The organism is Sphingobacterium bambusae, from assembly GCF_033955345.1.
Taxonomy (GTDB): Bacteria; Bacteroidota; Bacteroidia; order Sphingobacteriales; family Sphingobacteriaceae; genus Sphingobacterium; species Sphingobacterium bambusae.
In genome coordinates, this window is the sequence record NZ_CP138332.1 from 3,113,213 (window position 1) to 3,228,555 (window position 115,343).

Annotated in this window: 80 protein-coding genes (2 of these 80 running past the window's edge); 55 read left to right on the forward strand and 25 right to left on the reverse strand. The window is 44.6% G+C overall.

The genetic code is table 11. From position 1 onward, the window contains the following. The 8 genes in view from SCB77_RS13005 to SCB77_RS13040 are tightly spaced (at most 51 nt apart) and all read left to right on the forward strand, a layout consistent with a single transcriptional unit that may run on beyond the window. Positions 1–441, forward strand: partial view of a polysaccharide pyruvyl transferase family protein gene (locus tag SCB77_RS13005; protein WP_320182436.1) — the end only. 645 nt of this gene lie to the left of the window's left edge; the window shows 441 of its 1,086 coding nt (coding positions 646–1,086); its start codon lies beyond the left edge, outside the window; its stop codon occupies positions 439–441. A 7-nt stretch (positions 442–448) separates the two neighbouring features. Continuing rightward, a complete protein-coding gene (locus SCB77_RS13010; protein WP_320182437.1) occupies positions 449–1,708 on the forward strand; it encodes a hypothetical protein in 1,260 nt (419 codons plus the stop codon). After that, positions 1,695–2,813, forward strand: a complete 1,119-nt coding sequence (locus SCB77_RS13015) for a glycosyltransferase family 4 protein (protein WP_320182438.1) — start codon at positions 1,695–1,697, stop codon at positions 2,811–2,813. Before SCB77_RS13010 ends, SCB77_RS13015 begins: the two co-directional genes overlap by 14 nt. Continuing rightward, positions 2,806–3,939, forward strand: a complete 1,134-nt coding sequence (locus SCB77_RS13020) for a polysaccharide pyruvyl transferase family protein (protein ID WP_320182439.1) — start codon at positions 2,806–2,808, stop codon at positions 3,937–3,939. The genes SCB77_RS13015 and SCB77_RS13020 overlap by 8 nt, the downstream gene beginning before the upstream one ends. A gap of 2 nt (positions 3,940–3,941) precedes the next feature. After that, the gene (locus SCB77_RS13025) at positions 3,942–4,829 is read left to right on the forward strand and encodes a glycosyltransferase family 2 protein (protein WP_320182440.1); all 888 of its coding nucleotides are present in this window, start codon (positions 3,942–3,944) and stop codon (positions 4,827–4,829) included. Positions 4,830–4,840: 11 nt separating this feature from the next. Beyond that, the gene (locus SCB77_RS13030) at positions 4,841–5,911 is read left to right on the forward strand and encodes an acyltransferase family protein (RefSeq protein WP_320182441.1); all 1,071 of its coding nucleotides are present in this window, start codon (positions 4,841–4,843) and stop codon (positions 5,909–5,911) included. A gap of 10 nt (positions 5,912–5,921) precedes the next feature. Next, positions 5,922–6,680: a WecB/TagA/CpsF family glycosyltransferase gene (locus tag SCB77_RS13035; RefSeq protein WP_320182442.1), complete on the forward strand. Its 759-nt coding sequence runs from the start codon at positions 5,922–5,924 to the stop codon at positions 6,678–6,680. Positions 6,681–6,731: 51 nt separating this feature from the next. Next, on the forward strand, positions 6,732–8,114 hold the full coding sequence (locus SCB77_RS13040; RefSeq protein WP_320182443.1) for a nucleotide sugar dehydrogenase: 1,383 nt from the start codon (positions 6,732–6,734) through the stop codon (positions 8,112–8,114). Between the two features lie 49 nt (positions 8,115–8,163). On the opposite strand, the gene SCB77_RS13045 is transcribed toward SCB77_RS13040, so the two are convergent. Together SCB77_RS13045 and SCB77_RS13050 are read right to left on the reverse strand one after the other, a co-directional pair. Continuing rightward, the gene (locus SCB77_RS13045; RefSeq protein ID WP_320182444.1) at positions 8,164–9,720 is read right to left on the reverse strand and encodes a capsule assembly Wzi family protein; all 1,557 of its coding nucleotides are present in this window, start codon (positions 9,718–9,720) and stop codon (positions 8,164–8,166) included. 117 nt (positions 9,721–9,837) lie between these two features. Then, positions 9,838–10,947, reverse strand: coding sequence for a glycoside hydrolase family 26 protein (locus SCB77_RS13050; protein WP_320182445.1), 1,110 nt, complete (start codon positions 10,945–10,947; stop codon positions 9,838–9,840). Positions 10,948–13,135: 2,188 nt separating this feature from the next. Here SCB77_RS13050 and SCB77_RS13055 point away from each other — a divergent pair. Next, complete coding sequence (locus SCB77_RS13055) at positions 13,136–13,417, forward strand: hypothetical protein (RefSeq protein WP_320182446.1); 282 nt, start codon at positions 13,136–13,138, stop codon at positions 13,415–13,417. Here the strand turns inward: SCB77_RS13055 and SCB77_RS13060 are convergent. After that, entirely contained in the window at positions 13,414–13,626 is a 213-nt protein-coding gene (locus SCB77_RS13060; RefSeq protein WP_320182447.1) for a hypothetical protein, read from the reverse strand. The two genes, SCB77_RS13055 and SCB77_RS13060, sit on opposite strands and share 4 nt — an antisense overlap. A gap of 357 nt (positions 13,627–13,983) precedes the next feature. Between SCB77_RS13060 and SCB77_RS13065 the strand changes: the two genes are divergently transcribed. The 4 genes from SCB77_RS13065 (at position 13,984) to SCB77_RS13080 (ending at position 15,634) form a co-directional block, all read left to right on the forward strand. Further along, positions 13,984–14,607 (forward strand): fibronectin type III domain-containing protein, encoded by a 624-nt coding sequence (locus tag SCB77_RS13065; protein ID WP_320182448.1) that lies wholly within the window; start codon positions 13,984–13,986, stop codon positions 14,605–14,607. Between the two features lie 156 nt (positions 14,608–14,763). Beyond that, on the forward strand, positions 14,764–15,192 hold the full coding sequence (locus SCB77_RS13070) for a DUF5675 family protein (protein ID WP_320182449.1): 429 nt from the start codon (positions 14,764–14,766) through the stop codon (positions 15,190–15,192). 84 nt (positions 15,193–15,276) lie between these two features. Beyond that, entirely contained in the window at positions 15,277–15,480 is a 204-nt protein-coding gene (locus SCB77_RS13075; protein WP_320182450.1) for a hypothetical protein, read from the forward strand. Beyond that, on the forward strand, positions 15,464–15,634 hold the full coding sequence (locus SCB77_RS13080; protein WP_320182451.1) for a hypothetical protein: 171 nt from the start codon (positions 15,464–15,466) through the stop codon (positions 15,632–15,634). The genes SCB77_RS13075 and SCB77_RS13080 overlap by 17 nt, the downstream gene beginning before the upstream one ends. Positions 15,635–16,560: 926 nt before the next feature. Here the strand turns inward: SCB77_RS13080 and SCB77_RS13085 are convergent. The 8 genes from SCB77_RS13085 to SCB77_RS13120 form a co-directional block, all read right to left on the reverse strand. Next, the gene (locus SCB77_RS13085) at positions 16,561–17,745 is read right to left on the reverse strand and encodes a glycoside hydrolase family 76 protein (RefSeq protein WP_320182452.1); all 1,185 of its coding nucleotides are present in this window, start codon (positions 17,743–17,745) and stop codon (positions 16,561–16,563) included. Between the two features lie 10 nt (positions 17,746–17,755). Beyond that, entirely contained in the window at positions 17,756–18,883 is a 1,128-nt protein-coding gene (locus SCB77_RS13090) for a glycoside hydrolase family 76 protein (RefSeq protein ID WP_320182453.1), read from the reverse strand. A gap of 12 nt (positions 18,884–18,895) precedes the next feature. Beyond that, a complete protein-coding gene (locus tag SCB77_RS13095) occupies positions 18,896–20,041 on the reverse strand; it encodes a SusE domain-containing protein (protein WP_320182454.1) in 1,146 nt (381 codons plus the stop codon). A gap of 18 nt (positions 20,042–20,059) precedes the next feature. Then, a complete protein-coding gene (locus SCB77_RS13100) occupies positions 20,060–21,694 on the reverse strand; it encodes a RagB/SusD family nutrient uptake outer membrane protein (protein ID WP_320182455.1) in 1,635 nt (544 codons plus the stop codon). 10 nt (positions 21,695–21,704) lie between these two features. Next, complete coding sequence (locus SCB77_RS13105) at positions 21,705–24,815, reverse strand: SusC/RagA family TonB-linked outer membrane protein (RefSeq protein WP_320182456.1); 3,111 nt, start codon at positions 24,813–24,815, stop codon at positions 21,705–21,707. A gap of 285 nt (positions 24,816–25,100) precedes the next feature. After that, complete coding sequence (locus SCB77_RS13110) at positions 25,101–26,402, reverse strand: sugar porter family MFS transporter (protein WP_320182457.1); 1,302 nt, start codon at positions 26,400–26,402, stop codon at positions 25,101–25,103. Further along, the gene (locus SCB77_RS13115; protein WP_320182458.1) at positions 26,399–27,247 is read right to left on the reverse strand and encodes an ROK family protein; all 849 of its coding nucleotides are present in this window, start codon (positions 27,245–27,247) and stop codon (positions 26,399–26,401) included. Before SCB77_RS13115 ends, SCB77_RS13110 begins: the two co-directional genes overlap by 4 nt. A 139-nt stretch (positions 27,248–27,386) precedes the next feature. Continuing rightward, complete coding sequence (locus tag SCB77_RS13120) at positions 27,387–28,376, reverse strand: LacI family DNA-binding transcriptional regulator (protein WP_320182459.1); 990 nt, start codon at positions 28,374–28,376, stop codon at positions 27,387–27,389. Between the two features lie 114 nt (positions 28,377–28,490). On the opposite strand from SCB77_RS13120, the gene SCB77_RS13125 reads away from it, so the two are divergent. The 5 genes from SCB77_RS13125 (at position 28,491) to SCB77_RS13145 (ending at position 33,113) form a co-directional block, all read left to right on the forward strand. After that, positions 28,491–29,528 carry an NAD-dependent epimerase/dehydratase family protein gene (locus SCB77_RS13125; protein WP_320182460.1) on the forward strand — a complete coding sequence of 346 codons (1,038 nt, stop codon included), beginning with the start codon at positions 28,491–28,493 and terminating at the stop codon, positions 29,526–29,528. A 365-nt stretch (positions 29,529–29,893) separates the two neighbouring features. Continuing rightward, positions 29,894–30,364 carry an adenylyltransferase/cytidyltransferase family protein gene (locus tag SCB77_RS13130; RefSeq protein WP_320182461.1) on the forward strand — a complete coding sequence of 157 codons (471 nt, stop codon included), beginning with the start codon at positions 29,894–29,896 and terminating at the stop codon, positions 30,362–30,364. A gap of 146 nt (positions 30,365–30,510) precedes the next feature. Beyond that, the gene (locus tag SCB77_RS13135) at positions 30,511–30,942 is read left to right on the forward strand and encodes an adenylyltransferase/cytidyltransferase family protein (protein ID WP_320182462.1); all 432 of its coding nucleotides are present in this window, start codon (positions 30,511–30,513) and stop codon (positions 30,940–30,942) included. A 210-nt stretch (positions 30,943–31,152) separates the two neighbouring features. Next, positions 31,153–32,151, forward strand: a complete 999-nt coding sequence (locus SCB77_RS13140; protein WP_320182463.1) for a mannose-1-phosphate guanylyltransferase — start codon at positions 31,153–31,155, stop codon at positions 32,149–32,151. A 92-nt stretch (positions 32,152–32,243) separates the two neighbouring features. Next, complete coding sequence (locus SCB77_RS13145) at positions 32,244–33,113, forward strand: aldose 1-epimerase family protein (RefSeq protein ID WP_320182464.1); 870 nt, start codon at positions 32,244–32,246, stop codon at positions 33,111–33,113. A gap of 37 nt (positions 33,114–33,150) precedes the next feature. Here SCB77_RS13145 and SCB77_RS13150 read toward each other — a convergent pair whose 3' ends face one another. Beyond that, a complete protein-coding gene (locus SCB77_RS13150; RefSeq protein ID WP_320182465.1) occupies positions 33,151–33,915 on the reverse strand; it encodes a helix-turn-helix transcriptional regulator in 765 nt (254 codons plus the stop codon). Between the two features lie 601 nt (positions 33,916–34,516). On the opposite strand from SCB77_RS13150, the gene SCB77_RS13155 reads away from it, so the two are divergent. Both SCB77_RS13155 and SCB77_RS13160 read left to right on the forward strand, forming a co-directional pair. After that, positions 34,517–37,666 (forward strand): SusC/RagA family TonB-linked outer membrane protein, encoded by a 3,150-nt coding sequence (locus SCB77_RS13155; protein WP_320182466.1) that lies wholly within the window; start codon positions 34,517–34,519, stop codon positions 37,664–37,666. Between the two features lie 65 nt (positions 37,667–37,731). Next, entirely contained in the window at positions 37,732–39,297 is a 1,566-nt protein-coding gene (locus tag SCB77_RS13160) for a SusD/RagB family nutrient-binding outer membrane lipoprotein (protein ID WP_320182467.1), read from the forward strand. A 452-nt stretch (positions 39,298–39,749) separates the two neighbouring features. On the opposite strand, the gene SCB77_RS13165 is transcribed toward SCB77_RS13160, so the two are convergent. Further along, positions 39,750–40,190, reverse strand: a complete 441-nt coding sequence (locus tag SCB77_RS13165) for a hypothetical protein (protein WP_320182468.1) — start codon at positions 40,188–40,190, stop codon at positions 39,750–39,752. A 367-nt stretch (positions 40,191–40,557) separates the two neighbouring features. Between SCB77_RS13165 and SCB77_RS13170 the strand changes: the two genes are divergently transcribed. Beyond that, positions 40,558–41,691 (forward strand): Rpn family recombination-promoting nuclease/putative transposase, encoded by a 1,134-nt coding sequence (locus tag SCB77_RS13170; protein ID WP_320182469.1) that lies wholly within the window; start codon positions 40,558–40,560, stop codon positions 41,689–41,691. 134 nt (positions 41,692–41,825) lie between these two features. On the opposite strand, the gene SCB77_RS13175 is transcribed toward SCB77_RS13170, so the two are convergent. Further along, the gene (locus tag SCB77_RS13175; protein WP_320182470.1) at positions 41,826–44,225 is read right to left on the reverse strand and encodes a TonB-dependent receptor; all 2,400 of its coding nucleotides are present in this window, start codon (positions 44,223–44,225) and stop codon (positions 41,826–41,828) included. Positions 44,226–44,488: 263 nt separating this feature from the next. Here SCB77_RS13175 and SCB77_RS13180 point away from each other — a divergent pair, with 263 nt between their 5' ends. Together SCB77_RS13180 and SCB77_RS13185 are read left to right on the forward strand one after the other, a co-directional pair. Then, positions 44,489–45,520 carry a glycoside hydrolase family 43 protein gene (locus tag SCB77_RS13180; RefSeq protein ID WP_320182471.1) on the forward strand — a complete coding sequence of 344 codons (1,032 nt, stop codon included), beginning with the start codon at positions 44,489–44,491 and terminating at the stop codon, positions 45,518–45,520. Positions 45,521–45,574: 54 nt separating this feature from the next. Then, positions 45,575–46,618 carry a glycoside hydrolase family 43 protein gene (locus SCB77_RS13185; RefSeq protein WP_320182472.1) on the forward strand — a complete coding sequence of 348 codons (1,044 nt, stop codon included), beginning with the start codon at positions 45,575–45,577 and terminating at the stop codon, positions 46,616–46,618. A 59-nt stretch (positions 46,619–46,677) separates the two neighbouring features. On the opposite strand, the gene SCB77_RS13190 is transcribed toward SCB77_RS13185, so the two are convergent. Next, positions 46,678–47,262, reverse strand: coding sequence for a hypothetical protein (locus SCB77_RS13190; RefSeq protein ID WP_320182473.1), 585 nt, complete (start codon positions 47,260–47,262; stop codon positions 46,678–46,680). Between the two features lie 1,335 nt (positions 47,263–48,597). Between SCB77_RS13190 and SCB77_RS13195 the strand changes: the two genes are divergently transcribed. From SCB77_RS13195 to SCB77_RS13250, 12 genes are all read left to right on the forward strand, one after another. Then, the gene (locus SCB77_RS13195; RefSeq protein WP_320182474.1) at positions 48,598–51,528 is read left to right on the forward strand and encodes a SusC/RagA family TonB-linked outer membrane protein; all 2,931 of its coding nucleotides are present in this window, start codon (positions 48,598–48,600) and stop codon (positions 51,526–51,528) included. Positions 51,529–51,584: 56 nt separating this feature from the next. After that, positions 51,585–53,072: a RagB/SusD family nutrient uptake outer membrane protein gene (locus tag SCB77_RS13200; RefSeq protein ID WP_320182475.1), complete on the forward strand. Its 1,488-nt coding sequence runs from the start codon at positions 51,585–51,587 to the stop codon at positions 53,070–53,072. 72 nt (positions 53,073–53,144) lie between these two features. Continuing rightward, on the forward strand, positions 53,145–53,816 hold the full coding sequence (locus SCB77_RS13205) for a hypothetical protein (RefSeq protein ID WP_320182476.1): 672 nt from the start codon (positions 53,145–53,147) through the stop codon (positions 53,814–53,816). Beyond that, positions 53,813–54,850 carry a DUF5007 domain-containing protein gene (locus SCB77_RS13210; protein ID WP_320182477.1) on the forward strand — a complete coding sequence of 346 codons (1,038 nt, stop codon included), beginning with the start codon at positions 53,813–53,815 and terminating at the stop codon, positions 54,848–54,850. The genes SCB77_RS13205 and SCB77_RS13210 overlap by 4 nt, the downstream gene beginning before the upstream one ends. Before the next feature lie 31 nt (positions 54,851–54,881). Beyond that, entirely contained in the window at positions 54,882–58,061 is a 3,180-nt protein-coding gene (locus SCB77_RS13215; protein ID WP_320182478.1) for a SusC/RagA family TonB-linked outer membrane protein, read from the forward strand. Positions 58,062–58,066: 5 nt separating this feature from the next. Continuing rightward, entirely contained in the window at positions 58,067–59,572 is a 1,506-nt protein-coding gene (locus tag SCB77_RS13220; RefSeq protein WP_320182479.1) for a RagB/SusD family nutrient uptake outer membrane protein, read from the forward strand. Positions 59,573–59,583: 11 nt separating this feature from the next. Then, positions 59,584–60,330: a fasciclin domain-containing protein gene (locus SCB77_RS13225; RefSeq protein WP_320182480.1), complete on the forward strand. Its 747-nt coding sequence runs from the start codon at positions 59,584–59,586 to the stop codon at positions 60,328–60,330. 12 nt (positions 60,331–60,342) lie between these two features. Beyond that, positions 60,343–61,920, forward strand: a complete 1,578-nt coding sequence (locus SCB77_RS13230; RefSeq protein WP_320182481.1) for a DUF5008 domain-containing protein — start codon at positions 60,343–60,345, stop codon at positions 61,918–61,920. Between the two features lie 19 nt (positions 61,921–61,939). Then, on the forward strand, positions 61,940–63,655 hold the full coding sequence (locus SCB77_RS13235) for a LamG-like jellyroll fold domain-containing protein (protein WP_320182482.1): 1,716 nt from the start codon (positions 61,940–61,942) through the stop codon (positions 63,653–63,655). Between the two features lie 20 nt (positions 63,656–63,675). Next, positions 63,676–65,682 carry a M60 family metallopeptidase gene (locus tag SCB77_RS13240; protein ID WP_320182483.1) on the forward strand — a complete coding sequence of 669 codons (2,007 nt, stop codon included), beginning with the start codon at positions 63,676–63,678 and terminating at the stop codon, positions 65,680–65,682. Positions 65,683–65,732: 50 nt separating this feature from the next. Next, complete coding sequence (locus SCB77_RS13245; protein WP_320182484.1) at positions 65,733–67,460, forward strand: LamG-like jellyroll fold domain-containing protein; 1,728 nt, start codon at positions 65,733–65,735, stop codon at positions 67,458–67,460. Between the two features lie 12 nt (positions 67,461–67,472). After that, entirely contained in the window at positions 67,473–68,873 is a 1,401-nt protein-coding gene (locus SCB77_RS13250; protein WP_320182485.1) for a discoidin domain-containing protein, read from the forward strand. A gap of 418 nt (positions 68,874–69,291) precedes the next feature. Here the strand turns inward: SCB77_RS13250 and SCB77_RS13255 are convergent, their stop codons facing one another. Next, a complete protein-coding gene (locus SCB77_RS13255; protein WP_320182486.1) occupies positions 69,292–69,927 on the reverse strand; it encodes a TetR/AcrR family transcriptional regulator in 636 nt (211 codons plus the stop codon). 226 nt (positions 69,928–70,153) lie between these two features. After that, positions 70,154–70,384, reverse strand: a complete 231-nt coding sequence (locus SCB77_RS13260) for a hypothetical protein (RefSeq protein WP_320182487.1) — start codon at positions 70,382–70,384, stop codon at positions 70,154–70,156. 26 nt (positions 70,385–70,410) lie between these two features. On the opposite strand from SCB77_RS13260, the gene SCB77_RS13265 reads away from it, so the two are divergent. Together SCB77_RS13265 and fbp are read left to right on the forward strand one after the other, a co-directional pair. Beyond that, on the forward strand, positions 70,411–71,688 hold the full coding sequence (locus tag SCB77_RS13265; protein WP_320182488.1) for a hypothetical protein: 1,278 nt from the start codon (positions 70,411–70,413) through the stop codon (positions 71,686–71,688). 94 nt (positions 71,689–71,782) lie between these two features. Beyond that, a complete protein-coding gene (gene fbp / locus SCB77_RS13270; RefSeq protein WP_320182489.1) occupies positions 71,783–72,793 on the forward strand; it encodes a class 1 fructose-bisphosphatase in 1,011 nt (336 codons plus the stop codon). 114 nt (positions 72,794–72,907) lie between these two features. Here the strand turns inward: fbp and SCB77_RS13275 are convergent, their stop codons facing one another. Continuing rightward, positions 72,908–73,282: a hypothetical protein gene (locus SCB77_RS13275; protein WP_320182490.1), complete on the reverse strand. Its 375-nt coding sequence runs from the start codon at positions 73,280–73,282 to the stop codon at positions 72,908–72,910. Between the two features lie 45 nt (positions 73,283–73,327). Then, positions 73,328–75,373 (reverse strand): ATP-binding response regulator, encoded by a 2,046-nt coding sequence (locus SCB77_RS13280; RefSeq protein ID WP_320182491.1) that lies wholly within the window; start codon positions 75,371–75,373, stop codon positions 73,328–73,330. A gap of 569 nt (positions 75,374–75,942) precedes the next feature. Here SCB77_RS13280 and nagA point away from each other — a divergent pair. The 5 genes from nagA to SCB77_RS13305 all read left to right on the forward strand — a co-directional run bounded on the left by nagA (position 75,943) and on the right by SCB77_RS13305 (position 83,912). Then, positions 75,943–77,139, forward strand: coding sequence for an N-acetylglucosamine-6-phosphate deacetylase (gene nagA / locus SCB77_RS13285; protein ID WP_320186624.1), 1,197 nt, complete (start codon positions 75,943–75,945; stop codon positions 77,137–77,139). A 2-nt stretch (positions 77,140–77,141) separates the two neighbouring features. Further along, the gene (locus tag SCB77_RS13290; RefSeq protein WP_320182492.1) at positions 77,142–78,218 is read left to right on the forward strand and encodes a LacI family DNA-binding transcriptional regulator; all 1,077 of its coding nucleotides are present in this window, start codon (positions 77,142–77,144) and stop codon (positions 78,216–78,218) included. A gap of 236 nt (positions 78,219–78,454) precedes the next feature. Beyond that, the gene (locus SCB77_RS13295; protein WP_320182493.1) at positions 78,455–80,011 is read left to right on the forward strand and encodes a beta-N-acetylhexosaminidase; all 1,557 of its coding nucleotides are present in this window, start codon (positions 78,455–78,457) and stop codon (positions 80,009–80,011) included. Next, the gene (locus tag SCB77_RS13300) at positions 80,012–82,576 is read left to right on the forward strand and encodes a family 20 glycosylhydrolase (RefSeq protein ID WP_320182494.1); all 2,565 of its coding nucleotides are present in this window, start codon (positions 80,012–80,014) and stop codon (positions 82,574–82,576) included. A gap of 4 nt (positions 82,577–82,580) precedes the next feature. After that, positions 82,581–83,912 (forward strand): sugar MFS transporter, encoded by a 1,332-nt coding sequence (locus tag SCB77_RS13305; RefSeq protein WP_320182495.1) that lies wholly within the window; start codon positions 82,581–82,583, stop codon positions 83,910–83,912. Between the two features lie 20 nt (positions 83,913–83,932). Here SCB77_RS13305 and SCB77_RS13310 read toward each other — a convergent pair whose 3' ends face one another. Further along, positions 83,933–84,970, reverse strand: a complete 1,038-nt coding sequence (locus tag SCB77_RS13310) for a LacI family DNA-binding transcriptional regulator (RefSeq protein ID WP_320182496.1) — start codon at positions 84,968–84,970, stop codon at positions 83,933–83,935. Positions 84,971–85,483: 513 nt separating this feature from the next. On the opposite strand from SCB77_RS13310, the gene SCB77_RS13315 reads away from it, so the two are divergent. From SCB77_RS13315 to SCB77_RS13335, 5 genes are all read left to right on the forward strand, one after another. Then, on the forward strand, positions 85,484–88,495 hold the full coding sequence (locus SCB77_RS13315; RefSeq protein WP_320182497.1) for a SusC/RagA family TonB-linked outer membrane protein: 3,012 nt from the start codon (positions 85,484–85,486) through the stop codon (positions 88,493–88,495). Positions 88,496–88,594: 99 nt separating this feature from the next. Next, entirely contained in the window at positions 88,595–89,968 is a 1,374-nt protein-coding gene (locus SCB77_RS13320; protein ID WP_320182498.1) for a RagB/SusD family nutrient uptake outer membrane protein, read from the forward strand. Between the two features lie 36 nt (positions 89,969–90,004). Beyond that, the gene (locus SCB77_RS13325) at positions 90,005–91,447 is read left to right on the forward strand and encodes a CBM96 family carbohydrate-binding protein (protein WP_320182499.1); all 1,443 of its coding nucleotides are present in this window, start codon (positions 90,005–90,007) and stop codon (positions 91,445–91,447) included. A 1-nt stretch (position 91,448) separates the two neighbouring features. Further along, the gene (locus SCB77_RS13330; protein WP_320182500.1) at positions 91,449–92,213 is read left to right on the forward strand and encodes a glycoside hydrolase family 16 protein; all 765 of its coding nucleotides are present in this window, start codon (positions 91,449–91,451) and stop codon (positions 92,211–92,213) included. A 12-nt stretch (positions 92,214–92,225) separates the two neighbouring features. Continuing rightward, complete coding sequence (locus tag SCB77_RS13335; protein ID WP_320182501.1) at positions 92,226–92,969, forward strand: 6-phosphogluconolactonase; 744 nt, start codon at positions 92,226–92,228, stop codon at positions 92,967–92,969. Positions 92,970–93,034: 65 nt separating this feature from the next. Here SCB77_RS13335 and SCB77_RS13340 read toward each other — a convergent pair whose 3' ends face one another. Next, on the reverse strand, positions 93,035–94,393 hold the full coding sequence (locus tag SCB77_RS13340) for a glycoside hydrolase family 28 protein (protein ID WP_320182502.1): 1,359 nt from the start codon (positions 94,391–94,393) through the stop codon (positions 93,035–93,037). Between the two features lie 306 nt (positions 94,394–94,699). Between SCB77_RS13340 and SCB77_RS13345 the strand changes: the two genes are divergently transcribed. After that, positions 94,700–95,383, forward strand: a complete 684-nt coding sequence (locus SCB77_RS13345; protein ID WP_320182503.1) for a TetR/AcrR family transcriptional regulator — start codon at positions 94,700–94,702, stop codon at positions 95,381–95,383. Positions 95,384–95,514: 131 nt separating this feature from the next. Continuing rightward, complete coding sequence (locus SCB77_RS13350) at positions 95,515–96,621, forward strand: hypothetical protein (RefSeq protein WP_320182504.1); 1,107 nt, start codon at positions 95,515–95,517, stop codon at positions 96,619–96,621. Between the two features lie 48 nt (positions 96,622–96,669). On the opposite strand, the gene SCB77_RS13355 is transcribed toward SCB77_RS13350, so the two are convergent. The 4 genes from SCB77_RS13355 to SCB77_RS13370 all read right to left on the reverse strand — a co-directional run bounded on the left by SCB77_RS13355 (position 96,670) and on the right by SCB77_RS13370 (position 102,197). Further along, positions 96,670–99,129: a phosphocholine-specific phospholipase C gene (locus SCB77_RS13355; protein ID WP_320182505.1), complete on the reverse strand. Its 2,460-nt coding sequence runs from the start codon at positions 99,127–99,129 to the stop codon at positions 96,670–96,672. Positions 99,130–99,280: 151 nt separating this feature from the next. Beyond that, positions 99,281–99,919 (reverse strand): lipid-A-disaccharide synthase N-terminal domain-containing protein, encoded by a 639-nt coding sequence (locus SCB77_RS13360; protein WP_320182506.1) that lies wholly within the window; start codon positions 99,917–99,919, stop codon positions 99,281–99,283. After that, the gene (locus tag SCB77_RS13365) at positions 99,906–100,625 is read right to left on the reverse strand and encodes a glycosyltransferase family 2 protein (RefSeq protein WP_320182507.1); all 720 of its coding nucleotides are present in this window, start codon (positions 100,623–100,625) and stop codon (positions 99,906–99,908) included. The genes SCB77_RS13360 and SCB77_RS13365 overlap by 14 nt, the downstream gene beginning before the upstream one ends. Before the next feature lie 21 nt (positions 100,626–100,646). After that, complete coding sequence (locus tag SCB77_RS13370) at positions 100,647–102,197, reverse strand: ArnT family glycosyltransferase (RefSeq protein ID WP_320182508.1); 1,551 nt, start codon at positions 102,195–102,197, stop codon at positions 100,647–100,649. 375 nt (positions 102,198–102,572) lie between these two features. On the opposite strand from SCB77_RS13370, the gene SCB77_RS13375 reads away from it, so the two are divergent. The 6 genes from SCB77_RS13375 to SCB77_RS13400 form a co-directional block, all read left to right on the forward strand. Then, positions 102,573–104,528: a glycoside hydrolase family 97 protein gene (locus tag SCB77_RS13375; RefSeq protein WP_320182509.1), complete on the forward strand. Its 1,956-nt coding sequence runs from the start codon at positions 102,573–102,575 to the stop codon at positions 104,526–104,528. 46 nt (positions 104,529–104,574) lie between these two features. Continuing rightward, the gene (locus SCB77_RS13380; protein ID WP_320182510.1) at positions 104,575–108,663 is read left to right on the forward strand and encodes a two-component regulator propeller domain-containing protein; all 4,089 of its coding nucleotides are present in this window, start codon (positions 104,575–104,577) and stop codon (positions 108,661–108,663) included. A 466-nt stretch (positions 108,664–109,129) separates the two neighbouring features. Continuing rightward, positions 109,130–112,258, forward strand: coding sequence for a SusC/RagA family TonB-linked outer membrane protein (locus SCB77_RS13385; RefSeq protein ID WP_320182511.1), 3,129 nt, complete (start codon positions 109,130–109,132; stop codon positions 112,256–112,258). A gap of 112 nt (positions 112,259–112,370) precedes the next feature. Further along, positions 112,371–114,104, forward strand: a complete 1,734-nt coding sequence (locus SCB77_RS13390) for a RagB/SusD family nutrient uptake outer membrane protein (RefSeq protein WP_320182512.1) — start codon at positions 112,371–112,373, stop codon at positions 114,102–114,104. 8 nt (positions 114,105–114,112) lie between these two features. After that, positions 114,113–114,793 carry a DUF3823 domain-containing protein gene (locus tag SCB77_RS13395; protein ID WP_320182513.1) on the forward strand — a complete coding sequence of 227 codons (681 nt, stop codon included), beginning with the start codon at positions 114,113–114,115 and terminating at the stop codon, positions 114,791–114,793. 175 nt (positions 114,794–114,968) lie between these two features. After that, positions 114,969–115,343, forward strand: the 5' end (the start) of a protein-coding gene (locus SCB77_RS13400; RefSeq protein ID WP_320182514.1) for a family 43 glycosylhydrolase. Its footprint extends 1,551 nt past the window's final position; 375 of the gene's 1,926 nt are visible here — the first part of the coding sequence; its start codon is at positions 114,969–114,971; the stop codon falls past the right edge of the window.

The window sequence follows — 115,343 nt, forward strand, 5'->3', positions numbered from 1 at the left end:
CTACCCGCTAAATATGTTTTACTTTATACATTTGATAACAATTTAGATTCCATTAAAATCGCTAAGAAAGTTAGTTTATCTTTGGGGATTCCTGTTGTCTCACTATTCCGTGTTAAGTCAGATGTAAAAGTCGACTATACCTTGGATAGCCTAAGCCCTCAGCAATTTATAGAGTTAGTAAATAACGCTGATTTTGTAGTGACAAATTCATTCCATGGAACTGCCTTCGCCGTGAATTTTAGTAAAGATTTTTTTAGCATTTATAAGAAATCCAATCCGCATAGAGTTATCAATTTACTCAAGCGCTTGGGCCTGACTGACAGAGTTGTAAAAGGGGTAGATGAGCTTCCGAATTCCGAAAAATGGTCAATCGACTATGGGCTAGCACAAAAAGCTTTAGAAGAGCAAAGGGAATTTGCTTCAGTTTTCTTAAAATTTTAGTAATACGATGGACTTATTCAAGCTCGAAAATAGATTAAGTAAAAAGGGTGTCTTCATCCTCCTTTTTTGTATGCTTTTTTTTCGACTTTTTAGGCCTTTAGGATTTACGGACGATGTGTGGAAGGTGTTTTTTTACCCGACATTATTGTATTTAGCGATTGTTGTATCTGCGGGATTTTTTAAAGGAAATTATCGGGATTATTTTTCAAATCCATTGAGGTTCGTTTTGGTTTCGATAGTCCTTTCGTCCATTGTATGTATGATGACATGGGGACAGAATATTTTTGATACGTTGCTATCTTCGTTTTCGTTCTTCTCTTTTATAATCTATTTTTATTTAATAAAAGAAAATATCAAACTTAAAGAAGTGGAGAATGTGATGTGGTGGTTTCTATTGATATTCTTAATATGCTTTTACGTTGCACTAGCCGTAGCGCCTTTTCGGCTGTTTTTAGGTTATGGCGAAATAGGAAAGGAATTGGATGACGCACGGGGAATGTCTAGAATTCGACTTACTTTTATCGGCGGAGGCCCACTTTATTTAGCCTATTTTTTGAGTATATCGAAATTCAAAACTTCAAGTAGAAAATGGAAATGGTTTACTATAATCAGTGTGTTGTTTTTAACTATAGTTTTACAACTTGGTAGGCAGGCCATATTATTTAGTGCTGTTTTTGGGATACTACTTTACCTCCGTGGCACCTCCTTTGCTAAAAAGTTACTCGCTTTGGTTTTAGTGATTTCAAGCATATATCTGTTGCCAATATTGGCGGGTAGTGTGTTCGAGGGGTTAAAAGAGCGGACTGAGCAAGAACTAGATTCTCAAGAAGATGGCGAGGATAACGTTAGAATTGCGGCCTATAAATTTTATTTTTCTGATGTGTCTCGTAACATTTTAAACGATTTATTTGGTAACGGTTTTTTTTCATTGGGCAAATCCAAATATGCTGATTACGTTGATAAATATGGCAGAAGTCAAGGTTTAATTCCGGCAGACGTGGGTTATGCCTCGATTTATCTTTATTATGGAGTATTTGGTTTGGCGATCTTCGGACTAATCTTGATAAGAGTCTTTCGACTAAAGGTTTATGATGATTACTACTACGCTAAATATTATATTTATTTTTTGTATTGTGGAAATATAGCTGGCAGTACTCTCTTAGGAACCATCCCAACATTCTGTATTGCATTATACATTCTTAGTAAGGGAAATCTTCTTTATAATTTCAAAAAAACAAATAAGTCGATAAGATATGCAGAAAACTAAGATAATCCATGTCGTTCATGATTTTCTTTTCGGTGGTATAGAGAGCTATCTCTATTACCTTGTTCAAGCCCAGAAATACAATGACCAACTTGAAATTGCGATCTTATGTTGTCAAGATGAGAATAGCGTTGCAAACCCAAGATTAAAAAGTGTCGGTGTAAAGATCTACTACTTGCCGATAAAGCCATTTGATCTTAACGTCGAAAAATATAGAAAGGTTATGCAAATAGTCTCAAAGTATGATTTTGCACAGCTTCATATCTATAAGCCTTTGTTGTTGGAAGCTTTATATCGATCGAAGACCGCTGTTATTTTTACAGTGCATACAGCGGGTGCGGTTAGGAGGGAACAATCCTTTTACGGTAAAAGTAAGGTCGCTTTTCAAGTTAAGCAACTAAACCGCTGTTGTAAGGGCGTTGTGAATAATTCTAATTATTCACAACAATATTGGCTAGAAAAAGGGGTGAAGAAAGAAAATAATGCCGTTATCTACAACGGCGTTGGTTTCAATGATAGTTTTGATAAAGATTTTGCAGGAAACATGTTTCCCGAGATCGTTGGAAATGGTTTTATTGTCGGAACTACCTCTCGCTTTATAGGTTGGAAGCGAGTGGATTTTCTCATCCAAGGCTTCGCCAAGTTTCTTAGCAAATATACCGATGCAAAACTATTGCTAGTCGGTGATGGTTCAGAAATGGATAGCTTAAAATCTCTAGTGAGCAATTTAGGAATAGATGATTCCGTAATCTTTACCGGTTTTCAGAAACAAGTCACTTCTTTTCAATCGGTAATGGATGTCTGTGTTTTTCCGTCCGTTTCTGAACCATTTGGATTAGTAGCAATAGAGTGTATGCATTTAGGTAAACCAGTTGTTGTTATGGATGATGGCGGCGGATTACGAGAATTGGTCGAACAAGTTGAACCGGATCTGATCGTACGTGATGTGGATGCAATGGCAGACAAGCTTTATGAATTGGCGAAAAAGATGCGTGTCGGAAATGATGGGGGCATAGAATCACGGATATCATTTGCTGAGCAGTTTAATATTTTTGAAATCGAGCGTAAGTATTTAAGCTACTACAAATCTTTAGAATTACATGATTAACATTTTATATTACAAGGGGTATACACAATATCATAATATTGGCGATCAGTTGATAAACAAGAGCTTACTTGATCACTTCCGTAGACACGCGGATGTCTTAATTAGCGATGACAAGATGCCCGAGTTCTATTTGGAATCTTTGGGTGCTAGTAAAGCGGAGTGTGTAACGCAATTGAATCAAGGCTTTCATAAAGCTTTGATTATTGACTCTATTAAATCATGTTTTGATAATAATCGTAAAGTCTATTTTTTAGCTTCCCCTCCAGGACATCAATTTGAAAACTCGTTTGTAACGGGGTGTAAATATATAATCTCTGGCTTCTTTTACTTATTCCTTTACCTATTGGGAGTGCGTATAATAAAAATAGGTTTTTCAATTGGCCCACTCAGTAGAATGGGGAAGATTGGTGAGTGGTTTCGAGCGCTTTTTATAAAGAATTATTATGTTCGTGATTCTATATCATTGGATTTTGTGCATAGCATTGGTATAAAAAAGGCTAGTATATTTCCTGATCTATGTTGGAGCTATACGCCAAAACTTAATCAAAAAGTTGATAGTGAAAATGTTCTTATAGACAAACGAAGAAAAATAATTTTATCATTTCGTAGCGCTGTTCATGGAGAGGTTAAGAGTGATAGCTATTCGCAATCTTTATTAAAATTGTTGGAAGTGCTTATAGAGAAGTTTGAAGAAGATTTCGTTTTTGAAATTGCTTATCAAGTGGCATCAGACTTTGAGTTCAGCGAGCAACTGTATAAGCATTTTGAAGGAAGAAATGTAGTACATTTTAACAAACAGCAGATTGACTTGTCGAACGCAAGCTATTACTATTCGGGCGACTATGTGCTTACAAACCGATTACATGTGGCACTACTAGCTTATAAATTTAACTGTTTGCCTGCTATCGTAACTGATATGCAGCAACACGCCAAAATAAATGGAATTTTTTCGGATGCAGGGATTGGAGAATTACTAATAGATACTAATCAGCTTACCGAATTAGCTTTATCACAAATCGAGCAGGTTCTACATTCGAAAATCTCTATTATGGATAAATTTACCAATGTCGAACAATCGTATCGTAAATCTTCCGACGAGGTTATGAAATATATTTTTTCTGTATAATTATGATGTACTCCATTATTATTCCACACAAAAATTCTGCGGTTTTAGTACACCGTTTACTGCAATCAATTCCCAAACGAAGCGATTTGGAAGTTATTGTAATAGATGATACTAGTGATAGTTCGGAAATACAAAAATTAGAGGAAATTCGCAACGACTATTACTTTGATTTTTACCATAATAGGGGGAAGAAAGGTGCTGGTGCGAGTCGTAATGTAGGGCTTAGTCACGCTCGAGGTAAATATGTTATATTTGCCGATTCAGATGATTTCTTTTGCAAAGATTTTGGAAATGAGTTAGATATTGTTTCTCAAAAGGATGTGGACTTGATTTTCTACAATGTACATTCTGCAGATTCAGAAACATATGAAGAAAGTCACAGACATTTTTTCTTTAACGATCTAGTACGTAGCTATTTAGCCGATGGTAAAAAAGATATTTTGTACAAATATTCTGTTCCTTGGGGCAAGATTTATCGACGAGGCTTCCTAGAAACTTATAATATAAAATTCGCCGAGGTTATTGCCGGTAACGATATGTGGTTTTCATGCTGCTGTGGTGTATTTGTCAATTCTTTTGAGGTTTCACAAACCGTATTGTATACGGTCACGGTTAGGGAGGGAAGTATAGTGAACACCATTAGACCTGAATATTTCTTATCGAGATTCGATGAGACAATACGCGTTAACAATATGTTAAGGGCGAATAAATTGGCTCCCTATCAGTATTCGGTGCTGTATTTTTTGGCAAATGCGAAAAAATTCGGTGCTACAGGGTATGTCGTTAAGCAAATTTTAAAAAATCGAAGTAATGTACTCATTGGACTCGAAAAAGTTCTTAGCTATAAGAAAGTACTGGTAGACCGAGAGAATAGACGCAAAAGCAATTAATCTATATAATTATGATTTTGGATAATAGAAATATAAAACAACTGGACGGCATTAGAGGCTTGTCAATTTTGATTGTCTTTTTTTCACATTTAGGTTTGGGACATCTTGTGCCTGGAGGTTTCGGAGTTACTGTTTTCTTCTTTATAAGTGGATTTCTAATATCTAAACTTCTTATTTATGAGTTTGAACAATCGAAAACATTAAACTTTAAGAATTTTTACATTAGAAGGGCTTTTAGATTATATCCGGCTTTGCTCTTTTTTTCTTCGTTAGTTATTCTGCTATTAATTTTTCATGATGTACGTTTGATACCTTCGCAGATTGTAGCAGCACTTATGTACTTTGAAAACTATTATTACGTATATTTTATTAATTATCAAGAGCAACATCAATTATACAGCATTTTTAAAATATTGTGGTCCCTGTCGATAGAAGAGCATTACTATTTGTTTTACCCACTTTTTTTGTTTCTTACTTATTCTCGTGTTAGACTACATTTGGTTTTGACAGTTCTATTTTTAATTATTCCTCTTTTATTCCGCCTATATTATGTGGAAATATTAGTGGATCCGAAGCTATATGAGAAATATAATTATTCTTTGACGCACACACGGATAGACTCAATATTGTATGGCTCATTGTTGGCATACCTACTTTTCAAAGATAGTCGAGGGGAAAAAATTTTAGAATTTCTGCAAAAGAAATGGTTGTTAGTCTTGTCGTTAGCAGTCTTATTGTTCACCTTTGTTTATAGAGAGGATAGCTTCAGAGAGACGTATAGATATACCTTGCAAGGTATATTTTTAACGCCCGTAATTGTTTTTGCTGTTTATGGTGATCAGTCGCTACTAAATAAGCTGTTTTTTACGAATAAAGTATTTGTCTATATCGGGAAATTGAGCTATTCTATCTATCTTTTTCATTGGTTAGCTATTCCTCTAGCGACGCTGTATTTCACAAAATTTGGTTTGCAATGGCAGCTTTTTGTTCTCGCCGTAACAATTTCTCTTTCTCTATTTTCATACTATAGGGTTGAGATGCCTTTTGTGAAGCTCCGGAAGAAATTTGGCTCAAATGTTTAACAAAGTGTATATGCAGGATAAGATCAAAATATTTAATGCCGAAATTCTAAATGTAGATATGGAAGAATTGTTAAATAAACTCGATCGAGGCGTACTTATCACTCCGAATGTGGACCATCTTATGAAGCTACAAAAGGATGAAGAATTTTACAATCTCTACAAGCAAACAGAATGGTTAATATGTGATAGTAAAATTGTACAGCTAGGATTAAAATTTTTAGGAAAACCTGTCAAAGAAGTTATTCCAGGTTCTTCATTTTTCCCAGCATACTACATGCATCACAAAAGCAATAAGGAGGTAAACATCTTCTTACTAGGGGCAGCAGAGGGTGTCGCGGAGAAAGCTTCCCAAAAAATTAATTCGAAAGTGGGACGACCAATTATTGTTGATTATCAGTCGCCATCATTTGGCTTTGAAAAAGATGAGGTGGAATGCCAAGCTATTGTTCGTCGGATAAATGAATCTAATGCTACGGTTTTAGTTGTTGGCGTGGGGGCTCCGAAGCAAGAAAAGTGGATTTTTAAGTATAAAGACCAAATGCCTAACATCCGACTGTTTATGGCCCTAGGCGCTACGATTGATTTCGAAGCGGGCAATATAACACGCGCGCCTCGTTGGATGCAGCGTTTGTCGCTCGAGTGGCTCTATCGTATGAGTAAAGAGCCAAAAAGACTTTGGAAAAGATATATGGTTGATGATTTACCATTTTTTGGACTAATTTTAAGGGAGAAATTGAATAGGTACAGTGATCCATTTGCAAAGTCCTAGGACGAAATTGTGATTAAGCTAAGTTTGAAAACGTAATTGACGTATCAAAACATGAAACATATAAAAAAAATTACTTGTATAGGAGCAGGGTATGTAGGAGGACCTACTATGTCCGTTATCGCTCAAAAGAATCTCAGCGTTGAAGTGACGGTTGTAGACTTAAATCAGGCGCGTATCGCAGCTTGGAATGATGAAGATTTAGATAATCTGCCGGTTTACGAACCCGGGCTGGATGAAGTTGTTAAGGAAGCGCGCGGTCGAAACCTGTTCTTCTCGACAGATGTGGATAAAGCTATCCAAGAGGCGGACATGATTTTTATTTCCGTGAATACACCGACGAAAACTTATGGAAAGGGTAAGGGACAGGCTGCCGATTTGAAGTTTATAGAACTTTGTGCACGCCAAATTGCAGCAGTAGCCACATCTGATAAGATCGTTGTAGAGAAGTCTACTTTGCCTGTGCGTACGGCAGAGGCATTGAAGAGTATTTTAGATAATACAGGCAATGGTGTCAACTTCCATATACTTTCCAATCCCGAGTTTTTGGCAGAGGGCACAGCGGTGACCGATCTGCACAACCCTGATCGGGTATTAATTGGTGGAGAAGATGCCGACGCTATTGAAGCTCTGGTGAAAGTTTACGAAGCTTGGGTGCCTCGTGAGCGTATATTAACGACGAATCTGTGGTCATCCGAATTGTCCAAATTAGTAGCCAATGCTTTCTTGGCACAGCGTGTATCGTCAATTAACGCCATTTCCGAGCTTTGTGAGGTGACAGGAGCAAACGTAGACGAAGTATCTCGCGCTATAGGCCAAGATACCCGTATTGGTTCTAAATTTTTGAAAGCTTCTGTAGGCTTTGGTGGTTCTTGTTTCCAAAAGGATATCCTTAACCTCGTGTATATAGCACGTTCCTATAACCTATATGAAGTCGCCGAATACTGGGAGCAAGTGATCTTATTGAATGATCATCAGAAAACTCGTTTTGCAGAGAAGATCATCCAGACCATGTACAATACCGTAAATGGGAAAAGTATCGCGTTTTTGGGTTGGGCCTTTAAAAAAGATACGAATGATACGCGAGAATCGGCAGCAATTTATGTAGCAGACCATTTACTAGATGAAGAAGCCAATGTAATTGTATATGATCCAAAAGTAACGGCGGAACAGATATACAAAGACCTAGATTATTTGGGGACGCGATCTCCTGAGGATAACCGTCGTTTGGTTAGAATAGTGAACGATCCTTATGAAGCTTTGAATGGAGCGCATGCAGTAGCGGTGTTGACCGAATGGGACGAATTTAAAACTTACGACTGGGAAAAGATAAAAGAAGGCATGAAGCGTCCGTCTTTTGTTTTCGATGGTAGAAAGCTTTTAGATCGCGCTTTACTCGAGCAAGCGGGATTTGATTATTACGCAATTGGCGAATAAAGTAAATGATGTTATTGAGAACGTTTTAAAGAGAGCACCCGGGCTCTTTTTAAAACGTTCTTCTTATGTTAACCAATAATCCGGCTCCGTTGTATAGAAGTCTTCCATGATCAACTGCGAACGAACCTCCTACGAATGTGTTTTGTAATAATTTCTTTTCGGCTTGTATAATAAAAGAAAGCTGGTTTACCGGCTGGAACCTTTCTGTATGTGGTGTATGGAAGGTTCTACCAGTTGATTTGCCAAATTCACTAGTTGCATAAGTTCCAAAATGGCGAGATAATGTTGCTTTCGTGGCTACATTCCAACCGTAGAGGTAACCTTTTGCTCCGAGATGTCCAGATATAACGCGGTTACTAATAAAAAAGTCGTTTGGTGAATGTGCTTGATTTGGTTTAACGCTCTTGGCCGTAACAATAAGCGGAGTTCCAATGCCGACGCCATTATAGGACCATCCTTCGTAATACTCCGAGTTATTGTAGTAGTCTTCATCTCCCGACGCTGTAGGCTTTGACCAAGGGTATCCTGCTTGATCTTTCGAATAAAAGAACTCAACTAAAATTTTGTTCCAATCGAACGATTTGTTTGTTTTTTTGAAATTATTATTTGTTAATGTTAGGCCATTTAATCCATCTCTTATATTCGCAAGCTTTGATAGTGCTCCTACGTCATAAAACGTTTGTCTGTAGAGCATTATACTCACGTCACCTAGGTTATATGAGGCTCCTAGATCTATTGAACCCTGGTGATTGCCAATCTTTGAGCGCGGAATGGGGTTTCCTCTAGCTCCATATGCCTTACCAAGTGTGACATATGTCAGCGTTTGTAGGAAATTGAGATCGAAGGCTGTACCGTAACGTTCTGATTCCCCTCCCCATTGAGCTTGATGGTTAAATCCGCCATATAGTTGCAATGGACCCATATGTCTTCCTAGTCTGACATAAAGTGATTTTTGGTGCAAGTAGGTCTGTAGTCTATAATCAGTATTCTTAACTAAAAACGCGTTAGGGTTCATATCATATGCCCCCATGTAACCATTAGCAAAATTTCCTTTAAAGGAGATCAAGCCCCCAAACCAAGGCAGTCTATAGTATTCCGGGATACTAATTTCAAACTTAGGTACGCCAAGTGCATTACCGGATACCGCGAAGTTACCCGAAGTAAGTAGCGTATCCCCATTAAGGCCCATCACATCCTTGCTGCGACCCAGACGAGCTTCAAACATAGCAAAGCGGACTTTCACATGCGCATCGATCAGCTGTCCTTGAAACTCTTTACCAATATTGGCGCGTCCTTCGAGACCATAACCCCAGTCCCAGTTGGTTCCGCCATTGGCAGCCTTACCCTGCCACTCGCCCTGCACCTTATAGTTTTGATAGGCACGGGCAATCATACTTCCGGAAGCACCTTCCAAAGGAATCGATCCATATTGATTGGAGCGCATCCAAAAGGGGACAGCCTTCGAACTGATATAACCACCTTGCAAGTCTAAGGAGATTCCTTTTCGGGGAACACTGTCCACAAGATCTACTTGTGCCTGTGTTTTTGAGATAGATAAGCATAGACAGCAGGACGCCATCAGCGTATAAAAAGTATGTCTTTTCATGGTTGATTTTGTACCCTAAAGATATAAAAATTATGCCATAAATTTTGGATCATATTGATATTTTGGAGAACGTAGAGACCTTCTATAAGCCTTCTAGTCGACAAGCAAGTGGGTATTCTAGCTAAATAATTTAAGCTTTAAAACTTCTTTTTGTAACAGCAGCTTATTCTCCTTGACCATAACCTTAAAATCCTCCTTATTTTGGTCCCTTTGTGAGGTTGTGTAGTAGTTTTTTTTTGAGTTAGCCCAAAAACAAAAGTATATAAGGTCTTTCGGAAAGAAATTGATGCACCTAGATGTAAAGTAATTTTGATCCTGATAGTTTTTTTTACCTCCTTCGGCTATCAGGTAGCCTTTGTTTTGCCTCTTTGAACAAGCCCTTAAAACGTCCAATGATTTGGTGAGTAGGCTCTTAAATTTGTCTATACTGTAATTTTCGTAATCATAAAAATCTATTGAGCAAAAGTCTACATACTGATCTCCAGGATAACGTTTCATGTATTCTGCCTCCGTTCTAACCTTGTCAGTATTATAGATCCAAAGCAAATTATCTACCATTTTAGTTTTTGTTAAGTATTCGTGTGTAAACTGGAATAACTTAATGTACTCTTCATCAGTACACTGACCATTTCCCCACCAGAACCAGTTCCCTGAGCATTCGTGGAAAGGTCTAAATAAAATAGGTATTACTTCGCCGGTTTCATCGACAAGTTTACCAAAAAACTCTGCTAATATGTCTAACCATGAGATATATGTTTGCTGGACAGTTTCATCCGATAGTATCTGCCCAACGGTATTTTGTATGTTTTTGACTTTACCATTAAGTGCTCTGTTCTTCTGGTCATATTGAACGTCCGTAGGATTACGGGTGTGCCAAGATAGTGATACAGGAATGCCAAGTTTTCGACAGTATTGAATTGATTTTATCAACTTATCGACAGATCCATCTAGCCATACATTCCCTTTTTTTCTTTCGATCCATCCGAGATCATAAGCTACAAGTCCAGGAAACTGTCCTGTTACCTCTTTGATGTCCGAATCCGTAATTTCAATTTGGCCATTTCTTGAAAGCGTATTTGTGCTTTGATGCCCAAGAATAACTTGTGAGCTTTGGCCTATTTTATTCAAGTTGTGAAATAATCGTCTAGTACTGTTGTTCACATATGAATTCGAGGGGTATTTCCACGACTCAATAGGGGCTTCGTCAAAAAGGTTATTATTCTTCATCTTGTTTAGTGTTGATTAAGTTCTAAATTATAACGACTAGTGTTGTTTTTTGTTATAATCAATTTGGAATTCTGTATACTTAGAATTAGTAATCGTACTGTTAATAAAGGAGACGCGATATATTTTTAATCGGTGATGGATCGCCCTCATTACAAAATACTAATTAATCGATGATAGGAATAAATAGAGTGTTACAGGATAGATCTTCACATGTCAACCTGAGTCAGAACATGTAAGTATTTTCCGCAATCCTACCACTCTTTTCGCCTATTCTCCTTTGCAAAATACCTGTTTGCGATTAAATAAATGCGCGATGCCAAAATTTTAGGCAAACTGGTACGCGCTTTGAAAGTAATCTTGTAAATAAGCAAAACTAAAAAACGTAAAATAAAACCGATATGGAAAATATAGCATTAAACGCCGCAAAATTAGGATTGGAACAAGGGTACTACCGTTTGTTAATGGCTATCTTAGAGGAGCCTTCCGAGCAGGAGGAAGGAACAGCCGCCAATTAATCCGCACACTATACATATACACATATATTTAATCCCGAAGAGCAAAGTATTTTTTATTTTGCTCTTTTTTGTTTAGTACTTAGTAGTGAGTAATGCGATAAGGCTAGCGGTAAATTTTAAGATTACCGCTATCACCTCATCACTATCCCCCCCTCAACCCCTTCCGCCGTTCGCCACGGCAGGGCAGCACTTTTGAAGGCCAAAAGTGCTCAAAAGCCTTTGTCTCCTTCAGGTGCTTTATCGCACAGGTCCCGTCCACACAAAGCAACATGTTTGGCAAAGCTGAAATAACGTCGAAATCGCTTTGGATGCGATTCCGACATAATTTCTAGGCTTTGTCCATCCCTCGATTCCCCCAAACATGTTCTTTGTTTCCCAGCACTTGGAAGGAGACTGGAAAAGTGACGTTAAACGGTTACCGTATGATGTCGCTTTTTGATCGCTATTTTAATAGTACTTAGTACAGAGTATGTAGATAAAGATCATGGTAAATTATAAGATTACCGCTATCAGCTCGTCACCTCTTCACTTTGTCACCTTATCACCAAGTCGTAAACTATACAATTACCGCTCCTGCCTTAATTAACAGCAACGTCGCCTTATTTTTGTTGCGTCTGTAGAAACTTGCCTCTGCACTGTCCCACAAGGATGCAACAAAAATTCGCGACAGGGATAAGAAAGTATATAGTATTTAGTAATGAGTATGTAGATAAGAAAATGGCGGTAAACTAGCTGATTACAGCTATTAGCTAGTCAGTCATCACCATCTCACTTTATCACTCCCCAACAGCGATCGAGCACCTCCTGTTTAAAACATACCGATCAACGGAGCTTTTTCGTTTCATCAAGCGATGGAACGAGCGGGTTGCTGCCGTGGCCTAGTGGGGAGGGAAGGCATTAGATGATATTCCAAAATCCAATGAAAAGGATTTTGGAATATCATCTTAGCCTAGCAGGCAGCGAACCGCTGTGGGGTGGACGGTGGGTTAGATCGCATGGATGAAACAAAGATTTTTTGCATACTTTTTTATCTTGAAAAAAGTATGGCTCTGTCCTGGCTAAGGACAAACCAGTCCCTGAAAGGGACAAGATAGTATATAGTATTTAGTACAGAGTATTTAGATAAGGAAATGGCGGTAAACTAGCAGATTACCGCTATCAGCTCGTCAGATCATCACCTTGTCACCTCATCACGATGTCACTATATTTGATTTGTTAAAAAAATGTCTTTTGTTGAAAAAAACACTATCCTTCATAGGAAAAGCCTCACTATCTTTATACAGTAGAATTTGGATTTACCTAGGTCAAGTAGGTAGTCCCGACCATTATAAACGGCTCAATTATGATAATAATCCTGATAATAAGCCAATTTTTATTTGATGCTATTGTGCATCTTATGACTATGCGCTCTCCCAACAAAGGGGCTGAGGTAGCAGCATGCACAAGTCCCAGACAGCCCATTCACTTGTACAGCGGACAGCGATCATTAGCTCATAGTGAGCAATATCCGAACCTGTTTATAAACATCATTCCGGCCAGACATTATCTTCCGCGAATACGTTTGCCTCCTTCTTTTGGATGTGGATAAGCAATAAGAATTATAAACAAGCAACAGTTCGAAATGGTATGCTCAACCTTCGATAAGCCGCTGTTGCACAACAATTATCTGTATTATGAAAAAGTATATAGAGACTATTATTATCTTGCTGCGCAAGATCATTGAAGCGTTACAAAACGAAAAAGAAAGCTCATCTGTCGGTCGTCCACCCTTGACCGAAAGAAAATTTTACAGTAAGCAAGACGTGTTGAAATTGTTGAACATGACCGATGTCACGTATAAGCGAAACTTAAAGAAGGGCATCCTCAATCCTATGCGTTTGATCGGAACAGATGTGTACTTTGAAGAAGATCTATTGAAGGCTTTAGAAGAGAGTAGGATGAAAGGCAAGATCTAGAAGCGCTGTTTCAAGAGGCACATGCCCAAAAACAATGCGTTGTTGCATATGAACGATAGGTTGTCGTCTACAAACGATGACCTATTGTTTTTCTTCAATAAGCTATTGTTCATCTTCAACAAGGTGTTGCTGCACAACAAAGGTGCATGGCTGACAAACAATAGCACACTGCATACATGCAAAGCCTTTATGTCTAATAACAATACCATAATGTTTATATGCAAAGCCTCATTGTTCATAAACAATAACGCATTGTTGATATACAATGCATCATCGTTTACATGCAACGATCTGTTGCATATATGCAATACCCTATTGCATATATGCAAAATGGCGGTTTTTGGGTATTTAGGATGCTTTATATTCGTTTTTGCAGGAACGCTTCTGTCAAATCGGTTCAAATCGGTTCAATTTAGCTCAAATCGGGTCAAAATTTCATTTGAGGTCGGATTTGTTTTTACGTTTGTGTTGTACCGAAAGGAGTTACGGACGGTTAGGGCGGATGATTGGAGCGCTACAGGAATTTGGCCTGCTTGAAGTCATAAAACTCGGTACAGCTCATTAAAATGGCAAATAAATCTAAAGTGCTTGTCAACTTTGCACGAATGAAAGATGACGAGCTCATGGTAGCTGCAACGACGATTATCAGCGCCATGACGGACAATGTACATTTTGAAACGCCAAGCCCGAGCTTGGAATCAGTACAAGTGTTGGTCGATGACTATGCGGCCAAATTGAATGCGGCACGCCGCCGAGGAGCGCCATCGGATACGGCCTTGAAGAACGAAGTGCGCCAGCCGTTGGAAGAGGCTTTGCAAAAGCTGGGGTACTATGTAAATGCCACTGCGCAAGGGCATTTATCGACCCTGCTTAGCTCGGGCTTCCGCAGCAGTAGCGGTATCAGTTCTTTGGAGGTACCCCTGAAGATCGAGGCCGTTAAAGTGCGCGACGGGAGACAGTCGGGGCAGGTGAGGCTAGATTTTGCACCGCAGCGAGCGGCGCGAATGTATGAATGTGTGTATAGAAAGCAACATGAAGAAGCTTGGAGTGCACATATCAGCACCACCTCTTCGCGCTTGAACATTATTGCACCCCTGTCGGTCGGGCAATATTATGAGATACGCGTACGTGGCATTAACACCCATGGCCAAGGCGACTGGAGTGATATCGTCACGATCATGGTCCGTTAATCGGCGGAAGCACCGATGATCCTGTTTGGCGGTAGGCTAGCGGCCGTAATGCTTGCCGCCGAATATTTAAACAATGTTTAACCAAAGGGGCAGCGCCCTGTGCCTGCCCTTATTTTTTAACCGGAGCGCTACCGCTCCATCCTTAGCTATTACATCATGAAAACAAGACATACCTTGTTTCTCCGTCGTACATACGGAGAGCGGGGAACCAATGGGCAGATCAGTTACCAAGGACAGCATATCTGCTATACCATCGAACTGCCCGATCGAAACAACGTCCGGCGCCTCAGCTGCATTCCTGAAGGATGCTACCGGCTAGAAAAGCGCGTGTACCCTAAAAATGGCGAGCAGATTGGGATCCCCCATGTGCTGCGCCGGGAGGCTATCCTGATACACGCGGCAAACAACGCCATGACGGAGCTGATGGGCTGCATAGCGCCGGTGACCAGCCTCACGGGGCAAGGAACCGGAACAGGCAGCAGGGCTGCCCTCGCCGAGCTTAAGGCGCTGGTATATGCCCTATGGGATATGGGGGATGAGGTGTATTTAAGAATAGTATCGGACAGCGTAATTCCCGATGCCTAGCCCAAGAAAGGAAGCTGCGTATAGCAGGCCGTCTAGGCATACGCTTGTAAACATCAAGTATCAAAAATCTTGACTTAAAAAAAAATGAAAACAATAATCGGAAAAATGCGCCAAGCCGTGCAGGTGGCACTGCTGGCGCCCATAAAACTACCGGCTAAGCTGCTGCATATATTAAAATATGCGGCCGTAGGCCTAGGCATATTGGATAGCTTGGTAGCGCATAAAGAAGAGCAATCGCAAGAGACTGCCCAGCAAGGAGAGGAGGAGGCCGATGAAGACGCTCAGTAATGTGCAGCATGGCACCCTAGGTGGTACCCTCTGCTCCATAGGGGTAAGCTTCGACTGGAGTAATATGGCCGAAACGGTGCTGATGGCCGCGATCGGTGCGGCAGTAAGCTACCTGCTGAGCCGCCTGCTGCACAGTAAACGGCGGAAACCCTAGCGGAAAATAGTATGTAGTCCTTAGTACGCCGTTCGCCACGGCAGGGCAGCACTTTTGAAGGGCAAAAGTGCTCAAAACCCTTCGTCTCCTTCAGGTGCTTCGTCGCACAAGTCCAGCGCACACCAAGCAACATGTTTGGTAAAGCTGAAATAACGTCGGAATCGCTTTAGATGCGATTCCGACATAATTTCTAGGCTTTTTCCATCCCTCGATTCCCCAAACATGTTCTTTGTTTTCCAGCACTTGGAAGGAGACTGGAATAGTTACGTTAAACGGTTACCGCATGATGTCGCTTTTTGATCGCTATTTATGGTATTGCGTAATGCGTATTGCGTAATGCGTATTGCGTAATGCGATAAGGGTAGTGGTAAATTTTAAGATCACCGCTATCAGCTCGTCACCTCTTCACTTTGTCACTATCAGTATAGCGTAATGAATATTGCGTAATGCGATAAGGGTAGCGGTAAATTATAGGATCACCGCACTAATCAAACGTCACTTCTTCACTTTGTCACTTTATCACAAAGTATAAAACTCTACAATCACCGCACCTGCCTAATATTAACACAAACGTCGCCTTATTTTTGTTGCGTCTGTACACATTTGCCCTTGCACTGCCCCACAAGGATGCAACAAAAATTCGCGACAGGGTTTTGCTTACTTTTGCCCCACAAAAGTAAGGCCCCTGTCCCGGGCTTAGGGACGAATCGGTCCCTGAAAGGGACAAAAGTGTATCGCGACGGCATAGCCGTAAACCTTTGCCCTACAAAAGTATCGCCCATGTCCCGGGCTTAGGGACGAATCGGTCCCTGAAAGGGACAAGAAAGTATATAGTACTGAGTACATAGTATGTAGACTAGGATAGCGGTAATCTTTAATTTACCGCTATCCTAGTCACTTCATCACTATGTCACCTCGTCACCACTTTACTTCACTGCCGCTAGGCGCGCATACATCTCGGCCATAGCAAACTGATCGAGCAGCCATTTTTTGTCGCTATTTTTATCCTTCCCCGACCATTCCTTGCCGAAGAGACCATTGTTGTCGCGCATTGCCGTCCAAGCATGATCCAAGTTAGCTTGGAAAGCCTTGATATATTCCGGATTTTTATCCTGCCCATACAGCTCGATGTAGCCGCGCAGCATGATAGCGATAAACCAGTTGTCGCTACGTTTTAGTAAGGGAAAGTCGGCGGAAGAGCCCTTTGGCGAGAAGAAATAGCCCAAGCCCGCTTTTGCCGACTCCTGCGCATCCGATAGATACTGCTTATCCTTCGTCAGCTTATACAGCAAGGCCGCCGCCTGAATCATTTGACCCGTGTTGTACGGATATTTGGCCGGCTGCACCTTACCCGCGAGGCTGATATTATCCCAATAAAGCTTATCGGCAGGATCTTGCAGATTCTTTTTTGTCCAGGCATACAAGTCCTTCGCCTGCTGCAGGTAAGCCTTCGACTTGGTAGCCTCGTGGAGCTTGAGGAGGTAGACCACCGCCGGCGCGTTGGAACAAGTATTCTTGGATTCCTTTTTCTGTTCGCACCAGTAGATGCCACCACCCAGCTTATCATCCATACCACTCTGCACGAAAGCCCATATCTCCTGCGCCTTGCGCAGGTAAGCCTTCTCCTTTGTGTGGAGATAAAGATCCGCAAAGTCTATACCCAGCCAAATATTATCATCGTAGAAGCGATCGGAGAGGGGTGCACTGTTGATGTAAGAAGCGTAACCCACTGGGCTGCGTTTATCATAATAGTTTTCCAAGCCCGGCAGCACCGCCTGATCAATATGCTGCTTGGTCTCCGGATTATGCTTAGCCTCCAGCAGCGCAGCATAAGCCGATAAGCTACCCGAGAACGGCCAAAGGTAAGAATACGCATTGGCTTTGGGCTGATTGCTGTTATCGGCTAGGTAGGTCGCGCTGTAGCTATCGTCAAAAGGAAAAGTTTCCCGAAGAAGATGCTTGCCATCGTTGACGGCATAGTGATCTTGGATTGTGGATAAGCTTTCCGTGGCTCGCGCATAGTTTGCATTATTAGGTAGCTGCTGCCCCTGCAGGCAAGAAGCCCACAAGAGCGCCAGCGCAGCACCCGCTATTTTTTTTATCATCATCATGACTAATTATTTACTTTTTTTTTTCAAAATACGCAATACTTTCGAATAACATCGCCGCACTCGTTTGGGCCGTGAGCTGCGCATCGCCGCTAGGGCGCTGTGCCCAAGAAGAACCGAAGAGCAGGAAATTTTGGTCGGCCCCCTGCAGCCAAGTCACGCGGCCATTGTTGTGCAGGAAGTTTTCAAACTTGAGGCGGAACGCATCTTGGAGGCCATCGCGCTCGAGCAGCTGCACAAAGTAGCGCATAAAGATACCCTTGAACAGCGCCCCATCGCCGCTACCCTCGTCGCGCAGCACATTGCTGCTCGCATCGATACATTTGGAGATGGTATAGTTGGCCGTTTTCTGCGCATCGTTCATATAAAGCGGATCCTGCGTGACATCAAAAAGCTCGACCGCCGTGCCTAGAAACGTACCTTGGTTGTAGGTCAAGGCCACCGTGTTGATGACATCCGTCTCGCCGTTGATATTGTCAAACACGGCACCCGTTGCCCGATCAAAAAGCACATCCTTTTGCCATTCGTAGATGCGCTTAGCCCAGTCGAGGTAAGCCTCCTCCTTGGTGAGCTTGTAGAGGCGCACCGCCAAGATGCTCGCCGGCCCATTGGAGCAGGCATTTTTGGAATAGCGCATATCCTTGCGCCAGGCCAGCCCGCCGCCGGCATATTCCGTGTTCCAAGCTTTTAGGATATCCTCCCAAAGGAGGAGCGTAGCATCCATATATTGCTGCTCTTTCGTGATTTCGTAGAGGCGCAGGAAAGTAAGCGCATTCCACTCCATATCATCATAGAACACATTGTAATAATTGCCACCATTCTTTACCCGCACCCCTTCAAACCAAGGCTCGAAGTAAGCGCGGTATTTGGGGTCGTTGCTGCGCAGGTAGGCATCGATCACAGCGTCCATGGCATGCGCATTGGGCCAATATTGAAAGCCGAGGTCCGAGCGATCACTGCCATAGTTGAAGTAGCCCTCCTCGTTCCAAAACTGGCGGATCAGCGTATCCGTGCTGCGGCGGGCCATCTCCTCCCAGGAGACGGGCAGTTCGTCGTTAAACTGGTACTCGTCCTTGATCTTGCCGCAGCCTACCGAGGTAAGCAGGGCAAGCCAGACAAGTGCTATAGATCCAAATTTCATGTGCTTCAGGGTTTAGTTTACTTTAACCGTATGTGTATACTCCTTATCGCCCTGCAGGATGACGCTAATCGTGGTCGACTTGCCATCCACGGCGCCATCAAACTTCCACTTATCATCCCACTGGGTGACCGCATTGAGCAGCTTCAAATGATAATAGGAAGGGTCGCTGGCCGCTGTTGGGCGGCTATCCGTTGGGTTTTTCGCGCCAAATTGCTGAACCACCGTGTTGCCGTTGACCAACGTGCTTAATTGAAATTTATAGCGCTCGTCTCGGCCCCATCCCTCTTGACGGAAGGTGACGACACCCGTGCCGCTCCAGATGCCTTTTCCTTGGTAAGGTAGGTTGAACAAAATCTTGTTTTCGGGCGAGAACCAAAGGCCTATGGAGCGTATCTCCGTAAAGCTGACCGTGGCCACATTAAAGTCCAGCAGGATGCGGTAAACGCCCGTTTGGCTGACTTGCATGCTCGTTTCTTCGCTGGCTTCTTTCAGCTTCACCTGATCGTCCGTGAAGAACCGGCGCGCATTCACATCCTTCCTGTCGAGGAACACATAGCTCTTGCCTGCCTCTAGGCGGGTGTAGATCTCAAATTCGCCGGTTGCCGTTTGTTTGAACGGCAAGGCCGTAGCGACAGCCGTTCCGCCTTCTGAGCCCTCGCCCGACACATAGAGCTCATCTGGAATATCGGCGAAACCCTCCAAGCTGCTGATGTTGAGCTTGCGCACCACCGCCGACTGTACCCGGTTGATGCCGCGGGAGGAAACCACCGTCCACTGCACCTCGCCGCTTTCGCCCGGATTGACGCCCGAGGAGATGGCCACCGCATTGAGCACCTTGTGCGTGACATAGGCATTGTTGGCGAAGCCATTGTTGTTGGACATCAACTTGTAGAGTGGCTTCGAGAAATCGCCCCCCACCTTGTCAAACAGCACCTCATACAAAGGAGCGCCGCCGTCTTCGCTGAGCGCCGCCTCCCATTCGAAAAATAGGGAAGCCGTGCTGGAGCTGACCAACTTCACCGACTTGTTGTCAAGCGGTTCGAAGAGGCTGTTGACGGCCGTAACCTGCACGTCGGTATAGTTCATATCATCGGTTTTGCAAGCTCCAAAGCAAGCGAGCAGGGCAGATAGCCAAATAAAAATGAAATTTCTTTTCATGATTGCTTAGATTATAGATTAGTTAGCATGGCCGGGATTATTCGGCAATAAGTTGTTGTTTAAGTCGACCTCCACTTGCGGCAGCGACCAGAGGTAGTCCCTGTTCTCGTCAAAGCGGCGCGTATCGAGGCGGATGTAGCTGTTGTTGCCGTTGGCAAATTTTGCACCATACACCGGCCCATCCAGGTAGGTTTTGCCCGCTTTCCAGCGGATGATATCGAAGTAGCGCAAGCCCTCCAAAGCCAGTTCGCTGCGACGCTCGTTGCGGATGAGCGTAGTCATCGCTTCGTTGCTTAGCCCTGCAGGAAAGTCCAGCGCGGCAGCCGCCTCAAAGCCAGCCCGTGCCCGGATGGGGCGGATGGTTTGGTTCCACAGCGCGGCATCCAGTTGACCCAGCTGCTGCTTGGCCTCGGCATACATCAATAGCACATCCGCGTAGCGAAACATAATGATGTTTAGACCCGACTGGAACACCTCGGTGGCTGTGCGATCATAATATTTACGCACATAATAGCCCGTAGGCGAAGCGTTGGCCGCAGGGCCACTATACACATCCATGCGCTCTTGCTCGCTGCCTCCCGTGCCGGGGCGTGTGTAGATGGTGCGTGTTGATCCATCAAAATTGACCCATTGCGCGCCATGGTGCACCAGCGTAGCCGTTAAGCGCGGATCCCGATTGACGTAGGGATTGTTTTCATTGTAGCTGGCATTGCCCTGAATGGAGCTGCCGTTTAGCATCAAGTAGTTGTCGACCAAGCTCTGCAAGGGCGCGTAGGCATTCAGTCGGGCACCGGCCGATAGTGGCGCGGCATCGTAGAGCTTGCCCCATGTTTTCAAAATGGGCAGTTGCGCATAGTCCAAAATAACCTCTTCATTGTATTCATTGGCCGCTTCAAAGAGGCCGGTATAGCTAGGGAAGAGCGCATAGTTGCCGTAGCTGCCCTGCGCATTGATCAAGCTATCGCAGTAGTCGGCCGTTTTCTGCCAGTTGCTTTCATAGAGGTAGGCACGCGCCTGAAAAGCCATGGCTGCGCCTTTGGTGATGCGGCCGCGATCGGCATTAGGCAGTTCATTGCGGCTAGGCAGCATACTGCTGATGGCCGAAAGTTCGGTATGGATAAAGGCCATCACCGTAGCTTTGGGCGTGCGGGCAATTTGTTCCGACTCCTCCAGGCTGATGTCTTCGGTAAAGAAAGGCACATCGCCGTAGAAGTTGACCAACCTAAAATAGATCAAGGCCCGGATAAAGCGCATCTCCGCTATTTTTCGCTGTTTCCAGCTGTCGCTAGCATCTAGCACGCGATCTACATTGGCCAAGAACACATGCACGGTTTTTAGTCCGCCATAGGCATCGCCCCACTCGGAAGCGAAACGCCCCAGCGTAGGCATAGGCATACCATTGCGAATGCTGCGTTGATCTGTATTGGAACGCCCTTCAAAGATATTATCGCTAAGGGCCTCATCGTTAAACATCTTGTCGGCCGAATACATTTGATTGTAGGCCATATTGACCATCTGCTCGGCATTGGCGGCCGACTGCCAAAAGTTGGCATCGGTAAAGTCATCGGTGGGCAGTGGATCCATGGTATTGCAGGAATACAAGCTAGCCAACAAGAGACCGCCGCTATATAGAAAGTGAATAATTCGTTTCATTGTCATGCTGTTAAAACTGTATATCTAAGCCCAAACCATAATATTTCAAGGTGGGGTAGTTACGAGCGCTGTTGGCGCTACCGCTCATGTTACTATCAAATTCAGACGATTCTGGATCGATCCAAGAGTTCATGCTAAGCGTGAGCAAATTTTGCGCATTGGCAAAGATGCGTGCCCGCTGCAGGTGTAGGCGATTGGCCCAGCCCTGCGGCAAGGAATAGCCCACCTGCAGGTTTTTGAGACGCGCATAGCGCCCGTTGAACAGGTAGATATCCGACTCCATTTGGTAGTTGTTGCTGGTGGAGGGTGACCCGGCCGCCGTGAGGCGAGGCCATGCGGCATCGGTGTTGGTCGGTGTCCAATAGTCCAGTTGATGTTGGTAAATGGTAAAGGAATAGTTTTCGTGGAAAGGCTCTACCAGCTCGCCGCGCACCATCATATCGCGCTTGCCTACTCCCTGCCAAAACATGCTGAAATCGAAATTTTTGAACTTCAGGTCGTAGGTAAAGCCAAAAGTAAGGCGTGGAAAGGCGTGGCCCAGCACAAAGCGATCTTTGGAGTCGATGACACCATCGTTGTTGCGGTCTATATAGCGCACATCGCCGGGCTGCAGATCCGAGGAGCTGGTACCCACGGGTAGGGCAGCCGTTTCGATCTCCTGCATATTTTGGAAATAACCTTGCACCTTATAGCCGTAATAAGCGTTGATTGGCAAGCCTTCGCGGATAATCTTGCGAATGCGATCGGCCTCCGAGAACTGCTCTTTTCCTTCAAAATAGGTGACCTCGTTGTGCGTGTCGCCGATATTTGCCGAAAAGTTATGCTGCGCTTCGCCGGTGCGCAGGTTGTAGGCCAACACCAACTCCCAGCCCTGGTTATTCATTTGGCCGATATTGCGTTTGCTCAATTGGGTGCCAAAAACAGCCGGTGTTCTTGGCGTAATCAAAATATCGGTGGTGTGCTTGTGGAAATAGTCGAAGCTTGCGGTTAGACGGTTGTGCAAAAATGAAGCATCTACCCCCACATTAAAATTGGCTGTTTTTTCCCATTGTAGATCTTCCGTTCCTATCTGAAAGCCTGCGCCACTAACCGCGCTGTTATTAAATCCGTAACTATTGTTAAAAGGTTCATAACGCGTTAGAAATTGATACGCCGGCATGTCTTGGTTGCCCAACGAACCATAAGAAGCGCGCAGTTTCAAGTCGCCCACCCGCTCGCTGTAGGCTTGCATAAAGGATTCCTCGGAGAGGCGCCAGCCGGCAGATACCGAAGGGAAAAAGCCGTTGCGAAATACTTTTGCAAAACGGGAAGAGGAGTCGTAACGAAAAGTAGCTTCTAAAAAGTAGCGCTGTGCGTAGGTGTAAGCTAGCCGCCCGATGAGGGAGCTGATGCTGATCTCTTCGGTGCCTCCGAGGGAAGACCGGCTGGTGGGATCAAACTCCGTTCCCGTGGTGGGGGTGCCTAGAATAGGATCGGTGAATAGGTATTTGATCTCGTTGATGCGGCGCGTATAGGATTCGTTGGTTCCGCCAAAGAGCCCCTTCACTTCATGGTCACCAAAGGTCTTGTTGTAATCCAGGAGCAATTGGTAGTTGAGCATGGTCGCCTTCTCGTTAAAATCTTCCGTATTGCGTGTAGAGTTGACATTGACGGCCGGCCTTTCCGCATCAGCACTGGCATAGAGCGGCACTTGCAAGCGCCGGATAAAGCGATGGTCGGCATTGATATCGGCACCGAAAACCCCGCGGAGCTTCAGCCCGTCCATCAGCCGCACATCGAGGGCGATGTTGGCGTTGAAAAAGTCGTTGTCGGTTTTGACATAGCCCCCATCCCGCAGTTCGGCCAAGGGATTTTGATCGGTCAAGGCATTGTTGATCAGGTAGCGACCATTATCGGCCTGCATGCGGTAGTAATAATAGGGCGGTATGCGCGACGAGTTGATAATGGCATTGCCAGCGGTGCTGCTCAAACCATTATTACGCGCATAGGACAGGATGGTATTTAGCTTAAAGATGCCATACTCGGTAGACATATTGCTGCGCAAGTTGTAGCGCTTGATACCATAATTGCTGTTGCCCACAAAATTACTGCGTTGATCCAAAAAACCGCCTGAAAAGAGGTAGGTGGAACTTTCGCCACCGCCGGATACGGAAACATTATGGTTCTGTTGCAAGGCCGTTTGCATAATCTGGTCGTAGTTCCACTGCTCTATCCCGCGGTTATTGTACAGATCTTGGATTTGATCGGGCGTAAACTCGGGGTTCTTGCCCACATTGGTCAGCGCGAGGTTTTTGAGGGTCGCATTTTGGTAGCCCTGCACCGGCGCGTACAAAATCTGCGGATCCTGCGCGCCTACCAACGAAGAAAGGCTGACGCGGGGGCGTTGATTTCGCTTACCACTTTTGGTGGTGACCAGCAACACCCCATTGGCCGAGCGCGATCCATAGATGGCCGCCGTACCAGCATCTTTTAATACCGATACATTTTCGATATCCATGGGGTTGAGCTTATTGAGCGCCGCCACATCGGTGATCAAGCCGTCGATGACCACCAAAGGGCCATTGCTATTTAAGGTGGATATCCCGCGGATATTGATATTCATGGTATTGCCGTTGGGGTCCATGCTGCGCTGCTGTATGTTTAAGCTGGGCGAGGCACCCTGCAAGGCCTGCATAGCATTGGCCACCGGCCTATTTTCAATGGCTTTGGCATTGATTTGATCGACGGCGCCCACCACCGAGCGGCGTGTGGTGGTGCCATAGCCCACCACAATAACCTCGTCCAGCGATTGATTGTTGGCAGACATGGTGACGGTGATCTCTTCGCCATCTACGCGTCGCATCACATCTTGATAGCCCAAGAAGGTGATGCGTAGGTTGTCGCCCAGCTTGGCATTAAGGCTGAAGGCACCGCTATTGTCGGTCACTGCCGAGCTGCTGGTGCCTACGACGAGCACCGTTGCCCCCTGTATGGGGCTGCCGCGCTCATCGACTACCTTTCCCCGCACCGACAGTTGTACCTCCATGTGGCGCGATAAAAAGCTGTCGATGCTCGCCTGTACAGGAAAATGCCCAAACAGCAAAGCTCCCGCAACAAGAAATAATTTCGACTTTTTGATCATAATGAAAAATGGTTTATATCGTGGCTTTCGCCTGTTAGCAAAACCGGGTTAGCTTATCGCCTAAACCGGTTTAACAAATGTAGATATAAAATTCACAATTCCTAGTAAAGCCGTTATTTTTTTAGGTAACATTCGCGTTAAAGCTGCCCGATAGCCGCCGCTGCTGGGCGCAGAAGCCAGAAAAACCGGCCGGGATGAACAAAAAAAAACGGCGCCGAGGGATGGTTGATGTCCCTCGGCGCCGCTGTTGCACGGGCCTAATGCCGCTAGATGGCTGCGGTAAGCTTAGCCGGTGGCGTCTTTCATGCTTTCCAAGTCTTTGCCCTTGGTTTCGGGCAGGAGCAGGATGAAAACAAAGGAAAGGACTACCATGAGCGCATAGAACAGAAAGATATAGAAACCGCCCTGCTCAAAGCCCTCCACCACCACGGGAAATAGCCAAGAGATGATGGCCGCAAAGACCCAGTGGGTGCTGCTGCCGAGGGAGGAGCCTTTGGCGCGAACCTCATTGGGGAATATCTCGGCCAGAAAGACCCAAATGACGGCCCCCTGCGAGAGGGCAAAGCAGCCGATAAAACCGATGATGTAGAACAATAAAAAGGAGGAATGCTCGCCCTTAAGACCGAAGGCGGTGAGCAGCAAGAAGACAAACATGCCCACGGCGCCCAGCAGCAATAGCTTTTTGCGCCCCACACGGTCGATGATGCTCATGCCCAGCAGGGTGAAGAGCACATTGGTGCCGCCAATAAAGATGGGCTGCAGGTAGGCCAGCTGTGCATCGAAGCCAGCCATCTCGAAGATGCGCGGGGCATAGTAGAGGATGGCGTTGATGCCGGTCATTTGGTTGAAAAAAGCCAAGAGCACGGCGAAGACAATAGGCTTGCTATAGCGCTTTTGCCAAAGGGATGTAGCCTGCTGCGGTGTAGACGTAGCGCTGCTGTCGGCGCTATCGGCCATAGCGGAAGCTTGTCCCAAGCGCGCAAAGACGACATGGGCGGCCTCGCTGCCGCGGTGCAGGGCTAGCCAACGCGGACTCTCCGGCAGCAGGCGCAGCAGCGCATAGAAGAGGGCGGCGGGTAGCGCCATAATGCCCAGCATATAGCGCCAAGCATTGTCGCCCAGGCCGGCAAAGAGGAAGTTGGTGAGGTAGGCCACGAAAATACCCGATACGATCATGATCTGGAAGAGACCGGTAAGCTTGCCCCGATCTTTGGCCGGCGCAATCTCGGAAATATAAACCGGCCCAACCACCGAACTGACGCCCACGGCGAGTCCGCCTAGAAAGCGGAATAGTAAAAATAACGACCAAATAGGCGATAGCCCACAGCCGATGGCGGAGAAGAGGTATAGGAGCGCGATAAGCGCCAACACCGGTTTGCGTCCATATTTCTCCGCATAGCCACCGGCCAAGAGGGCGCCCAAGATGGTGCCGATAAGGGAGATGGATACCGTTAAACCATGCCAAAAGGCGTCCAGCTGCCACAGCTGCTGGATAATTTGTTCGGCGCCGGAGATGACGGCAGTTTCAAAGCCGAAGAGAAAGCCCCCCAAGGAGGCGATCAGCGCATATTTCCATACATTTTTCATTGTTTATAAGAGCTAGCAAGACCATAAAATAGATTCCATTCTTGAAAGGATGCCACATAGCAGGGCAGCTGCAGTGCCTTTTTAACGGCGGGTAAAAACCAGGGGTGCGCCTTGGCGATGTTGCCGCCAAAAACAATCGCATCTGGCTTTAGGGGCAGGATATGCTGCCGTATAAAATCCTGCAGCGCAACGGCGAGGTAATCAAAGGCGGCGCTACGCTCGGCCTCCATACCTTTGGCCTCTAGGAGGGCTTTGACATGGGGCAGGCTATGGATGCCACGGCTTTGGAGAAAAGCCAAGATGCCGCGCGTGGAGATATAGTCCTCGGCAATGCCCTCGCGGAAAGGCGCCGATCCATAGTTGAGGTCCTTGACATCGTCGCCGGCATATAGGGCCGAGCCGAGGCCGGTGCCCAAGGTGAGGCCGACAACGCGCTGTGCCTGCAGTTGATAGTGGTAGAGCTCTCCCCATAAAAAAGCCTCGGCATCGTTGATAAAACGCACGGCCGCCGCCGGAACAGCATAGTGGGCGCTGAGGTAGGACTTGACATCCATATGCAGCAGGGCTTGGTATTTGTGCATGCCATCCATAAGGCAGATGCCCTGCGCATAGTCGAATGGCCCGGGCATGGCAATGAGCAGGGCTTCGATGCTGTGCTGCTCGGCGTCCCACACCTGCCGGATGACGCTATCCCATTGCGCCAAAATATAGGCGCGGCTTTCGCCGCTATCGACATCGCCCTTGGCTTCTTTTAGTGCGGTGTAGCTACCGTTTTCGGCCTGTAGGGCGGCTGCGGCAATATGCGATCCGCCGATATCCAAGCAGAGCATGATGGATGTTTTCATAGGCGCGGGCAGCGTCCATAACGGGACGTATCGTCGTGTAAAAAAGTGGTCGTAAACATGATTTATAAAGGTTGAACAATAGCAAAACCGGTTTTGCTATTTGTAAATCTAGAAGATTTTGGGAGAACCTCCAAATATTTTATAAAGAACTTTCGCGGATCTGTATGTTGGATCGGATAATTTTCTCGCTGGGCGCCTTGTCTTTATCGCTGAGTTGCTCGATAAGCATCTGCACGACGGCCTTGGCGATCTTTTCCAGCGGCTGCCGGATGCAGGAGATCTGCGGGCGCATGAGTTCCAGCAGTTCGAGGTCGTCAAAAGCGATGATGCCGAGCTGCTGCTCGCGCTCCAGCTTGCGCATGGCCTTCAATCCGGCTACGCATACATAGTTGGTGCTGAAAAACAGGGCGTCGATCTCTGGGTTTTTCTTCAGCCATTTGCTGATGGCCTTGACGGGATTTTCGTCTTTATCCAGAAAGGAGGTGTAGAGCAGTTGCTCTTTGCTGCCATTTTCGGCGAGCACATCTTGGTAGGCGCGCAGGCGATCTTGCATTTGTGGCTGCTGAGAAGCGATGGTGACCATGCCGATATGCCCATAGCCCTGCTCCAGCAGGTGCTCCACGGCCTCTCGGCTGGCTTCATAGTTGTTGGTGCCCACGTAGTTGGTCGGCAAGCTGGGTATCTTGCGATCAAACAGTACGAGGGGCATCTTGCTTTTCAGCATGCGCTCCACCTCGCTATCCAAGGCGTCGGTGGGCGCCAAGATGATGCCTTCTACCTGCTTGTCCAGCATGGTTTGCACAATCTCTGCAGCCAGCTGATTGTCGCCCATGGTGCTGCTGTACAGTACTTGGTATCCATGTTTGCGCAGGTATTCTTCGATATGCAGCGCGATGGGTCCGAAAAAGGAATCGCCGATGTTTTCCACGATCAGTCCGATGGTGCGCGACTTTCCCGTGGCCAAACTTTTGGCCAAGGCGTTGGGCTTATACCCGATCTCTTCGATATAATCACGGATGCGCTGGGCGGATGCCTTGCTGATACGGCCTTCTTCGGCCTTGCCATTGATTACCAAAGAAACGGTAGATTTTGATACCTTCAGGTGTTTCGCTATTTCACTAATGGACATGCTGCTTTTTTCTTGGCAGCAAAATACGTTTTTTTTGCGAAATGCGGACGGGCTTCGCGGCTCGATTGTTCAAAACCAAAAGGTTAGAAATTTTTTTTATCTTGCATATACGCTATGCAATACAAAAAAATACTTGTGACCGGTGCGGCCGGTTTTATTGGTTTCCATGTCTGTAGGCTGTTGCTGGAGCAGGGGCTGCGGGTTGTGGGGCTGGATAATATCAACGATTATTATGATCCGCAGCTTAAATATGCGCGTCTTCAAGCCTTGGGGCTGGCACAGCGGGATGCGAAACAATGGAATAGCGTAGTGGCGGTAGGCGATGGGGCCTTTCGCTTTATACGCATGAATATTGAAGACCGGGCAGCGCTGCCTGCGTTCTTTGCGGCGGAGAAATGTGATGCGGTGATTCACCTGGCGGCACAGGCGGGGGTGCGGCACAGCCTGAAACACCCGGAGGCTTATGTGGATAGTAACATCGTGGGCTTTCTGAATGTATTGGAATGCTGCCGGCAGCAGGCGGTGCAACACTTGCTGTATGCCTCGAGCTCTTCGGTGTATGGCGAGAATGCCAAGGTGCCTTTTGCGGAGGATGACTGTGTGGACTATCCGGTAAGTATTTATGCGGCGACCAAGAAGGCCAACGAGCTGATGGCACACAGCTACAGCCACCTTTTTCAGCTGCCGACAACGGGCTTACGTTTTTTTACGGTATATGGCCCTTGGGGTCGCCCGGATATGGCGCCTATGCTCTTTGCCTCGGCAATAGCGGAGGGTCGCGAAATACATCTCTTCAACCACGGAGAGATGTCGCGCGATTTTACGTACATCGATGATATCTGCCAAGGGATATACCTGGCGCTTCAGCATCCGCAGCTGGCGGAGAATCCGTATCAGATACTGAATGTGGGAAATGGGAAGCCTGTGCAGCTGGCGGATTTTATTGCCGCCTTGGAAAGCGCCATGGGCAAAACTACCCGTAAAAAGATGCTGCCGATGCAGGTGGGCGAGGTGCCACGCACTTGGGCGGATACGAGCAAGCTGGCTGCCTTGGGCTATGCCAGCAAGACCTTGGTGCCCGTAGGGGTGCAGCGCTTTGTGGATTGGTATAGGGGGTATAATGCCAATGGCGGCGAAGACTGCTCACAGTGAGTTAATCGACTGTAAAATAAATTGTATTATAGGGGATTTTGTTGCTTTTTAGGCCGCCGAGACTTGTGGTGTTGTGGGACAGTAGATTTTCCTGAGGTTTTTTACCTCGTCCAAAATATCTAAAAAGGCCAGTGTTTTGGCTTTGTTTTTGATTGCTAGATGCCGAAAAAGGTTATTTTTATATTAAATAATCTAGGCGATGCCGCTTTTTTAAGAAAAAAAACTAAAAATCCTTATATTAGGGGCATAAAAACATCAACCGTTGAAAACATTAGTGAAGGTTGATAAGCGTAGAGAATCTTCAACTCTTATGAAAATGCTGCTTATAACTTTCGGATATTATTTAAATCTTGATTCAGAAAAACATGAAAATCGGAATTACTTTCTCCGCATTTGATCTCCTACACGCGGGGCATATCAAAATGCTTGAAGATGCTAAGGAACAGTGTGATTTCTTAATCTGCGGCCTGCAGACAGACCCTACCTTGGATCGACCAGAGAAAAACAAACCTACACAGACCGTGGTGGAACGCTATATACAACTGAAAGGCTGTAAGCATGTGGATCAGATTGTTCCCTATGCGACGGAACAGGATTTGGAAGATATCTTGCGCTCTTTTAATGTGCAGGTTCGTATCTTGGGCGATGAATACAAAGAGAAGAACTTTACAGGTCGCCAATATTGCGAAGAAAAGGGAATAGAGCTGTATTTCAACAGCCGCGACCACCGTTTTTCGAGCTCGGGACTGCGCCGCACGGTGGCGGAAAAAGAACGCGAGAAAAACGGCAATGTGGTGGCTATTGCCGAAGGAACTAAAAAGAAGGCTAGGGGATAGGTTGCGAATCGCCTGCTGCGAAAAGCGACGTATTCTTTAGTAGTATAGTAGCGTTTGTTTAGCGGAGGAAGCCGTAGCGCATTTCTTGCGAGCGGTTTTTGACCTTCTCGCTGAATGGACCTTTAAATGAGATTAACAAAAAAACTATGAGAATAGGAATTACATTTGGCGTTTTTGACCTGCTGCATGCGGGACATATCATGATGCTGGAAGAAGCCAAAAGAAACTGCGACTATTTGATCGTTGGACTGAATACTGACCCATCGGAGGTTGACCCGACAAAAAATAAACCCACACAAACGGTGGTGGAACGCTATATTCAACTGGAAGGTTGTCATTATGTGGATGAGATTATCCCCTATGAAACGGAGCAGGATCTAGCGGATATGTTGCAGGCGCTGCATGTGCAGGTGCGCTTTATTGGCGAGGAATATCGCGATAAGGATTTCACTGGCCGCAAGTACTGTGTGGAAGAGGGTATTGAAATCCACTACAACAAACGCACACACCGGTTTTCTAGCCATGGCTTACGTAAAGTGGTGGCCGACAAGGAAGCGGAAAAGGTGTTGAAGGGGTAGTGGAGTAGTGACAAGGTGATGTGGTGATGGAGTGACAAGGTGATGTGGTGATGGAGTGACAAGGTGATGTGGTGATGAAGGGACAAGGTGATGGAGTGACGAGGTGATGAAGGGACAAGGTGACGAGGTGATAAAGTGACAACATGATGTGGTGGTTGGTTGATGTCGTGGCGATATCAGCTGGTTGGCTGCAGGTATATATAAATAAAAATGAGCAATACAGTACACGTAATATTATCGGGCGGCGTTGGGAGCCGGCTATGGCCTTTATCCCGGAAGAGCAACCCGAAGCAGTACCTGAATCTATTTAAGGAGGGATCTTTATTTGGGATGACGGTGCTTCGTAACCGCAGTTTATGCAACAAGGTGATGGTGGTTGGCAACTGCGACAATTACCAATTGAGTAAAGAAGTGCTGAATAGCCAAGGGGTGGAGTATGTGGATATCGTGGAAGCGACACCACGAAACACGGCAGCAGCTATAGCCTTTGCGGCCTTTGCGGCAGCACCGGACGATATTTTGGTGGTGACGCCATCGGACCACGTGATTGTGGGGGAAGATGATTATAATTCGGCCATACAAACGGGAATCGAGAAGGCGAAAGAAGGCTATATCATCACCTTTGGGATAAAGCCCACACGTCCGGAAACGGGCTACGGCTACATTGAATATGAAGGCGATAAGGTGCTTTCTTTCCGCGAGAAGCCAAACCACGATACGGCGGAGGACTTTATCGAGCGGGGTAACTTTCTGTGGAACTCGGGGATGTTCTGTTTCCGTGCGGATACTTTTTTGACGGAACTGCAGCAGTTTGAGCCGAAGGTGTATGCCACGGCATTGGCGGCTTGGCAACACCAGAAAGATGGTCGCCTAGACGAGAGCCTGTCTAAGAAAATTCCTTCTATCAGCGTGGATTACGCCGTGATGGAGCGCTCGAAGAAGATCCGTGTGGTGGCCACGCAGTTTCAGTGGTCTGACCTAGGGTCTTTCGAATCGTTGTATGACTACCTGCGCTCGACGGGCTATACGGTAGATGAAAACGGAAATATGATCATCGGATCGGATATTTATACGGCTTTTGTAGGACTGAAAAATACGATTGTTGTGTATACCGATGATGCTTTGCTGTTTGTACAGAAGGAAAAGTCGCAAGATGTGAAAAAGGTGTACAATACCCTAGAGAAGCATCAGTCGAAGTTGATTGACTAGTAGTCAATATAGGGACAGGGTGATGAGCTGACCTGTTTTACGGCTCGTCAGTTGATCACCCTGTTTAGTATCGCCAAAGGCAGTAAAAAACGATGTATAGCTTAGATAACGACCACCTGCATATAGACATTGCCCCGGAAGGAGCGGAACTGCGATCGCTGTTGTCGAAGGCGGATGGACGTGAATATATGTGGCAGCGCGATGCGGCCTATTGGCCGAAATCTTCGCCCCTGCTGTTTCCCATTGTGGGCGAGCTAAAAAATGGACAATACCTGTTCGAAGGACAATGGTATAAGCTGCCCAAGCATGGCTTTGCGCGGGATCGTACTTTTGCTGTGTTGGAGCAGAAACCGCAGGAGATTACCTTTGTGCTCGAAGCTGATGCGGAGTCAAAGGCGATGTATCCCTTTGATTTTCGCTTGCTGCTGCGCTATGTGCTGCAGGGGCATACGCTTTCGTGCAGCTATGAGTTGCAGAACAAGGGGGATGATCCGTTGTACTTTTCGTTGGGAGGCCACCCGGCATTTCAACTAAACCTTTCAAACGGAAAGCATTTCGCTGACTATTACCTGGTTTTTGGGAAAGACCATGCGCTGACGCGCTACTTTCTAAAAAAAGGCTTGTTGGATACGCAAGCCGAATGGCAGCCGTTGGAGGGGATACGCCTGCCCTTGCGGGCTAATATGTTTGACAAAGATGCTTGGGTGTTGAAGGACTTGCGTTCCAGCAATGTGCTGCTGCAGAATAGGCAAGGCGACTACAGGCTTGACTTTCAGTTTTCCGGCTTTCCGTATTTTGGATTGTGGGCGCCTAGCGGTGCACCATTTATCTGCTTGGAACCTTGGTGTGGCGTGAACGACACGCAACAACATGCGGGCGACTTGCGGCAGAAGGAGGGAATTGTGGAGCTGGAAGGCAACGGGCGCTGGCGACGAACCTGGTCGGTTACCGTGGGGCTCTAAAAGAGCTGCGGTAAGCTATTTGTTGTAAACGATTCCGTTAAAGCAAACCTAATTCATAACATTTTTTGACAAGATTTCCGCTTTTGGAGCTGTTGGTTTTCTTGAGCAGGTTCTTGCGATGCACGCGGACGGTGAGCTCGGAAATAAATAGGCGCTGACCAATTTGCTTGCTGGAGTAGCCTTGTGCCAGCAGGCCTAAGACTTCCATTTCTCGCCTTGATAGCAAGGGCATAGGTGCTTTGTGTTTTTCCGAGAGATCGATCTGCCAATAATCATTGCGCCCTTCTATACCACTAATCAAAACAATTTTATTGTTGACGGCCGTGATGTGCTGTATGTCTGTGTGGATGTTGAGGCTAAAGCTGACGCGGCCTTCCTCGTCTTTGGAGAGATGCAGGGCTTGATGATGAAAAAGATGGTAGCTGCCGTCGTGCACCTGCATGCGAAAGCAGTAGGCGCATTTGAGCTGCAGGCTATGCTCGAAGCCTAAGCTGCGGATTTTTTCTAAACCTGCTTTTTCGGCGGCCAAAACAAAGCCGAGGTCGTCGGGATGAATTAGGGAGGTGATATCAGCAAGCTGCGTTGGGAGGCTTTGGAGAGGATGGAGTGTACGTGCTGCCGGATCGACAAAATGAAGGCTGTAGTCGGCGAGTTGGATAACGTAGGAATAGAATGAGCCGGTGGCCACGACTTCACTAATGTAGTGGCCGATATGGAAATCTGCCGGAAAATAGGGTTGGCTGGAAATAACCTCCGGATACGTATTCCATAAATCAGCAAGCAAATGATCTTTTTTGCCCATGGTTATCGTGCTGGTTCCAACACCCATTGGATTTGACCAAGGTGTTGCAGTTAATAATTAATTCGTTAGGTAAATCTAAATAAAAATCGCATGAATTTCTATGGGTTGTGATAAAAATTATTTTATTCATATACTGTTAATGGTTTGATTAAAAGGTGCGTGCTGCTGTGTGTTTATGGTTTTTGTTGATTTTTGGATGCGAATTATATGTTGGTTTTTTAGACAATGCTTGCTGCATTGGGCTAATGCTTATTTGATGGGCTTGTTTTTGGGGAACGCCCATCATGGGCAAGAATCTGTTTTTACGGGATGGACATGCCCGCTAAATGTGATCTCGATGAAAATGGCGTTTGTTTTTGTTTTTCAAAAAGTGCTTCAGGAACTTTGTTGTCATATTTACAACGTTTTAGCCTACTTGCTAAAAGGTTTTAAATTTGTAACAAATTTTTTATTAAACTATTTTTCTTATAAAAATTATTCCGTTACTTAGCGCAGTATTAAAAAAGCAACCGATTGCATTCTTTAGCGATGACAATTTATGCAACCCGTTGCAAACAAACACATAAACACGTATTATTCTAAATTTTTACAAACACACACTATGTGGAAAGCTGACAAACTTAAATTGAAAGCGAGCAGAGCTTGGGTTATTCCTTTGGCTTTGGTTGCGGCAAGTTATGGTCAAGTACACGCAAATTCGGCATTATATCGCGAAGCGGATGCCACTGTACAAAACCAACAAACTATCCGGGGAATAATTATTGATGCAACAACAAAGCAACCGGTTGTTGGTGTGACGGTAGGGGTGAAAGGAACGAGTGGCGGCACACAAACGGATGCAGAAGGACGTTTCTCGCTACAGGCGAGCAAGGGCCAAGTGCTGGTGGTAAGCTTCATCGGCTACCAAGGGCAAGAAATTACCGTAGGCGACAACACGACATTAACCATCTCCTTGGTGAACGCAGAAAACCAATTGGAAGATGTAGTGGTAACGGCGCTCGGTATTATGCGTGAGAAAAAATCATTGGGTTACTCTACAACTACGGTTAAAGGTGACGAGTTTACGCAATCACGTGATGCAAACTTGGGAAATGCACTAACGGGTAAGGTTGCCGGGGTGAGCGTGGCAGGTAACGCAACAGGTATGGGCGGTAGTAGCCGGGTGATTATCCGCGGTGCTGCATCCATGACAGGTAATAATCAACCCCTTTATGTGGTTGACGGGATTCCATTGAACAACCAAAACCAAGGTTCTGCTGGTCAGTGGGGTGGGATGGACATGGGGGATGGTATGAATGCCATCAATGCCGATGATATCGAGAGTATCCAAGTATTGAAAGGTGCTGCTGCATCGGCACTATACGGTTTCCGTGGCGGTAACGGGGTCATCATGATCACAACAAAATCTGGAAAAGGACAACAAGGTTTAGGTATTGAGGTGAACAACAACTTTACCGTAAACAGTATCTACGATTACCGAGATTTCCAGACAACTTACGGGCAAGGCCTACAGGGGGTTAAGCCTGGAAGTAGTGAGGCTGCCTTTGATACATACAACCAAAGCTGGGGTGCTGTCTTGGACGGTAGCAACGCGGTAAACCGCTTGGATAAAAGCTATGCATATTCAAACGTAGACAATTGGAAGAACTTCTACCGCAGTGGATTGACCAACCAGACTTCTGTTGCTGTAAGCGGAAGCGATGAGAAGTCGACCTTTCGATTGGGTTTAAATAACATCCACGAAACACCGATTCTTCCTAATTCGAGTTCGAACCAACGCGGAGCAAACTTAAATACGACGTATAAAATTACGCCAAAGGTGACCTTGGGCATGAACTTGAACTATATGTTCGAGTTTGTGAAGAATAGACCCAATCTATCGGATGGTAATGGAAATACGAACGCAACGCTTTTATATCTAGCAAATGGTTATGATGTGACTTGGTTGGACGCTGCGGTTGATGCTGCAGGCAAGGAACTACAGCCCGGGAATAATGTATACTTTAATAACCCGTACTTCTTACAATATAATAAGTCCAATAACTCGACAAGGAAAAGATTAACGGGTGGATTTAATCTACGTTATGATATCACAGATTGGTTATATGTGCAGGGAGCGGCGACACGCGACGGATTTAACTTGGCCTTCAAGCAGATCCAGCCTAAAGGTGCTGCAGCTGATCCAAATGGCTTCATCAATGAGTATAACAAGGAATTTGAAGAGACCAACTTTAACTATTTGATCGGTGCCAAAAAGAATGTAGGTGATTTCTCTATTTCGGCAACAGTCGGTGGAAATGCACTGAAATCCAAAAATGAGACTTGGGGCACAGATGGGGGGATTCGTCCGTTCATCGTTGACGGCGTATATAATACGGGAAACGTCGCTGCAGGAACACGTACATTTAAGAAAGTATTTCAAGAGTTCGCGGTAAATTCTGTTTACGGGACTGCCGATTTTGGTTTCCGTGATTTTTTATTCTTGAACTTGTCAGCACGTAATGACTGGTATTCTACGCTTGATCCTGCTAACAACGGCTATGTATATCCGGCAGCGAGTTTGAGTTATGTATTTAGCGATCATTTAAGCCTACCTGAATGGATCAATATGGGTAAGTTTCGTTTATCGCGTGCAGCAGCGTCCAATGGAACAGACCCTTACCAACGCTTGTTGACTTATCGAACCTTATCCTATGAGATATTGGAGCGTCCGGTAGGTACCATAAACAACGAAACCATTCCTAACAGAGATCTGAAGCCTGTGCGCATTTCAGAATGGGAAGCTGGTTTGAACATGGAATTCTTCAACAACCGCTTCGGGTTGGATTTGGCTGTATACAAAAAGAATACAACAGACGACATCGTCCGTGTAACGACGAGCTCGGCTTCTGGCTATTCGACGGCAATAAAAAATATTGGTGAACTACAGAATAGAGGTATTGAGGCGTTGGTGTATGGTGATATCATCCGTAAAGAAAACTTTAAATGGCGCGGCTCTGTGAATTTTGGATTTAATGACAGTGAAGTCCAAAATTTGGGCGGTCAGACAAATCTGATTGTAGAAGGTGGACAGTCTAATGGCGGAAATGCATCAATCCAACAGATTGTAGGCCTCAACTACGGACAAATTGTTGGCTATAAATACAAGACGGATGCAAGCGGAAATCGTATATTCGATGCCAATGGCTTACCTGTTCGTTCGGATAAGGTAGAGATTCTCGGCAATGGCGTCTATCGTTTTACTGGTGGTTTACGTAACGATTTCAGTTATAAAAATTTCAGCTTAGGCGCATTGTTGGATGTTAAATTAGGCGCGAAGATCTATTCGGGAACAAACTATAACTTGTATGGGACAGGATTGCATAAAGCTACCTTGGAAGGTCGTGAGGGAGGTATTGTTGGTCAAGGTGTAACAGCTACGGGTGAAGTTAATACGAAGTCGATCGATGCACAAACTTACTGGAAGCACGTCGTTAACCAAAATATTACGGAAGAATTTGTGTATGATGCGGGCTTTGTTAAACTGCGTGAAATTTCTTTTGGATATACACTGCCGACAGCAATGCTTTCAAAAACACCGTTTAGAGCAGCATCTTTCTCATTAGTTGGACGTAACTTGTGGACTATTCACAAAAGTACGCCAAATATTGATCCAGAATCGGCCTACAGTAACGGCAATGCACAAGGTTTAGAATTGAATGGTAATCCCTATACAAGAAATGTGGGTTTTAACCTTAATTTGAAGTTTTAGAAAGGAGTGTTTATTAGTGGGGAGCAGATATTGTGCCGCATTATAAACAAACAAAATTTAAAAAAATGAAAAGGAAATTATTATATATCCTCGCTGCTTGTGGCTTTAGCTTTACCGCTTGTAGCGATTTTGGTGATCTAAATGTCGATCCCGAAGTAATCGATGCCGAACGGATGGATTTTAAGCTGATGTTTACGAATGTACAACAGTATGCTTACGGAACGGAATATGAGGCTTGGCGTAATGGCTTGATTTATATCAGCACGATGATTCAGCACACATCTTCTGTAGAAAGTTATTGGAACGGTGATAAATATTTATATAACCCAGATTACAATGCTGCTTTTTGGGATCGCATGTATCCAAATGGTATCCGGGACGCAGTTGACTTGTTGGAAAATTGGAAAGATGATCCAGCTTATGCTACGGAATATCAGATGGCGCGCATCTTGAAAGTATTTCTGTTTCACCGTATGACTGATTTATACGGAGATGTGCCATATTCCGAGGCGGGAAAAGGGTTTCATGAGTTGAACGGTTATCCAAAGTATGACAGTCAGCAAGTGATCTATATGGATATGCTTAAAGAACTACAGGAAGCTGCAGTGAATCTAGACAAAAAGTCTTCTACGATTGGGGATGCTGATATTATCTACAAAGGAGATGTCGTACTTTGGCAAAAATTTGCCTATTCGTTGATGTTGCGTTTAGGGATGCGCCTATCGAAGGTTGACCAAGCAGCTGCTCGCACTTGGGTAAATACTGCGGTAGCGGGAGGTCTTTTTGAAAGTAATGCTGAAAGTGCTTTGATTAAACATACAGGGGGAGTAACAGCGAACAATAGCGCTGAACCTTTTGGGAAAGTTTATGTACATGAAGACCCTAACGCTTATCGGATGAGCGAATCTTTTATTAACCTCTTAAAAAACACAAAAGATCCTCGTTTGTCATTTTTAGCAACGGTGGTAGAAAATCCTCGTATAAAGGTTGATGAAGCCGCATTTTCTAGAGGTGATACCACGGCTAGTAAACAAATTGGTATGCCAAATGGTTACGATCAACTGGAGGGTGCTACAGATATTGACAGATATCCTCTTTATCCGGGTTCCATGAATAGTTACTCGGTAGCCAATCGTTATACTTACGCTAAGCTAAATGCGCCAACGTTTTTGGTAACGTATGCGGAAAATCAGCTGTTGCTTGCGGAAGCTGCACAACGTGGTTGGATTGCAACCGGAACGGCAAAGTCTTACTACGATGCCGGTGTTACTGCGGCAATGAAACAATTCACACAGTTTGATATAGCTGGTATTAGTGATGCAGCTATTCAAGCTTACTTGGTTGCCAATCCTTTTAACGAGGCAACTGCTTTGCAGCAAATCAATACGCAGTATTATATCAATACGTTCTCTGATGAGTACGAATCGTTTGCAAACTGGAGACGTTCCGGATTTCCCGTACTTACACCGGTAAATTATATTGGTAATGTGACTAATGGAACTATACCGAGACGTTTTACATATCCGGTATCGGAGTCTACGGTAAACACGGCCAATTATCAAGAAGCGGTAGGTCGGTTGAATAACGGCGACGTTATGACTTCCCGTGTATGGTGGGATGTTGCTAACTAAAGCACGATGAACACGAAAGGATGACGTACTTTTGTCGTCCTCTTATGCTGAAAAGCGGATTTCCCGAAAGGGAGATCCGCTTTTTGTTTAGGGGTATGCGTATGCAAAAGGGGAGCGATTTACTTTATTTCCCAGCCGTTGCTGTAGAAACCCCAGAGGAATTCGTCGGTGTAAATGGCTTCCCTTCCATAGTTGTAAGGAACTTCTAGATAGAGGCCTTCTTGGAAATGATAGCTCTCCTAAGCAGATAAGAAGGTAGGTGTCGCGTAGGCGTAAAGAAGCAAAAGAATGCGAAGGAATGGTTTCATCGTGGATTTAAGATTTCGTGCAGCATAAATATGGGTGAAATTTAAAGAAAAGCAGCAACCTCGGTTAGGAGATTGCTGCTGAAAACAAGACACCTTATTTAATGTCTCGATCTACGAAGTTTTTTTTTGAGACTTATGGACTCGCTACCGGCCGTTCGGAACCAAATAAATATGCTGATTTCTTGTGTTTGAAAATATTAGATGTGCACCTACGACAAAAACCGTGGTACAGACAATTAAAGGCATTGGGTTATAAATCAAGGTGTAGTACCATGTTTCAGCTGTTGTAAAGGTGCTCCAACTTGCGACCCTATCTTCAAATTCGACATAATTGGCAAATATCCAGTAGCCGACAAGAGCAATGGACAATATAAGCAATTGCTTACTGTCGGCAGCCTGCATGCTGTGTAGTATGTAGCTGAGGATACTAAGTATGATTGCCGGGATAATACAACTGACCTCGATATAGGATAAAGGTGAAGTACTCATATTAGCGGAGGATATGCCATCGGGAGAAAACCAAAGAATTTGTATAGCGGTCGTTAAAACGATCAAGAGGTTGATATATATAATTCGCTTCAGCATAGTGTGCAGTAGGTTGTTATAACGAAACGGATGACCTTGCGATCCTCAGTATCGTATCATGTTTAATTTTTCAAAAGCAGCATACTAAAAGTCGGCATTTTTTCTGATAAATCCGCCGTTTTTTGAAAGTTTTTACCGGATTTATCAACCTATTTCATCCTTTGTAGCGGGAAAGCGACCCCTTCATATATGATAGGAAATAGACTTTTGAAACATGCTGCATTTTTCTGCTGTTAAAAGTTGTTAGCGCTAAGGCATAGCTTTATTTGCTGAAGTTAATTCAAAGTTAATTAAATAGCTATTATAGTTGGTTGATGTGGCTATTAATGGCTATTTTTGCTTTACAAACCATTTATAAATAAGTCTTATGAAAACACATGCTTACATGGATTTGACGACAGATTATGCTTTTAAGCGGGTTTTTGCGTCAGAAAATAACAAGGATTTATTAATCAGTCTCATCAATGCCGTGCTGGGAGGCCGGCGAAATGTGGTGGATCTTTCCTATGAGCGAAATGAGCATGTTGGGGAAGTCACTGCGATCGGTACGATTATTTTGGATCTATGTTGTACGGCGGATGATGGTACCAAATTTATTATTGAAGTGCAGCGAAGTCCGCAATTAAATTTCAAACGACGGATGCTGTACTATGGCAGTAAACTTATTGTTGACCAAGCGCCAACAGGAGATAGGAAATCATGGAATTATGATGTTAGCGCCGTCTACGTTATCGCCTTAATGGAAGGTTTTGTTTTTACAGATGACCCGGATTCGAAAGATGTTCGGAGTGCTATCTATTTGTGTAACAGTGATACAGGTTCGGTTTTTTATGAGGATCTATGTTTTATTTATATACAATTGTTTAACTTTACAAAAGCAGATGATGCTTTGAAAAGCGATTTGGATACCTGGCTTTACCTATTGAAAAATATGCCGCGTATGACCGGTTATCCACCTCAATTACTGGAACAACCTTTGTTTGAGAAGTTATTTAACGTAGCGCAATATAGTAAATTAGACAAGGAGGAACGTATGATGTACGATGTTAGTTTAAAGCGAAAATGGGATCAGGAAGCTGTTCGGCAATTGCAGGAACGACAGTTGGAGACGGCGATTAAGCAGAGCCTTGATGAAGGGATAAAGAAAGGCTTGGAAACCGGCGTCAAACGAGGGATTAAAGAAGGCGTTGAAAAGGGAATGAAGGCAGGCGTTGAGAAAGGAATGAAGGCAGGCGTTGAGAAAGGAATGAAGGCAGGTGTTGAGAAAGGAATGAAGGCAGGTGTTGAAAAAGGAATGAAGGCAGGTGTTGAAAAGGGAATAGAAAAGGGGAAGGCGCTAGGTATTGAGGAAGGAATTGCGCATCGAAATGCTTCGATAGTCAGGAAATTAATTAGCCATGGAGATTGGTCGGATGAATACATTGCAGATCTTGCAGAGGTGTCGATCAATTATGTGCACTGCGTACGAAAAGAAATCGCGGATGAAGAGGGCAGGTCGTAACAACACATACAAGGTACAACCTACACGAATAGGAATAAGGTCTGAAGGAGCAATCCTTCAGACCTTATTATTTTAATATTCGCTCGATGGTTCCACTAGTGTTAGTCGAGCACCAAGGATTAGGACTATGAGTATTAAAAGTTGTAGGCTACACTACCCAAAATATTACGTGGTGTTTGTGGATTAACCGTTGACCATCCTCTGTAATAGCGTTTATTCGTCAGGTTATTGCCCTTTACAGCAAAATCGAATCGATGGTAGCTATACGAGACACTTGCATTTAAAAGGGTGTAAGCCGGAACGGTAAATGTGCCTGTAGTACGGGTATTGGTAATGAGGTTTTCACTTGCATAATTTACGCCGATGCCAAATCCAAGCCCCTGTAACATTTGCTGTTGCAGGCGATAGTTTATCCAGGTATTGAACAGGTGTTTTGGCCCTGCTTCTGTTGGGCGTAGATTATTGACATCTTCGGAGGCCTTGATGGTCTTGCTACTGTTTCGGCTGTAGCTCATAATCAGGTTAAGGCCATTTATCGGCGCTGCGGTCAAGTCAAATTCGACCCCTCGACTTAAGCGAGATCCATTCTGTACGGTAATATTATATACCTGTCCGTCTCGCTCTATACTTTCGCCACGTGTCATGTTACTGACCTCAATATTGTAGAAGCTCGCCGTCAAGCCCAGACGGTTGTGCAGCATATTAAGTTTCACACCTGCTTCCCATTGATTGGCCTGTTGTGGTTTGAAATCGCCTGAAATATCGGGTAGTGGTTGCACCACAGGCGCCACATTCTTAAAGCCATTTTGGTAGTTTGCGAAAAGAGAAACCTGATCTTTTATTGGCTGGTATACTAGACCCACGCGAGGCGAGAAAGCCAATTGGTTGAATGTGCCGGTGGTCGTGTCACGATCAAAGTTGTAGGTTCCTTTATTGTCAAAGTAATCCATGCGTAAACCCAACATCAAATGAAGCTTCGGCGTGATGTCAAGCACATTGGATATGTAGGCTCCGTATGCCTGTGTAAGGCTCCGATTATTGGTCTCAGGATTGCTTGATCGGCCGACGATGTTGTCTATACTGTCTCTGTTGAATTTGTAGTAATCTGGATCATCATAAGAAGTATTGATCTGGTCAATCTGTACATATGGCGAGTTATGGGTTTCTGCTCTTTGGGAAAGGAAGTCTACACCTAATAGTAGGCGATTGCGCATTTGCCCGATATGAAAGTCCCCAACGAAGTTTTGCTGTGCGTTAACAGTTTGCGCAACATAGTCTTGCTTACCCGCCATCCGATTGATGAGGGTGTCACTTGCCCCCAAGTACATCACGTATTGGAAATAGCCATCCGCCTTACGGTTATTGTATACCAAAGTACTATTTGAGGTCCATTTGTCATTGATCCGGTAGCTCACATTTCCACGAAGATTCGTGCTTGGATTGCGGAAATTAACATCGTTGCTGGTGTACGATTTGTTGAAGTCAAACTGTAGTTCTTCTGGGTTGCGTGCTTGTAACTGCCGCGCTCGGTTTAAGAAGACCATCAGCGGATTGGTACCCTCGCTGCGGTATATTTCAGCATCTAATTGGATATTCAACTTTTCGTTGGGCTTATATAGTAAGGATGGTGCAATAAAAAACGACTGCTTAAAGCCGGCATCTTGGAAGGTGCCGTTGTGCGTAAGCGCGGTATTGACACGCCCCAGCAGCTTCTTGTTGGCGCTTAATGGGCCGTAAACATCGGCGGTAACGCGGTGTTCATCAAAACTGCCACCGATATAATTGACGCGACCTCCAAGTGTATCAAGAGGTTTCTTGGTGATATTATTGATTAACCCACCAAAGCCGATGGCCGCGCCACCATAAAGCGAACCCGACGGCCCTTTGATCACCTCGATTGTTTCGAGGTTGGCTGGATCGGGGCTAGTACTTGCAATACTAACCACGCCGTTGACCATAGCGGCTTGTGTGGAAAATCCGCGTAGGGTGTAATAGGAAACCCCGTCGCCGGGGCGGCCAGTGGAGGACCATAGTTTATCGATACCAGAGACATTCGATAAGGCATCGTCGAAATTGGTGTTGACTTGGCTTTGTAGCAATTCTTTGGTGATGACAGCATAAGATTGTGGATTTTCTAGATTCTTTAGCGGCATTTTTGCAACATAAGGACTACTCTTTCGGGTGTACTTGTTGGCAACACCACTAACAATGATTTCTTCCAATGCAGCTCGATTTTCGGATAGGTAGATTGTTGGAATATCCAATCGGCCGCCTTCGGCATGGATTTCCCGGTTCTGCGCTTGCAGACCAACCGAAGTGATGGACAGCGTTAGCTGGCCCGATGTGGCCTGCTTAAAACTATAGTTTCCTTTTGAATTGGTAAAGACCGTGATATTTTGCGGCAGTAGTTTAACAGTAATGCCTTCGGCAGGCTGACCATCGGAAGATAGGATTTTTCCGTAAATATCTGTCGTCTCTTGTGCGAGTAGTATCGCCGGGAGTGCAAGGTAGATAACAAGTAATAGAACTCTCATGTGAAGTGCTGTGAAATATTATTATTTTATTTAGACTTAGTTTAAACTATGCAAATCTATTGCTATCGATTCATAAATCAAAGGGAAACCTAAAATTTGTACAGACGATTTCGAAAAACAATTTTACCGGCTATTGCGCTTTTGTTAGGCTTATTCACTACGGCTTCAATTGGACAGGTTAATAAATGTTTTATTGACATTTAATAACATTCTGTTATATTTGCTCATACATTACAAGCGTAAAACAAATGCCTTTCAAAACCATGAACAAGTTTACACGTATTTTAACCTGTGTTGTTTGTACGATACTTATCGGGAACCTCCATGCACAGCAGCAAAGGAAAGTCGATATTGATGAAACCTTTATTGCGCAGCGCGCGGATCCGCAAATCACGCGTGGCAAAGATGGCACATATTATTTTATCGCAACTGTGCCGGAGTATGATCGTATAGAAATTAGGAAGTCGAAAACATTGCATGGGCTGAAGAGCGCGGAGGCCGTTGTCATTTGGCGGAAACACCATACAGGAGCCATGGGGAACCATATTTGGGCTCCGGAATTGCATGAAATTGATGGAGATTGGTATATCTACTTCGCAGCCGGTTCCGCAGAGCACAAGTGGAATATCCGTAAATATGTGCTTTCGAACACATCTGCCGACCCAACGACAGGCGTGTGGAAGGAAGAAGGGGAGCTGCAAAGCAAGCGGAATGAATTTTCTCTCGATGCAACGACTTTTGAGCATACAGGGGATCGTTATTTGGTGTGGGTGGATCGTGCTTCGCAGGACGTGCCTAATACCGGGTTGTATATCGCTAAGATGCTGAGCCCCACGAAGCTGGACGATAAACAGGTGGTGATTAGCCAACCGGAATATGCATGGGAAATCAAAGGGCACCGTGTGAATGAAGGGCCAGCGGTGCTTATCCGGAACGGAAAAATCTTTATGACCTTCTCTGCCAGTGCCACGGATGCAAACTACTGTATAGGACTATTATGGGCCGATGCGCAAGCCGACTTGCTGGACCCTGCATCATGGCATAAGCTAGATAGCCCCGTGTTCTTTAGCCACGAAGGGCTTAAACGGTTCGGGCCAGGGCACAACAGTTTTACAACAGACGAAAAAGGTCGTGATGTGATGGTTTACCATGCCCGCGACTACAAAGATATTGATGGCGAGCCATTGTATGACCCTAATAGGCATACCCGGATTCGCGTGCTGCAATGGACGAAAGACGGTATGCCCGACTTTGGTCAGGAATTTTCAGATGCCGATTTTTCAAAGAAGAAATAATAGTGGAGCTGCTACGGATTAGAAGCAATATCGACAATGTTTAAGATCGTTAACATGATTAAAAATACTTTACTCCCGTTTTTCTGCTGTGTTTTCATACAGTTTACTAGCTTATGTAGCTACGCCCAACAAGCTAAGTTTGAACATTATCTTTTTGTGTATTTCTCGGGCAACAGCCCGGACGGCGAGCAGGTTCGTTATGCCGTCAGTGAGGATGGCGTAAATTATCGCGCATTGCATGATGGAAAACCTGTTATAGGATCTGATAGTATTACGTTGAAAAAAGGGATTCGTGATCCACATATTTTGCGGGCCGAAGATGGGGCGACATTTTATATGGTTTTGACCGACATGCGATCCAGCGAAGGCTGGCAAAGCAACGATGGTCTTATCTTAATGAAAAGCAAGGATTTGATCCATTGGGAGCATACAGCGATCGATTTTCCGAGCCGTTTTCCCAAGCTTAAAGGCTTTGATCGGGAAAATCTACATGCGGTGTGGGCACCACAAACCATTTGGGATGCAAAAAAGAAGCGGTACCTTATTTACTATACCGTAGGTCGGCACGACTGGGAATATGCCGTGGGAGATCGTTTCCAACCTTATTTTAAGATTTACTATTCGTATGCGAACAAGGAATTTACAGATATTACGGAGCCTAAGCTTCTATTCGATTTTGGAACAGCAGCGATAGACGCGGACATCATACATGATAAACAGCGCGATCAATTTGTTCTATTTTTCAAAGACGAAGGGCTTTCTACGACGAACAAAGGTTTGAAGACTCGAAATGGTATTTTGCGTGCTACTTCATCAAAATTGACAGGCCCTTATACCGCGGAATATAGGCATCTGCATAAAACCAATGCGATCGTGGAAGGATCCAGTATCTTTAAGCTTATCGATTCGGATAACTATATATTGATGTACGACTGCTACGCTGATGGATACTATCAGTTTTGTATCAGTGCGGATCTTTCCAACTTTAAATGGTTAAAGAATACCGATACAAAGGGTAATTTTACACCGAGGCATGGCTCGGTAATGCCCATAACGACATTGGAATTGAAACGCCTGATGGAAGCCTTCGATCAATAGTTATCTGCTAACGGAGAATTAGGGTTGACTTGCTTGTGATTGATTGGTTATGTGTCGGCTCAGTTGTTTTTTCTACGGTAATACAGAAAAACCTCCCTTTTGGAGGTTAGGCCATCTTGATTGGTTTTTGCAGAAGCAACGCGATCCAGTTCTTTTCCTAGATATTTTTTCAATAAGTCGTATAAACGCCCAGACTCTAGCTGCAGGTCGTACTCTTTATTGAAATCTGAGATCATTTGAGCGATGGATTTACCTTCGGCGAAATAGTCGGTTTGTTTGACGACGTAGGCCACAGATTCACGTTCTCTTTTAGGTCCGGTACTTTTCGGTTTGGCAATAAAGGCATCTTTTTCTTCTTTAAAGTAGCCCTTTCTTTTATGGAAAAACTGCTGTCGATACTCCTCCAGTAGCGCTATTCCCTGTGCAGAAAGCTGAACAGGGCTGTTGAAGTCAAAAAACTGTGCGAGTGTTATCGAAAAGGGATCGCATAGCTTATTCACGATTTCTACGGATATAGGCAGCGTTCTACTATGGTAGCTTCTGATCGCCTTTTCGCCTACTTCCGTGAAATTTGCCAAACCAATTAGCGTCAATCCCGTAAGATCAAGTATTTCGTCTATGCGAACTGAAATTAATTTTGCCAATTCTTTATTTACAGCTTTACCCACAGTTCTTTTTTGTATATATATTTTTTTAAAAACTTTTTTCTTTTTCTTACAATTGTTTTATATCTTTGAGTGTTAGCCATATGGAGATTCGGATTGTTTTATATCTCCCGTTTTTCCAATAACATTTTTATTAAAAGATGTTTAGAGGCTAATTGACATGTTGATTGACAATTTAGTGGCAGGATTTCGCTTTTGACAATTTTTCTACGGCAGGTAATGAAGACCAAGCCTCAGGAAAAAGCTGTTAAATGCGAAGATTGTCACTGAAAGGAAAGCGGGGCAGACAAATAAACAAAGCTTCTTCTTATACGGGCCTAACAAATTTAGGACGTTACATGAAGCTGTTTATACTCTCCGCAATTGATAATATGGACAGATAGGGAAGATGAGCCTTCCTACAAACATTGTTCTACGCAGGTTAAGGCGAGTCTCCAGCGAAGATATATGAATGTATGGCTTACCGTAACTTTCTGTGCTTCCGGTCCCCAAAAAAATAAAGAACGTTCCCATGGAATTCATGGAATTGCCCCGCTAATACTCAAATTCTACACACCTAAATTAGCAACAATTCTCTCTATTCCCAAGAACAATCGATATTTGTTTAGGTCGGTGATGATCTAAAAGGGGACCGGCTTTTTTATGCTTATTTTATACTTACGCTAAACGGCTCGATGTTTAGCGAACCAATTTTGATAACTAGAGAATAATACCGTTTCGTTTCTGTGTTTTTAAGCGATTGTAGATAGCCTTTTAATGGGAGGTCTGCAATTGCTTCTGTATATGCCAATTGTTCGTTTTTTAGATAAAAGGCTTATGTATTTTTGTCAATAGTAGGCTTTGTTACTGTTTTTCTATATCTATAGAAAATTAATTCCTTAAAATAGTATGCACACCCGTTGTTTTGCTGGTGCAATTTATCTGCTTACATCTATTGATGATCCATTCGTAGCTTTCTTGTCCCAAAAGTGCTCATGAATCCCATTCATGAAAGAGTATGCAAACGTTTGCGTTATTTTACGCAAACGTTTTCTTGCAATGGGGATAGTAGAAATTCAAAACATATATCTAATATTTGTTCAGGTAAAGCGAAAGAATAGTACCGTTTTACCAAAGAAGACGGGTGTGTTTGATACTTCACTTCTTCTTCGACTACTAACTTGTATTTGACCGAATAGAAATTCATTTCTAGATCATTTTGCTGTAACGACTGTTCGTTCGCGGCTGTTTGCGCTGTGCTGTTTTTGAAGATAAACCTCAGCACTTAGAAATGAAAAAACTATCCGATTTGAAATGACCTAATTTTTAAAACTGATGAAAAAACTCTGGTGTTTTTTATGCATGATCCCGCTATTTGGGCAGGTCGTTGCCGCAGGGAACCTTCTGTTGCAAGATACAGTGCAAGAACAAACGGTGAATGAGGTTTTGCTAAAAAGCAGATTTCAGACACTGTACAACAAACAGGGGGTAAAGGATTCCGTGCGACTACAGGAGATTGAGCATTTGCCTTTTGTGAGTCCCGTACACTATACCAAGGGGCAGGTGGCAGGTTTGTATGTGCAGGAGGCAAACGGTGAACCTGGCACGCCTAAGAATATGAACATCCGAGGACTTGGAACGCCAATCTTTAGCCAAAAAGACGCCACGCAAACACAACCCACCGTTTATGTCAACGGTGTGCCTCTCGCACGGGAGAATAATTTTACCTATGCGATACAGCAATACCAATTCAACCGCTTAGGGCCGGCAACCGATAATTTCGCTGGCATAGATCTATCGACAATATCGTCCATTGAAGTCGTCAAGGATCCGTTGCGTTTGGCGACTCTAGGGCCGCTAGCGGCCAATGGTGCTATTTGGATACTAACGAAAGCAGGAAAAGAAGGGAGACGTGAGATTTCCTTCAACTCCTATTTTGGTGTTTCTTCTCCGCCTAGCGTTACTCCTGTCAACGCACAATATGAGAACTACTTTCGTCAACAGTTTTACAGTAAATATGGATCTTTGGGCGATCGACTTACCTATCCAGGCTATCTCAACGATTCTACCAATGTAAATTATTATGGGCCTGCCAACTGGAACCAATCCTATTACCAAAATCAGCCGTTATACAATGCGAATCTTGGAATTCGGGGCGGTAGCGAGCGTGCAAATTTTGCTTTTTACGGCGGGTATACGAACAATGGGTCTACCGCGGACGAAACTCGGTTCCGACGTTACCACGCGCTGTTTAATGTAAACATGGCTCCTTTTGAATGGTTTAATATGGGAGCAGTCGTGAATGCAAATCGTAACACGCGCGATCGCAACCGGAGCCTACGGGATCGTTTTGGCGAAGCGGCTTATGTGCCTGATCTTTCTGTGCCCTTATCACCCAGCAGAGATGTTTACGAACAATATTTAGATGTGTATAACCAAGCAATTGATGATAATATTGTCAATTCGGGACAAGCTTTGCTGACTTTTGATGTTTACTTTCTTCGTAATTTGAAATACAATACCAGTATGGGTATTGACTATTCAGAAGGTTATCGGGATGTCTTTTTTCCGTCGTCCCTCATGGAGCGGAACAACTACATGTCAAATTACTTTGGATACAACCAACGTTACATCTATAGTAACAAGTTGGCTTGGGATTATGACGCAAATCCAGATTATAAATTGAATCTATCTCTAGGATCAATCTACCAAGAAGATTTGTATCGCTATTCCTATGCGCGAGCCTATGATGGGCCTAATGATTTTGTTAAGATCAATGTCGTAGAAGGTGATAGTAATAAGGACGGATATTTACAGCCGGTGGGCGGTTTGTATGTCAACCGTTGGAGCAATCGAGAGGATTTTCGTATGCATTCGGTTTATTTTTCTGGTGCATTTCGCTATAAAAACCGGCTAGAGGTAGACGCGTTGTTACGTTATGACGGATCCTCCACGGTGCAGCCTGACAGCCGCTGGCTATTTACACCTGCAATTTCGGCGAAATATCATTTCCTTGAAAAGGACTTGATAGATGCTGGATTACTTAGCCAGTTTACGATTGGAGGCGGATGGGCTCGTATAGGAAAGCCTACGATGACAAGCCGCTATGCTATTGGACCAAATTATGTTGCCGACTTAGCCTGGGGGTCTGAATCGGGGCTAGTGTCTTATAACGGTTTTGCCGTTGCTTCTCGTCCTTATTCCGAAGGTTGGGTAGGATATGGAATGGATTGGCCCTATACGGAGCATGCTTCGATAGATCTTGATGCGGGGTTTCTGGCCAACCGGCTGAACCTACGTCTAAGTGGCTACCTGAAAAAAGACCAAAATCAGGTGGTGCCAATCCCCGTTCCTGCAGAGTATGGCTATGACAGCCAACTGCTGAATGGTTTGTCTGTTCAGAATAGCGGGCTGGAATTTACGTTGGCTGCGAAAGTTCTAACTGCTGCAGATGGATTGAAGTGGAATTCCTCGCTCAATTTTAGTTGGAATAAGAATAAGCTTACTGCGCTGCCTAACGGATTACAAGAGTTGACGGTAGGACAAAGGAAGCTTGAGGTAGGGCATGCAATAGATCAATTCTGGCTTTTCGAGAATGAGGGTATTTATGCCAACGTAACGGATATTCCTGTTCGAGATGGTGAAAGACTGCAATTCGAAGGTGTACCTTTTCAAGTTGGCGATCCTATATGGAAGGATCAAAATGGAGATTTTAAAATAGATCAAGAGGATCGCGTTTTGAAGGGTAATGCCATGCCTAAATTAGTTGGGGCATTTCAGAACAATTTTTCCTACAGGAATTTCGACTTGGCCTTTCAATTTTACTTTGCCATAGGACACAAAGCATTAAACCAGCGCGCATCATCCAAGTATGATTTTATAAATAACGAAGCCAGCAATTCATTGGCGGGGATACGGGAAGTTTTTCACTGGCAACAGGATGTGGATATCAGTAGATACCCTATATACAACCCTTGGAGCGCGGTTGTGCCGTATCGTGTGGAGCAGGATTTGTTTTTGGAGAATGCTTCCTTCTTGAAGTTACGTTCGGTATCGTTAAGCTACGATTTAGCAAAATTGAGTACGATACAGAATCGATTCAAATCACTACGGAAGGCAGCCTTGTTTGTGACGGGAACCAATCTATTGACCTGGACTAAATTTTCTGGAGGAGATCCCGAACTCATTGATTTTGATGGCTATTATTCGGGGTATGGCTTGCCTATGGCTCCTATTACGACCGTGGGTTTAAAAATAGAACTATAGCATTTATTATGGAAAAGATACTGGAAAAAATGAGAATAAGTAAATTCGTTTCTTCAATGATACTTGTCATAGCGATGCTATGTTGTACAAGCTCTTGTAATAACAAATTAGACATTGTATCCTCGAATGCCGGTGCGGAGCAGCTGCAATGGCAGTCGATTTCTGACACACGAGCAGCTTTAATGGGGGTGTATGGGTTGCTGAGGGCAGCAATGGTGGATAATTATGCCCATTGGGTGTACGGGGAGATGCGATTTGGTGATTTCGTTCCCTACTCGCGTGCCGATTTGGGTGCTGTATCAAAAAACACCTTAAACGCATCGTATCCTATTGTGCAAGAGTTATCTAACTGGCGCCGTTTTTATGCGGTGATCAATGCCGCCTCGTTATTTATTGAACGTGCACCGAAGGTCTTGGATAGCGATAGCCGTTATACCGAACGGGACTTAAAATATGACGTAGCACAAGCCCGTACATTGCGCGCTTTTGCCTATTTCTACATGGCGCGTGTGTGGGGCGATGTTCCCTTATTGACGCGCTCCTACGATGACGGGCTGTTTGCCGAGGTGGCACGTACTCCGCAAAATACGGTGCTTGCTTTTGCGGAACAAGAGCTTCTTGCTGCTGCTCAGGATTTGCCTTATGTGTATGCATCGGGCTCTCAGCAGTATTATGGCGAGGGATACAGTACTTGGGCAGGTGTGTTGGTCAATAAGATATCAGCCTATGCTATTTTGGCGCATGTTGCTGCTTGGCAAGGAAAATATCTGAATGCAGAGGTATATGCGCGTTTCGCTTTAGAAAATGCAAGTAGCTCGGCTATTGTGGCTTATTCGGTGCCTAATCTGTTGAATAGCACAACCGGACTTTTTGCACCAAGTGATAAGAACCAGATTTTAGCCCTGCGTTCATCTTATGTGTTAGGGGAGGCTGCGGCTACAGGGCATATCGAATCGCTAACGTTGGCCTATCCTTTGGTGACACGTGCCAACCCCGATATCTACGTGCCAAAAGACACGATTAACAAAATTTTTCTAGAATCTACGGATACCCGTTTTGGAATAGACACGGTATCTGGATTGATCCGCACAAATTATTTCACAGACTTTAATGGCGATATCCCAATTTTTAGCAAGATAAGGGTGATTCGTGATGGCTCTGGAGATGCTGACTTCTCCATCTTCGGGTCAAATATTGTGTTTTCTCGATTAGAAGAAATGCAACTGCTCTATGCAGAGATAAATGCCGTATTGGGAAACAGTGATGAAGCCATCAAATACCTCAACTATGTGAAGTTTAACCGTGGAGTTTCTCCATTTATCGCTGGGTTTGGTGGAGATTTAATTGACGAGATATTTTTGGAACGTCGTCGAGAATTGATGGGTGAGGGCTGGCGATGGTATGATCAGGTTCGATATGCGCGCATCAAGAAAAATAATCCAACGTTGAATCGCCTTATTGAGGAAGAAGGAATATTCTGGCCGATAGCCGCAGACGTTCTGAAGCGTAATAGCAAGCTTACTCAAAACGATTATTGGAGATAAGATGAAGTTGATGTCCAAGAGCGAGAAAGACCTGAACACGTTTTTTCAAGCTCTCTAAATAAGAAAATACCAATGAAAAGAACAAAACAAATAGTTACAATGTTGCTGGTCATCTTTAGCCTTTTTGGTTGCGAAAAAGGGAATAATTACTACGAAGATTACACCATGGATGAGGTGCAATATCCTGGAACCACGTTGGCATTTTTGGAGGCACAAGTGGGGCTGTACGATTCCTTGTTGCTGGTGTTGGATCGTGTGCCAGCCCTTCGGGTACAGCTTATGCAAACTGACGCTCCGATTACCTTTTTTGCTATGACGAACAACAGCTTTAGCAATGCGCTGGAAGGATTGAATAGCGTCCGCCGAGTTAATGGCCGAGCACCCCTGTATATCGAGGACATACCACAAGCATTGTTAGATTCCACGGTGCACCATTATGCATTTGCGCGTAGTATCGCGACCGAAGACCTTAGGCCATACGTGGAAGGTATTGAGATACGTAGTGCGAATAACTACCGCATGCACTTGCACTATCAAGTGACGTCCTCATCGGGATTTGTTGGAGGGGGGCAACAGCAAATAAAGCTCAGTGATATGAACAACTCCATTTTTTATCGGTATTGGCAGGAGAGCTTCACCTCGATGGTAAACGTAAAAACAACCAATGGCTATGTACATCAATTGACTCCAAGTCACAATTTCGGATTTAGTAAACTAACGGCTCAACTAGCGACCTATCAATGATGAAGAACTATAGATTGAAAACACTCGCGACATTTTTATTGGGCATATTGATTATGTGCTCGTGTACGAAAAATCTTCCCGATGATATGGATTCTTTGGGACAGGACGTATCCTACAATGTGAAAGAGTTTACGCCTGTAATTGGCAGAAACACTTTTTATACGAACATACTGTCGATTGGCCAAAATACCTCGCAACCGCTCTCGTTTAAGATCGTCAATATCAAGGATGCGGATGGTCAGGCTGTGCCGACACTGTTTACAGATAAATTTCCAGTGAAAGTATGGACGGAGATGTACGATGGGTCAGAATCTTCCATTGCGGAGATAGAGGGGAAACGTAAGATAGAATATCGACCCATCTTGGAAATATTGCAACATTCGGGTAATATCAACTTTTGGGGAGCCGGTAGCTCGGCGTTTATTCGCGCTCAGCCTGATTCAGGGTATACATTCGACGTTGAACTTGCCAACTCGGGTGGGAGAAGGTACTTGCGAGATTTTAAATTGAAACCTTTCCGCGAACGACCTTATGAGCCCAGTATTGTTGATCCAGTTACCGGTTTGGCACTTCTGCCTTACTCGTTTGCAAACTACGCGACCAACATGGTAGGTACGCGCACGCGAACCGCCATAGGATCATCTGCTATCCGTGTGTATTTCAATAAGGATGAAGAGGCACCCAAGGATGGCACTAAAACGTTAAAGATAAGTTTTTTAGATTCCCTCAATAACCCCATTGATCCCAATAGGTTTAATGATACGAAGTGGGATGAACTGGTGCATGGCTTTAATCACAGAATAGAAAATAACAAAGTAATCTATGATGTCTCCTATCCCATTCCGCTGACGAACATAGAGACTCCTTATACCATCGTTGGGGGGCAATATGCCAAGCTGGATTTTGGATACAGGCGGATGAATGATTTTGGTTTTATCGAACGGGCTTCCTTCGGACTTTACTTTGCCATTTATGAGGAGGGGCATTGGGAGATTCAATTCCGATTTTCCGGCGAGACGCCATTATTTAATTAAACAAGGTACTAACTGACTCTAGCTTAAAAATATGAAATTGAAGATAGTTTTTTGCATCCTGTTGTTTCTTGGCCTGTTCGGACATACTATTGGTCAGGCTCAGACGGTGCTGGTCAAAGGTACGGTTAAAGCCAGTGACAATACCGCTTTAGCAAACGTGACGGTATCTCTCGAGTCGCCAAAACGGGATCTTGGAAAAACAGGCGATGACGGTAGATTTGTCGTTTCGGCACCAACGAACGGTGTTCTGCTGTTTAAATTGCAAGGATATGGAACGGTTAAACAGACAATCGCAGCTGGAAAAACGGAATATGCTATCCAGATGACGTCGACTTTTCAAGAACTTGAAGAGACCGTGGTTGTTGGTTATCAGCAACGGAAACGTGAAACATTGACTGGTTCTGTGGTGACAATTAGTGGTAAGGACATACAGGATATCCCTGCCGGAAATTTTGTTGAACTACTGCAAGGAAAGGTTGCTGGTCTAAACATTCAGAACAATACGGGTAGCCCTGGGATGCGTGGCACAATGGCCATTCGCGGGATCTCTAACATCAATGTTTCCGGCAGTGGTGACAATTCCTTTCTAACACCAACCTCGCCGCTGTTTGTTATTGACGGAGTTCCGGTAGATGACAATACTGGATATGAATATGGTTTTCAGACTGCAGGGCCGGGGATCTCGCCAATCTCGATGATTCCTCCCGAAGATATTCAGGATATCACGGTGCTAAAAGATGCACAAGCAACAGCGTTGTATGGCTCTCGTGGTGCATATGGTGTCATTTTGGTCACCACAAAGCGCGGTAACTCCAAAGTCCCAATTATACAATACACCGGGCAGATGTTTTTCAACGCGGTGCCAAGCCTGAGACAGACCATCGGCGGAAAACAAGAACGTTGGATGCGTATTGACCAAATCATGCAATACGACACGACCTTTGCTGCAGCAATTAGACGGATAAATGATAACCCAATCTTAGCCGATAGTTTAAATCCATATTTCAATAACTCTACAGATTGGCAATCTTATTTTTACAGAAATACGATCAACCATTCCCATAATTTAAACGTGTCTGGTGGTGATGTGGCCTTCAATTACAAAGTAAATATGGGCTATTTTGATGAGCGTGGTATTATTGAGAACACAGGTTTTAAACGATACACCATTCAGTCTAATATGCAGTACATGCCAAATGATCGGTTTCGCCTCTTGGCAAACGTAAACACGAATATGGCTAAAAATAGTTTGGGGAGTGGCAATGCCATGATGCAGACTGGCGTTGGAGAATCGGTGAACACGAGCTCGCTTTTTCCTGCTCCGTCCATCTATTCGGGAAGTATGGGGGCGCTATCTGCACTCAGTGTGTTGGATGATAATAAAACGGGGAATTTTGTCTCGCAGGTAGAGCTGCAATACGAGCCTTTTCCAGGATTAAGAGCTACGAGTACTGTAAATTTTAATTACTCCTCAGCAACTAAGGATCGTTTTACACCTGAGCTGCTGAATGGAAATAGCTCGGAGGTGTATAGCTATAACGAGCGACGGAATAAGTTGTATAATAGAAATATGTTGTCCTATGTGAAAAGCTGGATGGATGGCAGACATACCATGAATATCTATGGTTTCTCCGAAATGGAAATGTCGGATTTTCGTTCCGATCTGAATCGCGTATTCGGCACAGCGAATGACCAATTTACCACGGGAATAAGTTACAACACTAGACTTTCGCTGGGAGGGACACTTAACAACCTGACAAATTTCAGATCAATCGCTTATGCGGGAAGCGTTTCCTATAATTACGACTCCAAATATATCGTCGAAGGAACCTACCGTATCGATGGAACCTCGACAACGGGAGGCGCATCGCCTTGGTCATATAATCCATCTGTCGGTTTACGGTGGAACTTCAAAAGAGAAAGCTTTTTAGAAGATGTATCTTGGCTTGATGTTGGTTTTATTCGCGGAACCTATGGTCGAAATATAACGCCGACAGGTTCACTATCTGACCTGTATGGCTGGTACCGCATTGATGCACAGACATACAACAATCGGCCGACGACATCGCTGGATCTAGCTAATGCGCCAAACGTCAATTTGATGCCGCAATCATCAACACAGTGGTCTGGCGGACTTGATCTTGGGTTCTTCAATAGCATGTTTTACCTGACTTATGAGACGTATTATCGGCAAGTCGATCAGATATTACGATCGAAGGCTATCGCTAATCACAATGCTTTTAGCAATGTCTTGACAAACGAAACTAGTCTTGTAAACTATGGGCATGAATTCATCCTAAGTTACCGGCCTAAAATTGAAAATCCAGATTGGAAGTTTACGTTCAGTGCCAATGGAGCTATCAACCGAGATGTGACAGCATCTCTTCCTGATGGTGTTCGACAGTTGTTGCAAGCTGATAATTCGGGATTTGATTTGCCACAGTTTTATCGCTTGGGGCGTAATACCATGACTTTTGTGCTGTACAACTATGAAGGCGTATTTATGTCCGACGATGAGGTTCCCGTAAATCCGTTGACCGGTTTGCGTTATCGTGCAGGAGGAACTTTATCTGAAGGACGTTTCTTCCGCGCAGGTGACCCTAAGTTTACCGATATGAACGGCGATTATATTTTGGATGAAAATGACCTCGTTTTTGTAGGCAATTCGCAACCTATGATTACCGGCGGTTTTAACACCTTCGCCCAGTACAAAAATTGGTCGCTTACTACCCAGTTCTCCTTTACGTTGAAACGTGATATTTTGAATACAGCTTTGGCAGATCGATTCAGAAACTATTCCGATCCGACCGGAGCAAATGCGATTGGGGGTGGTAATAACCCAGGAGCCTATGTACCACTAGATGCGTATAATGTTTGGCGGCAGCAGGGAGATAATGCAGATTATCCTAACGTGTCTGACTTTACGCGCCTCTCGTTATACAATCCTTACCGGTATAACTCCACCATGTTTTTAGAGGATGGATCATATCTAAAATTCAACTCGGCAACGTTAAGCTACAACTTCGATCGGAAATGGTCGCAACGGTTGGGGGTGAGCTCTGCACGGGTTTATGTGACAGCATTCAACATCTATAATTTCAATCGTTATTCTGGCCCTGACCCTGAGCTGGTAACCGCAGTGGGGCGCGATGCTTCTTCAGGCTATCCGAATAAGCGTAGTTATACATTTGGTATGAACATTCAGTTTTAAAAGAGATGAAAAGAAAATTGATATACATATGCTTGAGCTATTGCAGCTTGCTACTACTATCTTGTGGTAAAAACTTCTTGGATATTACGCAGATCGATAAGCTTACGGGAAATAATTACTGGACTTCAAAAAATGACGTGGAACAGTACTTGGGCGGAATCTATGGAAGCTTCCGTGCAGCAACGATGAGTAATATTTTTTTTCCGGCAAGCGGGGATCTTCGCTGTGCGCCGATTATTCGTACGAGTGCGACGGCAGGGGAGGGAAGAGATTATCTTTCTTTTTTACGTACCAATAATCTTAATGCCATCTTCGCACGATTGGATGACTTCTCTTATTTTGGTTTCGACCAGATCACGAAATGGAATACGTTTTACAAGATGGTACAGAATGCGAATATCCTGTACTATGAGCTTGAAAATCGGGAAATGCCATTTCTTTCTGAAGCCGATGTGAGTAGATATAAAGCTGAAGCGGTTTTCCTGCGGTCTTTGGCTTATTTCTTTATGGTACGCATCTATGGTGATGTACCATTTTATACGACGGTCAACACCGATCCACTGCCGCGCACGAATATGCTGACCGTGCTGGAAAATATTTCGACAGACTTGGATGCGCATTATCAAGATCTTCCATGGACCTTTGATGATCCATCTATCGTCGCTGTTCGTGCGATGCGTGGAAGTGCGATCGTGCTAAATATGCACATTAACATGTGGATCGCGGGATTTACGACGGCTGATAAATCTGCGAACTACAGAAAAGTTGCTGAACTAGGACGCGAGATCATGGAAGAAAATAATGGTGCCTATGAGCTTTTGCCCTTATCCCGCACACGGGAGATATTTAAGGGTCGAACCAGAGAGGGATTATTTGAAATCGTACAAAACTATAATTTCGGGGAGACATTCCACCTCTCTGCATCCTTTTCGGATTATGTATTACGTGCACCGAATAAAGTGACGCCAAATTCATACATCTATTACGAATCGCGCTTTTTCGAGAAACTATATCCCGCTGCACAACAAGATCTTCGGAAAGTGTATTGGTTTGACGAGTATATCTATAATACGACGGGGCTTTTTCAATGCTTAAAATTTTTGAACGTGTTTATGGAAGAAGGAGAGGATGCGAATCCGGATGATAATCAGATGGTTTTTCGCTATGTGGACGCCATTTTACTACGGGCAGAGGCTTTGGCAGAGCTGAATAGCGACGTGGAAGCGCGCGAGGTGGTCAATGTGGTACGTCGAAGAGCACAGGCTCCCAATATTACTGACGAAGGTGACGATCTGAAAGATGCAATATGGTGGGAACGCGCAAGGGAGCTCTTCGGTGAAGGAAATTTCTATTATGACTTGGTTCGTACCGGCAAGGTTATCAACTCGGAATACACAACGGCTCCAATGAGTGTGGCAGCCTATAGGAATGGTGGATGGACTTGGCCGATAGATGCTGCGGCATTGGCGAACAATCCTTTTATGCAATTAAATAATTTTTGGACAAACTAATGCGATCTGTGATGAAATGTTTTGTTAGTATCTGTTGTTTGGTATTGGTTGGAATAGTGTTCTTTTCGGCTTGTCAGAAGGAATATTATGATGAATCGGGCACGCATGATGCCCATTTCGGAGGCTCCATATGGGAATATCTAGAAACGAGACCCGAGCTTTTTGATACTTTACAGGTAGCCTTGCAGATTGCTGGGCTGGATCAAGTATTGCAGAGGGAGCATGTGACGTTTTTTGCGCCGACAGATCAATGTGTACTCAAATCTGTTTGGGCTTTGAATGCATATCTCTACGAAAGCGGTCAAGATACGATTACCTCCTTGCGTCAGGTAGACCCCAGTGTATGGCGTAAATTTTTCAGTCGGTATATCCTTAAGGGAACATATCTTGCCAAAGACTTTCCGCAGTTGGACACGCTGAACCTCTCCGCATTTCCAGGACAGGGATATGTAACCTATGAAAATGACGATATGAATATCGGTGTGCTTTACAATGATGCGGTTACCAAAAATTCTGATGGTACGGATCAAGTCATAAAATATGCGGGTTATAGACAGTTGTATCTTAATTATCCGTTTTCGAGGGGGAACAATACTGGGGTAAGTTACATACCATTTATTACAGCTCCAGTTGCTACGTCAGATATTCAGCCTGCTAATGGCGCTTTACATGTGCTTCAATTCTCTAAGCATGCCTTCGGATTTCTCTCCTATTTATTTGTGCAGGAAGCCTTAGCCAAGGGAATCACAACGAATTAAAACCTCATGATTATGAAAAGACTTGATATGAAGATTATTTGTTTATCCTTTATTCTTTTTCTGTTGACAGCTTGCAGTAAAGATTTGATGGTAGGAGAAGATCCATATAGCGGAGGTAAGGGGTCCTTGGGCATCGGTTTTATTAGCAATTACCCAACTCCTGAAGTAGCGAAACCGGGAGAATTGGTAGAATTTCAGGTGAAAGGACTTCGTCCATACGTTGGTAACCTAGATTTTTTCGTCAATAATACGCCAATGGAAGTCGTGTCGGCAGAAGATTCACTCGTTGTCGTCCGTGTGCCGATGCAGATTTCTTCTGGAGATGCAAAAATAGTGGTTGAAAACCAAGTGTTTTATGGCCCACGCCTACAGATTCAGGGAAATGTGTCGTTCGATGCCAACTATGGAATTGTAAACGGATTTAATGGCTTTGTAAGCGACTTTATTCCCAATGCGGGCGGTTACATCGTGGTTGGTGCTTTCACGAATTTTGAAGAACAAGCGAATAACGAAACGACTTTCATTCGTGGTATACACTTTATTGATGCAAACGGTAGAAGTTCATCTGCTATGACTTTTGGAAAAGGTGCTTATAATATAAATTCAATAGCGCGGATGAGCAGCGGTTCGTTTGTTGTTGGAGGCGCAATATCTTCGTTCAATGATCGGGAAGTTTATGGCATTGCAAAGCTGCTGCCTTCAGGTCGATTGGATACAACCGTGGTCGATGTGATTAACACCACGGAGTTTCCGCAGAATAGTCTTGACACCGTTTCTTCATTTAACGGTGGAGTGACGGGAGGATCGGTGCTGAAAGTTTTTGGTGTCGCTGATGATAAGGTAATTGCCGTAGGTAATTTTACGAGACACTTGAAGATCGACTATACCTATTCTTCGCGCGAAACACGGCGGCCTATTCTCACTTCTGCCCGTAACGTCATGCGATTAAAGTCGGATGGAACGTTAGATTCTACATATAGCTATAATCATGAGGGGGCTAATGGCGCCATTGCTGATGCCGTACAAATGGCAGATAATAAGATCGTATTAGTCGGTGCTTTTTCGCAGTTCAACGGTAAGGCTGCTCCTGGAATTGTGCGGTTGAATGTCGACGGGACAGTGGACGAAGGATTTTCGGTTGGAAGTGGCGCCTCGCGGATCCAATCGATAACCTACAATCCACAAGTGAGGAAATTTGTGGTGGCGGGCAATTTCTCGACGTTTAACGGTACAGCGGCCAATGGCGTTGCCGTATTAAATGAAAACGGTTCTAAAGATGATGGGTTTGTTCTCGGGGATATCGGAGCTGGTGTACCTACCTATGGCTATGTATTGAACAACGGCAAGGTGCTGTTAGACGGAACTTTCGACACCTATAACGGTGTGCCGCGATCCAATCTTCTTGTGTTGGAAGCTAATGGTTCTATGCTGCAATTGTACAATTCCTTTTCTCCTTTCTCAGGAGCACTCTACAAGGTTGTTGAAACGACATCGTCCCTTGGAAATCCAGCTCTGCTGCTTGGAGGAGCAATTTTCGGATTCGATGGGCATAGGGCAGGAAGACTTGTGAGGATAGAGATAAAAAACTAAGCATTAAAACGTATTGACCATGATAAATTTTAGCAGATATTTTAGTGTGATTTTAGTAGGAGCGATCATCTTGGTTGGGCTAGACAGCTGTAATAAGGGGTTCCCGAATTTATTGGAGGAATACGGGGAGGCTCAAGATCCGGCACCCGTGAGAGACAAAGTGTTGCTGATCGTTGTCGAAAGCCTAAGCGGGCCCGCTGTGCAGCGGTTGGAGCCTACAAACTTGACATTAATGGGGCGTAATGCCTTGGTTACCTACGGTGGTCTAACGGATGCATCTACCAGTTTTGAGGTGACCAGCGAATCCGTATGGGCATCATTACTTACCGGGGTTGATGGAGCAAAAAATGGCGTGACGGGGACAGATATTAGCTTGTTGAACAAAGCGATGTATCCGACGATCATTTCAAGACTGGCAGACCTTAATGAAGCGCGATCTTCCACATTCTATACCAGCTCTCAGCAATATGCTGCGGTTCTCGGAGAGGATGCCGCTGATATCGTTATAGAGGCTGATGATGACCAATTACTGGCGAAAGCAACGATTGGACTAGAGACAGATAGTGCCGATTTGCAGGTGTTGCAATTGTCAGCTTTAGCGCAAGTTAGCGAAGACGCTACGTCTGCTTCCTATGCTCAAGCATTAGAAAAAATCGACCTGCAAATCATGACGTTAGTAGATGCTGTGAAAGCACGCACGACATATAACAATGAAAATTGGTTGATCGTCATTACCTCTGCAAAAGGAGGAATGTATGAAAAAGATGAGGTTGATTACACAGCTTTTGGAGACCCTGAGCGTGAGACGTATTGTATGTTCTATTCACCACGATTCTCGACGAAAGTAACGCCAAGACCTAGTGCAAACGATGTGCCTTTCTCAGGAAATGCTGTTCGTTACACCTATGGTGGTGGAAATCAAGTTGTCGGTAAATTGAGCGACGTATCGAAGCTCAATATGGGTGCAGCAGAAGACTGGACGATAAACCTATTTTTGCGCTACAATACTGCTGGCTCCTTTTACTATTATCCTTCGTTTTTCTCCAAACGTGCGCAGGGTTTTTCCGGTCCGGGTTGGAATATGTTTTTAGAAGGGGATTACTGGGGCTTCAATAGTTCGGTAGCTGGGCAGGTTTTTGGAAAAGTGATTAATGATGGACAATGGCATGCTTTGACCGTGGTGATTCGGCGTAGTGGAGCGACAGATTCGGTCTTTACTTATACCGATGGATTGGCAGAATCATCGCGGGAGGTAAGGGCTAGTGTAAATACCAGTTCTTTAAACAATAATGCTCCACTTACATTGGGATATATCGCGGGAGATGGAAACACTGATTGTGATTTATCTATCGCGAATGTACAGATCTATAATAAGGCCTTCACTCCTGCAGAGGTGCGGCAATACACAGGCATCGTGGACGTTGGTGAAAGCCACCCATTCTGGTCTGACTTAGAGGGGTATTGGCCTTGTTATTCCGACGTGAATACGACGACTTTGACAGATAAAACAGGTAATGCTGGCAACTTCCGTCTGCAGGGACCGACAAGTTGGATTAGCTTTAATGAACTGGTTGCCTTCTTCCAACCCCCAATTTCGGACTCTTTCTATCGAATGGTTCCCAACGCGGTGGATGTTCCTTTTGTAATTTACCAATGGTTGGGCGTGAGTGTGGAACAAGCTTGGGGTATAGACGGAAAGAGTTGGAGTCCAAATTATAGTCAAGTTCGAAATTAACGATTTTAACAGAGAGGGTTATGAAAAGATATGTAATGCTTTTGGGAGGTTATATTGCAGCAGTTTTGCTGTGCGCCTCCTGTGGTAAGTATAATTTTGATTTCAAAGACGGTTATCAGGACGGCGATTCGGTAGCTTCCGATATTTTGACGGATACGACCATGTTTGTCGCCGACAAAAGTATGTACACAAAGGCAAGAATCTATCCCGGCCTTGTGGGGGATGCTGTTGCTCGATTCAAACAGGATACTGTAATTGCACTCGATTTGCCGGATATATATATATCTGCGGATGCTTACAAAGTTCAAAGTGCGCCCGTTCCCTTCTATAGCACAGGTTTATATGCGCCTGCGGGGGAGGTTATTAGGATCACTGTTCCGCAGGGGATATCCGGTCTAATGGTGCAAGTGGGGGCTCATACAGACAACATTACCGGTAAGGACGCGCCTCGTCGTGAGGCTATAATTTACACAAGAAAAGAACTTTTTCCCGGGGTTAATTATGTGAAAAACCTCTTTGGTGGAACGATTTGGATATTCAATAGTGTTGCAAAGACCGAAGCTGTATCTCTTGCCTTCGCAGGGGCAGTGAGGTCTTCTGACTTTATACTTGGCAAATCCAATCTCGTCGACTGGCAACGCGACGTGTTGGCCAATGATGTGCCCTGGTTGGAGCTCCGTGCCAATCGGACCATTTTTACCGTGCCACGTTCACTCATTGTCCGTTTTATTCAACAAGGGCGTGCCAATGGGGTGGAAGAGGCTCTGCAACTTTGGGACAAAACCTATGAAGACGACTACTATAAGTGGATGGGACTTACACCAACAGCCTCTCAGCCCTTCAATGCTTACCCGCAACTTCCAGAACGAGCAGTTATGGATATACATCCTTCCGCAGGTTATGCCCATTCCGGAAATCCATGGGTGATGCAGGAGGATGAATACTGGCTGGACGAGCTGATTAACCCACAGACTGTGCGGAGGGGAACTTCTTGGGGTACCTATCATGAGGTTGGACACAACTACCAGCAGGTGCGCTCATGGAGTTGGTCTGATTTGGGGGAAACGACGAATAATCTGTTTGTCTTCAATGCAGCACGGAACCGTGGAGTTACCCAACGCATAGGTTTCCATCCGGCACTTGCCGAAATGATTCCCGCAGCGCTGGCTTTCGCTGATGGTTCTGGTGCAAAGAATTTTTCGGCTCTTCCCGCTGCAGTTGCCGATGGCGCACCATTTTTTCGGTTGACCCCGTTCTTGCAAATTTTTGATAAAGTGAAGGGTAAAAATGGAGAATCGGGATGGGACTTCATGCCTTACATTTACTCACGCTCTAGAAATGAGGATATTACCCTTGCGTTGGACCAAGCAAAAAAAGATTATTTCTACAGACAGCTATGTCATTTCGCTGGTCGGGATTACCAACGCTTTTTTACGGCTTGGGGTATTGCCATATCGGGTTCTGCCAAACGTGAAATACGAAACCTTTATCCGCCGATGGAAACAGCTGTTTGGCAATATAATCCATTGACTTTCTCGGGTGGTGATGGCGCTGTTGCTCCGAAATATGATCTTCCAGGAGGTACATTTGAATTTACGTCTAATGCAGCGACGGCGGCAGGTGAAAGTATTGGATCCTTTGCCGCTTTGATTGATGGCAATCCTTCAACCTATTGGCATACTTGCTACAATGGATGTTCACCTGCTACAACCCTACCTGTTAACATTTATATGGACATGAAGGATGTGACTGCTTTTAAAGGCTTTTACATACAAAACAGACAGGGAAATACTTACCAACCTCGGGTTAATGTATACATAAGCAACGATAGGTCGAATTGGACAAAAATGGGAGAGTATGAGCTGGCAAAGAGCAGCGAATCTGCTGCGCAGCGTAATGTACGACGGGAGTTTGCATTCCCGAACATAGTGGAGTCTCGCTATGTCCGCTTTGAATTTGCACAGACAAATCTAGGTGGAGAGGTGCATGTCGCCTTGGCTGAGCTTGGGGTGTTTTACGATATTTAAAGCGAAGGATTATGAAAATAAAAATCTTAAATAAACCGTGTTTGATGGTTATGCTCATGTTAGTCTTGGGGCATGTAGCTTGCACAAAATATGAAAATCCGCCCGCGATTTTTGAAGAACAGGAGGATGGACGAGCTATGGAGATGCGGAGAAAAGTCCTCTTTATCTCGGTGGATGGTGCGGTAGGAACGGTCGTAAAAGAGGTGATGCCGACGAATATTGAGGCAATGCTGGCGACTAGTAAGTATACTTTCGATGCGTTGGCAGATGAGAATACTGGCGACGCTGCCAGTTGGATGACGATGATGAGTGGCGTCTCTTCTAGCGCGCATCATATTGAGGATGATTCCTTCATCCCAAAGCCGGACGAGAATGACCATCATGCCAATACTGCAGGTTATCCATCAATGCTATATCGCATGGCTACGTTGGCTCCTAGCTTGCGCACTTATGCCGTTGCTCGCAATGCTGGGATTAGTGATCGGTTATTGGTTAGTGCGAACGAAAGCCATCAAGCAACTTCCGACGAAGAGGTAAAAGATTTGGCTGTTGGGCTTCTGGATACTAAAATTTCCGATGTCTTGATCCTACAGTTTACCGATGTGCTGGAGGCGGGAAAAATAGGTGGTTTTTCTGCCGACAACAGTGGTTATGTAGATGCCTTAAATCGAGTGGATGGCTATATTGGAGAGATTTTGGCGGCAATGAAAGCTCGTGAAAATTTTGAATTTGAAGATTGGTTGGTTGTCATTACGTCGAACCATGGAGGGATAGAAAATTCCTATGGTGGAGATAGTGCGGAAGAGCGCAATATATTTGCAGTTTTTCAAAATCCTAGGTTTAGAAGCTTGGAGCTCGTTGCGGACAAGATGGAAGCTTTGCGTTTCTTTGGCTTTTTCGACCCTCTTCAACCGAGCTATGCTTACTATGGGGCATCTGCTTTTCGAGGTCGAAATAATCCTGTTGATAACGACGCTGAAAAGGTTTATAACGCGGCCTATACGGGAGAATTAACCGTAGAGGCGAAGATTAAAATGAATGCCGTACAGGGAGGTTATGCATATGCACTCAATACGCCGTTTTTAGGCAAGAATGCGCAGCGGACGGGTCAAACACCCGGTTGGGCATTTTTTAAGAGTGGCGCGGGACTAACTTTTTATGCCGCTGATGGGGCAACGAAGATCGAAAGTGGAATGGGGACAGTATCCTCTGCCGGAGAATGGGCGCATATTACCGCTGTTTTGCTGAAAGTGAACAATGTTCCTACTGCAAAGCTTTATGTCAATGGTGCGTTGGTGGCTTCTCCTTCAAATGAAAGCCTGAACATGGCTAACCTTGCTTCTTCCACGGGATTGACTTTTGGGTATTTTCCCTACATTTTTAGTGGACTGCCGATAGATATGCAGATGTGCGATGTGCATATTTGGAATAAGGCACTATCGGATAGTGAAGTGGCGGAAAACGCAAATCGAATAGGCTTGCCGGCAACTGCGTTGCAGGATAGTCGTTTGGTGGGATATTGGCCGATGGATGAATTGGTAAATAGTAAGTTTGAGAATCGGGTTTCTGGAAAGCCTGCAGTGGCAGCTCAAGGAGTCACCAGAAAGATCATTTCTGCCAATGACATGCCTTTTGCCGATCCGAATGCGGTGCTGTTCCAATCGACAGACGTATTTACACAGATTTTTTACTGGATGCAATTGCAAACCCAAGACACCTGGAACCTCGAAGGACAGGTTTTTCTTGGCAGATTCGAATCGGAATTTTTAGTTGATTAACAATAGTTGATTATGAAAGCATTGAAATTAAATGATAGTACGCTGTTGCTGTTATTGATCCTGATGATTTTTAGCATAGCTTCGTGTAAAGAGGAAGCGCTTATTTTTCCGCCTATGCAACAAGGAGAAGTGGTGGTGGCGGAAACCCGTCCTACAGCGAGACCTTCGAATCTAACGGTCATAGCGGCTTTTAATAAACAGATTGAAATTTATTGGCCTCAGATTAGTGATCGCGTGAGCAGAGCGATGATTACATATCGAGAAGCAGGGCAGCTTAAATCGTTACGTGTAGATTCATTTGACGTAGAAACAGTGATCCCCGTTGAAGAGATTGCGACGTATTCGTTTGATGTAGTGTATTACACCGAAGACAATACGGCTTCGAAGGCAACCAGTTTTCAAGTACAGAGCAGACCCTTTGAAAGTGACTTCAAAGTTCAACAAATGATCGTGAGTGAAATTGAAGGGGGCGTCCGTTTTGTATTCCCCGATACAGAAACAGATAAGGAATTTACTTACACCATCGGGTATTCGTTGGATGGAGAGCAGCATGCCGTGGAAAGTCGTGGCCGGGGAGGTGCAACAGTTGAAGTTAACGGATTGCTTGATGAAACGGTTGCTGTTGATTTTACGATACAGGTTATTGATAATGAGCTTGATCGTGTAGGGAGTGCTATGAAAAGCAGCAAGCCGGGAGCACTACAATTTAAACGGCTTTTACCTTCTTTTAAGTATTTTTTAAGAGGTCAGACGGGTAATGTGCAATGGACAAATGATATACAAGAACCTATTAGTGTCAAGATCGACTATGTTGTCAACGGAGAGGCGAGATCGACGACCTTGTCAAATACAGATCGGTCGGAATTGATTTCTTTTAATGTTGCAGGTCAAATGACGCCTGTAACGGCTACGATCACAGGGAAAGAAGGTTATGCTATTGTTATCGAAGAAGTTATTGCTACGGAAATGCCTAAAAATGAGTGGACAGCACAGGTTTCGTCGGTAGAAACACAAGAAGGTGCAGCTAACGGTAAGGCAATTTCTCTAATTGATGATAATATTAACAGCTTTTGGCATTCAACATGGTCAAGTGGTAGTAACCCTGTTTTTCCACATTGGTTCAGTATCGATTTTGGATCCGAGAAGGTGTTGTCACAAATTGGTATGATTCGAAGGCATAATAACACCGGTGGCGGATTCAGGACTTTCCATATTGAGGTGTCGAATAATGGGAATGATTGGGTTTCCGTAGCACAAAATTTAACATTTATATCTGATGACAATCCGGCAACTTGGCAGGATTACGCTATTGTTCCAGTGAAAACGAGATTTGTCCGCATAATGATTGTGGAACCTAGGGTGAGCACAGTTACAAGTACACATTTGGCGGAATTTCGTGCTTTTGGCTACTAATGGATTGTGTAACGATAATGCTTGATGTTGGACGCGCGGTAATCACGTGTCCAACGTTTTTTTAATGCATCTCTTTTATGTAAAGATTTTATTGCTGTGAACGTTGCTTTTCGTTATTTAACCGTTTTCTCGTTGCTATGTGGTTGATTTTACGGTTTCGTCCAATCATTTCTACGACGTTTGCCCATGAGGCGTACAATGATCCATATAATAACTACACTGAATGCAGTTACAAGGATTACTCCTGACCAAGTTCCCGTATGAAAGACGAGGTCGGCAACTTGGCAACTGCTTGTCAAACTAGATAGTAGAATAAATGCGGATATATAAGGAGATCTTTGCATAATAATCTTTTTATGTAGTGAACGGTGTTATCAGCAAACCGTTCCAAAAATTCTAAAAACATCCGCACCGCTATTTAACCACTTTTGATTAAAATTCTTTCTAGTGTGTCTTTGATCCGTTTCTTTGTCTGTTCGTCATTTAAATCAAGTCCTAACAATTTTGCGTCTTTGAGACGAGAATTTATTGCGATGAATGTGGTGCCTGCTGCTAGTAGTGCATATAGGACAGGGTCGATATGTTCCGCAAGTTTTTTGTTTTTTTTCAAGATCTCCACAACCACGTTAAGTGTCTTCTCGTGTTGCTTCAACAATGGCAAGGTGAGATCATTTTTGCAGGACATTCCCCAATGCAAAATGCCTTTCCACTCAGGGTCTTGCGTTATTTTCTCGAATTGAATTTCTAGTAAAGAAAAGATATCTTCATCAACAACTTGATGCGGAATGGAAGCCATGTGTTCAGCTAAGCGTAGGGCATTCTCCTTTTGCGATATCTTACGATTTAAGTACGTCCTTATAAGCCCTTCTAGGTTTTCGAAGTAAAGGTAGATGAGCTTAGGATTTAGCTGCGATATCTTCGTAACAGTACTGATGTTTAATTCAGCATATGATTTACGAATTAATATATCGCCTATGCTTTGGATTAATTTCTCCTGCGAACGAGCCTTATCTCGAATACGTCCGCTATCAGGGATGTTTTTTTTCTCTCTCATAATTTTGTTTAGCAAAGAGGTTGTTGTGTAACTGTTTAGTGTTTAGTTTTTTATTCTGTTTCGATAGTCTTAGTTTTTGAGCATTTTGATGCAGGTGAACTCAAGATGTTTAATAAATATGCATATGCCTTCCCTTGTCAGGAGGTATATGAATGTGTTATAATGGTTTCGTTTCTGTTTGTTTTTTTAAATATATAAATTTTTTTTAAAACATAAGTTTTTGATGTTAATTTTTTGTTGTTTGTGTGTTTTTGTTTGCTGATATTAGCTCTTTGGTTATTTGTTTTGCTGTTTTGTTTTCTTTGTGAAATTTTGTTTTGTTTAATTTTACGCAATCGGTTGTTCTTTTTTTGTATATTAATAATATGTTTATAATTACCAAGTTTGTACGCAGATCAATTAAATAATGTTTTGAAGATGAAAAAGAAAATGGCTGTTGCTCTTCTGTTAATAACACAGTGCTTTTTTTTAACGGGTTTATTGATGTCGAATCATCGGGATAAGAGACTGGGCGTAATGTCTCCGCAAGTAGCGGATACTGCCTATGTCAAGAGTTTTTTTCTGCGCAACTTGGAAGTAGAGCGGTTAGGCGAGCTGTCTGCTAGCTATTATCGGCAATGGGTTAAGACTAGTGATTTGGAAGAAAACAAATCGAAATTGTGGTCGCTTTGGGTGGTCGCGAATCAAGCGCGAATGTCAAGTTTTATGGTTGCCGATAGTTTGGGTAAAGAGTTTATTTGGGAATTGCCCTCGGATGAACGTATGAAAGTGGAGACCTTCACGAAAGGGCGTCGTCCGCTGTCTGGATACCCGTTTTTTATCAATTTGCATGGTGGCGGCAGTGACCCTTCTGCTTCCACAGCTTGGGGAGCAGATTTTAATACGGAAGAATGGCGTGCTGCGAAAATGCTCGGTCGACGTTATGCGGATGCACCAAGCTATTATTTCGTACCTAGGATGGCCAATGATAAAAAAGGACGTTGGTATTTGAAGCCACAGCAAATGGCTTGGTTGAGGGCGTGGCAATTGGCCGCGCTATCGAAAGAAGTTAACCCAAATAGAACCTATATCCTTGGGATTTCAGAAGGCGGCTACGGTAGTTTTCGCATGGGCACTTTCTACGCAGATTATTTTGCCGGAATAGGTCCTATGGCTGGTCCCGAAACAGCTGAGGCGGCACCAATAGAGAATTTACGTAATACAGCGATTCGCATTGAAGTTGGTGAGGACGATAGGGGTTTTGGCCGAAATCAAATGGGATTGGATTGGAGACGTCGATTGGATAGTGCATCGCTTTTTAATCCCGGTCAATTTAAGCATGTTGTGAACGTGCAGAAGGGGCGGGGACACGGAATCGACTATAAGGATGTTTCTTCTTGGCTGTCGCAACATACGCGCAAGATTTATCCAGATACGCTTTCATTTTTGTATTACCCAATAGATGGTGCGTACCGTCTAGGCTTCGGTTATGTGCGTCTGGATCATTTGCATAGTGCAGATGGTAGACTGCTCTTTCATTTGGTAAAGCAAGGTAATGTTTACCATGTAACCACAAAAACGATCCGTGGGCAGGTTGATGGTAAGATTGCAATTTATTTAGATAAGGTCGATTATAGGAAGTCTATTGTGGTTTTTGTCAACGGGAAGAGGCGATTTCGGCGTGTGGTTCGACCTAATTTGGGTGTGATGATCGAAAGTTTGGCTCTTTTTGGAGATCCAGAGCGTATCTTTTCGGGGAAAGTAGAAGTTTCAGTCGAATAGCGGAATCCTCTTCTTTGTTTTCGACAGCACAGGATGGTTTTCTTTTTTTTGAACCTTATCTTTAAATAATTACATAGATTAAAACGACTAACCCATGGCTACATTTAAAACCTTAGGACAATTTATTATCGAAAAACAGGCGGATTTTCCATATGCCAAGGGAGAGTTGTCCCGTTTATTGCGGGATATAGGTATTGCCGCAAAGGTAGTTAATCGAGAAGTGAATAAAGCTGGACTCGTGGATATTTTAGGGGACGCCGGACAAGTAAATGTGCAGGGTGAGGGGCAAAAAAAGCTGGATGTATACGCCGATGAGCAGTTTATTCGAGCTCTGCAAAGTGGAGGGGAATGTTGTGTGGTAGCGTCTGAGGAGCACGAGCTTCCTGTCGATATTGATTGGGAGTTTTCAAAGAACGCTAAGTATATTGTGTGTATCGATCCATTGGACGGCTCCAGTAATATTGATGTGAACGTTTCTGTGGGAACGATCTTCTCTATTTACAGGCGTGATTCTTTAGGTGGTAAGCCAACGATGGAGGATATCCTTCAAAAAGGATCCAAACAAGTTGCAGCAGGGTATATCGTGTATGGATCTTCCACCATGCTTGTTTATACAACCGGAAAAGGGGTGAATGGCTTTACGCTTGATCCCAGTATTGGTGAATTCTGCTTGTCCCATCCTTGCATGAAGGTTCCAACCAAAGGACATATTTACTCCATTAACGAAGGTAATTACAGAAAGTTTTCGTCTGGTGTTAAGAAATACATTAAGTATTGTGAAGAGGAAGATGCATCAACGAATAGGCCATACACCTCACGCTATATTGGGTCGTTGGTGGCAGATATTCATCGTAACCTGCTGTTGGGTGGGATCTTTATATATCCTGCGACCTTTACCCATCCAAACGGAAAACTGCGGTTGATGTATGAGTGTAATCCTATTGCCTTTATTATAGAGCAGGCTGGTGGAAAAGCAACAGATGGGCGACAGCGCATTTTGGATATAGAACCAAAGACGCTTCATCAACGCTCAGCCTGTTTTATGGGAAGCTTGGAGATGGTTGAAAAAGTTGAGGAATTTCTACTGGCAGAAGACGTCGATTAGGCGCTCACGGATAATTGGATTTCCTAATTTCATGGTTTAAAAAAGTTGTTTCAAAACGCGACAGGTGGTATTGGGTTGCATTAGCTACGTACCGCCTGTCGCGTTTTGTCTGCATTATCTTTTCCGTTGTTTATAACGTTCTAGCCAGCTCTGCGTCATCGCATTACCCATCTGCCAATCTTCTCCAGGAGCCCATTCAACTACCTTTTTGTCAATGAAATAAATCCATATCGGACGGTCTTCATGCTTCTCGGTGATAAGATTTAGTTCCCTGCGAAGGTATTCATAAACCTCTAGTTCCCCTTCTTCCGTCTTTTGAGCGATAACGATATGATTTGGCTTGCCGATACGCTGAATAACGGTGTCTTGCTGCATGCCAAGGCTTATTCTGCTCATGTCCGCATTGATCATTTGGTATTTCATCGCTCCGCAGGATACGATGAAGAACAGAAATAGTGGTGCTGCGTAAAATAAAATGTTTCTTGACATATAGTTGGTTCTTTTTATTGTTTGACGACAAGTTTAGCGAAAGGCTTAATCCGTATTGAACATTTTTAAGGGGTTTTTGAAAATTCTCGTCTCCAATAATTTGGATATGAACTCGTGTTCGTTCAAGGGTTTGGTCAAGGTGCCGTCAAACTGAAAGGTGCAGTCGCCTTTATAGGCTTCTATATTTTCTGTGTCCGCCGTGCAAAGGAATACGTTGACATCAGCGCTATCCTTCCTGATGCTGCTTAAAACTGACCAACCATTCATGTTAGGCATCAGCATGTCCGTGACAACAACGTCCACATTGTTTACTTTTACATGTGCAATCGCCTCTGCGGGGTCAGTAAAAAATGATACTTGATTCGGTAGGTTTGCAAAACGATGCTTGAGATACATCAAGTTGATCTCGTTGTCGTCGATAAAGGCAATGTTGAGGGTGCTGGGCAGGCTGGCTAAAGTGTATTGCCGTTCTTTGGAGCCTGCATTGCGATAGTTGTGGTACGGGATTTCTAAACGGAAGGTGGAGCCTTTACCTAAACTGCTTTCTACAGCAATCCGGCCATCAAGTTGCTTGGCAAATAAATTCGAGATGTATAGCCCGAGGCCGAAACTCGATTTGGCTTCGGAGCCGGTCATGTAATATTTGCGGAAGACGTGACGTTGATCCTCTCTTGATATGCCTATGCCAGTATCGTGAATACTAATCACTAGTTTTTGCTGTTTATCCACGTTAACGAGATCGGCCGTGAGCGATATTGTTCCTTTTTCGGTATATTTAATAGCGTTAGAAAGAAGATTGGAGGCGATCTGTTTAATTCGGAAGGCGCTTCCCAGAATTTCCATGCCCTCTTCTATGTTAATGTTTTCTTCCAGAGATAAGCCTTTCTTTTGCGCTTGATGACGGTGAAGTTTCAATGTATCGAGTAGAACGCGATGTGGGAAGAAATATGCATTCTTCACTTCTAATTTACCCGCTTCCAGCTTGCTAAGGTTCAGTATGTCATTAATGGAGCTATTTATCATGGTAATCTCCTGTACGACAGCATCAAGGTAGTTTGCGCCAGACTGATGATCATTATGCTCACTTTTAAGCACCTCTATGATACCAAGGAGAGATGAAATTGGCGTGCGCACTTCATGGCTTACATTGGATAATATACTTGTTTTCTCTTCGGCTATGCGCGCTGCATATTCTTTTTCAAGGCGTAATCGTTTTTGGTACCGACTTGCATTGGATTGATAAAAAAAGATAAGCAGTAGCATGACCAGCATAATACTAAGAGCCACGATAAGTTGCTCCTTGAATTCTTGGCTGTTCTCCCTATGCGCTGCGATACCTTTTTTGTCGAACATTCGGGTTTGCTCGACATTTTGTTCTTTCAGATTTTGGATGCCGTTCCTTAGATCCTTCAGTAAGCGATAGTTCGCCTGGATAACTTGACGTTCCTTGTGGATCAATGCGCGGAATCGATTTTTTAGTATACCCGATCCACGTGTATAAATCCGTTGCTGCTCGTTGTTCAGATTTTCAATATTCCGGTACATTGCATCAATTTGGCTGTTGTTGAAATACTGCGTCACGGAATTGGAAACCACGAGTTCATCCTGTGCTTTGAATATTCTTTTCAGAAGTCCTTGTTTTTTGCGAACTACCGTATCCAGGGTTATTTTCTGCGCGGCGGTATCGGCTAGGATACGGCTGACGATGGAATCGGTGCTGATACGCTTGGTGCGCGGGACAGACCATTGATTAACATCCTGTAAAATCTTTAGTGAATCCTGTGAAAGAAATACAAGATCATTAATTGTCTTTCTAAGTTGGATAAATTCCTGTTCGGTCGCTTTTTTCTCTTCGAGTGTCTGGAGATCTCCAACAATCTTGTCATAAGCTTCAGGGAGATTGGAAAGCGAATCGATTGTTCTTTTAATGTCATCCAGCTTGCTATTATAGCGATCATAGGTTTCCATATCGAAATTAGTCGTGAAAAGTCGAAATAGATTGTCAGCTTCGCTGTATTCTACAAATAACCCGTAAAGAGCTGTAGATCGATCTTCACTGTAGCTGTTTGCAGCTGTGACGTGATCGCTCAATTTTTCAAATGCTAAATATTGCCGTACAAATAAATAGCTAAGGAAAATGAAAGAAGCTATTAATGTTCCTGTTACGAAAATCCTTAAGTAGAATAATGGTTTGCTTTTGCTTAACACGGTTTAACGTTTTTGCAAAGGTAATCATTAAGGATGTCTTAAAAATCGTTGTAGTATAGGATAGCGGTAAAAATGTGGTTTCTTGTCGTGTTTTTTAAATTTTTGTAGAGATACAGCTATGCTTGCCCATCTTTCGACCGACGATTGAGATGTCATATGCGCTGTTGTGTAAAACATTTATTTGTTGCGGCAGGGGCGTCCAGTCAGTCATCGCCCAATGGCATTGGAAAGGTTTATTGTGCAGATACAACATTTCGTTTTGACGTTTTGTTAAGATAGGACAGGTGAAATTTGGCGGATACATGGTTGTAAGCCCTTGCAATGCGAGGATAGTTCGATATTTGCTGATACTGTAGCTACCATGTAGCCTCAAAAACGAAAATGCTATTTTAACGATTATATGCGCGTTTTTTTTCATTTTTACTATCTTCGTGTACGTTACCGGATTTATGATGACTAAAAAAATTATTTTTAATGGACGTTTATTAGCCGCACAGGGAGTGCTGGAACAGGCTTCCATTGGAATGATGTCTGGCAAAATTGTATCGCCCGGTTGTATAGCTGAATGGGGTGACGATGTGGAGCGGATAGATGCAAATGGATTATTTATTGCTCCCGGATTTATTGATCTGCATGTGCATGGTGGGGGCGGAGCAGATTTTATGGACGGTACCGTTGACGCATTTCTGCAGGTAGCTGAAACGCATGTGAAATTTGGAACGACAGCGCTGAGTCCGACTACCTTGACCAGTGAGCTAGCCGACCTTTTTCGTATTTTGGACGCCTATTCGGAAGCAAAAAAATGCAATACGAAAGGTGCTGAGTTTATTGGTGTACATTTGGAAGGTCCTTATTTTGCCCTTAATCAACGTGGCGCGCAGAATCCAGCCTACATCCGCAATCCTGATCCGGAAGAATATAGGAAGATTATGGCCTATTCCGATGATATTGCCCGTTGGAGTGCGGCGCCGGAACTGCCTGGAGCGCTGGAGTTTGGTCGTTATGTGAAAAGCTGTGGAAAGTTGCTTGCCCTAGCACATACCGATGCAACTTATGATGAAGCTTTGGCCGGTTTTAACGTGGGTTACAGCCTTGCTACCCATTTCTATTCAGCGATGTCTAGTGTCACACGGAAAGACGCTCGCCGTATTGCAGGAACCGTCGAAGCGGGTTATTTGATCGATGAAATGGATGTTGAAGTTATAGCGGATGGTGTTCATGTGCCAGCGCCATTGTTGAAGCTGATCTATAAAATCAAAGGTCCCGATCGGATCGCTTTGGTAACCGATGCCATGCGTGCGGCTGGAATGGATGTTCGTGAAAGTGTGTTGGGGAATGAGCGCACGGGGCTGCGTGTCATTGTGGAAGATGGGGTGGCCAAGCTACCCGATCGTACCGCATTTGCCGGCAGTGTGGCCACGGCGAACCGATTGGTGCGTACCATGATGCGTGAAGGTGAGGTGCCTTTGCTGGATGCGGTCAAGATGATGACTGAGACACCTGCACGTATTGCTGGGCTATTAGATCGAAAGGGTACATTGGATGTTGGTAAAGATGCGGATGTTGTCTTGTTTGATGCGGATATCAATATAGCCATGACTATCGTGAATGGTGACATTAGATATAAAAACAAAGATATTAAGATTTAGAAATGTACTATTATATGGATGAAGGACAGGAAAGAAGTTTAGTCGGCGTTAAAGAGATTGCGCGCAGAGCAGGGGTTTCCATTGCTACGGTCGACCGTGTGCTGCATGATAGAACAGGCGTTTCGCAGGCCACAAAAACAAAAATTCTAGCGATTATAAAAGAGCTGGATTACCAGCCTAATATCTTTGCCCGTCGATTGTCTTCCAACAAGAAGATGCGTATTGCAGTGTTGATTCCGTCGGCGTCTGAAGCATCTGCTTTTTGGGAGCTGCCTCTTCAAGGTGTGCGGAATGCCGCACAAGAGGTTGCACAGTATGGTATCGTCGTTCAGGAATTTTTGTTTGATCAAGATGATGCAGCTACGTTTGATGTACAAGCTGGCAACGTGCTTGAAGGACGTTTCGATGCGGTTATTTTGGCGCCCATGTTTGTAGATCGTGCAGAGGCTTTTCTAGATGCATGTGATCGAACGAGGATCCCCTATGTGCTGATCAACTCTGATATGCCCGAGCGCGAAACGCGCTGTTATTACGGTCCAGATCTTTACCAAAGTGGAAAAATGGCTGGACATCTGTTACGTTATTTAGCGCCCGAGGGCGATATTTTACTGATCAATATTTCGAAGGAAATGGACGCGCATCATCACTTGCTGAGGAAGGAGGAAGGCTTGCGCGCGTATTTTTCTATAAATCGACTGGAACGTAGCATCCATAAAGTGGACATACGTGACACGGCTTACTCGGCGATTGCAGCAGCCTTGGATGATTTGCTCAAAGAAGAAGCGCAAATCCAAGCCATATTCGTTACAAACTCACGCGTTGCATCGGTAGCTCGCTATTTGGAAGAACATGACTTAGCGCATAAGATTTTGATCGGCTATGATTTTATTCCTGAGAATGTACGCTATCTGGAGCATGATGTTATCGACTTCTTGATTTGCCAAAAACCAGCAGAACAAGGTTATCGTGCTATTAATGCGCTATACAATAAATTGATTTATGGGGTGGATATGAAGCAGCTTAACTATATGCCGATCGATTTGCTGACTAAGGAAAATTTGAAAGGTTACCAGAACTAGTCTGCTCAGGTAACCTTCGGTTGAAAACAAGAATTGTTTATTAGAAATAAAAGCTTTCCTGATTTTTCTTGCAATCATAAAAGCTTTTATTTACCTTCGTTAACGTTACCGAAGCTATGGAGGAGCTGTTGCCCCTTCTTTTTTTGGATAATTTACGGTAACGTTACCGTGCCGCTAACTGAATGTCGACTTTGTTACTTTTCTAAAGAAGTATGCAATGGGATTAAAACTGTAAAATGATGAAATCTTATAAAATTATACGCGCGTTACTGTTTGCCTGCATGCTGTTGCTTTTAAGCCTCAGCGCAACAATGGCACAGAAGAGTCCAGATCAAGATTTTGCCGTAAAAGGGTTTCATTTGGATTTGCGTATCCAAGTGATGCCGATGAGCACGCTAAAGCTCTTTGCAAGGAATCTATCACAACACGGTGTTAACACGTTGATCATGGAATGGGAGGCTACTTATCCATTCGAAAAGCATCCTTTGATTGCCAATCGTTTTGCCTACAGCAGAGCGGAGATTAAAGAATTTATCAACTATTGCAAAGAGATACAGCTAGACGTGATACCGCTGCAGCAGAGTTTTGGCCATGTTGAATACATCCTTCGCCATTTCAGGTACAAAGAGCTGCGTGAAGATCAAAAAGATTATTCGCAGATCAACCCATTAAAAGAAGATCTTGCTAAAGAGCTGTTCATGGATCTTTATAAGGATCTTGTGTCTACCCATACCTCGAATTATATTCATATAGGGGGAGATGAAACTTATCTTTTGGGACACTCTGAGGCCTCGAAGAAGAAAGTCGCGGCTGTGGGTAAAGGTCGTCTGTATGGTGATTATATCAAACTGCTCTGCGATATCGTCGTGAGCCTCGGCAAGAGACCGGTGTTATGGGCAGATATCGCCATGAAATATCCTGACGCCCTGCAGGGGCTACCGAAGGAAACAATTTTTGTGGACTGGAATTATGGTTGGGACATTAATATGTTCGGAAAGCATGATAATTTGTTGAAGAGCGGGTTTGAGATATGGGGAGCGCCCTCTATTCGAAGCCATCCAGATAATTATTTCCTGACTCAATGGGATAAACATTTTTCCAACATCCGGGATTTTGTACCACTCGCAAGGCAGTTCGGTTACAAAGGTATGGTGATGACTTCTTGGTCTACCTCGGGGCTTTATGCCCCTGTTTGGGAAACAACTCGCGATATCGTAGACCTATACACCATAAGGCGGGTGTACCCCATTTCGGGCTTTAATATGTTGATTGCAGCCTATTTTGAAGCGTTGAAGAACCCAAAGCCTTTGCAGACGGTGGATTTTGTGCAGCAATACGCAGAGAAAACCTATGGCCTGTCCCGGCAGGAGTCAAGGCGATTTTGGGAAGTCTTGAAGGCTATACCGTATGAGATCAATCAAGGAACGATCAGTTCAGCCGACGTTTCACTAGATGCTTTGGTAGACAGTGCTACTCTGGTCTCGGAAACATTGCGCAAAATGAAGGTGAAGGTGAATCAAGATGAATTTGAGCATTACCGATTAATGGCTGATATCCGGCTGCAATATCTGCACTATGCAGCAATCGAACGTGATGTTAATGCTGCCAGTTTTAGCGACAATGATATTCCCAATATTCTAGCAAGACTGGAACGATTGGATACGGCTAGCCTCGACAAGCGGTTTGTGCAGTTGAACAGTGCCGTTCTGCATCCTGCAGAGTTGCAACAGGAGAATGAATTAAGAAACAGCAAGATCAAAATTTTGCATGCACGACTATCAAGAAACAAATAAATGAATAAACGAATGAAGGCGATCTACTTTTTGTTTATCATGCTTTTGCTTGGCAAGAGCGGGATATGTCAACAGCGTGATACCCTTGCGCTGGAGGTTAGTTGGCAACCTTTGGAGAACAATTACTTGGGAAAAGAGCAGGCCTTGTCGGTTTTGCAGCTCAAGAATAATAGTTCGTTGACGTTACATGGTGATTGGGAGATCTATTTTAACTTCATCCGTATCATTAGCCCTAAAAATCAGGAACAATCGTTGACGATCACTCATCTTAATGGCGACTCTTTTAAGTTGCAGGCAAAAGAGAAAATGCATGCGTTGAAACCGGGAGATAGCGTTCGATACAATATGCTCTCGGCTTCTTGGTTGGTCAATATAAACGACGCGCCACAGGGGTTTTACATCAAGTGGGCGAATGGGCATATGCAGCCCCTGCCGAAGGTAAAAGTTCTTGCCTCAGCGGACGACAGAAAGTTCTTTCGCGTGGGTGGCGATTTTGAGATGACGCCCGCTAGGCTTTTCGCCAAAAACGAAAGCCTGCCATCCGATAATTCCGAAATTTTGCCGTCGGTGTTTCCGTCTCCCCAACACTACACCCCGAAAAGCGGGGCTTATCATTTCGATCGAGCTTTTGTTTGTTCCGACCCTGCGTTTGCCCAAGAGGCACATCAGTTGAACGACATGTTTTATACATTGTTAGGAACCCGTTTTCCGCTATTGGCCAAAGACAAGAATGTGCCAAAGTATGGCCTGGTGCTTCATAAGGTGGATGGCCTAGGCGAAGAAGCCTATCGGCTAGAAGTGAAGTCCGATGGTGTTGATATTTATGCATCTCATCGGAAAGGAGCCTTTTATGCGGTGCAGAGTCTTAAATCCATGATCTATACGCAAAAGTTGAATAAAGCTACTTCGATTTTGCTTCCCTGTGTATCCATCAGCGATGCGCCCCGTTTTGGGCGCAGGGCGTTGATGCTTGATGTGGCACGAAACTTCCAATCCAAGGAGCAGATCAAGAAAATATTGGATCTTATGGCGCTTTATAAGTTGAATACGCTCCATTTCCATTTGAACGATGATGAAGGATGGCGTTTGGAAATTCCTCCTTTGCCAGAGCTCACCCAAGTAGGTGGTAGGCGGGGAGACCTCGAGGGCAGCTCGGGCGAGCGTTTGCCTCCCTCATACGGCTCTGGACCCTACATAGACGAGCTTCCGGGGTCAGGGCATTATTCAAAGGCTGATTTTATCGAACTCTTACGCTACGCGAAGGAGAGACAGATCGATATTATTCCGGAAATTGAGACTCCAGGACATGCTCGAGCCGCTATTCAAGCTATGGAGAACCGCTATCAGAAATATGCTGAGCAAGGAGATATGCAGGAGGCTCGAAAGTATTTGCTGCGCGATACAGGTGATAGTTCGGTGTACCGTTCGGTACAGAAGTGGAACGATAACGTGATGGACGTGTCCTTGCCTTCTGTCTATAATTTTTTGGAGGTGGTCGTCGACGAGTTATTGGCCATGTATCAAGAGGCAGGCATTAAATTGGAAACGGTACATCTGGGAGGTGACGAGGTGCCACAGGGCGTATGGGAGAGATCGCCTGCATTGGAAAAATTGAAACATTCCAATGCTAAGGTGCAAAGCGCTGATGATCTTTGGGATTATTACTTCGGAAGAGCACAGGAGATTTTAGCACAACGCAATCTCTACATGACCGGTTGGGAAGAGGTGGGGCTACATAAAGTCGCAGATGCAAACGGTAAAAAGAAATGGATGCCCAACGAGAATTTCAAAAATCATAATATTCACCTCAATGTATGGAATAATCTCTTGGGCAATGAAGATTTAGCGTATCGATTGGCGAATGCGGGCTATAAAGTAGTGCTTTCTTTTGTTAGCAATTTCTATATGGACATGGCCTACTATAAGAAGTTTGATGAGCCCGGATTTTACTGGGGTGGTTTTATCGGACTGGATAAGCTCTTTAGCTTTATTCCTTACAATTACCTCAAGAATCAGCAGTTGAACTATTTGGATCGTCCATTAAGCGCGGCTACGTTAGGAGGGGCTGAAAAGCTGACGGAAGAGGGGGCGCGCAACATTGTTGGGCTACAAGCTTTATTGTGGTCCGAAACGGTGAAAACGCCCACACAAATGGAATATCTCCTCTTTCCGAGGTTATTGGCCTTTGCTGAAAAGGCTTGGGCAAAAGAGGCGGTTTGGGAAGCAGAAGCAGATTCTACAAGATATCGGAAGCAGTTTGATCAGTCCCTTGCAAATTTTTATAGTGTTGTGGGCAAACAGGAGCTGCCGAAATTAGATCATGTAACGAGCGGCGTAAACTATCGTATTCCATCCGTTGGGGTTAAAATTAGTGAAGGATCCGTATATGCAAACTGTGAATTGCCGGGATTCTTTATTCGGTATACAACAGATGGCAAGTCGCCAACGGCAAATAGCCCAATCTACGAAGCTGCCCTGCCTTATCAAAAAGGTCTTGTCTTCGCGGCTTTCAATGCTATGGGGCGTTGTGGTGCGCTAACAGTCGTTGATAATAACAAAGAATAGGAGAATGAAACAGCAACAAGTCGTCGTTACGGCAGCATCGTTAAGCAGGAAAGACACCGTTATATCTATTGCCATAATTGGATTGTTGTTTTTTATTTTTGGTTTTGTTACTTGGATAAATGCCATTCTGATACCCTACTTCAAGATCGCTTGTGAGCTCAATAATTTTGAATCCTACCTCGTTGCTTTCGCCTTTTACATTGCATATTTAGTAATGTCGCTGCCCGCGGGCTACATACTGAAGCGGATTGGATTCAAACGGGGGATAATGTATGGATTTTGGGTTATGGCAATTGGTGCTGCGTTGTTTGTGCCGGCGGCGCTCGGCCGTACCTACGGCCTGTTTCTTGCAGGCCTTTTCACGTTGGGTGTCGGCCTCGCGATCTTACAAACTGCTGCAAATCCATATATTACGGTGCTTGGCGATAAAGAGCGGGCTGCGCAACGCTTTAGCGTTATGGGGATATGTAATAAGTTTGCAGGTATCGTGGCGCCTTTGTTGTTTGCTGCTGCAGTGTTAAAGCCAACGGATAATGCGCTGTTTGAACAACTGAAAACCATGGAGGGGCTAGTCAAAGAGCATGCCTTGGATGCGCTTATTGCCCGGGTGATGTTGCCGTATGCGATTGTGGCTGTTGTTCTCCTCTTGTTGGGGATTTTTGTACGGTTTTCACCATTGCCAGAAATCGATACGGATACCGAGGATGAGCAGCTTTCCTCGTCGAATGCCGGCAAGAAAACGGTATTGGATTTTCCGCATCTTGTCTTGGGGAGTGTGGCAATTTTCTTTCATGTGGGATCACAGGTCATCGCGGTAGACAGCATCATTAATTATGTGTCTTCAACAGGTGTTCCTTTTTTGGAGGCCAAGGTTTTTCCGTCTTATACGCTCAGCGCGACCATTATCGGATACATGTTGGGAATACTCTGTGTGCCTCGCTTCATCAGTCAGTTGCTGGCCTTGAAGGTTTGCACAATTGCGGGATTAATGTTTAGTTTTCTGGTTATTTTTTCAAACGGGCGTGTCGCTGTTTTAGGCCACGAGACATCGATATCCGTTTGGTTTGTGGTGTTGTTAGGTTTTGCCAATTCCATGATTTGGGCCGGTGTTTGGCCGCTAGCCTTGTCCAACCTGGGGCGTTTCCTCAAGATCGGAGCTTCACTGCTCATTATGGCGCTTTGCGGAAATGCCATCATGCCCTTGCTATATGGTTATTTCGCAGATGTCTATGGGCTGAAAATGGCCTACTGGGTATTGGTTCCCTGCTATGTTTACTTGATCTTTTATGCCTTTCGTGGCTATAAGTTAGTCGCTTGGCGAAAGATAAAAATGTAGTCCAGACCTAGCGGTAAATACTACTGTTCCATAGTCGATTCGCGGACGATAAGTTCGGTCTTTAGCGTGATAACCTGATAATCGATCACATCGATTTCATTCTCCTCGATCTGTTGAATCAGCAACCTGCCAGTGGCTTCTCCCATCTGGAAAGCGCGGTCGTTAATGGTTGTAATGTGTGGTTCCACGATCATGGAAATAGGATAATTACTGAATCCTACCACAGCGACTTCTTTTGGAATAGCTATATCTTTCTTGTTCAGTGTCTGAATAACCGCTGCTGCGGTATAATCGTTTGCGCAAAAGACTCCGTCCGGATTTAATGAAGTGGACAGGATTTTTACCGCGCAGTCTACGCCCTCTTGATAGCTTAGGTGCTGGGCCTCTACGATAAGCTCTTCGTAAATAGGAAGCCCATGGGCGCTGATCGCTGCCTTGAAGCCTTCCAGTCGTTTTCTGAAAATGCCCGTAGATTGATTGCCGGCAATGTGGGCAAGTCTTGTTTTTCCCTGTTGTATCAGGTGCTCGGTCGCTAGGTAGGCCGATTCAAAGTCGTTGATCATGACTTTGTTGGTTTCGAACGTGTCGGGCGTTCGATCGTAGAAAACCAGGGGGATTTTTGACTTCAGCAATTTCTTGAAGTGATCGTAGTTTTTCGTTTCCATGGCCAAGCATACGATAATGCCTTCTACCATTTTGGTCTGTAATATTTTAACAATCTCTTTTTCTCGTTTGTAGGAGTCTTGCGATTGAAATATGGTGACATGGTAGCCACTTTTATATGCAAATTCTTCAATGCCGCTGATGACTCGAGAATGAAAGTCTATGTCGATACGAGGAACAATCACGCCTATTGCTTTCGTTTTCTTGCTCCTGAAACTTGAGGCTATAGAGTTTGGTGCAAAGCCCAGTTTATCTGCCATCCCATTTACAAGTTCTTTCGTTTGGTCACTGATGCCTGGATGGCCTGCCAATGCTCTCGAAATGGTAGAAGTGGATAAGTTTAGTTCTTGCGCGAGATCCTTGATGGTAATGCGTGTAGCTTTTTTGTGCTTCATGTTCCCTGAAAATAAGTCGTTGCTTAGCCTTGCCCTTCCTCTATAACAAGTGGTATAGCGTTTAATTTGCCTCTAATATAGGATTATTCTTTTAGTTTACGTTTAGCCGGCCACGCGATATCTTTACCGATTCTTTCGTTTTATCTGCGTTTTACGTTACTGTACGCCAGTAATTGTCTTTTTCTCCATTTATTTGTAACAAACGTTTGCATAAAAAGAATTTTTTATCGCATCAATATCGTTATCTTGATATTTTAATTTTTAAGGGTTTAATCTTGTATAGGCTTATTTTTGTTGATTTTAGATTATGTTTTTTAAAATTAAATGCTCATAATTTTTTATGCAATCATTTGCATAAATTGTTGCAATATATTACATTTGGTTATACGAATACTACGGATTACAAAACCTGAAATCTTTTACGTTATGAATGTACTTACTAGCCGAGCTTACCCTATTTCTAGACGAAATAGGATTTTAGAAAGAGTTTGTGTCTTTCTTGTTTTAAATCTCTTGTTGTTTAATCATGTTTTCGCGCAAACGCGAACGGTCACCGGCCAAGTGACGGATGCTGACAGTGGGCGGCCGCTACTTGGCGTGAGTGTTTTTGTGAAGGGAACCAGTCGTGGGACGAGCACCGGCGAAGGTGGACGTTTCTCGCTTGTAGGTGTGCAGGCAGGAGAGGTGGTTAATGTGGCCTTGATTGGATACGTCGCGCAGGATGTGACCATCGGGCAGCAGCAAACAATTAACATCATGTTAAAACCGTCCACAAATGTGTTGGAGGAAATGGTGGTTGTGGGTTATGGGCAGCAGAAAAAGCGGAACTTAACGGGGTCAGTGGTGTCGGTTGGTGCAGACGAAATTGAGAAAACAACCCTGCAAGATCCTATTTCTATTTTGCAGGGACGTGCTGCTGGTGTGCAGGTGACGTCCAATTCCGGGGCGCCGGGCGGCGAGATGACGATCCGAGTGCGTGGAAATTCTTCCTTGAATTCTGGGAACAATCCGCTTTTTGTGGTGGACGGTATTCCTATAGAATCTAATTCGATGTCCTCGCTCAATGGTTCGGAAAATTTCGGACTGAATCCCTTAGCCGATCTTAACCCTACGGATATAGCTTCCATCGAAATATTGAAGGATGCAGCTTCCACGGCAATCTATGGATCGCGTGCGGCGAACGGGGTGGTGATGATTACCACCAAACGTGGTGCCGAGGGGAAAGCGGAGGTCAACTTGAATGTCACCTCGGGCGTAAGCGCGATTACAAGGAAGCTCAGCGTCCTCAACGCAAGCCAGTACCGGCAGCTCATCTTGGATTCTTATACCAACTTGGGCACAACGGAAGAGCCTTATTATACCATTATTGATTCGCTCAACCCGATGAACAATGGCGATGTCGATTGGCAGGAAGAGCTTATGCGCCCTGCTGGACAGTACAAAGTGGATCTTTCGGTGCGTGGAGGCAATAAAAGTACCCGATACGCTTGGAGCTCATCCTACTTGGATCAAGATGGTATCATCCTAAATTCAAATTACAAGCGGATCACCTCGCGCCTAAACGTGGACTTTGATATTTCGGACAAACTCACCGTGGGGCAGAGCATATCGTTTACCAACGCTACAAACAACCGCATCAATGCCGGTGGTGTCGGCAATCTCAGCGTGATCCGTGAACTGCTCGTTCGCCCGCCGATTATGTCGATGTATCTTCCCGATGGATCCTTAAACGGCTATTCACTTGGTCGTCGAAATCCTGTCGGTATTGCATTGTATGCCACACACCTGAACAAAAGTAATCGCCTAATCGGTAGCCAATATTTGGAATACAAAATTATAAAAGACCTTAAATTCCGAAGTAACCTGAATTTTGACTATACCGCTATGAAGGAAGATGAGTTTATGCCATCGACGCTCGATTATCGGGAAGGTTACAATACAGGAGCGGTGCGTTCTACCGGAAACCTGACTTGGGGTAATGAAAGTTACTTTAGCTATAATAAAACCTTCGGTGAGGGGCACAATGTTGGTGCCGTGGCCGGGATGAGTTTTCAGCAATGGCGCTATGATCGTACAGGACTGGATGGGATGTTTTTTCCGAGTGATAACATCCGTACCCTGAATGCCGCAGGCGTGATATCAAACCAGGGAGTGAATGTTGCTTCGGAGCATGCCATGCTATCCTATTTTGGCCGTGTGTCCTACGATTATATGTCTCGGTATTTAGCCGAGGTCAACCTACGCGCAGATGGCTCCTCTCGCTTCGGACGCGACCAGCGCTTCGGTTATTTTCCTTCGGCTTCGGTTGGCTGGCGCTTTTCCGAAGAGGCGGGTATCAACAACCTGAGTTTTCTGAGTGACGGTAAGTTGCGCTTCAGTGCGGGGATGACCGGTAATGAAGCTATTGGCGATTATACGGCACAGGGTGAATTTAGTTTGGACGGAAATTATTTGGACTTCGCAGGAGCTGTTCCAACCGTGATGCCCAATGCTGCGCTTACTTGGGAAACAACCACGCAGTATAATGCCGGTATCGACCTTGCCTTTCTGTCCAACCGCTTGATATTGAATGCCGATTTCTATGTGAAGAACACGAAGGATCTCTTGTACAATGTGCCTATCCCAAACACGACGGGTTTCAGCTATATTACGCAGAATATAGGTTCTATACAAAATAGAGGTGCTGAATTTTTACTGAGCAGCAAAAACCTACAGGGCAAGTTTAGTTGGGGCACAAACCTCAATATCAGTTTGAACAGGAACAAGGTGACTTCCCTTCCCGAAAATCTCTTGACCAACGGCTATATTCAAAATGGTACCTATCATATCTTGCAAGAAGGCCTACCTATCGGTGTGTTCTACGGTTGGCGTTTTGATGGTGTCTACGCTTCTGATCAAGATAATGTTAATAGTGTTACCCACGGCGCCTCGGGTCCTGCTTTTCAAGGGGGTGACCCGATATGGCACGACCTCAATGGAGACAATATCATCAATCAGGATGATAGGCAGATTATCGGTTATGCAGAACCTAAGTTTTTTGGGGGTATATCCAACGATTTTAGCTATAAAAACTTTTCGTTGAATGTTTTCTTTCAGTTTGCTACAGGCAATGATATATATAGCGAAATAAATCACCAGCGTAATTCCGTTGTCCGCTACAACAATCTGTCGACAGATGCCTTGACAAGATGGCGGCAGCAGGGAGATGTTACTAACTTTCCGAAGCCTGTTCGAGATGATCCTAGGCAGTCGGATAGCCGTGTACAGAGCCGCTGGGTGGAAGATGGTTCCTACATCAAACTCAAGAATGTCAACTTCCGCTATACATTTGCCTCTTCACTGGTGCAACGCATAGGGCTGCGTAAGGTCGACGCTTTTGTTACGGCAACGAACCTCATTACTTGGACGCGATACACCGGGTTTGATCCGGATGTCAATTCCTATTCGGGTCTTCGTGTAGGGATTGACGAAGGCTCTTATCCACAGAGCCGGACCTTTATTTTCGGATTGAACATAGGCCTTTAAAAGCAATTCGACATGAGAAATAGTAGGATACAAAAAAAGGAACGGCGAGCGGTTGTTAACATGCCGAGTGCCGGAAGGAACTACCTAAAAAAAATGAAGATGAAAAAATTAGCAATACGTATTATCGGATGTATGGGCATCGTGATGCTCTGCTCCTGTGCCGATTCGATTTTAGATAAAGACCCGATCAGTAGTTTTTCTGCTGGCGGATTTTACAAGACTGCCAGCGATGCACAGGTCGGGGTTTATGGTATTTACAGTGGGGTGCAGTCGGCCTTTAGGCTCAATTTTGCCTATTGGGGCGAAGGAAGGGCGGATGCGGTGCAGACCAACCACGCCGGCGACCCTTTTGCTTTGCAGCAGAACCTGCTCACGCCGATTATTACCTCCGCGAGGTGGGATAATCTGTATGTGATCATCAGCAGAGCAAACTATGCCATCAAATATGTGCCCACGGTTTTCGAAGGAGAGGATAGTGCCTTGCGTAACCAATTATTGGGGCAGTCGCGTGCGCTCCGTGCTCTTGCTTATTTTTACCTGGTACGTGTCTGGGGCGATGTGCCTTTGGTGCTGGAGCCTTACGAAAGTATTGATCAGGAGCTTTTCGTGTCAAAAGCGGCGAGCGAAGCGGTGTTGGATCAGATTGAGGAAGACCTGCTCTTTGCCTCTGCAAACTGTGCGGCGAGCTACGGAGGAGAGCGCAATCGGGTGTTGATCACGAGAGGAGCGGCAGATGCGCTGCTCACACAGGTGTATATGTGGCGTAAGAAATATACCGAAGCGATAGCGTCGGCCGACCGCGTGCTGGATAACTCCCTATACTCGTTGGTAGCCATGAGCGCTTGGAATGATATCTTTGCAGCTGGGCTCAGTTCGGAGAGTATATTCGAAGTTGGCTACAACGAAGTGCAAACCAATTCCCTTCGTGTGCTATATGCTTTGGGGTCCGATCCGGATTATGTGCCGAGTGAAGCGTTCCGTAACTCTTTTGAGGATGGTGATCTGCGACGTGCTAGCATATGGGATACCACACAGGCGCAACCCCGTAAAATATGGAAATTCTTCGGTGAAGGGTTCAATGACGAGAGTGCAGATCCCTCATCAAATAACATTGTGTTGCTGCGCTTGGCGGATATAATGCTGCTTAAGGCTGAGGCTCACGCCAACTTAAACCAGGCCGATCTAGCGCTTCCCTTGCTCAATAGCATTCGTCGTCGTGCCGGCCTTACGGAACTCGATTTGGCGACGGCTAACAGCCTTTATGGTGATTTAGTTGCAACGGTGCTACACGAGCGATCGATTGAGCTCTGTTTCGAAGGTCATCGCTGGTTCGATCTCGTGCGGACAGGCCGCGCCATTGCAACCATGCAGCCTATCAATGGTCTTTCCGATGCACGGAATATTTTTTGGCCGATACATGAGGATGCCATCAATAGAAATCCAAACCTCGAACAAAACGACTTTTACAAATAAGCGAAGCAACGGCTTTGTTTGCTAAATTTTATGATTATGCATTATCTAAAAAATATAACTCGATTGGTTTCCTGTTGCTTCGGCCTGTTGTTTCTGCTGGTCGGATGCGAGATTCAGGAAGATTTTACCTATCAACCTTCCGGTGTTGATGGTAAGCTCGGTGTCTCTGCTTTGGAATATATCCAGTCTAATGACTCCTTGAGTATCCTGCAAGAAGCGATTAGCTATGCCGGTTTGCAGGATTTATACAGCGCTGCCGATCCACGTACGTTTGTCATTCCAAACAACCGGGCTTTCCGAGCCTACTTGCGCAGCAATGCTTACACATCGGTTTCTGATGTGCCATTACCTATCTTGCGCAACCTGCTGCGTTATCATATTGTCAATGCAAGGGTGATTTTTACCGATCCGCAGCTGATGCCGGCCAATCGTCCCATTGCTTATCCTACAGAAAACGGTCAGGTCATGTATCTATCGCATACCAGTACGTTTATAGGACTGATTAATGAAGGAACCAGTATACAATGGCAGATAACAACTTCAAACCTCGAGCCCACCAATGGGGTCATTCATATGGTGAACGCGGTGGTTTACTATGCCGTTCCAACGGGAGATACGAATGCGCCAAATCCGGATCTGGTGCAGGATACCATCTATCCCATTGCTGATGCATTCGTGAACGGTGGATTTGAGTCGGCTGTCAATTTTGGTAGCAACCAGCTGCTCCGCGTGAAACATCTCACCGGCAACGGCGATTATGATCGGAAAGCCTTTATGATGTTTGATCTAGATGATTTTTCTAAAGAAGGTGTGGTGACTGACATGAAGCTGCAGCTCGCCGTTTCGTTTACCCATGCGAAGGGCGTGCCTTTGGGTTTGTACGAGTCGCCGAGCACCACCTGGTCGGAATCTAGCTTGCGATTTAACAATGCTGTTTTTCCGCAGGGAAGTCCTATTGCAAGTATCATCACTTCGAAGGTGTCCACCTTTAATTTTGATATTACGGATTATTACAAAGCGCGCACGACAGCAGGACGTGTCTCGTTCATGTTGGAAGGGGCGGCAGGAGCCGATGAAACCAATGATATCGCGTCCAAAGAGCACCCTACCTTGAATCCGCCTATGCTGATCGCGACGCTTGCCTCAGGACTTAGCAACCTGCAAATCGTGACGAAGAATGATATTTCCGTAAGCAGTGGAGGGGTTTTTGTTTTCAGTGATGAGCTGTTGAAGATCGATGGCGCTGCGGCTAGCGATATCATCTATACGATTGATGAGGTACCGCAAAGCGGATGGTTGATTCGTGGGGCAAGTACCCTGCGGGCCGGAGCACGATTTACACAGGCGGATATCGATCTTAACAACTTGTTGTTTATCCACGATGGTGTGCAAAGTGGGGCAGATCGTCTGGTGCTTTCTGCGCGTGATCGTGCGGGTGCGCTGCTAGAGGATATTCAAATAACGATTAATGTGCAATAGTATGTTTTTAGAACAATTTTCTTTCTTACATGTGATCCGAGTATGTTGTTTGTTAAGCTTGCTCGGCGCATGCTCCTCATCCACGGGCCTGGATGATGAAGAGCTCCCCACGCCTACCGATCGGATTATCTCCTTTTCAGGGTTTGACTGGTTAGTGCGCAAGACAGGGGCAAGCAAGGAGGGACCAGGTCCCAACTTGTTCTCCGATTCGGAGGATAATGTTTGGGTTGACGAGCAAGGGCGCCTCCATTTAAAGATTGTGCAGAAGGGCGGCTTGTGGTATTGTTCGGGGCTGCTGTTGCGGCAAAGTTTGGGCTACGGTAAATATATTTTTTATGTAGCCAGCGACGTCAGTAAGTTGGATCAAAATGTCGTGGGCGGCTTGTTCACCTACCGAACAGATGAGGAGGAGATTGATATCGAATTCTCCAAATGGTCTGACCCGGATAATATGGATTCCCAGTTTGCGGTGCAGCCATCCGAACGCGCAGGAAATAAAGTGCGCTATAACCTCGAGTTGACAGGGGAGCAATCGACGCATTCGTTTGATTGGCAACCCACTTATATCGATTTCTTTAGTCTGCAGGGGCATTCGGCGACGGTAACACCTGATAATCTGATTCGGCAATGGCGTTATACTGGTGCTAATATTCCGCCCGATACGGATGAGCGGCTACGGATAAACCTATGGCTGTTTCGCGGGCAAACCCCTTCCGATAAGAAAGAACAGGAAATGATTATTGAAAAGGTTGAATACATTAAATAGAAAAAAAGAAATATGTCAGTATTGTATGATAACATCCATGTTTTCTTGACGGCAAAGGAAGCGGGGCAAGCAGCAGGGCGTGCAGTTGAGGAGCATCTTGTTTTACTACAAAAGCAGCAGAAAGAAGTTCGGATGATCTTTGCTGCAGCGCCATCACAAGACTATCTGTTAGATTACCTTTCCCAGTCGACGAAAATCGTTTGGGAAAACGTCGTGGCTTTTAATATGGATGAATATATCGGACTTCCTGTAGGGAGTCCGCAGTTATTTGCTTCTTATCTCGAAGATAGACTTTTTTCTAAGGTGACACTTGGTGCTAAATACACGATAAGTGCCGAAGGTGATATTAATGAAGAGATACAGCGGGTGACGGCTGCGATTACTGCTGCACCGATTGATCTGGTGTGTTTGGGTATTGGAGAGAATGGTCACTTGGCTTTTAATGATCCGCCGGTTGCCGATTTCGATGATGATCAGGTAATTAAGGAGGTTGAGTTGGATTTGGTATGTCGGCAACAGCAAGTAAATGACGGCTGCTTTGCAACTTTGGACGATGTTCCTGCTACTGCGCTGACATTGACCATCCCAACGCTGCTTCAAGCAGATGCCCTATTCTGTGTGGTTGTGGGCAAGCACAAGCGCGAAGCTGTAGCTCAAGCTGTGCATGGTGCCATAAGTACAGACTGGCCCGCGACGATTCTGCGCACGCATGCCAACTGTAACTATTTTTTCGATAAAGATTCGTATACCGAATAACGGCCTCTAGGAGATGTTTCGAAAGTAGCCCTATCAATGGGGCTACTTTTTTTAATCTTTATGCGCTATTTGACTGCAGATGGTACTTTTATTTCTTCGCCAATAATGACGTCGTTGAATACGATATTTTCCGTATGGCTAAGACTGATCGCTGTTTTACAGGAATCTATTTTTGTGTTGGAGAAGTGTATGTCCCTTACCTTTTTTGTCGGGAATCCTTGAATAGCTAATCCGGCATTGCTGGCTCTCTTGCAATAAAAGTTGCTCACGAATATGTTATGGATGTCTGTTGCATATCCTTTGCCTTCACCATGGTAGTAGGATGTGATAAACAAGGCATCTTCCACTTCCCCAAAACGGACATTATCGATGTGGATATTACGGATAAAGCCCCCTCTGTCGGGATTTGATTTCAAGTAGATGCCTCTTTTGCAATAGCCGGAAGCAGCGCAGTTCTCTACATATACGTTTTCGACACCTGCAGACATCTCGCTTCCTATTGCCACACCATGTAGCCCTTTAAAGCGGCAGTTTCGTATCACAATATTTGCTGAGCTGATGCCGATTTTCCTACCTTCGTGATCGCGACCAGCCTTGATGGCGACATTGTCATCGGCATTGTTGAAATCGATGTCTTCGATTAGTATATTTTTCGAATACTCTGGATCAAAACCATCATTGTTTTTGTTGAATGCATTGAATTTCACTTTTCGCGCTATGATGTTTTCCGACTTTAAGAAGTGTACGCACCAAAAAGGGGAATTTGCTATGGTGACGCCTTCCACGAGAATGTTTTGACATTGGTAAAATTGGATAAGTTGTGGGCGTAAAAAATAGCCTGATCCAAAGATACGCTCTTCGACAGGTGTATCTTGGTGGTTCATCTCTCGAGTTTTCCGTTGTGCGGGCTTTTGCTTATCGTACCACTGGCTAAATCCATCTTTGCCATTCCCATCGATCGTACCCTCACCGATGATTGCCACATTTTTTACTTTATATGCATAGATCAATGGGCTATAGTTGTAAAGCAGTGTTCCTTCCCAGCTAGTGGGCACAACGGGGAGATAATCCTCCGCGTGCGTTCCGAAGACTAGCTTGGCTCCTTTTTGCAGGTCAATACAGCTGTTGTCGACCATATGTATGGGGCCGTTGATAAGGTAAACACCGGCTGGGACGATGATCCTTCCTCCTCCTTTTTCTTGACATGCTTGCATAGCCTTATCAAAGGCGGGTTTGTTATCGATCAGGGAGTCGCCAACAGCTCCGTAATCCGTCAAATTGATAAAAGTCGTAGATAGATGGGGATTTCCAATTTGTTTGACAATCTCTTCGATGGAATTTTTGAGCGGAGTAGGCTTTTTTTGTACATCGCTGTGACAGCAGTAGAATAAGGTGCAACAAAATAGTAGGGATAAAATCTTCATAATCGTATGGTTGCTTTTTTTAGCTGCATTAAAAATAGGTATTAAAGGGGGGTAAATCCTAATTTTTGGAACAATATGCCGGTTTTTCATTTGTTTGTTTAGTTAAAAAAATAAATTTTCCGGTACTCTTGACTACATGTTTGGAATGTGCAAGAAAGTGTATTTTGAAATAACTTGATAGTAAATGTTCTTTTGGTTTAAAAAATATGTTATACTATTTTTATATGCGCATTGTTTTATTTATTTTTGATAAAAGATAGTGTGCGGCCAATTGTAAATGTGTTTATAACCCTTAATAATCATGTTATGCTCGTTAAGAAAAAAAGAAAGGAAGTTAGTGGTCTCTTGCGAAACAAGTCCAAGACAAAAGAACGATTAATCGCAGGCATAGGCCAAATCTTGGAAGAAGATACGTTCACCGGACTGTCCGTGACTACCGTGTTCAAAAAGTTACGGGTAAATCCCAAACTTATCTACCTCTATTTTGAAAGTTTCGATAATTTGGTCAATACTTTTCTTCAGAGGAAGTTGGAGCAATTGGAGATTGCCGCAAAAGCAGAGAGAAAAGCGTATCGTCTCAACGATTCTGCAGACCTGATCGAGGTGATCATTGCACAGATGGAAAAATTTCATGAGGATGGCGCCCTTAAGAAGTTGATACATTGGAGTCTGGCAGAAAGGCATCACAAGTTGTTAAAGACATTGCAGGAAAGTTATATGAACCATTTTAGGACGCTTTTTCGACTCCTTATGAGAAAGAAAACCATGGCCGATAGGAAACGTTTGGTCGCTGCATTGGATGTTTTGCTTTCTGGTTTCTTTTTTTTGTCGATGTACAGTTCCGCCGACGTTTTTTTCTTAGGTTTTAATATGGCAACAGATGTAGATCGGCAACGCATCTTTGATACATTAAGGCGCTTGCTTTCAGCGGAGGTTCACAAGGAATCAGCAAGGGTTAGAAGTGCTAAAATGCCTATCAAGAAAACGTAATGAACTATAAGCCGTTCTTCTAATAAAAAAAACAACGTAGCATTGGGATTTTAGGTTCCTTTAGCGTACCTTCATTTTGGTTGTAGCGAAGGAGCTTTTCGATGCTACAGCTATAATAACCACGATTGCCAATGAAGAACTTACATTTTTTACTCGCATTTGTTTTACTATATAATTTTTGTGGCCTGTGTGCACAGGTGCAGGATACAAATAGAACGGCTTTGTCGTCCATGCAGGAGACCCAACAGCATTTAGAACAAACCAACAAGCAGTTGGAGGTGTTGAAGGGCTCGTATGAACAGCTCAAATTGCAGTCCGAGAAATTGCTTCGTGCGAATGATAGCATTCGGCATTTGATGTCTGAATCGCAGGAGCTTTCGCTTCAAGAACAGAAGCAGCTTTACGAGACTAACTACGGGATCTTAACGCGATCCTTTCAAGATATTTCGTTGTTGAAGCAGCAGGTAAGAGGTTACAGCCGCCTGCTTGATGTTACTTATGCCGGAACGCTTATAAGTCAATTGAACAACCCGACGAATGTGGAGTTGGGGACAAGCTTTTCAAAAGTATTGCTTGATAATTCGGAAGCTATACTGAGCCGTAATTTAAAAGGTAATGTGAAGAGCAAATTTTCAGAAACGATAAAGCGTGTTGTAAGTATCCCATTGGTTGGTACTATCGTAGAATCAAATCCGATTAGTGCCTTGGTTAAAGGTGTCTATGATCAAGCTTTGTCGTTCGGCGACAATGCGATCAAAGATCAAGATCTGCGAGATTTTTTAAGCAGCATAAAGCCTTATACCGATTTTTATTACACACTTGATCAAACCACGGCTGGGTTCAAGCAGGAGCTATTGGGATATCGACGAGAGTTGGCAACTTTTGATAGAACACTCCTTCGTCATGAAGAAAGATTGCTATCCGCTATGCAAGCCAATGCAGCCAACACACAGGTATCCATCGAAGCGCTATTTCGGTATGCGGATCGACAGCGGTTAACTTTAGCGGAGATTAAGCGTATAAACGATTCATTGCCTGTTTCTAAGACCATCCGTTTGATCAATACATCGCCAGAAATGACGTTGGATCAAAGTGCATTCGAGGAGTCATTCAACAATTACATCGATCAAGTGATCGCTGTACTGGAACGTGCTTCAAAAAATGACAAACTACAGTTTGATGCTAGTACCATTGACAAATTGATTCGCAACCTGCGCAATACACGTATTCGACCATAGCTACATGTTCAATGTGGGGCATGTAGCTATGGGAGTTGTAGCGCCCGTCTACGCGATGCCGCCCATCAACGGATCCGTGCTGCTTGATTGTCCATTTTCTGCGTGTCCCGCATATTGGTAAGCGAAATTTGGGTCTGCGCTATCAGAAATCTCTATATCATACCAACCGTGAGATTTTTCTAGATCCATTTTCCATTTGAAGCTATGCGCACGGAAAGCCTTGCGTCCCTGTTGGTAAGAAAGATCGTCGATTTTGATCTCGCTTTGGTTTTGGGATGTCTCTACAGTAATCGCCATTGATTTTGGCATTTGTGCAATTTTAAATGTAGCTCCTTTCCATAATTTGCTACCCTTAAACGAGCGATAAAAACCGTTCGGTCCGTAAATGCGGATATGGTATGTGTCACCCGCGAATTGGTCTAGTGGCCAATAATAGGCGAGCGGCTCGCCTTGACGAACGGCGAAGTTCCATGTGCTACCGGGCAATGCCTCGCCATGGTAGGGAACTGCAGACATAGCAAAAAATGGTACACCTATTTCTTTGGTACGCGGTAGCTCCTTGCCTACGGCGAAAGTCACGCATAGTGCATGCCGATCTCGATCAATATGGGCATTGACGTTCAGGTCGTAAGGTATTGCGCAGGCCTGCTTTGTGCCTCTTTCCTGTGGCGATTTCCACCACTTATCAAGGCTGTTCTCTGGGCTCACATCGTCTGCATCCAATAGCGTAAAGCCAGAAGGAAGTGCTTTATCCCTCGCCGAGTGAATACGCTCTACATACTCGTCTCTATCTACCGCGGCTATTTCAACTTTATCGGCAGCTTTTATCGGCTCAAACACTGAAGTCAGGTTGCCGCAAATCAGACGGCGCCATTCGCTTAGGTTCTCTTCAACAACGTTTTTGTTGTACTTTTTTTGTAGAAAATATTCCAAAAATTGTATAGGCGAAGTAAGATCGAAAACCTCCGAATTGACGCGGCCGCCTTTACTCCAAGGAGAGGCTACCACCAGCGGAACGCGAAAGCCGAGACCAATAGGACTATCTAGCATGCTGCCCGTATTGCCTGTGCGCTGCCGCTCTTGTTCCAATGTTACATATTCATTCTCTGTACGCATCCCTTTGGGCAAGGCGCCACTTTCTGGGCGTGCGCTATGTGGTGGAACAAACGGTGGTATATGGTCGAAGTAGCCATCGTTTTCGTCGTAGGTAAGTACAAATATTGTTTTTTTCCACACTTCAGGATCAGCCGTAAGGATATCTAAGGCTTCGGAAACATACCAAGCGCCATACCAAGGCGAGCCAGGGTGGTCCGAAAATCGGCATGGCGCGACCAGCCAAGAAACGGTAGGTAAGTTGCCCGATTGTACATCCTGCCTAAACTGGTGGAAAACGTCGCCTTTAGGTACCTGCACCTCTTGTTCGCCGTTGTCGTCGCTATAGCGAATTGTCTCCAATTTATGATAATCCGGGTCTCCTGTATTAGTCGTGAAGGCCTTTTGATGTATAGCTTGTTGGAAGGCGGAGAGCTTTTGGAAAGCTTCCGGACTAAAGGCTTGGATATCGGCACGTAGTTGCTGTGCTTCCTTCTGCCATTTTTTGCGCTCTTCATCGGTGGTTTGTTGCCCAGATGCTAGCGCAGACTCCATCTCCTGCAATTGACGTTGCATATGCCTGTGGTGGGCTGGGTGGAAGCGCACATGATACTGCTTATGGAATTCCAGGTTGTTATCTGTGAAATTGGCGAGCCAATCTTCCTCTTCTCCTTCAAATCCCACGGGTAAGCTTAGCTCATTTTGGTACACCCGCCAAGAGACGTTAGCTTCTTCCAGTCGCTCCGGATAAGTTTTCCAAGAGACATTTTTGTAGTTTATCTGGCCATTGTCTACGTGCGCGGTGGATGCGCCGCTATGCGGTTGCTCGCGTATGCTGGCCGACCAAAAATAGGAACGGTTGGCGCTGGTTCCCGTAAGAGAAGAGCAAAAATGCTGGTCGCAGACCGTAAATGCATCCGCAAAAGCATAGTAAAAAGGGATATCTTCCCGGTTATGGTAGCCCATCGTCAGCGGAAGCTGCTTATAGGCGGGGTTTCCGGCTTTCTTGGCCTCTAGCCACGTATTCATTTTTCCGTCGTTTCGCGCATAAACCATATCTTTCCAGCTATGGGGAAGCGAACCCATCCAGCTAGTTTTGCTGTTCTCCAAATCCAAGCGGAATGGCGTCGAGATACGCTTGTCAGCATCTTGTTGTAGCCACACCGGTAAGCCATTCGGCTGCAAAATGGCTCGAGGATCATTGAATCCTCGAACGCCCTTCAATGTCCCATAGCAGTGATCGAAAGATCTGTTTTCCTGCATCAGAAAAACGATGTGCTCTGCATCGAGGAAGGTAGATCCTTGGGCCGCTTCTATTGCCAATGCACGTTGGATAGAGGAGGGTATAAATTGCGACACACCTGTTGCTCCGGCGAGCAGTGCGGCTTTTTTCAAAAATGATCGTCTATTTTCCATAGTTTTTTCTACTCAAAATATAGCAAAAACAATACTTTTTATTTCTCGCCAAAGCAAGCAATTTCCTATTAAGTCTATGTTAGCTCTCGGAGAATATTTGATCAATAAATGCAACCTATTTTGATCAAGGAGATTGTTGTTTCCAATAGCCTTAGCCCTCTTGCTCTCGGTTCTTGCGTAGCAAGATAATGTTGCGGCTGTAGACCACCGATCCTAAAAGATGTCCGCAGAACAACACCACATCTTCACGTAAGATGGCATAGAGTAAGATCAGTAATGAGCCCGCAAGGCTGATTGCCCAAAAACCGAGCGGCAACAGTGATTCTTTCTTCGATTCAGAATATAACCATTGGTAGATAAATCTACAAGTAAACAAGGTTTGTGAGCTAATTCCGAGCAATAATAACGGACGCGGGATGTGCGCTGAAGCGAACAGTTTTTCCAAATCATAGATATTATTGTTATATCCATAAACGATCAAAAGCACAGGGAAAAGAATGATGAATAGACGCATCAGGCGATGTATCTTTTTCCATTCGCCCTGTAGGCTCATGTTACGGATATAGATGTAGTACGTCAAGGTTTGACCGAGCATGATCGCAAAGTCGTCGCGCAGATAGCCGTAGCAGAAAAGAAGGAATGAGGCCAGTAAACTCAGTTCCCAAAATAGAACCGGCGTAAGTACCTTCTTGCTTTTTTCTGAGCTAATCCATTGAACGATCAGTCTGCTGGAAAATAAAAGTTGCGCGATAGCGCCGATAGCCATAATGATCCACTTATTTACTTCCATCTTCGGCAATCCTGTAGTTGATATATTTTCGTTTCATCCAGAGATATGCAAAGCAATCCTGTAATGGACCCAGCAGTCTATTCCAAAGGGTAAATTTTGATTGGCCGGCCATTCGGGGAAAGTGCTTGACGGTAACCTGCTTTATTTTTCCTTTTTGAAGTAAAATCATGGCCGGCAAAAAACGGTGCAAGCCGGAAAACATGGGTATGCGCTTGGCGTAATCCGTGCGGATGATCTTTAGCGGGCAGCCCGTGTCATCCATGCCATCGTGCGTGAAAAATCTTCGGATCTTGTTGGCTAGTTTCGAGGATATCTTTTTCGAGAAAGAGTCTTTCCGAAGCCGCCTTACGCCTGTGACGAGGTCTTGATTTTCGGCATGTTCAAATAGCAGGTTAAAATCCATTGGATCCGTCTGTAGATCGGCATCGATATAGCCTGTCCATTCGGTGTACACATGGTCGAATCCGGCTTTGATCGCTGCACTTAGTCCATAGTTCCTGTCGAAGGATATGTATTTAAATGATGGATTGGATGTACACTGTTCCCGAATGAGTTTTAGGCTTTCGTCTGTGGATCCGTCATTCACGAAAAGTACCACGCTCTTTTTATGCGCGGCAAAGATATAATCCTGCATCTTCTGAAAAAGACGGTTTAGACTTTCGGCTTCATTGTACACTGGGATAATAATCGTGAATTCAGATTGCATAAAGGTATACTTTGTTTTACGTTATGGAAGTAATATGGCGGCATGCTTGCCTACCACTACCTTTTTAAAGCGGCTCAAATAGTCCGTGAGTGCAGGCTGATGTGCCAGCTTTTCTTGATCAATAAATAGCACACCTGAAGTGTATTTTCCTTCGAGCAGGTTCTCTTCGCTAATTTCCATTACTGGAGCAGAAAGGTATACATCCATATTTTCAGGTCGTCGCATTTGCCAACTGTAATACGTAGATCTTGGATGAGCCGAGGCTAGGGATTTTCCTGCTGAAGCGATGTTCCCATAGCCGATTAGGCTGTTAAATTTGGAGATGCTTATTCCTGCAAAAAAGACGGTTCCCAAAAGGCCGAAGCCAAGTACACGTATAATCTGTAGATACTGCTGCCGCCGGATAATAAGATATAGGCCATAACAACCGGAGGCGGTAAGGGTCAAGGTTGCAGCGACTAGCAGCGGCGAACTCAGGTCTAGATTAGGCATGCTATCCTTTGCGATGAAAAAAGCAGGTAATGCTAACATGAAAACCAAAGCGGGCAAGGCTAATGTGATTAGGGTAAACAAGTTGTCTTTTAAGTTGCTTTGAAGCAAAAAGCTGTAATAGATGATAAATGGGAATGCCGGTAACAAGTAGATCACAATTTTGGAGCTTACCACGGATAGGAACAGCAACGTGCATAGGCTACTTAAGCCAAAGAATACGGCAAGATCGCTGGGACGTTTTTTGGATCTGATGCGTCCAATAATGACCGATAGTATGAACAGCGACCAAGGAGCAAGTGCATACCAAATACTGATGCCATAGTAGTAAAAAGGTGCTTTATGATGGAAGGAATCCACTGCTCGATTTACGGTTTGATGCACCAAAAGCCCATACAGGTAATCTTTTCCGCCCTCGAGCCATACACCCAAAAACCAACATGCACAAAGCAATAACAACAAAAGTAAGCCGCGCCAATGCCAATATCGGCCAATATCACGGAGCTTTCTCTTTGCTAACAAGAAGCAAATACTACTGACCAAAGGTACAATAATGCCCATTGGTCCTTTGGTAAATACGGCTAGAAAAACACCGAGAACAAAAAGAAGTTGCCCTGTTTTTAAGTCTATATCTTCCGTATACATCCGGTAAAAGATATACAAAGCATAGGTAATGAATAGACACATTAACATATCCATACGGAGCACGATGCTACTGCCAATAAAAAATACTGCAGTGAATAAGGCTAATCCAGCTGTCGCTCGCGCTACTGCCGAAAGCTCACTTTTTGTCCAGACATCCATTATTTTAATAATGAGTAAACTTGGCAATACCGAGAGAAAAGATAAAGCTACAAGACTATGCTTGCCGAAAAGCAGCTTGCACAGCATAACTAACCAAAGGTAAAGTGGTGGCTTGTCGGAATAGAATTCGCCATGGTGCATAAAAGCGAAGAAGCGTCCCAGACCCAGGTTTTCATCGGCAATACTCAGGTAACGGAGTTCATTATCGGGCGTAAAATCACGCAGTAAAAATTGAGGAAGTAAGCTGATGAAAAAAAGGACAAAATGTATGGGTTTCATGTGTCTATCTAGAGGTCGCGCTTAGCTTTGTTTTGCGTAAATATCTTAATCTTAATTCGTTTTGTCAATACTTCCTTTAAACTATTTTACCTATAGTTAGCTTACTCGGATGAAAGGTCTATGATGTTCCGCTAATCGAATAGCATACAACAATAAGTTAACGAATGGCGTCGACGTATATTTTATTACGCGTCAAACTTTTATAAATGTATTTTTTACATTTATAAAATTATACTATCTTTATCGCAGGCATAACCAATGCTTGGAAAAGATCTCTATGGTTCGGCTGGTTCTTGGCTGTGGCTTTGGATCGATGGAAAAATCAAGTTATGTTGTTACCATGTATGTTATTTATAAAATTTTTAATAAAGCATTATGAACAGGATTAAACGGACGCTCTGTGGTATTTTGGTTTTATGGTCATCTTCCGCTGTGTTAGCACAGGAGATAGCCACCGTCAGTAGCCCAAATGAAAAACTTCAGGTTGCGTTATCGTTGGAGCAAGGGAAACTCTATTATACGGTACAACTCGATGGTAAAGCAATGTTGGAGAAGTCGCCGCTTGGAATCCGTGGAAGCAATAACGATCTTTCGTCAGGACTACGTTTCTTAGAAAAGCAGACCAAGGAGATTGATGAAAACTACAGCGAGCCAAAGATTAAGGTCAGTCAGGTACATTATCAGGCCAATGAACTATCCTGCAACTTAGAAAATAACAATAAGCAACGGTTGACCGTGATTTTTCGGATCAGCAATAACGATGTTGCTTTTCGGTACCATATACCCCAAGTGGGCGAGCCGGCCAATATGCTGATTGAAGAAGAGCTAAGCGGATTTAAATTTCCATCTATCAGCACCACTTTCTTGACACCACAGGCAACGCCTATGATCGGTTGGATGAAAACTAAGCCAAGCTACGAAGAGGAGTATATCGCAGATGATGTACTAGGTAAGCCGTCCAAATATGGAGTCGGTTATACCTTTCCAGCCTTGTTTCACATAGGCGATAGAGGTTGGGTCTTAGTTTCAGAAACCGGTGTAAATTCGCTTTACTGCGGTTCAAAATTGGGCGAAGGCACGAAAGATGGTCTTTATAAAATAGCTTTTCCAGAAGCGGGTGAAAACAATGGGATCGGACGTCCGAATCCTACCATAGCGCTACCCGGCTACACGCCTTGGCGTACCATTACCGTTGGCGAAAGCTTAAAGCCGATTGTCGAAACGACCATTCCGTTTGATTTGGTTACACCACAATATACGGCGTCCAAAGAATACTCCTTTGGCCGTGCAACATGGAGCTGGTTGGAATGGCAAGACGGCAGTATCAACTTTGAAGATCAGAAGAAATTTATTGATCTTTCTGCTGCTATGGGCTATGAATTTACCTTGGTAGACAATTGGTGGGATTCAAAGATAGGGCACAAGAAAATCGAAGAATTGGTGGACTATGGCAAAGACAAGGGTGTGGGTATATGCTTGTGGTACAACTCCAACGGTTTTTGGAATGACGCCCCGCAAGGACCTAAAAATAGGATGAATACAGCGGTAGCGCGCAAGAAGGAAATGGAATGGATGCAGCGCATCGGTGTGAAAGGTATCAAGGTCGATTTCTTCGGAGGCGATAAGCAAGAGACGCTAAAGCTTTATGAGGATATCCTTTCTGATGCCAACGATTACGGCTTGGTTGTTATTTTCCACGGCTGTACATTACCACGCGGATGGGAACGCATGTACCCGAATTTTGTGGGGAGCGAAGCCGTATTAGCTTCCGAAAACCTTATTTTCACACAGCATGCCAATGATACCGAAGCCTACAATGCCAGCCTGCATCCTTTTATTAGAAATGCCGTGGCCTCGATGGATTTCGGACCTGTGCTGTTGAACAAAAGACATAACCGCGAAAATAACGGTGGTACCATACGCAAGACAACGGAAACCTTCCAAGCGGCAACAGCCGTCGTTTTCCAAACACCTGTGCAGAACTTCGGAATCACGCCAAACAACCTCTCCGATGCGTCCCCAGCAGCGATCGACTTTTTGAAGAAGGTGCCGACTACCTGGGATGAAACACGCTTGTTGGATGGATATCCGGGCAAGTATGTAGTGCTGGCCAGAAGACATGCTGATACTTGGTACATCGCAGCAATTAATGCTGAGGTTGGGGATAAGCAGCTAGATATCGCTTTGCCCATGCTAAAAGAGGGATCAATGCTACTAGTTCATGATAATAAAGTACGTAATGCAGAACAGAAGGGTTTATCTTTGCCAAAGAATAAACGTATCAAGCTGACCGTACCTGCTGGAGGAGCTGCCATTATTGTTGGTAAATAGCGATTATGTGAAGGTAAAGGGGAGGCAAAGTTTTATGCTGTTGTATATGAGGGGATGGCTTCTTTTTTTGAATCACTTGACGGCTGTCAACATGCTGCCTAGCGAAGGTTACTGCATCTCGATATGGAGAAAGGTAGCTGGTATATTTTTACTTTGCTTTTTATGCAACGTTGCTTTGTTGGGTCAGCCCAGCAAAGCAACGTTTTTTTCTTTACAGGATGGTCTGTCCAATCAGCAGGTGCTGGACATTGCTCATGACGAGGATGGCTTTGTGTGGATTGCAACCGAATTGGGACTCAATCGCTTCGCTAGTAAATCCTTTGTTAGCTTTTTTAAAGCGGATGAGGCCGATGGTACATCGGTCAATAGCAATGAAATCAATACTTTGCTGTATGATAGCGGCAAGCTTTACATCGGTACGCGGGCTGATGGTCTCAATGTATTGGATCTACAGAGCAACCGTTTTACCTATTACCAACATGATCCGAAAGACGAAAGCTCTATTGCGACCAACGACATTACAGATATCCTAAAAGGGAGTGATGGCTACCTGTGGCTAGCTACCTATCACCAAGGGTTGCAGCGCTTTGATTCCGCGGGGAAGTCCTTCCTGCGTTACAATCAAAAAGCACTGCCCAAACTGCCAGAGAATGGTATATGGTCCTTAGCGGAAGATCAGCAAGGCATGCTATACATGGGGCACGTCAATAAAGGGGTTTCTATTTTCGATCGGAAGACGAAAGCGCTAAGGCAACTCACGCTGCAACATGGACTGCCTGATGGGGAGGTCAAGGCATTGTTTTGCGATAGCCACAATAATATTTGGATGGGGACGCGAAGAGGGCTTGCGGTATATCATCCTCGAACGGGAACAATCGAACAAATTTCCTTAGCAAGCAAATCGAAGAATAAACAGGAGCCTTTTATTTACAGTATTAAGGAAGTCGGAGACGCGATCTATGTAGGGGCGGAATCATCACAACTATTCATCCTGTATCCACGGTATCATCTCGACAACAAGGTGCAGGCTTTTGTGCCGGTAGATGCTTTCCAACTGGGGCGTGGGCGCAATTCTTCTGTGCAGGATATCGCGCCGGATCGTTTCGGAAATATCTGGATGGGGCTCTATGGCGGTGGTATTGGATTTATCAGCCACATGAACAGTTTTTTTTCTGTTTTTCCCTCCCGAAGTCAAGGTGCGGTAGCTGGGCTGTCTACAGTAAGTGGCATCGTGGAAGGGCGGTCTGGTAATATGTGGCTGACAACAGAAGGCGACGGGCTCGTAGGTCTTGATGAAGCCGGTGTCTTGCCCAGCACAAATTTGCTTCGAAAAGAGCTGCCCGACGATTTTTTGTTGGCTGCGTTCAAAGATAGCCGTGGCGCGATATGGGCTGGATTACAGCAGGGCGGTGTGGCTATTTTCGATGAGAAGAGCGCTAGTTGGCGTCGAGTCGATTTGGGCGAACGAGCTACGGAGGTGCGCGCGATGATGGAAGACCGCCAAGGACATATTTGGCTGGCGGCACAGCAAGGATTATTCATCTACGATCCGCTATCGCGGAAAGTGGAGAAGCTGTTGGTTAATCGACCGATGTTAGGGGACTACGCACCTAGGGCAATTGTCGAAGATAAGGACGGTAAAATTTGGGTGGGAACCTACGGTCAGGGACTCTATGTGTTTAACGCGGAGCGAAAAGTGTTGCACAAATTTTCGACAGATAATGGTTTGAAGAGCAACACCATCAACCATCTTTTTCGTGACCGAGACAATAATATATGGGTCGCCACCAACGAGGGGATAGGGTTTCACAGCGCGAATAGCGAGCTTGATGAGCTGATCTGTTTGGTGCCCGAAGGAGGCAACGCTTGGGCCAACATCAATGCCTTGGCCGAAGACCGAAATGGTAATATTTGGTGTTCCAGCAAGTCGGGACTACTGCGTTACCTGCCAACAGAAAAGAAGTTTCTTACTTACGATGCCGCCTTCGGAATTCCGCTTGGTGGGTTTATCAATAATAGCGTGGGTATGGATCGCAACGGACGCTTGTACTTTGGTATGCATGAGGGAGTCTGCTATTTTGATCCGGCAGCAATCCCTATCAAGTTGAAAACTCCTCCCATTCGCATGAGTCGTTTTATGGTCTTTCAATCGGGCGAATCCCAGTCTCCATCGCTAAAGTACATTGCTACAACGGAAAAAATTGCTTTGAAGCATAATGAGAATAGCTTCCGACTGGAACTGGCGGTTATGGACTATGCTATGGACGATCTGGTTGAATTTAGCTATAAGCTACAAGGGCTGGATGCGGATTGGATCTTTCTGGGAAATGAGAAGAATTTGGATTTTCGTAATATTCCTTTCGGCGACTACGAACTGCGCATCCGCACACGATTGAAAAACGGCGTCTGGTCGTCAGATTATCAGCGTGTGTTTATCGCTATTGCAGCACCTTTTTACCTCAGCAAATGGGCGGTGGCTACCTATGTGCTGTTAGGTGCATTATTGGCCTTTGTGTTGATTTTCTTTTACAGCAGGAAGATCAAGGCCGAAGCTGAACTACGGGTAAAGGAAGCGCAGCTGGAGCAGGAGGAACATCTGTATACCGAGCGACTAAATTTTTATACGAATATCACGCATGAACTGCGCACGCCATTAACACTGATATTGGGGCCCTTGGATGATCTTTTGCAGGAAGATAGACTGGAATCCAAACAGCGCGGTCTGTTGCAAATGGTGCAAAAAAGCGCCAATCGGCTGTTTACACTGGTCAATCAGCTACTAGAATTTCGTAAGGTAGAGTCGCAACATAAAGCCTTGATTTTGGGCGAAGGATATTTGGCGGAGATGCTTCGTGAAATTGCCTGTCGATATGCAGAACTGAACGCCAAAAAGAATGTACATATCAGCGCAGAAATGCCTGCGGAAGACATCAATACAGCTTTTGATGCGGAGATTGTGCAGTTGATTATCGATAATTTGATGTCCAATGCCTATAAATATACCGATAAAGGACATATCAAGCTACGCTTGGAATATCAAGAGGAGGCTTTGAGCAATTGGGCATTGATCACGGTCGAAGATAGTGGCATAGGGATCGCAGCGGACGAATTGGATAAAATTTTCGATAAGTTTTACCAAATTCAACGTCCAGCAATGCAGGGCACGGGGGTAGGCTTGGCTTTGGTCAAAGAGCTGGCGGCTATTCACTACGGACGGGTCAGCGTGTTGAGTACGCTTGGTCAAGGCAGTATCTTCTCGGTACGCTTGCTGGCCAATCGTGTGCAAGCCAATCCACCTGTTGGCATCGAGCGTAGGGAGGGCAGCGGCGATGAGCTCTCATCCGATAATCAACGTCCGTTGGTTTTGTTGGTCGAGGATGATACAGATCTACGTAACTACCTTTCCTCCTCATTGCGGCTGCATTATGAGGTGCTTACCGCGGAAAACGGTCTGTTAGGTCTCGAGCTAGCCGTCAAGCATATTCCGGATCTGATCTTGAGTGATGTTATGATGCCGGATATGGATGGCTTCCAGCTGCTGGAGAAGCTGAAAGCAGAACGCGAAACGAGCCATATTCCTGTTGTTTTCCTAACGGCAAAGGATACCGAGCTAGACCGCCAAAAGGGATATGACCTCGGAGCAGACTCTTATTTGAATAAGCCGGTAAGTGGACAGTTGCTGCAGCGGCGTATCGAAAACCTGCTCCTCAAGCGTAAAGCCGTCTACACCGAAATCCTGCAGCAGCTCTCCGCCAGTAATACACCTGTAGAACAAACCACAGAAAAAGTGGAATTGTGGCGCGAGAATGCCTTCGTTCAAGATTTCGTACGCATTGTTGAGCAGCATATTCAGGATGAGGTGCTGGATGCGGCCACACTGTCGGACAAGATGAACATGAGTCAATCCACCCTATATCGAAAGCTCAAGGGTATCACCGGCAAGAATATCAACCAATTAGTCCGTAAGGTGCGTATACAAAAAGCTGCTGAGCTGCTCCGCTCAGGCAATCATAATATCACCGAAGTATCGTTTATGGTGGGCATCAACAGTGCTATTTATTTTAGACAATGTTTCAAAGAAGAATTCGGACAGTTGCCTTCCGAGTTTGTCAAGATGCAGGGTAACCGACCCTGATAGGCGGCGCTTGGCTTCCCGAAGAATAACAACGGATTTCGATCTAGAAAACTAGCATGTACCATGTCCTGATCTGTGGACACAAGCATGCTTCCTCTACCCGATATTTTATCTTTTGTGTTTCACCTTCAAAATTTCAAATTCGCCGTTTAACGTAGGTTAATCGGCTTTTTTGACGAAATATTACATGTTTTTTGACGAGAATGTATATGTTAACAAGTGTTAAAATCCCCTAAGTTTGACTTGTTATTCAATTATAGATCTAGGAGCCAATTTAAAACCCATGTCATCATGGTTGTCGAAATTTCCTAGGTTTTTTTAAATCAGGCGTTACGCCAAAATATGTTTTTTATGTATGCACGAACAAACGTGGACCATGTTCCATGAGTGGAATTTTTACTTTTTTATAAAGTACAATTTGAGGGAAGTTTAATAGTATGAAATCAAAAATTGAAAGCTAACATTTATGAAAAACCTAAGAACGCTTTTAGCGTATATGATGCTCTGGATAGTTCCCAGTTTAACCTATGCGCAAGGCAAGATTTCTGGACAGGTCACCAACAAGGATAAGGAGCCCATTATCGGAGCCAGTGTTCTTGTAGAAGGCATGTCTCATTTAATAACCAATACCGATGATAAGGGATCTTTTGAGCTGAAAGCAGCTAAAGGATATCTAATCGTGACCTACGTTGGTTTTAAAACGCAACGGGTTGCAATAGGCGACCAAACCCAATTTAACATTGTTTTGGAAGCGGGTGACCAAACTTTGGAAGATGTGGTGGTCGTAGGATACGGTACGCAGTCCAAGCGTAATATTACTGGAGCGGTAAGTAACATCAAATCCGAAGATATTGTACGTTCATCTTCTTCGACAACTGCTGGAGCATTAGCCGGTAAGGTGCAAGGTATCTCGGTGCGGGCAAAAGATGCGCGCCCAGGTCGTGGTGCTGCCATCGAGATTCGCAATATGGGTAGCCCGTTGTATGTTATTGATGGGGTAGCCTATGGTGGAGAAGAAGGTATGGACTGGGTTGGGACACAACGTGGTTCTGGCGCAGATATTTTTAACGCACTTAATTTAGAAGATATCGAGAGTATCTCCATTTTGAAAGACGCCGCTGCTGCGGTATATGGTTTTCGGGCTTCAAAAGGGGTTGTCTTAGTGACCACCAAAAAGGGGAATAAAGGCGAGTCTGCAAAGGTCAATATCAACGGTTACCAAGGCTGGCAAAATTTAACGCGCTTTCCAACAATGGCCAATGCGGCTCAATATACCCGTGGTTTAGTAGAAACCGCACAAAATGAAGGTCGTGACCCTAGTTTGGTGTATACACCAGAGGAATTGGCGAAATGGCAAGCAGGTACCGAACCTGGTTACCAAGGTTACGATTATTACGATATGGTGATTCGCAAGAATATTCCGCAGAAGTACATCAATGCCAACATTACTGGCGGTGGACAGAAATCTAATTACTTCCTCTCTGTAGGGCATATGGATCAAGAAGCCATGATCAAGGATTTTAACTACAAGCGTACAAATATACAGGCGAATATGGAAGCCGAAGTAGTGAAAGGCTTGACGGTAGGTTCGCAAATTTCTGCCCGTCATGAAGGTACGCAAGATGTCGGTTTGCCAGGCGGAGACGGTTATTTCTCCTCGATCTTGGCCATTATGAAAAATAGACCGACCGTTGGTCCTTATGCTAATGACAATCCTGAATACCCGTACAATACACATGATTTTGCCTACAACCCGGCTATTTTTGATCGTGATATTGTGGGTTATAAAGACAATACCTATTTAGCGGGCAATATCAACTTGTTCGCCACCTACAAAACGGATTTTGGTTTATCTGCAAAAGGAACGGTTTCCTACAATTATACCAATAATAAGTTCGACGGCTTTCAATATACGTATGACGTCTATCGTTACGAAGACGAACAGTATAAAGCTACCAACGGAAGCCGTGCAGGTTGGCGCTATAGTACGACTCGCGAGATGGCTTCACGCTTTGCACAATTTCAAGTCGATTACAACAAACAAATTGGCGATCACACGCTCTCTGCAATGGCCGGCTACGAACGTTCCGACTGGGATAGAACATATAGAGCTCTTGGTACTAATCCATCCAACAACTATATACCATTGATGAGAGTTTTAGGAGAAATAAATTCTGTCGATGATGACTGGGACTATGAAGCGCGTGCTGGTTTTATAGGTCGTTTGAACTATAATTACAAAGGAAAATACCTGTTGGAAGTTTTGGGGAGATACGATGGCTCTTTTAAATATTACGAGGATCGTCGATGGGGGCTTTTCCCGGGCGCTTCTCTAGGCTGGCGTGTCTCTGATGAACCGTTTTTTGCGCCAATTAAAGCCGTAGTAAGCGATCTTAAAATCCGTGCTTCTATTGGGCAAACTGGTATGGAAGAAGGAACCGAAATGCACGGCTATTTAGATGGTTACACATTTGGTGTGGGGGGCGCCATGATCGACGGAGCGTACGTGTCTGGTATACAGGTTCGCGGACTGCCGATACGTAATCTTTCTTGGGTCAAGAATACCAACTATAACGTCGGGGTGGATTTAGCCATGTTCGATAATAAATTGGCTGTTACAGCGGACGCTTTTAAAATTATTCGAACAGGCTTTCCAGGGAAGCGATACGACGTTTTATTGCCTTCTGAAATAGGTTACCAACTGCCAAATGAAAATCTTGGCAAAAATGGATATTATGGAGCCGAGGGAATAGTTACCTACAGCGATAAAATCGGCGAATTGGGTTATGTGGTCAGTGCGAATGTTACTTTCTCCCGTTTCCGTGCGCTAGAATCTTATAAGCCCCGTTTTAGCAGTGCTTGGGATGAGTACCGTTGGTCCAACGAAGATCGTTGGGGCGGTGTATGGTGGGGATACCAAGTCGTTGGACAGTTTCAGTCAATGGAAGAAATTCAAAATCACCCCATCAACAACGACGGGCAGAATAACAAAAACCAATTGCCAGGTGACTTGATCTATAAAGACGTGAATGGCGATGGCGTGATTAACGGCATGGACGAGCGTCCTATAGGCTACCCCACAGGTTGGGCGCCTATGTTGACATTTGGAGGGCGTATAGGTTTGGATTATAAAGGAATTGGGCTAAATATTGATTTCGCGGGTGGTTCTGTACAATCTTGGAATCAAGATTATGAATTACGTAACGCTTTCCATGGTGGCGGAAACTCGCCAGCTTATCTATTAGAAGATAGATGGCATCGTAAAGATCCGTATGATCCAAACAGTGAATGGGTGGCGGGCTATTATCCGGCAGTGCGTAATGGTAATTCTGGGCCGAATGGTCGCAACAGCGATTTTTGGTTGACTAACGTGCGTTACCTGCGCGTTCGCAATCTGGAATTGGGCTACAACCTTCCCAAGTCTATTATCGAGCGCATTAAAGCAAAGAACCTACGTGTTTATGTTAATGCCTCCAATCTCTTCTCTTTTGATAATGTGAAAGGTTTTCAGATTGATCCGGAGATAGAGGCCCCAGCAGCCGTGGTTTACCCACAGCAAAAAGTGTTTATGGTTGGATTTAATTTGACTTTTTAAGATGAGATTGCTAACAAGAAAAATATATATAGGCATTGCTTTATTTTCCGGCTTGTGCTTAGGTAGCTGTGATCATGATGCATGGTTTGACCGCGAATCTAAATCATTAATTATGGAGGAGCCGCTATGGAACGATCCAAAGCTGACGAATGGGTTGTTGGCCAATCTATATGATCGATTGCCTACAATGCATGGGGTTTTTAATACGGGTGGGATGACGGAACTGGATGATGCCATGTGGTCGGGACACCGTGATCAAAACTGGCGAAACGATTTTCAATTTGCGGATGATTATGGGCGCTATTGGGATTATGGCTTGATCAGAGAAATTAATATTGCTTTGGAAAGCATCCAAACGAAAAGCACGTTGCTAACCGAAGACCAAAAAAAACAATTTTTGGCAGAATTACGTTTCATCCGCGCTTTTGTATACTTTGAAATGGTGAAACGTATGGGGGGAGTACCTATCGTCACTACGCAATTGATCTACGACTTCAGTGGTGATCCAACTCCATTGCAAGTTCCACGTGCAAAGGAACACGAAGTTTATGACTTTATTTTTCAGGAACTAGAGGCCGTTAAGGATGATTTAGCGGTAAACAATGCGAGTAAAACTAGAGCAAACAAATATGTGGCCTTGGCTTTGGAAAGCCGCGCTATGCTCTACGCTGCATCGATTGCAAAGTACAACAACTTGATGGCAGCGCCCATCACTACGCCAGGAGGCGAAGTAGGTATACCAGCATCGATGGCTAATGATTATTACACTAAATCACTGGCAGCTTCGCGTGAGATTATCGCGGGGCCTTATCAGCTATTCAATGAAAATGCTGATAAAGGAGCGAACTTTTACGATATGTTAAATAAGAAAACAGGTAGTGAAGTGATTTTTGCCAAAGACTTCGCTACTGGTCTTAAAGTTCATCGTTTTGCTTATGATAATATTGTGAAGACCTTTACAGAAGACAATGAATCCTCTTCTACAATTTCCCCCTCTTTAAATTTTGTAGAAAGTTTCGATTATTTGGATGGTACAAAAGGTACATTGCGCACACGCGATGCTGGCGGAAACTACATTGCCTATAGTACCCCCGATGCATTGTTTGCAAATAAAGATGGTCGTCTTTTCGGAACTGTTATCTACCCAGGAACTTCCTTCCGTGGCCGTTCCGTGAGTATTCAAGCTGGTGTAGCTACTTGGACGAACAATAGCTATCATTTTACGACTGCACAACAACTCGGACAAGCGCATCCTTCTGGTGGTCTTTGGACAGGTTTTGATGGTCCTCAGCTGGATGCTCAAGATGTGAGTAATACGGGTTTCTACATCCGGAAATTTGTGAGTGATGCGCCAGCAGCGAGTACACGCGGTACCTCAGCAGCAAACTGGTGGCCTTGGTTCCGTGTAGGAGAGATTTACTTAAATGCCGCAGAGGCAGCCTTCGAACTAGGACAGGCAGATGCACGTAACTATGTGAATGCTGTGCGTGAGCGTGCCGGTTTCCCTGCCAATAGTATTACCACATTGACCAATGATATCATTCGTAACGAACGTCGCGTGGAACTTGCCTTTGAGGATCATCGCTTTTTTGATTTGAAACGTTGGCGAATCGCCCATTTGGTTTGGAATGGAAGTGAAACGGAAGGAAGTTCGGTAGTCAATGGACTTTTTGCCTACCGCGTTATTCGTCCCGGACATGCTGACGATGGCAAGTATATCTACCAAACGGTACGCCCTACAAGGTTCCGTCGTGCACGTTTTTTCCGTATGGCAAATTATTACGCATCTATAGAACAGGCTGTCCTAAATAACAACCCGAAAATTGTTAGAAACCCATTCCATTAATCTATTGCATGATGAAAACTAAAATTTTAACAACAGTCATCGCAGCGGCAAGTTTACTCTTTGCAGCCTGTGAATACGATAATTTTGAAGCGCCAAAGTCAACACTTTCTGGTCATATCGTTTACGAGGGGAATGCGATCCCGATCCGGAATAACGGTGCGGAGCTTCAACTTTGGCAGGATGGCTTCGCAACAAGGGCGCCAATTCCAGTATATATCAACCAAGACGGGTATTTCTCGGCCTCGCTCTTTGATGGCGAGTATAAATTAACTAGGCTTGGCAATGCGCCTTGGTTGCAACAGTCCAGCGACACCATAATCGTAACGGTGAAGGGTAATACAACAGTCGATGTGCCATCTACACCTTACTACACGGTAACGAATACCACCTTCCAAAAAAACGGTAATATCGTTACAGGGCAGTTTACCGTAAATCGTATTGTGGCCAATTCCAATCTGGAATTTGTACGCTTATACTTGGGAAAAACCTTATTGACCGATCAGGTGCAACGCGACCTTCGTGTGGAAGGAAATGTGGCTAACTTTGCTTTTGGTCAGCCGACCACGCTTTCCGGCGAGATTCCGGAAAACCTACGTGGTCTTGATTTCATCTTTGCGCGCATTGGTGTGAAATCATCTTTAACGGGCGAGTATAACTACAGCCCCGTACAAAAAATTGCCTTAAAGTAGTTGCCGCAATGACTACGCAAATTGGTGCAGGGCTCGCTCTGCACCAAGCAGGCAAACTTATTCAATCAATGGCCAGTGGCGCGAACAATATGTTCGTGCCTTTGGCTTGAATGGCTACAGCAGAAAAAGAATGCGAATTTATTAGTATATTGAATACACTTAACTTAAACCCTAAATGAAGAAAAAAGAACTGTTATCGGTGCGCTACCTCCTGCTCGCCTTTTTTGCTACGGTCTTTGCCCAGCCGCTTTTTGCCCAAGACTACAAATTTGGTCCGGCAGACAAAGATTATGTAGGTTACCTATTCGCCTATTTCAAAGGCAATGCCGTGGAAGATGAAGCGGTCTGTTATGCCATTAGCACCGACGGCTACAACTATCGGGCATTGAACAATAATAAGCCCGTGTTGGATTCCAAAAAGATCAGTACCACCGGTGGGGTTCGTGATCCGCATATCCTTCGCGGCGAGGACGGCAAGTCCTACTACATGGTTATCACCGATATGACCTCCTCGAAAGGTTGGGACTCCAACCGCGCCATGATCCTGTTG

Excerpts from the sequence above, each read along its gene's own strand:
- SCB77_RS13330 (WP_320182500.1), top strand. The coding sequence starts at position 91,449 with ATGTTTTTAGAACAATTTTCTTTCTTACATGTGATCCGAGTATGTTGT.
- SCB77_RS13250 (WP_320182485.1), top strand. The coding sequence starts at position 67,473 with ATGAAAGCATTGAAATTAAATGATAGTACGCTGTTGCTGTTATTGATC.
- SCB77_RS13040 (WP_320182443.1), top strand. The coding sequence starts at position 6,732 with ATGAAACATATAAAAAAAATTACTTGTATAGGAGCAGGGTATGTAGGA.
- nagA (WP_320186624.1), top strand. The coding sequence starts at position 75,943 with ATGACTAAAAAAATTATTTTTAATGGACGTTTATTAGCCGCACAGGGA.
- SCB77_RS13010 (WP_320182437.1), top strand. The coding sequence starts at position 449 with ATGGACTTATTCAAGCTCGAAAATAGATTAAGTAAAAAGGGTGTCTTC.
- SCB77_RS13210 (WP_320182477.1), top strand. The coding sequence starts at position 53,813 with ATGATGAAGAACTATAGATTGAAAACACTCGCGACATTTTTATTGGGC.
- SCB77_RS13215 (WP_320182478.1), top strand. The coding sequence starts at position 54,882 with ATGAAATTGAAGATAGTTTTTTGCATCCTGTTGTTTCTTGGCCTGTTC.
- SCB77_RS13025 (WP_320182440.1), top strand. The coding sequence starts at position 3,942 with ATGATGTACTCCATTATTATTCCACACAAAAATTCTGCGGTTTTAGTA.
- SCB77_RS13335 (WP_320182501.1), top strand. The coding sequence starts at position 92,226 with ATGTCAGTATTGTATGATAACATCCATGTTTTCTTGACGGCAAAGGAA.
- SCB77_RS13240 (WP_320182483.1), top strand. The coding sequence starts at position 63,676 with ATGAAAAGATATGTAATGCTTTTGGGAGGTTATATTGCAGCAGTTTTG.
- SCB77_RS13100 (WP_320182455.1), bottom strand. The coding sequence starts at position 21,694 with ATGAAACGAATTATTCACTTTCTATATAGCGGCGGTCTCTTGTTGGCT.
- SCB77_RS13050 (WP_320182445.1), bottom strand. The coding sequence starts at position 10,947 with ATGAAGAATAATAACCTTTTTGACGAAGCCCCTATTGAGTCGTGGAAA.
- SCB77_RS13090 (WP_320182453.1), bottom strand. The coding sequence starts at position 18,883 with ATGAAATTTGGATCTATAGCACTTGTCTGGCTTGCCCTGCTTACCTCG.
- SCB77_RS13065 (WP_320182448.1), top strand. The coding sequence starts at position 13,984 with ATGGCAAATAAATCTAAAGTGCTTGTCAACTTTGCACGAATGAAAGAT.
- SCB77_RS13220 (WP_320182479.1), top strand. The coding sequence starts at position 58,067 with ATGAAAAGAAAATTGATATACATATGCTTGAGCTATTGCAGCTTGCTA.
- SCB77_RS13085 (WP_320182452.1), bottom strand. The coding sequence starts at position 17,745 with ATGATGATGATAAAAAAAATAGCGGGTGCTGCGCTGGCGCTCTTGTGG.
- SCB77_RS13310 (WP_320182496.1), bottom strand. The coding sequence starts at position 84,970 with ATGAAGCACAAAAAAGCTACACGCATTACCATCAAGGATCTCGCGCAA.
- SCB77_RS13150 (WP_320182465.1), bottom strand. The coding sequence starts at position 33,915 with ATGGGCAAAAAAGATCATTTGCTTGCTGATTTATGGAATACGTATCCG.
- SCB77_RS13255 (WP_320182486.1), bottom strand. The coding sequence starts at position 69,927 with ATGAGAGAGAAAAAAAACATCCCTGATAGCGGACGTATTCGAGATAAG.
- SCB77_RS13130 (WP_320182461.1), top strand. The coding sequence starts at position 29,894 with ATGAAAATCGGAATTACTTTCTCCGCATTTGATCTCCTACACGCGGGG.
- SCB77_RS13115 (WP_320182458.1), bottom strand. The coding sequence starts at position 27,247 with ATGAAAACATCCATCATGCTCTGCTTGGATATCGGCGGATCGCATATT.
- SCB77_RS13175 (WP_320182470.1), bottom strand. The coding sequence starts at position 44,225 with ATGAGAGTTCTATTACTTGTTATCTACCTTGCACTCCCGGCGATACTA.
- SCB77_RS13325 (WP_320182499.1), top strand. The coding sequence starts at position 90,005 with ATGCATTATCTAAAAAATATAACTCGATTGGTTTCCTGTTGCTTCGGC.
- SCB77_RS13375 (WP_320182509.1), top strand. The coding sequence starts at position 102,573 with ATGAACAGGATTAAACGGACGCTCTGTGGTATTTTGGTTTTATGGTCA.
- SCB77_RS13045 (WP_320182444.1), bottom strand. The coding sequence starts at position 9,720 with ATGAAAAGACATACTTTTTATACGCTGATGGCGTCCTGCTGTCTATGC.
- SCB77_RS13345 (WP_320182503.1), top strand. The coding sequence starts at position 94,700 with ATGCTCGTTAAGAAAAAAAGAAAGGAAGTTAGTGGTCTCTTGCGAAAC.
- SCB77_RS13230 (WP_320182481.1), top strand. The coding sequence starts at position 60,343 with ATGAAAAGACTTGATATGAAGATTATTTGTTTATCCTTTATTCTTTTT.
- SCB77_RS13125 (WP_320182460.1), top strand. The coding sequence starts at position 28,491 with ATGCAATACAAAAAAATACTTGTGACCGGTGCGGCCGGTTTTATTGGT.
- SCB77_RS13225 (WP_320182480.1), top strand. The coding sequence starts at position 59,584 with ATGAAATGTTTTGTTAGTATCTGTTGTTTGGTATTGGTTGGAATAGTG.
- SCB77_RS13020 (WP_320182439.1), top strand. The coding sequence starts at position 2,806 with ATGATTAACATTTTATATTACAAGGGGTATACACAATATCATAATATT.
- SCB77_RS13160 (WP_320182467.1), top strand. The coding sequence starts at position 37,732 with ATGAAAAGGAAATTATTATATATCCTCGCTGCTTGTGGCTTTAGCTTT.
- SCB77_RS13380 (WP_320182510.1), top strand. The coding sequence starts at position 104,575 with ATGAGGGGATGGCTTCTTTTTTTGAATCACTTGACGGCTGTCAACATG.
- SCB77_RS13015 (WP_320182438.1), top strand. The coding sequence starts at position 1,695 with ATGCAGAAAACTAAGATAATCCATGTCGTTCATGATTTTCTTTTCGGT.
- SCB77_RS13075 (WP_320182450.1), top strand. The coding sequence starts at position 15,277 with ATGAAAACAATAATCGGAAAAATGCGCCAAGCCGTGCAGGTGGCACTG.
- SCB77_RS13095 (WP_320182454.1), bottom strand. The coding sequence starts at position 20,041 with ATGAAAAGAAATTTCATTTTTATTTGGCTATCTGCCCTGCTCGCTTGC.
- SCB77_RS13290 (WP_320182492.1), top strand. The coding sequence starts at position 77,142 with ATGTACTATTATATGGATGAAGGACAGGAAAGAAGTTTAGTCGGCGTT.
- SCB77_RS13295 (WP_320182493.1), top strand. The coding sequence starts at position 78,455 with ATGATGAAATCTTATAAAATTATACGCGCGTTACTGTTTGCCTGCATG.
- SCB77_RS13170 (WP_320182469.1), top strand. The coding sequence starts at position 40,558 with ATGAAAACACATGCTTACATGGATTTGACGACAGATTATGCTTTTAAG.
- SCB77_RS13320 (WP_320182498.1), top strand. The coding sequence starts at position 88,595 with ATGAAAAAATTAGCAATACGTATTATCGGATGTATGGGCATCGTGATG.
- SCB77_RS13060 (WP_320182447.1), bottom strand. The coding sequence starts at position 13,626 with ATGGTATTGTTATTAGACATAAAGGCTTTGCATGTATGCAGTGTGCTA.
- SCB77_RS13080 (WP_320182451.1), top strand. The coding sequence starts at position 15,464 with ATGAAGACGCTCAGTAATGTGCAGCATGGCACCCTAGGTGGTACCCTC.
- SCB77_RS13360 (WP_320182506.1), bottom strand. The coding sequence starts at position 99,919 with ATGGAAGTAAATAAGTGGATCATTATGGCTATCGGCGCTATCGCGCAA.
- SCB77_RS13370 (WP_320182508.1), bottom strand. The coding sequence starts at position 102,197 with ATGAAACCCATACATTTTGTCCTTTTTTTCATCAGCTTACTTCCTCAA.
- SCB77_RS13245 (WP_320182484.1), top strand. The coding sequence starts at position 65,733 with ATGCTCATGTTAGTCTTGGGGCATGTAGCTTGCACAAAATATGAAAAT.
- SCB77_RS13205 (WP_320182476.1), top strand. The coding sequence starts at position 53,145 with ATGAAAAGAACAAAACAAATAGTTACAATGTTGCTGGTCATCTTTAGC.
- SCB77_RS13235 (WP_320182482.1), top strand. The coding sequence starts at position 61,940 with ATGATAAATTTTAGCAGATATTTTAGTGTGATTTTAGTAGGAGCGATC.
- SCB77_RS13155 (WP_320182466.1), top strand. The coding sequence starts at position 34,517 with ATGTGGAAAGCTGACAAACTTAAATTGAAAGCGAGCAGAGCTTGGGTT.
- SCB77_RS13120 (WP_320182459.1), bottom strand. The coding sequence starts at position 28,376 with ATGTCCATTAGTGAAATAGCGAAACACCTGAAGGTATCAAAATCTACC.
- SCB77_RS13140 (WP_320182463.1), top strand. The coding sequence starts at position 31,153 with ATGAGCAATACAGTACACGTAATATTATCGGGCGGCGTTGGGAGCCGG.
- SCB77_RS13165 (WP_320182468.1), bottom strand. The coding sequence starts at position 40,190 with ATGCTGAAGCGAATTATATATATCAACCTCTTGATCGTTTTAACGACC.
- SCB77_RS13070 (WP_320182449.1), top strand. The coding sequence starts at position 14,764 with ATGAAAACAAGACATACCTTGTTTCTCCGTCGTACATACGGAGAGCGG.
- fbp (WP_320182489.1), top strand. The coding sequence starts at position 71,783 with ATGGCTACATTTAAAACCTTAGGACAATTTATTATCGAAAAACAGGCG.
- SCB77_RS13135 (WP_320182462.1), top strand. The coding sequence starts at position 30,511 with ATGAGAATAGGAATTACATTTGGCGTTTTTGACCTGCTGCATGCGGGA.
- SCB77_RS13185 (WP_320182472.1), top strand. The coding sequence starts at position 45,575 with ATGATTAAAAATACTTTACTCCCGTTTTTCTGCTGTGTTTTCATACAG.
- SCB77_RS13300 (WP_320182494.1), top strand. The coding sequence starts at position 80,012 with ATGAATAAACGAATGAAGGCGATCTACTTTTTGTTTATCATGCTTTTG.
- SCB77_RS13030 (WP_320182441.1), top strand. The coding sequence starts at position 4,841 with ATGATTTTGGATAATAGAAATATAAAACAACTGGACGGCATTAGAGGC.
- SCB77_RS13110 (WP_320182457.1), bottom strand. The coding sequence starts at position 26,402 with ATGAAAAATGTATGGAAATATGCGCTGATCGCCTCCTTGGGGGGCTTT.
- SCB77_RS13365 (WP_320182507.1), bottom strand. The coding sequence starts at position 100,625 with ATGCAATCTGAATTCACGATTATTATCCCAGTGTACAATGAAGCCGAA.
- SCB77_RS13145 (WP_320182464.1), top strand. The coding sequence starts at position 32,244 with ATGTATAGCTTAGATAACGACCACCTGCATATAGACATTGCCCCGGAA.
- SCB77_RS13055 (WP_320182446.1), top strand. The coding sequence starts at position 13,136 with ATGAAAAAGTATATAGAGACTATTATTATCTTGCTGCGCAAGATCATT.
- SCB77_RS13305 (WP_320182495.1), top strand. The coding sequence starts at position 82,581 with ATGAAACAGCAACAAGTCGTCGTTACGGCAGCATCGTTAAGCAGGAAA.
- SCB77_RS13195 (WP_320182474.1), top strand. The coding sequence starts at position 48,598 with ATGAAAAAACTCTGGTGTTTTTTATGCATGATCCCGCTATTTGGGCAG.
- SCB77_RS13390 (WP_320182512.1), top strand. The coding sequence starts at position 112,371 with ATGGAGGAGCCGCTATGGAACGATCCAAAGCTGACGAATGGGTTGTTG.
- SCB77_RS13355 (WP_320182505.1), bottom strand. The coding sequence starts at position 99,129 with ATGGAAAATAGACGATCATTTTTGAAAAAAGCCGCACTGCTCGCCGGA.
- SCB77_RS13180 (WP_320182471.1), top strand. The coding sequence starts at position 44,489 with ATGAACAAGTTTACACGTATTTTAACCTGTGTTGTTTGTACGATACTT.
- SCB77_RS13340 (WP_320182502.1), bottom strand. The coding sequence starts at position 94,393 with ATGAAGATTTTATCCCTACTATTTTGTTGCACCTTATTCTACTGCTGT.
- SCB77_RS13265 (WP_320182488.1), top strand. The coding sequence starts at position 70,411 with ATGTCGAATCATCGGGATAAGAGACTGGGCGTAATGTCTCCGCAAGTA.
- SCB77_RS13350 (WP_320182504.1), top strand. The coding sequence starts at position 95,515 with ATGAAGAACTTACATTTTTTACTCGCATTTGTTTTACTATATAATTTT.
- SCB77_RS13385 (WP_320182511.1), top strand. The coding sequence starts at position 109,130 with ATGAAAAACCTAAGAACGCTTTTAGCGTATATGATGCTCTGGATAGTT.
- SCB77_RS13275 (WP_320182490.1), bottom strand. The coding sequence starts at position 73,282 with ATGTCAAGAAACATTTTATTTTACGCAGCACCACTATTTCTGTTCTTC.
- SCB77_RS13035 (WP_320182442.1), top strand. The coding sequence starts at position 5,922 with ATGCAGGATAAGATCAAAATATTTAATGCCGAAATTCTAAATGTAGAT.
- SCB77_RS13395 (WP_320182513.1), top strand. The coding sequence starts at position 114,113 with ATGATGAAAACTAAAATTTTAACAACAGTCATCGCAGCGGCAAGTTTA.
- SCB77_RS13200 (WP_320182475.1), top strand. The coding sequence starts at position 51,585 with ATGATACTTGTCATAGCGATGCTATGTTGTACAAGCTCTTGTAATAAC.
- SCB77_RS13105 (WP_320182456.1), bottom strand. The coding sequence starts at position 24,815 with ATGATCAAAAAGTCGAAATTATTTCTTGTTGCGGGAGCTTTGCTGTTT.